Raw genomic sequence first — 115,343 nt, 5'->3', positions numbered from 1 at the left:
GAACTCACATTCTTTCGATCTAGAACAGCCAGTCCCTTTTTAATGTCTTGCGTTAAAGAAACAGAAACTGAACTTTCTTTGCCCATATAAACATCCACTTCGGCAATTTCAGTCCCGCCTTTATGAAGGTCATAAATTCGAAATTGAGAAAAAGCCGCCTCCATTAATTGGGTTGCGGCGTCACGTCGCTCTGTTTGGCTGGATAGGCCATTGATAACGATAATGCGGCGATCGTCGCCTCTGAGTGAGGACCCAACAAGACCGTAGCCAGACGCTTCTGTGTGTCCCGTTTTAAGTCCATCAGCGCCATTCACCCGCCCGAGAAGGGGGTTTCGATTGCTTTGTTTAATCCCGTTCCAAGTGAAATTGCGTTCCGCATAAAGCGGATAATACTCAGGATAAGTGACGATCTGCTGTTGCGCGAGTTTAGCCAAATCTAGAGCGCTAATTTCATGCTCGGGATGCGGCCATCCTGTCGCATTGCGAAATGTTGCACTGGTTAGCCCCAACTCTTGTGCGCGCCTGGTCATTTGATCTGCAAATGCAGTTTCCGATCCAGCCATGCCTTCAGCCAAAACAATACATGCGTCATTGCCCGACTGAATGATTACGCCTTTTAGCAAATCCGCGACGCTTGCCTTAGAATTTACATCTAGAAACATCGTGGAGGACCCAGATTTCACACCGCCACGACGCCAGGCATCTTCGCTCACAGTGAACTCGGTCGACGGGGAAAGTGCACCTTCCTTGAGCGCAGCAAAGACCAGATCGACGGTCATGATTTTAGTCATAGAGGCAGGCGACATCGGCTCACGGGCATCTTTCTCAAACATCACTTCACCCGTCGCGGCATCAACGATGACAGCATGCGGGGCGGCGGTTTGAAAACTTGATTGCGCGAAGGCCGAAGTCGACAGAAATAGACAGGCACTAAAAATAGAAATGGAACGGAACACAGCGAGCGGGACCTATCGAGATACGAATCAAAAAGGGGTGCCCCAATCAGGACACCCCATTTCGTCGCATGGTGATATGGCAATCGCAAGGCGGCGCGCTGCGATTATCGTCCTATTTTGTCCTGAGGCGCTCGCGGATTAACACTGGCTGTGGTCCAGTGTGGCTAGCCACATGGATTGGCCCCTTGATTGTGAGCGTCACCTGGCCCTCAGGTGTTTGGTCACTGTCCTTAAACGGTTGGGGCCCAGTAGGTGCCGCTGGTACAAATGGAGCTGGCGCAGGTGCGGTAAATGGCACCATCGGACGCGGGGCTGGCGATGCGGCGGGTGCTTCAACGAATTCCTCAACTGGACGGGCGACTTCGACGGGTGGGCGAACAGGTGCGCGGCTGGCGGCCATCGGGTCGGCAGGACCCGCATATTGCACACGGACCTGGCCGAGACCTGTGATGCCGAGAGCTTTTGCAGACGCCTGCGATAGATCAATGATGCGATCACCGACGAACGGGCCGCGATCGTTTAAGCGAACCATCAACGTTTTTCCGGTTTCAACATTCGTTACAAACAGCATTGAGTTCAGTGGCAGTGTTTTGTGGGCTGCTGTAAGATCGTTTTTGTCAAAGACCTCTCCAGTCGCAGTTGGTTTTCCGTGGAATTTGTCACCATACCATGACGCAACGCCGGTCACATCATAACTTGGGTTATGCTTAGGCGTATAGGACTTGCCCATGATCGTATATTTGTTGCCCAGGCGCTGGTGCTTGTACAGATCAGGGTCAACGCTGGCTTGATCAAAGCGTTGTGCGGCCTGCGGCGCGGGCATTGGTCGTGCAGGAATGTAACTATCTGGCACAGACCGAGAAAGGGGCGAACGCGGCGTAGTAAGTGAAGCATATTTCGTTGGACCATCGCCTACTTTGTAAACGATAGGTGCGGCTTTTACAGATTTTGTTACGGAAGTTGATGCACATCCAGTAACGGCAAAACCAAGCATTGCCGTCATCATACCCATCGAAAGTCGTTTTACACTTACCATTATAAACACCTCTTTAAGTGAACCTGCAAAACAGGCCGAATGACCATTGCGTCATGTCTTGGACAGTCCACATAGTTTCGTTCTATGTTTGGTAACCTAAACGGGCAGCCTTAAATGCCGGTTGGGAAACACGCCTAACGGAAGAACAAAATTCAAGGTGACCATGGAGTTAACGAAATAAGTGACTTGATCATCTGCGCATTACGTCATATGTCGCCGCTTCATTGACCAAGGTACCCGTGGGCGGGTGGCAGAGCGGTTGAATGCACCAGTCTTGAAAACTGGCGTGGGGGCAACTCCACCGGGGGTTCGAATCCCTCCCCGCCCGCCACTTTCCTCTCATTCACTGCAAATTGATAATTTTTTGACTTGTGGCTCGCCTGTACCAGTGTATTAGCGCGCTAACACATGGAACAGTCAACGAAATACGTTAAGCTCGAAGCTGCTTTAGCCCAACTAGACTCGCAGGAAGACGTGCGCGACTTTTTGGTCGACCTATGCACACCTGCGGAACTTCGGGCCTTGTCAGAGCGTTGGCATGTCGCGCAGATATTAGACGAAGGTGAAAAGTCTTATCGCGAGATACAGGCTGACACCGGCGTTTCCACAACAACAATTGGCAGGGTCGCGCGATTCCTGCGCGATGAACCACATGGCGGCTACCGTGCGGTGCTTGGTAAGAAAGACACATAATGACCGACCGCTTACGGATATCTCTCCAAAAAAAGGGCCGCTTGGCCGAAGATAGCTTTGATCTACTGCGAAAATGCGGTCTACGATTCTCGATCCGTGGGGGCGGGCTGCTGGCGCGCGTAAAGAACATGCCTGTTGATTTGCTGCTCGTTCGTGACGACGATATTCCTTCATTTGTCGCGAATAACGCATCCGATATTGGGATCGTCGGCGAGAATGTGCTGGTAGAAGAACAGCTAAGTTCGAAGTCTCCGCTGAATGCTAAGATCACGATGCGACTTGGATTTTCGCGTTGCAAACTATGTCTGGCCGCCAGCACTACTGGAAAAGTCCAGTCGCCTGCGGACCTGAACGGAACACGAATCGCCACTACATACCCGGGTGTCACTGCACGGTATCTTGCTGAACAAGGTTTGGATGCAAAACTGGTTGAGATGAAGGGCGCTGTCGAACTTGCGCCATCTATCGGGATTGCCGAAAGTATCTGTGATCTTGTTTCTTCTGGTGCGACCCTTGAGGCAAATGGCCTTGCTGCATTTGAAACGATATTAGAAAGCGAAGCCGTTCTGATCCAATCGGATCGAGAGCTCTCGCCCGCAAAAGCCGATATTCTTGCCAAGTTGATGAACCGAATTGACGGCGTTTTAAAATCGGCGGAAACGAAATACATCATGCTCAACGCCCCAAAAGATGCGATTGAAGCAATCACAGACCTTCTACCTGGATCCGACGCACCCACGATTATGCCGCTCGCAGGCCAAGGCGACCTCGTGGCCATGCAGGCTGTCTGTACGGAAAAGGTCTTCTGGGAGACGCTGGAAGGCCTGAAAGCACTAGGCGCACGTGCCATCCTCGTTCTACCTATTGAGAAGATGATGAGCTAATGCAGCGCTTTGATTGGATAAACCTTACAGCTTCGGAGCGGATTACCGCCCTCGCTCGTCCCGCGGCGATTTCCGATGCGACTTTAATTGATGGCGTAAAAACCATTTTGTCCGACGTTAAGCTCAACGGTAACGAAGCGCTTTTGCGCTTTACGCAGAAGTTCGATGGTGTCGAGCTTGATGCGCTCGAAGTCTCTGCATCTGCAATGAAGGCTGCTTGGGACGCCCTCTCCGCTGCAGATCAAGCGGTGATCGAGCGGGCTCGAAGAAATATAAAACGATTTCACAAAGCCCAAATCCCTTCGCCCATCGAAGTTGAAACTGAACCAGGCGTTATCTGTCGACGTGAAGCTCGCGCGATAGAAACGGCGGGCCTTTATGTACCTGGTGGAACTGCGCCTCTAGTCTCTACCCTGCTCATGCTATCTGTACCGGCTAAAGTCGCGGGCGTTCAAAACCGAATTGTCGTCACGCCTCCTGGCAAAGACGGCAAAGTCAACCCGATGATCTTGGCTGCCGCTTTTCGTTGTAAAGTCACGCGTTTGTTCGCTGTGGGTGGAGCCCAAGCGATCGGCGCATTGGCCTATGGCACAGAAACCATTCCAAAGTGCGACAAGATTTTCGGACCAGGTAATGCGTGGGTCGCCGCCGCTAAATCATTAGTTGCCCAAGAGGCGGGCGGTCCAGCGATCGATATGCCTGCGGGGCCTTCTGAAGCCATGGTTTTAGCCGACAGTTCGGCCAACCCAGCTTTTGTGGCCTCAGATTTACTTAGCCAAGCCGAACACGATACTGTGGCTCAAGTTGTATGTGTCGCGGAAAACCAAGCCATTGCAGATGCCGTCGAAGCTGAGATTGAAAAGCAGCTGGAGACATTATCCCGTGCAAAAATTGCGCGCGAGTCTTTAGGCTACGGGCGGATGTTCATCGCGGAAGACCGATCAGACATTATTGACATTGTGAACCGATATGCTCCCGAGCATTTAATCGTTCAGCTACGCAGACCTGAAACCTATGTCGGGGCCATTCGCCACGCGGGTTCAATTTTCGTAGGCCCTTGGACACCAGAGAGCGTGGGTGATTACGCCAGTGGCACAAACCACACGCTGCCAACCTATGGTGCGGCACGCGCTTATTCTGGCGTGACACTGAATAGTTTTTTGAAATTCATCTCAATTCAACGTCTCACAAAAAAAGGCCTTAAACGTCTTGGTCCCGTTGTTGAACGTCTGGCTGAAATGGAAGGGCTTGATGCGCATAAGAATGCGGTCACCCTGCGCTTGGAGGCGCTGAAATGACAAATTGGCCTGAAAGCATAGCTCGTAAAGCGATCGTTGCGATGTCACCTTATTCGGCGAGAGGTGGCGCGACGGATGCGCTTCACTTGGACGCTAACGAAAACCCATATGCTCCGCCGCCAGTTGTTGGCGCATCAGAATATAACAGATATCCGTCTCAGCAGCCTGAAAAATTGGTCCGACGTCTCTCAGATATCTACGGTGTTCAGCCCGATCAAATCATGGTTGGTCGCGGCGCCGATGAAGGTATTGAATGCTTGCTACGCGCCTTTTGCGAAACAGGCGTAGACAATATTCTCACATGCCCGCCTACGTTTGGATATTATAAGACCTGTGCAGATATCCAAGGCGCGGGAATTGTCGAAGTTTCTTTAAGCGAAACCTATGAATGGGATATTCCTGCGGTGATCGAGGCGGGGCGTCATTCCTCGGTCAAAATGGTATTTCTCTGTTCCCCCAATAACCCAACAGGCAATAGTCTGACCCGCGCCGCTATTCTTCAGGTTTGTTCGGAGCTGCCAGAAACACTGATTGTCGTGGACGAGGCCTATATTGAGTTCTCCGACCAAGAGAGTCTTTCGGATCAAGTCGGCACTGTGCCAAATCTCGTCGTACTTCGTACCTTGTCTAAAGCTTTTGCTCTCGCAGGCGTCCGAGGCGGCGCTTTGCTAGCTGACCCAAAGATCATAGACCTCTTGCTGAAGGTGCTCCCGCCCTACCCGATTGCACGCCCTGTTGAGACAACCATTCTGAACGCGCTTGCGCCGTCGGCAATGTCGGTTCACGCGCAGCGCCTAGCGGAAACGATATCTGAACGCGCTCGAATGGCTGAAGGCCTAAAACGCTCTGCCTATGTGAATAAAGTATTCCCTTCAGATGCAAACTTTCTCCTACTTGACGTTAAAGACGAAACGGCTTTGCTTGCCCAGCTGCGTCAGTTCAACGTCAAAATTAGAGACTATCGTTCGACAACAGGGCGTATGCGGATTTCTATTGGCTCCCCCAAAGAAAACACAGTCGCCCTGCAGGCATTTGGTGTGGTGGACATACCGAAGAATGCGGACCGTGTCGGTGAGATGTTCCGCAAGACGAATGAGACGGACATTTCCGTTCGCGTCAATCTGGATGACCCTTTGCAAACTCATATCGAAACTGGCATCGGGTTTTATGATCACATGCTGGAGCAAATTTCGAAGCATGGCGGCTTTGGCCTAACGATGTCCTGCGAGGGTGACCTTCATATTGATGCTCACCACACGGTGGAGGACACAGCGTTGGCCTTTGGTTCAGCGTTGAAATCAGCCTTGGGTGATAAAGCGGGCATTGGGCGTTATGGCTATGTAATTCCGATGGATGAAACCCAAGCCCAAGTTGCGATTGATTTGTCAGGACGCCCTGCTGCCGTCTTCAACGGTAAGTTTCCAACAGATCATGTTGGAGACTTCCCTGTCGAAATGTGCCCGCACTTTTTTGAAAGCCTCGCGCAGACGCTAGGCGCGGCAATTCATGTTGATGTTAAGGGCGATAACTCACACCACATGATCGAAGCCTGTTTTAAAGGTGTAGGTCGGGCTTTGCGGCCGGCCCTTGCGGTATCGGGCAGTGATATTCCATCGACCAAAGGTACATTGTGAGCCTTGTAATTGTCGATACAGGCTGCGCAAATTTAGCCTCCGTACAGTATGCTTTTGAACGTTTGGGTATAGAGCCGCTCGTCAGTGATGATCCTGTGACCATTCTATCCGCCGAGCGAGTGGTTCTACCAGGCGTTGGCTCAGCACCCTTTGCGATGCGGGGCATTCATGCCAAGGGCCTAGGGCCTGTACTTCAATCGCTAAAACAACCCGTCATAGGTATATGTCTCGGTATGCAGCTTTTGTATGAAACTCTGGAAGAAGGCGGTGAAACCGTTGAGGGGTTAGGCCTCATTCCTGGCACCATCGAAAAACTGCAAACTGGCGATCTTCCCGCGCCCCATATGGGATGGAATACCTTGCAAACTGTGAAGCAAGATCCGCTACTAAACGGTATCTCGGACGGTGATTACGCTTATTTTGTGCATTCCTATGCAGCCTTCGTCTCGGACAGCACGCTTATGACAGCTGAATATGGTTCGGCTTTTACGGCGATCACGCGCAGTAAGAATGTATGGGGCTGTCAGTTCCATCCGGAACGAAGTTCCAAAACAGGCGCGCTGATCCTCAAGAACTTTTTGGACATAAACCTATGATATTCCCAGCAATGGATTTGATGGACGGCGGATGCGTGAGATTACTGAAAGGTGATTTTGCTGCGCGAACCAATTATGCGACTGACCCCATCGAAGTCGCCAATAATTACGCCTCAGCGGGCGCCGAATGGATGCATATTGTAGACCTTGACGGCGCAAAGAACGGCCAAGCCGAGCAATCTGATTTAATTCTGAAGATTGCCAATTCAGCCGACATAAAGGTCCAGACGGGTGGAGGCTTGCGCGATCTTGCTCAGATCAAAAGACTGCTGGAAGGCGGCGTTAATCGCGTCGTCATTGGCTCCCTAGCCGTCACGAATCCTCAAATGGTCAAGCATTGGCTGCGGGATGTGGGGCCAGATGCAATCTGTCTCGCCTTGGATGTCAATCAAGGCGAAGACGGCGAATTTCGGCCCGCAACAAAAGGCTGGACCGAAGCCTCGAATAAAACGATTTGGGACGTAATTGGTGACTATTTGGGGTCAGGGCTTAAAACGATCTTGGTCACCGACATTGGTCGCGACGGAATGCAGACCGGCGGGAACATTGACCTCTATAAGCGGATCCAGTCCGAGTTCCCCTCACTTGATTTGATCTCCTCGGGCGGCGTTGGAACCCTTGATCACGTTCGCGATTTAAAAGCGATAGACCCCTATGGGATCATCATCGGAAAAGCGCTTTATGAAGGCGCATTTACTCTGCCCGAAGCCATCCAATGCTAACACGTCGCATCATTCCCTGTTTAGATGTTCGCGATGGGCGAGTGGTCAAAGGCGTTCAATTTCGAAACCATGAAGATGTTGGCGATATTATTGATCTAGCATTGCGTTATCGTGATGAGGGTGCCGATGAGCTCGTATTTTACGACATCACAGCATCGGTTGATGATCGCACGGTTAGCCCTGAATGGGTCGGCAAAGTCAGCCGCGCACTCGACATTCCCTTTTGTGTTGCTGGCGGCATTAAAACCGTCGAGGCAGCAGGTGCACGACTCGCCGCAGGCGCGGATAAAATCAGCGTAAATTCTCCTGCTCTCATGCGTCCCGATCTTATCAATGAATTAAGTGACGCCTATGGCGTACAATGCATTGTGGTCGGCATTGACACCTTCGCGGATGGGGAAATCTACCGCGTCAAATCCCATACGGGTGATCCCGATAAAACCCGCGAGACAGGACGCCTCACCTTAGATTGGGTTCAAGATGTTGTGCAGCGCGGTGCAGGCGAAATCGTTTTAAACTGCATGAACCGAGATGGTGTGCGAAAAGGCTATGACCTTGAGCAGCTCAAGGCCGTTCGCGCAGTTTGCGAAGTCCCGCTTATTGCCTCTGGCGGTGCGGGTGCCACAGAACATTTTGAGGACGTCTTCAAACGAGCGAATGTCGACGGCGCATTAGCGGCGTCGGTCTTTCATAAATCCGTGATCGCCATTCCTGATCTAAAGGCGGACTTGCGACGCGCGGGCATAGAGGTGCGATTGTGAAAATTGATTTTGAAAAAGGCGGCGGCTTGGCGCCTGCCATTGTTCAAGACGCGGACACGCTTCAGGTTTTAATGCTGGGCTATATGAACGCTGAATCTGTTTCTAAAACAAATGCGACAGGTTTGGTCACATTCTACAGCCGGTCTCGGAAAACACTTTGGACAAAAGGCGAAACGAGTGGAAACACTCTCGCCCTAGTCAGTATGATTGTCGATTGCGATCGCGATACACTTCTCGTCAAAGCGAAACCCACGGGTCCAACTTGCCATGAAGGCACAGTCTCCTGTTTCGGTAGTGAGGGGGCAGAAGGAGTCGGGTTTTTATCCTATCTGGAGACCTTGATCGAAGGCCGAAAAACAGCCGATCCTGAAAGCTCCTATACGGCGCAACTCCTCCATGGCCCTCTCCGCCGCGCCGCGCAGAAGGTCGGGGAAGAGGGCGTAGAAACCGCCCTCGCCGCTGTTGCCGAAACCGATGATAAGTTGGTGAGCGAAGCCGCAGATTTGATTTATCACACGTTGGTTTTATTGGCGGCGAAAGACCTAAAACTAGATGCCGTCGTCGCAGAGCTAAAACGTCGTCACTGAATCTTACTTAAAACTTGCTACCAGAACGAAAGCAGGTCGATTATCCATGCAAACCATTTCGGCCAAATTGCGCCGATAATGGTGAATAAGACGACACATCCTACAAAGCCATAAAACCCCAAACTCAGAGGCACGAAACCAAAATTAGTCGCGATTATTAAACTCACAACACCAATCGCGACCCCAGCAACCCCGCCGCCAATGAAACCCGCAATACGGGTTTCAATCCTGCTCATGTGGCTTGGTTTATTCAGGTCGTATGGGTGCTTATCTTCTTCCACTAGAAAGCCTCAAACGTAGCCTTGGTCTCAATGGAAACCCATTTTCCATCGACCATGTGAATGCCGCATTCTGTTTTGTCGCTATTTCTCCAACGGCCCGCGCGGGGGTCCTCGCCGGCTGAAACACGTGTGGTGCAAGGCTGGCATCCGATTGAAAGATACCCAATCGCGAGCAGTGGATGTGGTGGTAAATCATGTTGGCGCATATAGGCACTAACGTCTTTAGCGGTCCAATATGCAAGCGGGTTCACTTTAGCTTGCGGACCACCCTCCTCTAATATCGCCATGTCCGCGCGCTCTGGAGTTTGGTACCGTTTTCGCCCTGTGATGCGCGCGCCATAAACGTTTATGACACCGTCAAGCGGCCTTACTTTGCGAAGATCGCAACAGGCGTCAGGATCGCTTTGGTTCAAAGTGCCTTCTGGATCTTCATTTAGAAGCTCGGACTTGTCAGGCGTAATATTCTGAAAATTTGTGAGGCCGAAACGGCTCACCAGATCATCGCGGTACGCCAAAGTTTCCCGAAAATGCTTGCCTGTGTCCAAGAAGATCACAGGCAAATTTGGATCAATCCGCGAAACCATGTGTAGGAGTACAGCCGAATCCACACCCATGGAGGTGGCCAGCACGATATCGCCTTTATATTTTGCGATGGCCTTACGTAGCGTCAACTCCGCCGAGTGCGCGAAAAAAGGGTCACCTGCCTTTCGCGCATCAAGAGCCGTCATACGGGCATCGAACACCGACGTGGCGGGCCCTGCTTTTACTGCATAGCCGCGTTGATAGGTGAGATCGAATTCATCCAATGCGCCATGCCAATCTTCAACCGTATGCCGTTTGAGGGTCTCATCATCCAAACGTACGGCATCAAAACCACACTGTAAGGCGAAGGCATGCTGATCTGGGATGAGTGGACCATCGGCGATGAGAAGACCTTCGTAAGCGTATTTCCGACGGAGTTGACGCGCGAGCGAAAAGCCTCTGCCATCCGTATAAGCTGGGAAGTCTATGAGGATCGTTTCAACGCGTCCGAGCGCAGGCGCGAGCGCTGCCAAATCCGCATCATTTGGGATATGCAAAACTTCAATAGTTTCATTTCCGTCGAGATTTTCTAAATTTGTAGGATCAGCAAACCGCGACGCATCACGCGCGCGGCCGTCCTGAATGAGAGTGTGACTAGGCATAAAGCACCTCTTTGAACGGCGCGATGCCGATACGTCGGTATGTGTCGAGGAAGCGTTCGCCCGCCTCGCGTTGTTTGAGGTAGAGATCGACCATGTTTTCAATTCCGTCGATTAACTCTTCCTGTGAAAAACCAGGCCCTGTCACCTTACCAATTTCAGCATGTTCGGAAGCATCACCGCCCAATTTAACTTGGTAAAACTCCACACCCGCTTTTTCCAAGCCAAGGATACCAATATGTCCAACATGATGGTGCCCACACGCATTGATACATCCAGAAATCTTGATCTGCATTTCACCAATGGTGCGTTGGCGTTCTGGATCCGCAAAACGCTCTGCAATGGCTTGGCTGATTGGGATCGATCGAGCCGTCGCAAGTGCGCAAAAATCCATGCCGGGGCAGCAGATAATGTCGGTGATCAGATTGATGTTATCAGCGGCTAACCCTGCGGCTTCAAGCTCTTCAAATAGCACAGGTAGATCAGCCTGTTTCACATGCGGTAAAACAAGGTTTTGCTGATGTGTCGAGCGTAGTTCGCCGAATGAGAATTTGTCAGCCATATCAGAAACTGCGCGCATTTGCGTCGCCGTAATATCTCCCGGGGCCAAATCTTTCGGCTTAAGCGAGATATTTACAATGGCATATCCCGGCGCTTTATGAGCAGCGACGTTATTCTTTGCCCAAAGGGAGAAAGCACGGTTTGCGTCTAACGCATCGGTCAGTGCCTTTGGCTCATTTGCCAGTGCCTCGAATTCGGGCGGAGCGAAATAAGAAGAGATCCGGTCGCGTTCTGCGTCAGAAACAGAAATATCGCTGACATCAATCGTCGCATATTCCGCCTCAACTTGTTCACGAAACGACTCGATCCCAGTCTCTTGCACCAGGATTTTAATCCGAGCTTTGTACTTGTTATCCCGACGTCCATAACGATTATACACGCGAAGCGCGGCCGTGAGGTAGGCCAGTAGTTCACCCTTGGAGAGGAATTCGCGCAGGACTTGTCCAATGATAGGCGTGCGGCCTAACCCCCCGCCGACATAGATTTTATATCCAACATCGCCATCTTCATTCAGAATAATTTGAATGCCAATGTCATGCGCTTTGATCAGCGCGCGATCTTTCTCTGCCGCAGTCACCGCGATTTTAAACTTGCGCGGTAAGAAGCTGAACTCAGGATGCAGGGTTGACCATTGCCGAATGAGCTCTGCCATAGGACGCGGATCTTCGACCTCTTCAGCCGTTGCCCCTGCATAGGGATCACACGTTACATTGCGAATGCAGTTTCCAGACGTCTGGATCGCGTGCATTTGGACACTCGCCAGATTATCTAGCATATCAGGCACATCAGGCAGTTTAGGCCAGTTAAACTGCATGTTTTGACGGGTCGTGATATGGCCGTATCCGCGATCATATTTTTCCGCCAAATGGGCCAACATACGAAACTGTTCGCTATTCAAAGTGCCGTAAGGAACAGCGACCCGCAGCATGTAGGCGTGTAATTGAAGGTAAAGACCGTTCATCAAGCGTAGTGGCCGGAACTCCGCCTCACTTAAACGGCCGGCCAGCCGGCGCTCAACTTGCCCCCTGAATTGGCGGGTACGCTCGGCAACGAGCTGAGCATCAAATTCATCATAGCGATACATTAGTTGGTCTCCAGCAAATCTGCTGTGTCATAAGATGGGCCGTTCACGCGAAATTTCTCGCGATAACGGGCAGGCAGGCCTGTGTCTGGCTCGATGTCGATGAAATAAATGCCGACGACCAAATTGGACTTCTCATCGGTTTCTGCACGGAGGTGCATGCGATCGATCAAGTCTTGGTCTTCTGTGCGCAGCGCTTTTGAGAAGTCGCGTGTCCAATCCAAATTTTCATCCAGCCAGACACTGAAACCATCTCGCAGCTCATTCGCGGTCATTGATTGGGGGCCTTTGCCCTTATGTTTCAACGTGCTCATACGGCCAGTCTTTCTGAAGAAATCGTTTCACGCTCAGCGTAGCCGATCAACAATATGGCAGGGCCTTTAATGCCCGCTGCTGCTATGTCGTCAGGTAACTTACGCAACGTCGTATATGTAATGATTTGATTAGGCCGAGAGGCATTTTCGACGACTGTTACGGGTCGATCACCTTCCGCACCGTGCAACATCAGTCGCCCTTGAATAAATCTAGATGCACCGACACCCATATAGACGGCAGCCCGTCCGCCGGGTCTAGCCAAGGATGCCCAGTCCTGTTCAGCGAAGCCTTTCGCATCATGACCCGTCAATAAAGAAACAGCTCTGTTTGTCCCGCGGGTTGTCAGCGAAGCGTTTATAGCAGCGGCGGCCGCGGCGGCAGATGTGATACCCGGGATGATTTGCACAGGAATATCCAGCGCAGACAGCGCGTCAATTTCCTCATCGGCACGACCAAAAATCAAGGGATCGCCAGACTTCAAACGAACAACAGACAGTCCTTCCGTGGCCTTGTCGATCAAAATTTGATTGATTGCCGTCTGGCCAATGGACGGCTCACCGGGTGTTTTGCCGACATAAATATATTCGGCTTCCCGACGCCCAAGCTCAAGCACGCCGTCACTCACAAGGCGGTCATAGACAATGACGTCGGCCGCATGTAGCGCCCGTCTCGCAGCCGTGGTCAGCATATCCGGGTCCCCAGGCCCTGCTCCCACTAGGAGCACCTTGCCCGCGATGTCATCTTGGCCTGCAAGCTCCATTTCAACCTGGGACTCTAGACCTTCTGGCGAAACGCGGAGCTGCGCGCTCAGGTCTTTGCCTCCCAAAATTCGAGCCCAGAATCTTTGACGATCAGCGAGATCTGGCAATAGCGCCTTAACTTTTTCTCTCAACACTTTGGTCTTCAACGCAAATGCGCCCGTTTCGGGCGGCAGGATCGTTTCCAATTCAGCTTTTAACGCACGGGCGAGAGCGGGGCTCGTACCCTCTGTTCCGATGGACACGAGTACGGGAGCCCGATCGACCAAAGCGGGGGTGATAAATCGACAGGCTGCTTTTTGATCCGCTGCATTTACCGGAATTTGTCGTGCAGTTGCGGACGCGGCGATAGTCGCGTTTAATGCATCGTCCTCTGTAGCCGCGTAAACTAACGAAGCACCATCGAGATCCGATTCTCTATAGTCACGCTTTTCCCAATTAAGTTTTCCTTGGGACGCCCAACGCGAGACCTCTGGACCAACTGACGTGTCCACGACAATCAAGTTGGCCTCAGTCTTAAGTAAAGTCCGAAGCTTAGCTTCTGCAGCAGGACCGCCGCCGACGACCAATATATTGGCCCCGCGGGTATCAAAGTGTATGGGCAAATACTGCATGCGCGTCTCGGTTTTTTTGAATCTCTAAGCGTTCACTTGATTGAACGCGTCTGTTCTATATATAGAACGCAAGAATAGAAATCTACCATCACACGAAAAATTTATGGCCCGCCAGAAACGTTTACCTTGCCCTGAAACTGAAGCGCTTTCCGAAAAGCTTGGGCAGACGATCCTCCGTCTTCGGACAGTTGATAAGATGTCACTTGGTGACTTATCTGAGTTATCTGGCGTGGCGAAATCAATGATTTCGCAGATCGAAAAGAATGAAACTAACCCCACGCTCGCCACACTTTCTCGTCTATCTCAAGCTTTGGGCACAAGCGTTGAGGCCATGGTTTCGGACGCGCCGACTGAATCGGCGCTCGTCCAGCACGCCAAGCCTCAAGATACGCCGCGACTTCTCTCGCAAGACGGTCTTTGTGAATTACGTATAATCGGATCACTCGATACTATTCAGTTTGTGCAATGGTATGACTTTACAGCCAAACCCGGTGGGATATTGGAGAGCTCCCCTCATCCCGCTGGGTCAATTGAAAACTTGAGCGTTCTAACGGGTAAGTTGGAGGTCACGGTTGAAGGTGAAACTTGGTCGGCCCCTGCCGGCGAGACACTTCGCTATAGAGCCGATCGGCCGCACAGTATTCGAAACATAGGCGAGACTGAGGCCCATGCGACTATGGTGAATATTCTCGCGCATGCTGTACGTTCGCGGTAAAAACTTGCGCGTGGCGCAATCTAGGCTATGTGAGCGCGCATGAATTATCACTCTCATCAAGATTCTTCGGTCAAAGCTAGTTTTAGCGATGCTCTCCTTGCCAGTCTCGCACCCGGCGGTGGCTTGTGGATGCCGGATGCCCTGCCAAAATATTCTCCGAATGAAACGGCGCGACTTGGTGCCATGTCTTTTGCCGATTGCGCCGCAGAATTAGCTGCAAATTTCGTCGACGAGAAATTCACTGCCGCAGATCTGAAGAATATTTGCCGAGATGCCTATAACTTCCCGGTTCCGATGGTGACGCTTGCTGGTGAAACATTGGACCCAGCGCTAGCCCCCGATGCAGAGGACTTCGTTCTGGAACTTTTCCACGGTCCGACATTAGCGTTTAAAGACTTTGCCGCCCGTTTCATGGGGCGTGCAGCTAGTCACATCATGGGCAAGACGAAGCAGCGCCGCACAATTTTAGTTGCAACATCGGGTGATACTGGCGGCGCGATTGGTGATGCCTTCTTAGATCAGGAAGGGATCAAGGTCTTCATCCTCTTCCCCAAAGGCGGCGTTAGTAAAGTTCAAGAACAACAGCTAACGACCATGGGCAATACGCGGTCAAACGTAAAAGCCATCGCGGTTGATGGATCGTTTGACGACTGCCAACAACTTGTGAAACAAGCCTTTGGCAACAACGCGTTATGCGAAGAACATGACCTCATGAGTGCAAACTCAATCAATGTCGGCCGAGTTATACCGCAAAGCTTCTACTATTTTTGGACATCTCTACAGGCAAAAGCGGCCTATCCTAGCCGCCCGCTGGTTTATGCCATTCCTTCAGGGAACCTCGGCAATTTGACTGGCGGCCTTATCGCCAAACAGATGGGCGCACCGATCAACCGGTTCGTCATTGGCAATAATGCAAACGACCCCTTTGTGGATTATCTTAGCACGGGCGAATACACACCACGGCCAAGCGTTCCAACGCTGTCAAATGCTATGGATATCGGTCGCCCAAATAACTTCCCACGAATTTTGGCGCTACATGGCGAAGACTACACTGAAGTCACTAAAGTGTGTTGGGGTGCATCCTTCAGCGATGAAGAGACCGAGCGCCACATTCGCCGCGTCCACACAGAAACAGGCTATGTGATGTGCCCCCACACGGCCGTTGGGCACTTGGCGATGGAAAAATTTGCGGAGGACGTGAGTGACCCCTTCACCCGCATCACTGTTGGCACTGCCCATCCTGCTAAATTCGCCGATAGTGTTGAACGCATTCTCCACACCGACATTCCCCTGCCCGAGCCCCTTGCGAAGGCTATGCGGAAAAAGAAGCGGATGCATGTCATGTCCCCGACATTAGATGCCTTGTCTGAATATCTCGCCAAACACGCATAATGAAACTGAGCCGAGCCGAATTTGAACAAAGATACGCCGAAAACCGGCTTAAAATTGCGCTCGTTGGTATGTCAAATATCGGCAAAAGCTATACGGGAATGCGCCTAGCAACGGGATTTGATTTTGACTTGATTGAGGTCGACACGCTAATCCGTGAACAGCTCGGCCAAGGTAGCATGGAAGATTTTGCAGCTTGGCAAGGTCAACCTTATTCCGAAGGGTATAGCGAACGTGAAAAACAATCGATAGCGCTGGAGAGTAAGGCAACGAAGCAAGCTCTGAACCATCAAGGCGGTAATGCCGTCTTAGACACGACTGGTAGCGTCATTTACACCGATGATGACGTCAGGGAATCCCTCACAAAGGATTGGTTTGTTGTTTATATTTCCGCGTCTGGTGACGCGATTGAACGCTTGAAAGTGCAGTACTTCAAACAACCGAAACCTTTGATTTGGAATAACTTTTATCAACGTAAAATAAACCAATCTCAGGACGAAGCGATTTTAGAAAGTTACCCTAAACTTTTGGCCGCCCGCGCAAAGGCCTATGCCGCGCTAGCCGATCTAACGATTGGATCGGACGTCATCCTTGATACAAAATTGACGATTGAAGACATCTTCCAAAGGTTAAAGCCAACCGTTTAGCAATCGCTCTTTGGCCAAATCGGCTAAAAGATCGAGATGTGCGGGATCGGCATTTAGGCACGGTATGGCCGTAAAATGCGTACCCCCATGCTCCATAAAGCTTTCTTTCGCTTCTTCCGCAATTTCCTCCAGCGTTTCCAAGCAGTCAGCTGAAAACCCTGGCATCATCACCGCCACTTTTTTCACGCCGTTTTGTGGTAGCGCCTCTAACGTTTTATCCGTGTATGGCTGTAGCCATGCCTTCGGTCCGAACCGAGATTGGAATGTCGCGTAAAGTTCCGACTCAGTCTTGCCCATATGTTGGCGCAAAAGCTCCGTCGTTTCCAAACACTCACCCTGATAAGGGTCGCCCTTATCAACATAACTTTGCGGGAGGCCATGATAAGACGTCATAATAACATCCGGCGTCCAGTCTAAAGTAGACAGGTGTTGATCGACGCTTCCAGCCAATGCCGCGATATAGCGCGGATCGTCGTAGTAATGACGTAAAAAGCGGAGCTCTGGAACATCCATTCGTTTTTCAAGTGCCATAGCAACACCATCATAAACCGAGGCCGTCGTCGCGCCCGCAAATTGTGGATAGAGCGGCAGCACGGCAATGTTGGTACAGCCCTTCGCTTTCAACGCATCAAGGCCTGCTCCGATCGACGGATTACCGTATCGCATTGCGATCTCTACGTGAACGCCGTTACCCAAACGTGCCTGAACGCCAGCGGCCTGCGCTCGCGTTATCCTGATCAAAGGCGCCTCATCACCCGGAAACGCTACTGGCTCATGCCAAATCGATTCATATAAAGCTGCCGATTTGCGCGGGCGGGTGCGCAGAATAATCCCATGCAAAATCGGACACCATATCCAGCGTGACGTATCAATTACGCGGTAGTCATGAAGAAATTCCGCCAGATAGCGGCGAGTGTCTTTGGCTGTTGGCGAATCGGGTGAGCCAAGATTGACAAGTAACAAACCAGGGGTCGACATAGGTAGTTGTGTCCTTTCGGTCTCACTTCGCAAATAAAATAACGAAAACAGGCCATGAGTGGTGTAGTAATTCAGACGAAGTGTTGAACCGCTCCTGCCCTGTGTCTACGACTAAGCCAACACAATAGGATTGCTGCAACACGGTTTATTTGACCAATTTGCTATCATTTCAAATTAGCCACGGCGAGGACACATCATGACAAAGTCGAAACTCTTAGGGGCAACAGCGCTCACGGCGGCAATGTTGTTTTTGTCTGCCTGTTCAGGTGCCGAAAAGGCTCCCGTCGAAACACCTGTCGAAACCACCCAATCTGAAGTGGAAACACTGGTTACCGAAGCTGCGACACGTCCAGGTTCAGAATTGATGGCCGCCTCCCAACAAAGCCCATCCAACACGGCCGTTACAGTTCAAAGTGCCAAGGAGTTTCTCGAAGCCGCTGAAACCGAGATTGAAGAGTTTAGCAAATACGCGGCGCAAACAGCATGGGTCAAAGCCAACTTCATTACCCAAGATACGAATGCCTTAGAAGCGAGAATGGCGGAAGCTGGCGCTAAAATGTCCACGCGTCTTTCCAATCAAGCCAAGCGGTTCAATGGACTTTCCCTACCTACGGATATGCGTCGGAAGATGGACGGCCTGTTGCGCGGATCCAATTTTCCAGCTCCCGATAGCGCTTCAGCGGCAAAAGAACTTGCCGAAATTATGACACGTCTGGATAGCGCTTATGGGACAGGTAAATTCCCAATTGATGTCAAAGACGAACGTTTCATCTCGATCCTTGATCAAAATAACGACGGCAACCTGAACGATGAGGTGCCAGAGGGCACTATCCATCTCGGTCAAGCCTCTGACATCATTGCGAAGTCAGATGATCCAGACTTGCTGCAAGAAGTTTGGGAAGGTTGGCGGACAGTCGCACCTCAGATGCAAGATGATTATGCCAAAATGGTCAAAATTATCAACGAGGGTTCAAATGAACTAGGGTTCAAAGATGCTGGCGACCTGTGGCGCGGCGGATATGATATGGACGCCGACGCCTTTGCTGAAGAAGCCGATCGCCTTTGGGGACAGGTAAAGCCGCTTTACGACGAACTCCATTGTTACGTGCGCGCCGAACTAAATACCAAATACGGTGATGAAGTTGTTCCGCTAGATGGTCCCATGCGGGCGGATTTGCTTGGCAATATGTGGGGTCAAAGCTGGGGTAATATTTACGAAGACGTCAAGCCAAAGACGGGCGGCCAAGGCGTTGATGTAACGAAGCTGCTCGAGGCCAAAGGGTATGATGCCAAAAAAATGGTCGAGACGGGGGAAACCTTCTTCACCTCTCTTGGCTTCGCCCCCCTCCCCGAAACGTTCTGGGAACGCTCGTTGATTACCAAGCCCAAAGACCGCGAAGTTGTCTGTCATGCATCAGCTTGGAACTTGGACAATGAAGAAGACATCCGTATTAAGATGTGTACGAAAGTGAACGGCGAAGACTTCTCGACTGTCCATCACGAACTCGGCCATAATTTTTACCAGCGCGCCTACAAAGACCAGCCTGTCTTTTTCAAAGATGGTGCCAATGATGGTTTCCATGAAGCTATCGGCGATATGATTGCCCTGTCCATCACGCCTGAGTATTTGGTGAAAATTGGCCTATTAGACGCCGAAGATGTCCCAGGTGAAGATGCGGATCTGGCGTTATTGATGCGGCAGGCCATGGATAAGGTCGCTTTCTTGCCCTTCGGCTTAATGGTCGATCAGTGGCGTTGGAACGTCTTTAACGGAACATATGCTCCGTCAGAATATAACGCAGGTTGGTGGGAACTCCGCGAAAAGTACCAGGGTTTGAAGCCGCCGGCAGATCGTCCAACCGATGCGTTTGATCCGGGTGCGAAGTATCATATTCCAGGTAACACGCCCTATATGCGCTATTTCCTAGCCCACATCTTACAATTCCAGTTCCACAAGGCAGCGTGTGATCAGGCTGGGTTTGAAGGTCCACTTCACCGCTGTTCTGTCTACGGTAACAAGGACGTAGGCGAAAAATTCAACGCGATGATGGAAATGGGTTCGAGCAAGCCTTGGCCCGACGCATTGGAAGCGTTTACAGGCACGCGCGAGATGGATGGATCGGCCATCTTGGAATATTTTGAGCCTGTCATGACCTACTTACAAGAGGAAAACAAAGAGCGGAATTGCGGTTGGTAACGTTCACTCGGGGAAATCTTGGTTAACAAGCTGGTAGCACTTCGCCCTTACCCTCTGGGTATGTCCAGTCCCGCTGTCAGTCTACCGAGTGATTCTTTTCCAACGCCTTCGTCGGCGGCTAGGAAAACGCGGGTGCTTATCGTATCAGATCACCCGACAGAAAGCAGAGCCGTCGCGAGCAATTTGCGGCGTCTAGATCTGGATGTTCAGCTCGCACTTTTTGACGGAAAAACCTTAAGTGCAATCCCGACGCAGGCACCAGACGCCGTGTTATGTCATTTGACGGACTATGCAGAGCGCGGTCCTCAACTTGCAAAAGTTGTCCGATCGCATTTTAGCCCCGTGCCAATGCCTGTCATTGGCGCGATGTCTCGTCCCTCAGAAAACAGCTCTGTTGAGTTTGACACCACTTTATTTTCGCCAATGCACCCGTCTCAGATCGCTAATCGCGTGAATGGCATGATCCGTTTGGGAGCCATGGAGAGCGAAATCGGTCGGCGCTTAGCTACGCTTTCGGAGACGTTTAACTTTCATCCAGACCTGGGCGACATGACACCCAATAGACGGTTCCGGGTTCTGTTTATTGGGAAGGCATCGCCGGCCTTTATGGTAATTATAAATGCGCTTCAGGACAAAGGGGTAGATGTCGTCGCCGCCTTTACCAGCTTTTCAGCCTTTGATTACCTTCATGGCGAGCCGTTTGACGCCGTGGTTATGAATGCTTTGGAGCAAACAGAGCCAGCCTTCAGTATTTCAGAGGCCATGCGTCGAAATTCGAGGTTATTTCATACACCAACGCTTTTCCTTACAGATAAAAAAACTTTCGAATCCCATGACGCAGCTTACGCGAAGGGCGCCCATGACATTATTGAGGTTGATGCAGACCCCCAAGAAATAAGCGGTCGGATTCTTGAACTCGCCAATTATCATCGTGTTCACGAGCAGCTGAAAACCGATTTTTCGGCTCTAACTACGGGCATTGCGAGAGACTCATCGGACACCGCGTTTTCTCGCGAATTTATGGAGGCGCACGTCCCCCGCCTCTTAGCAGACGCAAAAACGGCTGGCGTCCCCTTGACGTTAATGGCGTTGCGTCTGGTGTCGAACAGCGACAGTCCAGTTGAAACCCGAGACGTCGCAGATGTCGCGCAAAAGGTTGCCGCTTTGCTAGGCAATCTTGTCAGAATGCAGGACGTGGTTAGTCGCTGGAATGCCGAGACTTTCATCTTGGCATTTTATAACACAAATCGCACAGAAGCAGAGGTCATCCTTAATCGTATTGAAGCCCTTTTCGAGTCCTCCATCTTTGAAGAAGATTTAAGCTGTGAAGAGAAATCGGCCTTCAAATTGGAAATTTGCATTAATCAAATCGACAGTGAAACCGTGCCTGCACGTGATATTCTGAACGATATTGCAGCAAAAATTGGGCAATGACGTCTTTTCTATAATTCGCCTCATCAATCTGTCTTAGGTATCAATGCGGCAACCGCCTTTTCACTTCCGCGCAGTCTGAATTTCGGTTCACTGAAATTTCCCATGACCAGTATGGTTTGGTCCGGTCGCAATCTCCATCCGCTATTTTTGGTGATCGCATTCATGATGACAGACGGATCCTTTATGTCCTCATGCCGCATATGCATGACAATTCCCTTCGGCCCTGCATCCACCTTCGCGACATGAGCCTCGCGACACAATCGTTTGATTTTCATGACCTTTAACAAATGATCGACTTCCTGAGGGATTGAGCCAAAACGGTCAATGAGCTCGGCAGCCAAGGCATTTGCCTCGGTATCATCAGAGATTTCGGAAATCCTGCGATAGGTCGCGAGACGTAAATTAAGGTCAGGGATATAGGCCTCTGGGATCAATATCGCTACGCCGACATTAACCTGTGGGGTCCAGCTTTCATCTCGCACGGACTCTTCATCGTCCTTCAACTCGGCTACCGCCTCTTCCAACATATGCTGGTAAAGTTCGACACCAAGATCTTTGATATGTCCAGATTGCTCTTCACCTAATGGGTTCCCGCCGCCGCGCATATCTAGGTCATGACTCGCCAGTGTAAATCCAGCGCCCAAATTGTCTAAAGATTGCAGAATTTTCAGACGCTTGAGAGCCGCCTCTGTCGCAATTTGTGCCTCTGGCATTGTGAGATAAGCATATGCGCGAACTTTAGATCGACCCACGCGACCGCGCATCTGATAAAGCTGTGCTAAGCCAAATCGATCTGCGCGATAGATAATCATCGTATTCGCAGATGGTATATCGATCCCGCTCTCGATAATTGAGGTTGAAATCAGGACATCATATTGGCCATCATAAAAGGCGGTCATGATATCTTCCAAAGCGCTCGCGCCCATTTGGCCATGCGCGATAACATACTTCACCTCTGGCACAGCATTTCGCATGAACTCTTCGATGCGCGGTATGTCGGCGATGCGCGGACAGATGAAATAGGACTGCCCACCCCGATATTTTTCGCGCAGCAATGCCTTACGAAGGGACACTTCATCCCAAGGCGTCACATAGGTTCGGATCGCGAGGCGGTCGACAGGCGGTGTCGCGATCAAGGAAAGCTCGCGAATGCCCGAGAGCGCCATTTGTAGGGTCCGCGGGATAGGGGTCGCGGTCAGTGTGAGCACGTGAACATCTGCCCGAAGTGATTTCAGACGTTCTTTGTGTTTCACGCCAAAGCGCTGCTCTTCATCGACGATCACTAACCCCAGGTCAGAAAACTTTACGGTCTTGGCCAACAAAGCATGCGTCCCAACAATGATTTCACAGCGTCCCGAAGACAAATCTTCTTTCGTTTGCTTCGCATCCTTCGCCGAAACGAGTCGAGAGAGCTGTCGGACGTCAACGGGCCATCCTCTGAATCTTGCTTTGAAGGTACGATAATGCTGGCGTGACAGGATCGTTGTTGGCGCGACAATGGCGACCTGCTGTCCCGCCATCGCCACGGCGAAAGCAGCTCGTAACGCGACTTCTGTTTTACCAAACCCTACGTCACCGCAGATCAATCGATCCATCGGGCGGCCGCTGGCGAGGTCTTTATAAACATCATCAATCGCGTTCAACTGATCGTCGGTTTCGGCATAGGGAAAGCGTGCCGCAAATTCGTTATAAGTTGATTCATCGGGCGTGATGGGGTCAGTTCTCCGCAGCGCCCGTTTTGCAGCTATTTTGATAAGGCCTGCCGCGAGATCACGGAGGCGACCTTTGGCTTTTGATTTGCGCGCCTGCCAAGCCGCACTTCCCAATCGGTCAAGCACAGCACCATCGCCAGCACTGCCGTAACGAGAAAGAAGTTCAATATTCTCGACCGGAAGATAGAGCTTCGCCTGCCCTGCATATTCCAACTCTAGACAGTCATGGGGTGCGTCCGAGACCCGCAAAGTTTTGAGACCGATATAACGCCCTAGACCGTGGTCAATGTGAACGATCAAGTCTCCAGGTGAAAGAGACGCGGCTTCCGCAATAAAGTTCTTGGCCTTACGCTTCCGGCCCCGATTGATGAGTCTGTCCCCTAGGATGTCCTGCTCTGACAGAACCGTCAATTTTCCAAGAGTGAAGCCATTTTCAACGGGCAGAATAACAGCGCGAATATCACCTGGCTTACTATCTAAGGCAGCCTGTGAATTGACTTTGGGTACAACGAGGTCTTGGTCTTCAAAAACGCTAACCAAACGCTCGCGCGATCCATCCGTCCAACAGCCAAGCCAAATCCGTTGGCCCTCTTCCCGAAGCGTTGCAATATGCTCGGCTACAGATTCAAATACATTCACGCCTTCCGTGCGCCGCTCTGGCGAGAAACTCCGTGCGGGCCGTCCACCGAAATCGATGATACCTTCAACGGGGCTTTCGAAAGGTGTGTGTTGTCTGACGCGTTGGGTCTCGATTTGCGCGGTCCAAGTCGCGTCAGTTAGATATAGCCGATCGATTGGAAGAGGACGGTAGAGCCCGGCCGTTTTTGACGGATCGCCACTCCCCGTATCTCGGGACTCGGCGTGTTCCTGACGAGAAGTATAGAAGTCCTCAATCAGATCGACGCGTTCACGTTTGGCTTCTAAAAGAAGCCCGTCCAAACCGATCAGGGTATTTGGACCGAGATAGTCAAAAATCGTTTCTACATGGCTGTAAAACAGCGGCATATAATGTTCGATGCCTTGCGGACGGATGCCTTCAACGACCGCAGCGTAAATTGGATCACGGCTAACGCCGCCGCCGAAGGCCGCAATATAATTTCGTCTGAAATTGCTAATCGCGTCTTCTGTCATGAAGACTTCCGATACGGGTGCGAGTGTTAATTCCGACCGTGCCGACGTCGTGCGCTGGCTATCCACATCGAATTCTCTGATCGATTCGATCTCATCACCGAAAAAATCTAACCGAAGTGGATTTTTTTCTGTCGGAGGGAAAATGTCGATCAAGCCACCTCGCACGGCAAAATCGCCCGCTTCGACAACCGTACTAGCCCGAGAGTAGCCATTATTGGTCAGGTAACGCTCAATGCGCTCACGTTCCATATTGCCGCCGACCCTAGCCGATAACCCTGCATCAGCTATGATTTCCCGAGGCGGCACCTGCTGCATCGCGGCGCTAATCGTGCTGACAATGATATAAGGCCTATTTGGATCAATCGTCGTCAGGAAATACAGGGCACCGGCACGGCGCGCCGCCAAAGTGCGGCTGGGGGAAACCCGGTCATATGGCAAACAGTCCCAAGCCGGCAGGGACAACACGGGAATGTCTGGCGCGAAGAAACGACAGGCCGCTTGAAAAGACGAGGCGCGCGCGTCATCCCGAGCCAAAAACAGGGTTGGCGTTTTTTCGCGACGAACGGCCTTTGTAAACGCCAAAGCATCCGCCCCTTCGGGCAGCCCCGAAGCGGTCAGTTTCTGCTCAGGCCCGACATATCGGGAGAGTTGAATTTGCATAGCTATCTAGTCAAAAGGCTTGAAAGCCCGCAGGCGTTCCAAAAGCGGTGTGTCATAATTTGCAGGTACGGGCAGTGTTTGCGTAATCCACGCATAGATATCGTGATCTTTTGCACTCAGTAAATCTTCAAACATCAGAACTTCATCATCCGTCATTAAGTCAATATTCGCTTTTGCGAAACCGCCTAAAATCATATCGGCCTCCTTGAAGCCTCTATAGTTAGAACGGTAAACGAGACGCTTTCTGCGCGTCTCCATTTCGGTGGGGTCATGGATGTCGGTCATGAAGGCGCCATAACGGTTTCAATTGGCCATGTCACTTGTACAGACGCAATCAAAGCGGCAAATAGGTCGATATGTCTCGTCACAATAAACCCATCATGGCTCGCCCTGCGGACCTCAATATTTACTTCTCAGACGTCACGACGCTTAAAGGGGTTGGCGAAAAAGTTGGGGAGGCTCTGACGCGTGCGATGGGACCCCGTTTGCGCGATCTTGTTCTAACACCACCGAGCAATCTGATTGATCGTACGCATCGCCCCACCATCGCGGGCGCTAGAGACGGTGAAATTGCAACCTTTGAAGTTACGGTCGGATCTCACATCGCCCCCACATCGAAAAACCGCCCCTACCGCGTGCGCGTCTATGACGATACGGGGGACATGACCCTGACATGGTTCAAAGCTTACCCGAAAACTATGCAAAAAATGATGCCAGAAGGGTCACGGCGGATCTTTTCTGGAAAGTGCGAAGTCTTTAACGCAGAACTTCAAATGACCCATCCAGACTACGTGATTGATCCACAAAAAGCCGACGAATTACCGGAACTCGAAACGCTTTACCCACTGACCGCAGGGCTGGGTCAAAAAATGGCCCGCAAGGCGGTCGCAGGTGCCCTGACCAAAGTCTTGGAGGGACCAGACCTTGGCAACTGGCTCGACCCAACATTTCAAAAACAACAGGATTGGCCGAAATACCGTGACGCGCTCACCCTGCTCCATCACCCAGAACATCCAGTCGACATAAAAGAAGATAGCCCTATTCGCCGTCGCCTAGCCTATGACGAGCTCTTCGCGAAACAGCTAGCAATGGCTCTCGTGCGTGAACGCAACAAAGGCCAAGGCGGACGCGCGCTCTCGGCAAAGGGAGATTATGTCGAAGATGTCCTGAAAGCCGCGCCTTTCCCGCCCACTGGCGCCCAAGCCAGATCATTCGCCGAAATTAAAGCCGACATGGCGTCCCCTGATCGCATGTCTAGATTGCTGCAAGGCGACGTTGGCGCAGGCAAAACTTTCGTTGCAGCGTTGGCCTGTGCTTATGCAGCCGAAGCAGGCGTCCAAGTTGCGCTGATGGCCCCAACTGAAATTTTGGCCCGCCAGCATGTCGAGACATTACGCACGTTCTTGGAACCCGCAGGATTGACGGTCGAGGGTGTGACGGGACGAGATAAAGGCAAGCCGAGAGCCGCACTGGCGACAGGTATGGCGGAAGGCTACATTGACGTCATCGTCGGAACCCATGCGCTCTTTCAAGACAAGACCGCGTTTAAGAATTTAGGATTGGTGATCATTGATGAGCAACATCGGTTTGGCGTTCGCGATAGGCTGCGATTAACGGAAAAAGGTGCGGCAACAGATTTACTGGTCATGACGGCCACTCCAATTCCACGGACCTTGGCGCTTACTAGCTACGGCGATCTGGATGTCTCCATCTTGGACGAAAAACCTGCGGGCCGCGTACCCATCGAAACCGCTATCCTTCCACTCGCAAGACTGGACAATGTCATCGATGCGGTCGGGCGGTCCGTAAAACAGGGGAACCAAGTCTATTGGGTCTGCCCCTTGGTCGAGGATAGCGAGTTGATCAATTTGTCGTCCGTAGAAGATCGACATCGGCAGCTCACCGCCATGTTCGGCGATCGCGTCGGACTTCTCCATGGTCGTCTGTCCGCCGCCGAAAAAGAGAATATCAGCCTCCGATTTAAAGCGGGTGATTTCGATATTCTCGTCGCCACCACCGTCATTGAAGTCGGCGTCGACGCACCAAATGCGACCATCATCGTGATCGAACATGCAGAGCGGTTTGGTCTTGCCCAGCTTCACCAACTCCGTGGACGGGTCGGACGATCAGATAAAAAATCATCCTGCCTGTTGCTCTATCAAGCGCCCCTCTCGGTTAATGGCAAAGCCCGTTTGGAAATTATGCGTCAATCCGAGGACGGCTTTCTCATCGCTGAAAAAGATTGGGAATTGCGCGGGTCTGGCGACTTGCTAGGCGCGGCTCAATCCGGCGTGCCTAGATTCACGCTCGCAAATTTAGATAAACACAAAGACCTACTTGAAACTGCCACCCAAGATGCCCGCCACTTGGTGCAGATGGATCCCGGCCTCACAACACCACGAGGACTGGCTGCTAGGAATTTGCTATATTTGTTCGAGCAGGATTATGGCATTGCGATGATGCGGGCGGGATAGCGCTAAAGCGATGGTTTAGGAGACTCCGCAGACGGTATCGTATTGATCTCTAAGCCGCCGCCTGCGTCGAGAATTTCGTTCTGCTCACCCGAAACCATGCCACCAGAAATGATCATTTTCGCGCCCTCTTCTGGTGTCATATCCAAGATACGAATATTGTCTTTGTGTAAAAACAGAAGAAATCCAGACGTCGGGTTCGGCGTGGTTGGAACAAATACACAAACCATTCCGTCTCCCAAGGCCTCTTTCGGCTTTCCGCCCAAATCTGCAGTCACAAAGCCAATCGCCCAAACGTCTTTCTTCGGATACTCAATCAGGCATACATCGCGAAAGGCTCTGTCTTTTTGCGCCGCAACTGTCTGAACGATTTGCTTCAAGGCGTTGTACACTGGGCTCACGACAGGGACGCGGTCCAAAAGGCCTTCACCTGATTTGATAAGAGATTTGCCGATGAAGTTCGAGGCAATGATCCCCAGCACAAATAACACCACAACCGAAATGATGAGGCCAAGTCCTGGGATTGCAAAACCTAGATATGTTTCTGGGTTGAGACTGTCAGGTACAATCCGAAAGACATTCTGATCAACTTTCTGAACGATCCAACTGACCACCAAAAGCGTTGCCACAATAGGGATCGCGACGATCACACCCGTGAAGAACCTATTCCTAGCCCATTTCAGAAGGCTAAATTTTGGCCGCGCATGGCGATGACGCTTTCTCTCTTCTCGTTTTTCTTGAGCCGTGGGCTTCATGCCAATTCCTTAAAACTTGGTTCGGTGCGTCATGGGCGCTACCGCTTTGACTTGCAATCCGTTACACCAGATTATGACCGAAAAAGGGATAGCCCAAATGTTTAAACCAAATTTGGCAAAATATCGCACAGCCATTGGAATAACTGGGACATTGCTCATTGTCTCGCTCATTATTACCTATGTGTACCGCGACGATATTTTTCAAACCATTCAAGACCCTGGGCAACCCTTCCAGACCTACACGCCGCCGCAAGCCCCAGATTATACGAGTCTGGACAGCTGGCTGGCGCGGCCAGATTTGGGCGTTGATCCCTTCACATTGACCTCAAAAGGTGACGTCTTCGTCGTCGTCCCAAGTGTCTATCGCGGTGGGTCGCATTGGAACTTACCTTCAGACGACCTTAAACGAAAAGGTAAGCTTCAGCGCATTGTCAGACCGAATTATGTCTCCCCTTATGGCGAAGCGGGCCGCCTCTTCGCGCCATATTACCGCCAAGCGTCGCTTTACGCCTTCATGACAAATCGTGAGGATGCACAACAAGCCCAAGACTTTGCGTATCAGGACGTAAAGCGTGCCTTCCAACAATTCCTGACCCAGTCACCGCCCGAACGCCCCATCGTTTTGGTCGGTCACAACCAAGGTGCGAGCCATGTGCAGCGCCTCTTGGCTGATTTCTTTCAGGGCGATTTGAAAGAACGTCTCGCCGTGGCCTATGTTATTGATCACCCCCTACCGCTGGACGCTTTCAGTGGGTCCTTGAGCCGATTGAGCCCCTGCGAGACGGGCGAACAAACGCAGTGTGTCGTGGCCTTCGGCAGCTTTACGCCGAAGGACAGTGTAATCGCAGAACGATTTTCCGAAAAATCCCTCGTTCACAATGGACGGACCTATGAGGCCATTACCAATCGTCCGACACTTTGCATCAATCCGCTATTGTGGACGCAATCCGAAGATTATGCGCCCGAACGATTGCATCTAGGTGGCGTCGCCGCCGAAGGTCTCGATCCAGATATGACGCCTGCGCCTCTTCGCAATCAAACAGGCGCTCAGTGCCAAGACGGTCTGCTCTATGTTGACACGCCGAGGAGCAAGTCATTGCGACGTCCGCTGAAAATTGGTGGGAAGTTCCGGACGCTCCCATCAAATCTCTTTTATGAAGACTTGAAACAAGATGCGAAGCGCCGTGTCGACAACCTGCTCGCCGCTCAAATTCTGCCCGAACGAGCGGGTGCGTTACTGGATGATTTTGACGTTCAAGAAATTAAAGATTCCCCTGTAACGATACCAGATGTGGACTAAGCCTCGCTTAGCTTAAGCCCATGGCCAACGCCGTGTGATAGGTAATCCCTGCGGCGAAATAGGCTAGGACGAAGAGATAACCGAAAGCGAAAAGTGGCCATTTCCAACTATTGGTCTCTTTGCGAATAATTGCGAAAGTCGACAGACATTGTGGCGCGAAAACGAACCACGCTAAAAACGCCAGAGCCGTCGGTAAGGTCCAATTCGCGGCAATCAGTTCCGTCAACTTTACGTCGGTATCGACCTCACCAATCGAGTAAATGGTTGCCAAGGAACTGACGGCTACCTCTCGCGCAGCCATTGCGGGAATGAGTGAAATCGCGATCTCCAAATTGAAACCGATGGGGCGTAAAATGGGCTCAATCAGCCCGCCGACTTTGCCCGCCCAAGTTTGTGCCGTGGTCGTCGCATGCGTAGGAAAGCTCATCAAACCCCAAATCAGTACAGAGGCCGGTAAGATAATCCGTCCGGCCCGATTAACAAAGATCATGCCGCGATCCCATAGACCGATAAGATAGTCCTTAAAGACGGGCGCTTTATAACTCGGCAGTTCAATGAGGAGTCCCGAAGACGCGCCCTTCGTCAGTGTCCGTTTGAAAATGGCGGCCATCAACAAGGCGAAGAAAACCCCCACTAGGATCAAACCGAAGGCGACCAAGCCTTGTTGAGAGAATGGGCCCACCTTCTCCGCGGGCACGAATGCGCCAATAATCAGAAAATAAACGGGCCATCGCGCGGCGCATGTCATTAAAGGCGCAATCAGGATCGTCGTCAATCGGTCGCGTTCCTGCTCAATTGTACGCGCTGACATTATGCCAGGAATCGCGCAGGCAAAGCTGGAGAGTAACGGAATAAACGCCCGCCCATTTAGCCCGACCTTCGCCATTAAGGTGTCCACGAGGAAGGCAGCACGCGCCATATAACCCGAGGCTTCAAGGAGCAAAATAAAGGCGAAAAGTATGATGATCTGCGGCAAGAAAACCAAAACCGCACCGACGCCCGCAATGACTCCATCAACAACCAAAGAGGTTATCAAACCCTCGGGCAAAATGGCCGCAGCACCGCGTTGGAGTAGGCTTATCCCCGTCTCAATCAGATCCATCGCGGGTCCAGACCAGGTGTAAACGGCCTGAAACATCACGAATAAAATGATGAATAAGAGGATTATGCCGAAAAACGGATGAAGAACCCAATTGTCGATTCGCTGAGAAAATGTCTCCGCCTTTTGCACACGACTGACGGCATTGCTTGTTATCGAGCGCGCACGCGCTTGCAGGTCCTTTAGGTCGATCTGCTCAGGGTCTGGCTTGGCAGCCGACCCATGTGTGACATCGCCGCCCCAATCTTCCAAAAAATCTAAGAGCAAAGATCGTCCCGAGCCTCTCACGGCAACGCAAGATATCACGGGAATTCCGATTTCTCGCTCCAACGCCGTCAAATCAATCGTGATGCCGTCCCGTGCAGCCATATCCATCATGTTCAACACCAAGATGATAGGGAGGCCGTGGTTCTTGGCCTGTAGAACATTGTGCAAGTGGGTGTTGATGTGACTGGCATCCATCATGAACAAAATCGCATCTGGTGCGCGTTCACCGTCTAGATCACCCCGCACCGCGTCCAGGGCCACGCGTTCATCCATGCTGTGTCCACAATCACCATAGACGCCCGGCAGGTCGAGAAGTTCAATTTCTTGACCGCTGGGTAGAGCGAATTCGCCCTTGCGATATTCAACTGTCACGCCCGGATAATTGGCGACCTTTGCCTTACCGCCCGTCAGCGCGTTAAATAGCGATGACTTCCCGCAATTTGGAGCCCCTAAGAGCGCCAGACGCAACATGGACTGGGCGCTCATGGAGTGACTTCTGTAGGTATGGATTTGAGGAGGATGGCATGAGCATCTTTACGCCGTAACGCGATCAACGCCCCATTCACACGTACAGACATCGGATTCTTTCCGAAAAGGCCGAAATGCAAAGGTGTGACGCTATCCCCTTCTGCAAAACCGATTTCTCTTAAACGCACGGATAGTCTCGGGTCGGTTTCATCGAAATCGACGATCGTTCCCGTCTCGTTTTTTGCGAGGTCAGTTAGGCGTTTTATCATGCCTTGGCCTTACTGCGAATAATTCTCAAAATCAAAGATAATTCACTGATAAAAACAGATGCAGATTAAGGCAGAAACTGTGTGGACACAGCCAAAAGGCAAGACTATACACCGCGACGATTAGGAAGCCCGAATAGCTCAGTTGGTAGAGCAACGGATTGAAAATCCGTGTGTCCCTGGTTCAAATCCAGGTTCGGGCACCATCCTCTCAAAATCAGAAAATCATGAAATATTGGCCGCCGCCATAGCGCTGCAAGCGATTGCGGCTGATCCCTGCTATGCCTCGGGTCTGCTTTGCCATGGGCTTCTGCGAAAACGAGACTATTTGCCATGAGAAGAATCTCATGCGGTTGGGATGTCATCACATCGACGCACTCTCGCCCGAGCTTCAAATCACAGAATCACCACGATAGCGTTTCCGCTTTCCTCAGAACGGTTTCAGTTCCTGTATCTGTTATCTGGAAAAATGCCCCGAAAGTCGGGATGTTCGCGAGTGTATTCTAGGGTCCAGCGGAACTGGATAAGCTAATTTGGTTTTCGACCCCGAAGGGACACTCGCGACGACGCCTTTTTCCAAGATCGGCCGAGCTACGCAGTCGAGGCGTAAACAGCTCACAATCCGCCACCCAAGTTCACTGACATTACCCAGTTTCATCCAATGACAAGCGCCGCTTCTTTCCAGTTAAGTCAATGTGCACCTGACTGCCCGTTGAAAGAAGACAGCTTTAAAATGACACGGAAATCGTAAGCGGGGAGACGATTGTTGAATTTAGTTGTAAGTCTATGAAATCGTTGAATTCAGTTTTTCCATAAAGCAGGAAAGACTTTCAAAATGTCCGACCCCGTCAAGTTTCAAGCCAAAAACATCCCGCAAAGACACACAAATCCTGATCACTGGACCCAAATTGGAGAACTCCAAGCGCGGTCTTGCAGAACGCTATCCATTGACGGGTTCGGTGGTGTTCCATTCCGGACGGCGTCCCATGTGCTCCAGCGGCATTTCGGATTTTCGAGTACGCGCACGTAGTAACTAGCGGCTTGTTCGGCTTTCCAATCAGGGTCTTGCCACAATGTCTTCAACTCACTCGCGCCCGCGCCAGAGGTTTTACACGTCGATAAATCAACCCTGGCGCCATTGTCGCGACATCTCCGCGTTGTCGACTCTGGTTCCGAACCATCGGCACAGACGGCGTCATAGACCTGCTCGCCTTCAGCCGTGACTTTAATGACCTGAGCACGTTGCAAAGGTGCGCCGTCCCCGTCTTGCATCGCCCAGACGAGAAAATCTGGGGCGCTATCGCTCAGTGGCAATACGCCTCCCATTGGGACGCCTGTATCATAGGCCTTTTGGACCATATTCGGATCATCCAAAATCCCAGCGTCAAAGCGATCAGAGGCAAAAAATCTGACGCGGATACGGGGACCTGATGTCGCAAAGACTTCCTTTGCTTGCATGGATTCGAACAAGTATTCGCGCGTGTTAGCCTCGGCCCAGACACCGGCTAATCCAGCCGCTGCATATTGGGCGGATGCCGTGACGAGATCCTCGTCTGTATTATTCTGGTCCCACGTTTTTGCCCCATTTGGGGGAATAGATTTTCGAGTCTCAATCTCCAGATCAGATGAAAATTTTCCAAAGAAACTTTCTTCATTAAGGGAGGATGCGCTCACATGCGCGTCTGTGGAGCCGATCACGCCGAACTGATAAGGGTTTGCATCAATTTCTCCGGCTATTTTCAAACCGACGCCTAAGGTTGGGCGCACAAAACTTCCTGGTACGACCTCTGATTTCACAGGTGTCCCAACGAGGACGTCATAGAGTTCGTGCCCCGCCCATTCATCATTGGGGGAGAGCAAAGGATGCGTTTCAGATGTGCCTTTGACCTGACTGATCTCAACGATCGGTTCGTTCAACATGCGATTGGTGGCATAGGCTTTTGTGATATCGCTTCCATCTCTCTGACGAATATCAAACATCTGACCGTTAGACCCGTTGGAGTTGTGGGGTATGGCTATCACTTCGACTCCGCTTTCGCGTTGCTGGTTCATCCAATCCCATAGGTCTTCAGGATTTGGAGAGTCTAACGTTGTGAAAAGGCGTGAGGGCGCTTGGTCCTTAAAAATCACATTCCGATGTAAGTTGATGGCGCCTGTATTCTCGACGTTTTCTCCCACAATCGACATAGCGGTGAATTCATATGCGGCGAAAGTTGTGAACGTACCCGGCTGATTATGCTTTTCGGCGGCCGCGACGTTTTCCGCCCAGGCACTGTCGATGAAATCTCGATCGTAGATATCTTCGATCTCTTCACCTGTGACAATCGTGGTGCCAATTTCGATAAACGCTTCACGGCGCGCCTCTCTGCTGCCCGCCATCAATCCGAATATAGATTGCGCTGTTTTCGTTTTGGAAATTGGGTTGTCTTTGTCCCTCATGGCCGCAACGACGCCCATATATTCGCCGTGATCAGAAACGCCGTAAAAATCGAGCGGCACACCCGACAGTTGGATGTCCTTCCCTGCCCCATTATCAATGGCTTGCCCTTGGGCAAAGCGATAGGCGTCATCCGCCGTGGTTCGGGTTCCAACAATGAACGCATCAAACGAATTCTTGGTGTGAATATGCAAGTCGCCAAAATAAGCCGTCTTCGTCGGCGTTCGTTCGACTTTGACTTCGTCAATCTTCACGATCTCAGTCGCTTGCTCGACAGGTGCTTTATCGCCGCAAGCCGCCAGCGCGACGACAGCCAGTGCGGCGCTACATAAAAATACATGCTTCATTTATTTTCCCCTATTGCCCTTTCCAAACAGGCTTTCTTTTTTCAACGAAAGCGCGGATGCCTTCAACAACATCGTCGCTCTCTCTCCAGACCTTGAATTCAGGATAGTCTTCCTGAGCCGAGAGTGCCGTTTCTAGGCTATCTTCCGCCATGCCCCGCAAAACTGTCATTTTTGAAGCCTGCACCGAAATGGGTGAGCCTTGCAAGATTTTCGCGCAATATTGAATGTACTAGGACCTACTAGACGCAACTATCCAGCTGCGCCCTCACGCCTGTGTGACTTGCGCGAGGCTTTTAACGGTTTAGGCTGGAAGCATGTTGAAACATCTCGCCATCACTGCCTGCATATTCGCTGCCCCTGCCATTAGCGTCGCGCAGATCGCCTCCCAAATGGGAGCCCCAGTCTCGGCTGAGAAACCTTTCGTGAAGAAGCGCTACACTATCCATGGGTCGGCCAAGGTGGAGCAAATTGACGGCGAAACGCGTTTGGTTTTTTCAGAGGACTTCAAAACCAAAAGCGGTCCTGATCTTAAACTCTATCTTAGCAAAATGCCGCTCTCTACACTTTCGGCGCAGGATATCGATCAGAACGCCCTTCGACTGTCTGTCCTGAAATCACATCGGGGCACCCAGAGCTATGTGATCCCCGCCGATATCGATATTTCCGAATATGAAAGCGTTGTGATTCAATGCGAAGCTTACACCGTCCTTTGGGGTGGGTTTGACCTCTAGGCAAATTGGACTAAGCCGACCTTATGGTCGCACTCTCTCAACTTATTTCCCATCGCTTCCGCGGTTTCGCCGAACACGAAAACACGCTGCAAGGCTTACTCCGTACTCTAGACTTTGGGGTCGTACAGGTCGAATTTGATATTCGGGTCTCTCGATGCGGCACACCGTTGATCTACCACGATGAAGCGACGACAGATGCGTTGGGCAAAACGCACCTCATTTGCGATGTTATGGCCAGAGACCGCGACCGTCTGGGCGGAAAGTTCGGCTATATGCCATCGGCGGACGCCCTATTCGCTGCGGCAGCCCACCATCCAAACAAGGCCAAACTTTTAGTCGATATGAAAGATGCTGGCTTTGAGGATATGTTAATCGCCCTCGCCCGCACACATGATATTCTCGACCGGATTGTCTGGGTGAGTTGGCTGCCCGAAACGCTATACGCCATCCGCGACGAGTTGCCCGACGCAGAGCTGACCCTGTCCCATTGGTGCCAAAACCCCAACGCTGCGATCCGCTCGGTCCATATTGTGAATGACGCGATAAATGGCGAGATACAGCGGCCTAAGCGGCGATATGTACACGGCGAGCGTTCGGGCTGGTTTGTTGACGGCGCGTTGTCTGGCGAAATTCGCGCGCTTGTCGATAACGTTTGCGTCCCCGCAGACATGGTCTCGCGTGAGCTGGTCGACGATTATCAGCGCGACAATATCGGTGTCTCTGCATTTTCATACATCACCCGAGAGGGTTTAGAGGTTGCAGGTAAGCGTTTAGGATTAAACGATTATTTCATCGACGCAAAAGCCGTCTTTGATAGTTACAAATAATCATTCGCCGGCGTGTAAGGATCAGATTCATCTGGATCCTCATGCGAGCTTGGCGCGGGTTCATGCGTCGGGATAGCATAACCACCTGTCAGCCACTGCCCTAAGTCCAGATCAGCGCAGCGTTTCGAGCAAAACGGTTTGAAGGCCTCAATAACGGCTTTTCGTTTGCAATAGGTGCAGGGCGTCATCTGTCCGCTTTCACGTCAATCGCACTACCTTCCACAACGGTAAATCGCGCGCCGATACGGTCGGTAACCTCTGCGCGCCAATCAAAGGGAGCTGTTTCCAACCAAGCCATTACAGGCGCTGGGACGCTCAGTTCAAGTTGCGCACCGGGCGAAACCGCGGCCTCTCGAGTCAAACGTCGGATCGCTCGCATCGCCAAAGTCTCAACAGTTGGCTCGCCAAATCGATCATTGAGCAGCTCATCCAGTGATAGATCGGGCTTTGCGCGCGTCATTTCAATCACGCCAAAGCGGGATAAGCCGTTAAACTTCGCCATATTTGGATCCTGCTCAAAAGCGTCCTCCAGCGTTCGCTCTAAAGTTTTCCGTTGCTTAGGCTGTCGCAAATTTGGAAAATCAATGATCACAAGACCACCAAGCGCGCGTAGACGCAGTTGTGATGCCACTAACTTTGCGGCCTCATTGGCGGCGGCTGCGGCCGAAATTGAAGCGCCCTTGTCCACATCAATGGCCAGCAGAGCTTGCGTCTGTTCAATCGTGATTGATCCGCCCCCAGGTAAAGCCAGAGTTGTATCGCAAGCATCATCAATGGCGTTCACCGCCGCGACGTCAAATGTGATATCTGGAAAACGAGCTTTCAGACGCTCTTGCAGCGATAGGCGTTTCAGTAATCCAAGAGGTTTATCCGTTTCACCAATATATCGAACCGTCGCGCCTTTTTTTCCGATTTGAGACCGCAACACAGACACTTCGACAGCTTCACCTTCGCTCAGTCGTGGCATGTCGCGTTGCGCCGCGAAGGGCAACAAAGCCGGCGCGGCGTCTTTTGCAATCTCGACCCAAGCCCCTGAGACGGACGGGTCAACTGCGGTCACACGTGCGCTATAAAGATCCCCTGTCCGCGGAATATTTTGCCATGGACGGTCCAAGTGGAGCTCGACCATGCGGCGACCTTCATAGACAATGGCGCGATGTTCGCCGACGGCGTCTTCAAATACTGCTCTACGTTTCATGAACATGCCGCCAATAAGAGATTTCGGGTTTCATAGACAGGCAAGCCCATCACACCCGTGTATGAGCCAGAGAGATGATAGATAAAGGCACCAGCTCGGCCCTGAATGCCGTAACCGCCCGCTTTTCCGTCCCACTCCCCACTCTCAAGATAATCCGCAATCTCAGCTTCGCTCAAACGCTTCATTTTTAACCGCGTTTCGGAGACACGAGACCGCAAAACGCCATCTTCGTCGACAACGGCGACGCCAGTGAACACGCGGTGGCTGCGTCCAGAGAGTAAACGCAAACAGGCTTCGGCGGTTTTCACGTCTTCGGATTTCGGCAAAATGCGGCGACCGACTGCAACAACTGTATCAGAGGCCAAGACGACCTCTCCCAGATGGGCGTGAGCCACCTTTTGTGCTTTCTCGCAGGCCAACCTCAAGGCATGACCACGTGGAAGCTCGCCCTCAATGGGGTCTTCATTTATGTCTGCAGGAATAATGCGGTCCGGCGTCAGGCCAATCTGGCCTAAAAGGTCACGCCGGCGCGGGCTGGCACTCGCCAGGATGAAAGGCTTCATCCCAGACGGCGCTATTTGAATCGGTACGTGATCCGACCTTTGGTCAAATCATAGGGTGTCATCTCGACAGTGACGCGATCACCCGCCAAAACCCGAATACGGTTTTTGCGCATGCGGCCAGCGGTGTGGGCGATAATCTCGTGATCGTTCACAAGTTTTACACGGAATGTCGCGTTCGGCAGAAGTTCTACAACTTCACCTTCGAATTCCAATAGTTCTTCTTTGGCCAAACTAGTTCCTTTTTTCGGCGTTGATATGGGCGCTATATAGGGGGATTTTAACGGTTTTAAAGGCTTTTATGCCGTTTTCCGAAAGGCACGCCCCAAGCGGGCATCAATATTTGATCTGATGGCGCGATAATTGTCTAACATGGCACGCACATCGAGTGAGCCCTCCCCTGGATCAGGGACCGCCCACAGCTCTATTTCCATATCAGTATCTTCAAAAGCCGCTTCAGCAGAGGCTTGCGCAGAGGCTGTGAAGGCAATGATCCGATCAAAGGTTTCATCCTGAAGATCCGCCAAAGCCAAAGGTTCGTGGTCGCCCATATCAATGCCAACTTCGCGCATGACGCTTAACATGAAATCATTCGGTTCAATGGGCGTCAAACCACAGCTTTGCACATCCACCGCATCTCCCAAACGTTTCCGTAGCAAGCCTTCTGCCATTGGCGAGCGCACAGAGTTCAGCTGACAGATGAAGAGTACTCTCATTGGACAGTCCGTCGATGAAGGGCGCAGATAAGGGTGAAAAGGCGACGCGAAGTATTAAACTCGACCTCGGCTTGATTACGCAAAGCATCCGTTAACATGCGCGATCCTTCATTGTGGAGGCCGCGTCGACCCATATCAATGGCCTCGATCTGGGCCGAAGTCGCTGTGCGGATTGCGTTATGGTAGCTTTCGCAGATCATGAAATAGTCTTTAATGACCCGTCTGAATGGCACCAGCGAGATATTATAGGTTCCGCGAGGCGACCCATTCGTGCGCGACACGTCCATCACCAGCCGGCGACCGTCCTGCAGGCTCAGATTCATAATATAAGGCCCACGTTCGCTATCCAATGGACGGAACATATTCTCCTCTAGCAGATCAAAGATGGCCACACGTCTCTCGTGTTGCATCTCAATCGACGTAACAGGCAAGCTGTCTTCATCGACGTGCAATTCGGCAATATAGTGGTCGCCGCTATCCGTCATGCGCTGGAAAATTTTTCGTTTTGCGCGGTTCACCAATGTCTGCGAGCGTCACGTCAATGGCTTCGACCTCAATTTGGATGACGCCGCCACCCGCTAGCGTCAAATTTATTTGACCCGCTGGCGAATCCGTTTCTTCGAATTTCAGGTTAAGAACCACAGCGTAAGCCTCTGCTTTATCTTGGGCGACGCCCTGACTGCGAACTTTCAAAACCCCGTCAAATCGCAAACCCGATTCGATCCGCATCGGAGCCGACGATTCGTGCATATAGCGGGACAAGCGGAGCGTGAAACTGCGCCCCTCCGCATCAAAGCGCGTTTGACCTATTTGAAAAATACCGTCCTGAACGGCGGCAGCAATGACCTCTAGGTCTGGCGTATCTGCGGCAAGTAAATGTAGATTAGTCATCTTTTTGCCTCGAAATCCTCGCGCCACATTGTTGTAACTTCACTTCGATTTTTTCGAAGCCGCGGTCAAGGTGATATACGCGGCTGATGTGGGTTTCGCCCCGTGCGGCCAAGCCGGCATTGATGAGACAGGCCGATGCCCGCAAATCCGTCGCCATAACGGGGGCGGCGCGATATTCTTTTACGCCGCGCACAATGGCTTCCCGACCTCTGACTGTGATGTCTGCGCCCATGCGAATGAGCTCAGGACAATGCATGAAACGGTTTTCAAAGATATTTTCGCGAATGATTGATGTCCCATCGGCCAAACACATGAAGGCCATAAATTGCGCCTGCAAATCTGTCGGAAATCCAGGGTAAGCCATCGTGTCGACATCAACGGGTTTCGGTCGCCCACCCCCGCGTTCGATCAGAACGCTGGTTTCATCCAAGGACACTTTTGCGCCTGCCTGCGCAATAAGCGGCCAGAGCGACCCTAAATGGTCAGAGCGGATATTCGTTAATCGGACAGAACCGCCCGCAGTTGCGGCAGCCAAAGCATATGTCCCAGCTTCGATTCGATCAGGTACGACTGCATATTTGACGCCTGAAAGGCGCTCCACGCCCTGAATACGGACTTCGGATCGGCCTGCGCCCATAATCTTCGCGCCCATGGCGTTCAAGCAGTTCGCCAAATCGGCAATTTCAGGTTCGCGCGCGGCGTTGTTCAGAACGGTTTCACCCTCAGCCAGAACCGCAGCTAGCATCGCATGTTCCGTCGCGCCCACACTGACGAAAGGAAATGTAATGTTACCGCCTTTGAGCCCGTCTTTGGCCGATGCGATGACATAACCTTCGTCAAGCTTGATATCGGCGCCCAAGGCTTCAAGGGCTTTTAAATGCAAATCAACAGGACGCGCGCCAATCGCGCAGCCTCCGGGCAAAGAGACTTTAGCTTTGCGTTCTCGGGCAAGAAGTGGGCCTAGTACATTGAAACTCGCTCGCATTTTACGAACCAGATCATAGGGCGCGGTTAAATCGGTTAGCTTCGGCGCGTGAAGCTGCATCACATCGCCCTCACCTTCGTCTACTTCGACGCCTAGATGACGGAGTAGCCCCGCCATGGAGCGCGTATCTCGCAAGCGTGGCATGTTGGTGAGGGTCACAGGTTCATCAGTTAGCAAGCAAACCGCCATGAGTTTGATGGCAGAGTTTTTAGCTCCGCTAATGCTGATTTCACCGTTGAGCGGGAAGCCGCCCTCTATGACAATCTTATCCATGATACTCTATCCGTCGCCTTGCTGATGCCGCGTGTTATGCGGGGCCGGAGGCGATTTCAAGGCGTAGCCTCGGCAGGAATGAGGCAGCAGGTCGCTACTCTTGCGGGGTGGGATCAGAACTCGCTGTCTTTGTCTTGCGCGCAGCTTGTTTCCGACGGCGCAAATTGGCGCGTAATTGCTCCGCAAGACGTTCTTCACGTGTTTTCTTTGACGTACGACCTTTTTCCGACATGTATGAAGATTAACGCCTAAGTGGTCCATATCAAGCCACAAGAACCTAAGGAGAAATGCGGACTGGCTATATGATCGCCTCCGGGCAACTCTTTGCCAAAATCGGCACTCACAATTTCCGCGCCAGATTATTTTGGTGTTAAGCTAGGGTGCAGCCGAAACCCGCATATCCGCCACAATTCGGACTTGCACCCCACCCGCAATTTCATGTAGACGCCGCGCAAATCAGCCAACACGTGTCGTTCGTTGATCAGTTTGGAGTGCAACTCCTAACGCCGCGGTAGCTCAGTGGTAGAGCGCATCATTGGTAATGATGAGGTCGGGAGTTCAATTCTCCCTCGCGGCACCAGTCTTCACACCGCGATTGGGTCAAAATTCAAAACCAATCGAGCGTTTGGCGACTGTATCCTTCAAAGAGGCTCCCTCGCCCCCAATAAACCACGCCAACAAGTATTTTGAATATGTACCCAGCAAAATACCTTCGTCGGTTTATCCAGCACAAGCTTTCACGATCCAGACGGAGGCTTGCAATTCGACTTGCCCATCCGCGTTAACGGCAGCTTCAAGCTTGGACGTCAGCGCCGCTTGGACCGCTGGAAAGTCTAGGTTTTGATCTTTTATGATTTTTGACAACGGCCCCATTTCCATCACGAACGCTGCGGCATCGGCTGCCGTTTCACCTGGCAAGGGAATGACATGTGTCCAATCTTGGCATTCCACAGATGTCCATCCAGCCTTGGTCAAAACATCTTTAACATAGCTTTCATCTGAAAAAGCGAATGGTCCCGGTGCGTTGGCTTCCGGTGGTGTTGGCATTTCTTTGAAAAACGGCATCGCGGCTTCCAACGGGGCCTTCGCCCAGTCATTTTTCCCGGGTGATTGCCAGCACGCAAATACCATGCGGCCTTTCGGTTTACATTGCGCCTTTATGTTGGCGAAAGCCTGTACAGGATCAGCAAAAAACATCACTCCAAAACGAGACAGGACCACATCCCGTTTCTTGTCTAGAGCAAGCGATGCTGCGTCTACTCGGGCAAAATCCACCGAATCCATCATCTTCGATCTTTGCCACCCCAGGTCAATTAGGGGTTGGGAGATATCAACGCCCAAAACAGATTTTCCAAAATTTGCCGCCAGAATTGACAGGGCGCCACCGCCGCATCCGATGTCTAGAACATCTTCTTGATCAGAAATGTCAGCCTCATCTAAAATCAACCTCGCAAAAGGCATAAGCATTTGGTCGAGCTGATTCGAGAACGTGACCCAACGTTGGCCAGCTTCACCATTCCAAAACTCAGACTGCTTTTGATTGCTCACGAAAAACTCCATATGTGTCTCTAAGCACTTACTCTAAAATCTACCATTGAGGCTATCCTAAGCGTGTAATTTATGTCTTTGGCTACCCACGACAATAGATTTAACGAGATTTTCGCATTTCCCTGCTACGCTTTAGATTGAAACATCCGTTGAGGTTTTAAGCGTGACACTAACAGCCCAAGCATCCGTTGAAGAACCGTACATACCGCTTTCGACTTTGCGAACCCTACAATTCGAATGGCTCTCGCGCCTGGGTCGCCTCAGCGGAACGGCAACGCTCATCGTCGATTCCGATTTCACAATTGTTTTTTATGATAAAAGCATTCTTGAAACATTAGAATTGGATCCAGACCAAGACATGACCGGAGCCTGCATGCTGACTTTGGCAGGTGAATTGGCAGCCCGAGGGGATTTTGGCCCTGGTGACCCCGCCGTTTTCATGGAGCTGGTCAGATCGGAAGTTACGAAGCCCGTCTCTCCGCATGAGAGCGAACCCCGGTCTTTAAACTTTTTAACGCCTTCGGGTCGACGCGTTCAATTCCGACAAGACCTGGAGATGGACGGCTACTACATGCTCAGTTGCCGAGATGTCACCAAGGCATATATCGAGAAACATGCGTTACGCGTGGCACTCGACAGCAGCAATTCTGGATATTTGATTTTTGATCTAGAAACGAAAAGCTTTCAAGCGCACGGCGAAATGGCCAGACAGGTTCGTCAGGATGGTATTGCGAGCCGTTTCATGAATAACGCTATCGAAGATTTGGTTCACCCCGATGATTTCCGAAAGCTAAAACAAAAATGGTATTCCGCTCACAAATCAAGGCAGTCGTGGTCTGGCACTTTCCGGATGATGAATAGCAAAGCTGAGAAAGTATGGGTTAAAACACAGGCCACCCCTCAGGTGTCAGAGTCCGGCAAAATAACCGGATATATTTTGTTTTATACTGAGGTCACATCTCAGCTTCGCATTCAAGACGATTTACGCAAAGCTATCGAGCGTTCGGAACGCGCGCTAAGCGCAAAGAATGCGTTCTTGGGCCGCCTGTCTCACGAGATCAGAACGCCAATGAACGCCGTTGTTGGTATCGCGGATGCATTGGTCCATCATAATGCGGACCCCACTCTCAACCCGAAACTTGAACTTATTCAGTCTTCTGCGGAAAAGATCATTCGAATTGTTGACGAGAGCTTGGAACATACGAAGTTAGCCGAGTCTAAGGTTCAGATTTCACCGCGTTCGGCTTCCCCGCGAGATTCGATAGAAGCCGTCTGTTCATTATGGGAGCAAAAAGCCGTCGAGAACGGTATAGACTTAAGCTGTCGCGTGGATGAAAGCGTGCCAGACACGATCGTATTCGACAATCATCGGTATGAGCAGTGCCTCAACAATCTGGTGTCTAACGCTATTAAATTCTCCCCTGCTGGGAAAGTACAAGTGTTCTTAACAACGCTTGAAAAGGCCGGGCACAACAATCTTGTTGCTGTCGTAAAAGATAGCGGGATCGGCATGAATGCGGCACAACTGAAAAACTTGTTTGAAGCCTATACCCAAGCTGACTCGACAATTTCTGGGCGTTTCGGCGGCACGGGGTTGGGCATGAACATCACGAAACAATTGATCGAACTGATGGGCGGAAAGATTTCTGTGAAATCCTCCCTCGGTTCCGGAACAGTGATCGCTCTCACCCTCCCCATTAAAGCGGACAGAAGAGAAGAGGACCGTCGTAAAGAGACCAGCGGAACTTTAGTCGATAAAATGTTGGAGGGAGCGACTCCCGCGAAATCCGATTATGAACACTTAAACATACTTGTCGTGGACGATAATGCGACCAACCACATGGTTGTCACGTCCTTACTAGAAACCATGGTTTCCAATATTAATGTAGCAGAGAATGGGATCGAAGCGATCCAAGCCTTGGATATTGCGGACGCTAATGGCGCGCAATACGACGTTATTTTGATGGACATTCACATGCCTCTGATGGACGGGATTGAAGCCACATTGGCTATTCGGAGTTCGCAGAAGTCCTACACGAACATCCCAATTATCGCATTGACAGCGGACCCTCAATATCAGCAGCGCAGGCTCTGTAAAAACATTGGGATGGATGACGCGCTGGCGAAGCCGGTCAAACTCATAGACGTTCTGGGGGCTTTGGACCGAGTTTTCGCAAATCAGACCACCTCGACGCTTGCAGCCTAAGACGGAAATCGCCCATATAAGCCTTACAGAAAGAAGGTTTTTATGGATTCGTATAAAATTGCGCTGATGTCTCTCGTCTCCGCGGCAGCGTTAATGAGCTGTCAGGGTGGAGAATCAAACGCCGATCAGAGCTCGTCTAACAATTTCGCCCGCGCTTGGTGCATATCCGGCGGAAATATCTACACGGCAAATGATGAAAACCCTACGGTCGAGGCGGTCGCTATCCGCAAGGGGATCATAACATATGCCGGCCCAGATAGTGGGGACTGGTGCGCCGATGCCGCGGGTACAAACTCCAAAACCATTGATCTAGAATCTGCGACGGCAATGCCGGGTCTCACCGATGCCCACGGGCACCTTCTAGGCATTGGTTTGCGTGAGATGACCTTAAACTTGGAAGGCACCACATCCGTTACCGATCTACAATCGCGACTTAAACAAGTCGTCAGTGAAACTCCCACCGGACAAACGATTTATGGACGCGGCTGGATAGAAACGCATTGGCCAGAAGCCCGTTTTCCTACGCGTGAGGATCTCGACGCGATTACGACAGAGCACCCCGTTATTTTGGAACGAGCAGACGGCCACGCAAGCGTGGTCAACACCCTCGCCTTAGAATTAGCTGGTATCACGGATGCGACAGAGAATCCGTTTGGCGGAGCTATCAATCGTGAAGCGGACGGAGTTGCTACGGGGATGTTAATCGACAACGCCGCGTCTCTGATTGCGCCCCTCATGCCAGAACTTACGGCCGAGCGAAAACGCGAGGCATATATTAAAGGGGCTGAACTCTATGCGTCACGGGGATGGGCGAACATTCACTCAATGTCGGTCGATCCGGCCGACATTCCGCTGCTAAACAGTTTAGCTAGAAGCGGAAAGCTGAAAATTAGGGTTTATAATTCGATCGACCTATTTCCAGCTAAAACAAGCCAGACCTTGGCGAGTCTCAACAAAATGAGAGACGATCACAATCCCCTTGTCACTACGCGCGCAATCAAATTATACGCTGATGGCGCGCTGGGATCCCGCGGGGCCGCTTTGCTCTCTCCTTACTCGGATGACGAGAAGAACTCAGGTCTGATGCTGCTAAAGCAGGAACAAGCGGAGGCTATTTTTGACGCCGCACTTCGTGATGGCACGCAGGTCAACACGCATGCAATTGGGGACCGTGCAAATCGCATGGTTTTAGATTGGTACGAGGCCGCTTTCGAACGTGTTCCAGCGTCCCAACGAAAAGAGAAAAACCCACGTTGGCGAATCGAGCATTCGCAAATTATTGAACCTAGCGACATTTCACGCTTTGCTGAGTTAGGCGTTATTCCCTCCATGCAGCCGAGCCACGCGATTGGGGATCTTCACTTTGCTCCAGATCGCTTGGGTTCAAACCGTCTTGAGGGCGCCTATGCCTGGCGGGCGCTCATAGACAGCGGTGCGAAGATCGCTGGAGGTTCAGACGCCCCCGTTGAAGTTGGAGACCCTCGGATAGAGCTCTATGCAGCAACACAAAGAAAAGACCTCAAAGGGTTTAACAATGAGGACTGGAACGAGGCTCAGAAAGTCACGACCGACGAAGCCTTAAAAATGTTTTCGCTCTGGCCTGCGTATGCAGCGTTTCAAGAAAATGAAACGGGGTCTATCGAAGTAGGCAAAAAAGCCGACATCACTATCTTTGATACTGACATCATGACGGCAACGGGACCAGAAATTCTGGCCGCAAAGCCGGTTCTAACCATGGTAGATGGTCGCCTCGCTTATGACGGACGCTAATCTCGAAAATTCTTGAACTGGACGGGCTGATCTAGGCCCATGTTCTTCACAAATTGCATAGCAGCCTGCAGATCATCGCGCTTCTTTCCTGAAACGCGAAGTTCTTCCCCTTGAATGGCAACTTGTACCTTGAGTTTTTCGGCTTTAATCGCTTTCACAACCTTCTTGGCTGTCTCTTTATCTATGCCCTCTTTGACGGTGATCCGCTGACGCACAGACATGCCCGATGCTTTTTCTTCTTTGCCGTAGTCCAATTGTCCCGGTTCAATTCCGCGTTTGGACAAATTACCACGAAGAATTTCGTGCACTTGTTTGAGCTTTAGTTCATCATCCGCCAAAACGGTCAAACCCTCGTCTTTAACTTCAACGCTCGAATTAGAGCCCTTGAAATCATAACGCGTTGAAATCTCGCGCGTGACGTTTTGAACAGCATTCTCGACTTCGGCCATGTTGACCTCGGAAACGATATCAAATGAAGGCATTAGTGGCTCCGCAATAGATGAATTATGGTTGTGATATGGCCTTCGCTTTTCCATCTTTCAAGCTTTGAGCCATCAGCGTACCTAAGATCGAACTATAATCGTCCGTCCAAACCTTCACATGTCGGCTCGGGACCCATGTCTGGTATTTAGGATCGTTTTTAGTTGCACGTTGAATAGCCCCTTCGGGGCCCATCAGTATCCCGGTGGCCCGCGCGCCCATATCGCCATATGGGTTTGCTGGAAAGTCTTGGATATCGATGTAGCGCGCCGTCAGGCCTGCATCATCGGCCAATCGAACCACAACGGAGGTCACGTCCAATAATTTATTCGAAGTGTGAAAAAATACGAATCCCTCAGGCTTCAATCGGGATTGGTATAACTCCAAAGCTTCTCGCGTCACCAAATGAGCCGGGATGGAGTCAGAGCTAAAAGCGTCAATGACGATCATGTCCAAGCTGGACTCTGGCACAGCCTTTAGCTTTTGGCGCGCATCCCCAATTCGAATGTCCGCTTCTGGCGCACATGTTTCGACATAACTGAAGTATTCTGTATTTCGCGCGAGTTCGACGACAGCTGGATCGATTTCAAAATACATCCAGCTTTCATTCGGCTTTTCATAGCAAGCCATCGCGCCCGCTCCCAGACCGACAACCGCGATATTGAACGGGCCGTCATTTACGGCACGCGCCGACATCACCGCACTGTGGATCGAACCGCCTTCGATATAGTAAGATGTGGGTACATTTTGCAAAGCAGGATCACGAAGCTGGTAGTTATGAAACGTGTCGCCATGCACAAACTTGTGGACCTTACCGTGGGGACTGTCATCAACCTTCACCGCTAATAGGGAGTAGAAGGAACGATCTTGAAAAATTGAACCAGACCCAAAAACATTCAAACTAAAGGCTGCGACAACCAGACCCGCGAACATTCCTGTCTTCACCCAACGCCCTAAATCAAATCGAAGGGCTGAAAGCGCCAAAATCGCGACCGTCATGAATATAATTAGCCTATTTTCCACTCCGACGGAAACCAGCATTAGCGCATTCACAGCGGCAGCTATCGCTCCAATGATGAAAAGCGACCAAGGTTTCTCTCCCGCCTGTGGCAGAACGATACCATCGGGTCGGAGAAACAGTACGAGAGCAAGTACGATTGCAAATTCATAAATACCATTAAAGATTACGGGTGCAATTAGCGCGTTAAACACCCCACCCAAAACGCCTCCTACAGACATCAAGATGTAAAAACCCGTTAGTCCACTCACGTCGGGACGACGCTCAACCAATATTGCGTGGCAATATAGCGAGATTAAAAAATATGCAGCGAGAAGGAGAGGAATTTTGACGATCGGAGGGGGAGACGTGTTCAAAGCCATCCCGGCGATATTGAAACTCTGGTTTGGCGCGAGCAGCGCGAACCCCAAGATGACCACCCATGGGAAAAGCTTTCCTAGCCCTGCGGCATTGACCAGAGGTTTCCGTGCAAAAACTATCACGAACGTCAGTAAATATAGGGCCAATGGCATGATCCATAAGAAGGGGGCAGATGCGATGTTGTTAGTCATGTAAGAGGTGACGCCCAACATTAGGCTGGAAGGCAGAAACGCCAAGAAAACCCAGAATGCTTTCTCTTTCCAAGCCGTCGACACATTCGGCCCAATGGCCTCTATCGTTGCGACATCTTGAGGGGATAAACGCCTGAGAAGTGCAACAGCCGTCAACACGATCATGACCAGCAGAGCCACATAACCAATGGCCCACACTGATGTTTGCAAACCCAGTCGCAAATTTGGTTCGATTAAAAATGGATAAGCACAGAGGATGATCAAACTGGCGGCATTACTCGCCGAATATAAAAAATACGGATCCTGAGCGTCCTTATGATCGGTTAGACTGAACCATCGTTGCAATAAGGGCGCATTTGCTGACAAAGCGAAAAATGGCAATCCCACCGTGGCGCCGAAAAGTCCCAAAAGCCAAAAGGTCGGCATTCCGCTTTCGGGTAAAACAATATTAGAGGAGACTGCGAGGGGTAGAAACAACAGTCCCATGGCAGTCACGGCGGCGTGAATACCTATTTGAATCTTCGGACGAAAATATTTTGAGATCAAATGCGCGTATATATATCCGCCCAACAACATAGCCTGAAAAAAGACCATCGCTGTATTCCACACATTCGACGCACCCCCCAAAAGGGGAAGAATGAGCTTCGTAAACATAGGTTGAACCGAGAACAAAAGCGTGGCGGACAGGAATATGGTACACGTAAATATCGCGGCCAAGCCGAGAAAACGTCGACGACTTCTAGAGTGCGGTTGGGCGTTTGTGTTGGGTTCGACAAATGTCATAATGGGGTCCCACGTGTATCAACGTGAAACCCCATTACGGTATTAGGCTAAAAATCTTGTTAAATTAGACCGTTTGATTTGTGTAGGACCGTAATTCCTTACGCGCCACCTGCATGCGATGAACAGCATCCGGACCGTCAGCGAAGCGTAAAGTCCGCATTTGCGCATACATGCCCGCAAGCGGGGTATCTTGACTAATGCCAGTGCCGCCAAACATCTGCATGGCTTCGTCAATAACTTTCAGCGCCATATTTGGGGCCGCAACCTTAATTTGGGAAATCCAAGGCGCAGCAGCGCGGGCATCCCCCTGGTCCATCATCCATGCTGCCTTCAAGCAGAGCAAGCGTGTTTGCTCTATCTGAATGCGACAGTCCGCAATGATGTCATAATTCGCACCAAGTTTCGCTAAGGGGCGACCAAAAGCAGTACGAGAAACAGCACGTTGACACATGAGCTCCATCGCACGTTCGGCCTGCCCTACCGCTCTCATACAATGATGGATGCGGCCAGGTCCAAGACGACCTTGGCTGACTTCAAATCCACGACCTTCGCCAATGAGGAGAGCGTCGGCAGGTACGCGAACATTCTCAAATTTCATGTGCAAGTGACCATGGGGGGCATCGTCTTGCCCAAACACCTGCATAGCACGAAGTTTAGTAATCCCAGGCGTATCAGCAGGGACAACAAACATCGAATGTTGTTGATGACGCCCAGCTTCACCGTCACGTGGAGCAGTCCGAGCCATAAGGATGTAAACTTTTGTGCGGCTATCGCCTGCACCTGAAGACCAATATTTTTCGCCGTTAAACACCCACTCATCACCATCTTTGACGGCGGAAAAATCTAGGTTAGTTGCATCCGAGGAAGCCACATCTGGTTCGGTCATGAGATATGCCGAGCGGACAGTGCCCTCGAGCATCGGTTTCAACCAACGTTCTTTATGTTCCTCGGTTCCGTATTTCTCGAAGACCTCCATGTTACCCGTGTCGGGCGCAGAGCAGTTAAAGACCTCTGGTCCAAGGTGGGACCAACCCATTTCTTCGGCGAGATAGGCGTACTCGACTGTGGAAAGGCCATAGCCTTTGTCTGACGCCGTAAGGCCCGTTTTCGTCAGCCAGAAATTCCAGAGGTCCTGCTTACGCGCCTTAGCTTTCCAGCCATCCAATAATTCCATCTGGCGAGGTGTGTGTGTCCACCGGTCCTTCGCCGTGGCCGTTTCATGGTGCCACTCGTTCTCCATTGGCATGACGTCGTTTCGTACGATTTCACGCACAGCATCGCATAGTTTTTCCACACGGGCAGTGCGTCCCAGATCCATATTACTCATTAGACATCTCCTGTTTTTATTTTTTCTCGGGCCGTCTCGGCTAAGGCCATCACCATTTGTCCGTAATCTTTGAAGCGCTTATCTTGCGTCGCTCCACTCACATATCGGAAGTATATTTGCTGGATAATGACGCTGAGTCTCCAGATCCCATAGACGTAGTAATAGGTCATATCGGACACATCGAACCCGGTGCGGTCAGCGTAGAATTCCAGAACCTCTTTTCGGGTCATCATCCCTGGGTTCATACAGGGCTGACGCACAGTCAACTGCATGTGTGGCGGATCGTCAGCTTGTACCCAATAGGCAAGCGTATTCCCTAGATCCATAAGTGGGTCGCCCAGTGCCGATATCTCCCAATCAATGATCGCCGAAATTTGCGTCGGGTCTTTGGGATCTAGGATACAGTTATCAATCCGGTAGTCTCCGTGCAGAACGCCCACTTTACCCGAGTCAGCAGGCATTTTGTCTTCGAGCCACTGCTGGATGTCTTCGTAATGCGGAACGTCGTCTGTCAAAACACGGTTCCAACGGCGGTTCCAACCCATAATCTGGCGTTTGACATAGCCGTCGGGTCTACCGAAATCTGCGAGACCGGCTGCGTCAACATCCAAAGTGTGAAGATCACAAAGCTTGGAGAAAAAGTTCTGGCAAAGCTGACGGTTCTCAGCCTCGCCCCAGCCCCATTCTTTAGGGATACGATGTACTATGTGACCGTCCACGCGTTCCATAACGTAGAACTCTTTGCCAATATGGCTCTCATCATGTGTGTAATATAAGACGGGCGGGACGGCCCCAAAAACGGGCTTTAAATCGCGCATGATCCGATACTCGCGGAACATGTCGTGCCCCCCTTTGGGAATTTTTCCAAATGGCGGGCGGCGTAAGACAAGTTTACGATCTGGGTAGTCAACAGCATAGGTTAAGTTGGATGCACCGCTAGGGTATTGTGTGACCTTTGCCTCGCCAGACAGGCCGGGAATTGCTGCTTTCAGAAGCGGATCAACGACCGACATGTCGAGCGCTTCACCGTCTCTCACCGCAATAGTAGGGTTCGTGTCAGACATAATTACAAAATCGCTCCAGCGTCTACAACCATGCCTTGACCTGTAAAGTAACTGCTCTCATCGCTGACCATATAAAGCACAGCTCCGACCATCTCTTCAGGTTGAGCCATGCGAGAGATTGCAAGATTCTCATCCATAAACTTTTGGATGCCAGGCGCTTTCTTCAAGGCCGAAGCGAGCTTCGTATCGGTAAATCCTGGTAGTAACGAGTTCACCCGAATGCCGTGATTGCCATATTCTTTCGCCATTCCTTTGGTCATTGAGATCAACGCCGCTTTTGTCATGCCATAAATAACGCGACCTTTACCTGGCTGAATACCATCAATTGACGCAACATTGACAATAGCCCCTTTGCCATTTTTTAGCATCAAAGGAATTGCCTTCGCCGATAGAAAATATGGACCTTTGACATTTACGTCGAAGGTTTTGTCATAGGCGGATTCAGGTGCCTCATGCGCCGCCCCCATGTAAGGATTGGTGGCTCCATTGTTGATCAGTATATCAAGTCGGCCGTATTTTTCCGCAATCATATCTACGACTTTTCCGTGATCAGAAAGTTCGCCTAGATGAAGTTTGGCGCTGATCGCCTCCCCGCCAGCTTCACGTATCGCTTCAGCGACTTTCTCGCAGTCAGCTTGCTTTCGGCTGGAACAGATGACAATCGCACCATGCTGTGCCAACCCATGAGCAATTGCTTCACCGATACCACGCGATGCGCCTGCGACCAGGGCAACACGCCCCGACAGATCAAAACGTTGGCTCATATCTCTACCCCTTTTTAGCAAAAGCCTGCCCGACCTTTGCCTTTAATTTCCGCATACCTGACAAATATGCGTCGGGATGCATTGCGCGGTTTATAAAGTACTTTTGGACCACTGGATGCGGAAAAACGAAGAACTCATCCGCAATGATCGCCGCTTTCAGTGCGTTTGCGACGTCTTTAGGCTCTAATAATCCGTCTTGAGACCCCTCCGCCATCGACATACCCTTGGTCATATTTGACCGCACATATTGGGGACAGATACAGTTTGACTTAATCCCGTCATCGGAATGCTCAATCGCAATGCTTTCAGCTAGACTAACAGCCGCATGTTTTGTGGAGGAATAAGATGCACTACCGATCTGATTCAGCAGTCCTGCAGCAGATGCTGTAATCACAAATCGTCCAGATTTACGTTTCACCCAATTAGGCATCAACTCGCGCGCTGCGTAGACAGAGCCCATGACGTTCACTTGCCAAGCCTGTTCCCAGCTCTCATTGCTAGCTGCGGCGACGAAACGCCCATTTCCGGATCCAACACCTGCATTGGAAACATAAACATCGATAGGCCCCAGTTCCGCCTCAACCCGGTGAATAAAGTCTTTCACAGATGCTTCATCGGACACGTCACAAACAAACGGCGTCGCTCCAATCTCTGTTGCCACCTGACTTGGAAGCGATAAGTCACTAATGGCGACTTTCGCGCCCTCGGCGATGAACATTTCAGCGATACCGCGGCCAATGCCGCCAGATGCGCCCGTAATTGCAATGATTTGATTTTTAAACATGTTTGATGGTTTAGCTGGCTCCCCACGCGGTTCAAGATACAAAATTGAATGTTCTATTCTGTCCAGTGATGTGACAAACTAACTTGAGGGGGATGCAAGTGTGTCGACATCAGGAACTGGTTTAGGTGGAAATTTTGGGGACGGAGAAGCCGCGGCCCTGATTGCGGGCGAAGACCTACTCGGTCAAGATTCCATTCCCGATACCAATCAGAAAGTGACATGCTTCTCTTGTGATCAACAAATGCTTGGAGTCTTTTGCCATGCATGTGGTCAAAAAAATGACGATTACCGCAGATCAATCTTTTCCCTAATCACAGAAACTTTTGCGTCAGTCTTTTCCCTTGAAAACCGCATTTGGCGCACCTGGCTCTCTCTTATCATTAAACCAGGGAAAGCGTCACGAGAGTTTGCCGATGGAAAACGTACAATTTGGACATCCCCGGTCCGAATATACCTTGCGATGTCGATCATATTGTTCGGATATATGAGTTTAACAGAAACTCGTATTTTTAGCGTCCGAACGGATATCGTAGCGAAGTCAGGCATCACGGGCGACGTCGACAAATTAGATGACCAGTCCGTTAGGCTCAAACCCACTTTTGGCTTTTTCAAACGACAAGCCGAATTAGACCGTTTGAATGCCAACCTCGACTTTGATCGCGTATCACGGTTGATGGAGGGCACCCCGAAACAGGAATTTGTTTATACAGACAATTTGGCACTTTTAGGAATTTCGTTAGATGATGAAAATCTGAAGACTTTAGGGGTATGGCCGGACGCAGAAAACCCCACCCCCGTTGGCGAAGTCACTGAGCAAGACCTGGCAGAGGTGGACATAGCCGCACGTATCATCGCCCTTTCAAATTTTAATGAGAACATCGAAGACGTTGTAGACCTCTATAACGGTATCCTTGGGCTCACGGTCTCTCCTGAAACAATTATAGACCGTATTCGCAGTGCAAAAGAAAATGATGTTCCATTTGATATTTACAAAGAACTAAACCCATCCCTTGACGAAACAGGTAGAGCTTCCACCCTCGACTCCATCGAAATATTGGATAGCCAACTAGCGAAACTTGGCCTGTCTCGAGAAAGCCTGCACGTTTTGCCAGATGAAATTAATCGCGCTTACACATTCAATATGGGGGCTGGGACAATGAATGGAGTAAGCCTGTCTCAAACGGAAGTTAAGCGTGTATTCGTTCAAGTATTAAGGAACCCAGCAGTCCTAAACGAAGGCGTGTCAAAATACCTTCCACGCATAATGTTCCTAATGATGCCATTCGCCGCCATAATTGGCTTAGTTTTCATTCGCAGCAAGAAAAACGCCCTGCTCTACGACCATCTTGTTCACGCGGCCTATATCCATGCGGTGACATATGGGTTTTTGCTTGGTCTCATTCTGCTGTCTCAATGGACCTCATTAAAAGCCACGATTGGCATCTTTCTGATCGGAATTCTCGTCTACCTGCCCCTTAGCGCAAAACGAATGTTTAACCGTGGTTGGTTCAAAACCGTTCTGGCCAGCTACAGCATCGCTTTCAATTACGGTCTGGTTTTGTTTTTCGTCGTCATTCTTCTAACGGCACAATCAATTGTGGATCAGGCTGACCTTATACAGCAACTTTAGCTGCGCTGGCTGATGCTTGACTTGGGAGCGCGATCGCCAAACCACCAGAGCGTCGCCGCAGTTGCTGCAAAGACCGCGGCCTCTGCAATACCTTCGTTTTGCGTGCGTAGAAAAATCCAAGCTGTAATCGCCCAAAGTAAAAGTGTTAGGACAGGCCGTACCAAACGTAAGGTGTTGATGACCCAAAGGCTCGACTTTCCAAGCGCGGCGTCGGCTTTGATCGACGCCTCCAGCCCGGTCCAAGAACCTGATTGGGCCACGAGGGCGAGTTCCATCTCCGTTTCCTGAGATCGGGCCTGCATATTAAGCTCATGCAATTTGTATTCATGCCCCCAGCGGGCCTGCTCTTGAATATGTGATTGACGCCTTTCAAAAAATCCAGCGACGCGACCTAAAGCGGTCCCGATAATCCCGAATACGCCGCCTGCAGCAGCTTCGAAGCCAAGTGTCATGATGTCAGCCATAGGTCCCTCGCAGTTTGGTCCGACCACCATTGACGGGATCGACCAAGGTCAATGTGTAAAAAAGTTTGATAATATCCAAAGCCGGTGAAGCCGGCTCGTTGGCAGGCTTTGAGTAAACTCAAGCGATCGTGACCATCGGCGGAAATATCTACGGCCAGAGTGAGGTGCTGGGACAAAGGTGCGCCGCCGACATGGGCGTTATGCAAAGCACAACGATGCCCCGACAATATCACAAAAGGACGGCCAATTATTGATCGCGCCCACTGCAGCCTATCAAAAAAATCAGAGTGAAAATAAGTCTCACCGCAGTGACGACAGGCAAATTCCTGAAGTTTGAAATCTGGCCATCGCCATTCATCTGAGTGTAGTTTGCTTGCCATGGCATTACACTACACCCGCCACCAACAGCGGGGATGCAATAAAAAAGCCCGCCATAAAGACGGGCTTTTTCAGGATTTTTAAGCGGGACAGATTTAAGTAAACTGTCCCAACTTACGCGCTTTCTTGGCCGCAAGGTAGTAGAAAGTTACGCGAGACTTGAAACGTTCGCCTTTCATTTCCTGACAAACGTCTTTGACGAGGTCCATCTGGCCTTCGGTTTTACCCAACTTCTTGGTTACAAACCCATCAGCAACGGTTTGCAATTCCGCTTCGTCCGAACAAGCGACCAGAGATCCATCTCTCGTGCGAAGTGCGATACCACAATGCTTGACGATACCTTGGACAACCGGCTTACGAGCCTTTGGATGGTACTTCTGTACGTTGGTGAAGTACTTTTCAAACGCCGCATCTGCTTCGCTCGGTTTTGCTTTTCCACGCTTAGACCCTGCCTTAGGACCAGGTTTTTGACGTGGCTTTCCAGCTGCGGTTAATTTGCCACGCTTGGTTCCAGGCTTCGGCCCAGGTTTCTTGCGAGTCTTGCTCCCAGCGGCGGCAGATTTTGCGAATCCTTTGGCCTGAGGGACCCAAGAGTCTCTTTCGATACGGCCAGGGATAGAATCGATCACACCTTCGACCATTGTAACATCTTTTTTCTTCCATGCTGCGATTTGGCGGAAGTAGTAGATACCCTTTGAATTCAGATCTTTCTCGAACTTTGGACCGATACCTTTGATCAATTTCAAATCATCAGGTGCACCATCGGTCGGTCCATCAGTGTAGAGAACCTTAGGCTTCGGAGCGGCCTTCGCCTTCGGTTTCGCGGCAGCTTTAGCCTTTGGTATAGCCTTGGGTTTAGGAGCGGCTTTAGCTTTAGCTTTAACCTTAGCCTTAGTTTTTGGTTTCGCTGCCACAGCAGCACCCGCGAGTGACGCCGCGCCGGCGGCCTTAGCCGCAGTAGCCTTTTTCTTTGATGCAACTTTTTTCGCGGGCGCCTTCGGAGCCTCTGCAAGTTGGCTCTCTAGGTACTTTACGCGAGCCGCGAGATAGCGATTACGCCATTCTAACGCGTAGGTGTCATCAGTATCACCGTCATCTGCCTTAGATCCAGCGGTCGTGGCGGCAAGTGCCGTGGCAGCAGCAGCACCCGCTGCCCCAGCGGCCAGCTTTCCTTTCAGCCCTGAAATTTCAGTATCACGGGAGGAAACGCTTCCCTCAAGTTCTTGAACTCGGGCACGAAGACTGTCCGCCTCTGCGCGCAGAGCCCCCTCACCTTCAACAGATAAGTCTCCATCGACTTTCTTTCCGCGAAAGAAAAGCCAACCCAAGAGGAGCCCTAAAAGGCCAGCAGCAAGTAACCAAAGTAGGTTACATAAGATAAATGCGAGTGAGTTTGACATGGGTTAATACTCCTATTGGGCGCGTGTCACTGTGAAGTTGATCCGGCGGTTCATAGCACGTCCCTCTTCGTTGTCATTGGAGGCACGAGGATCTGATTCCCCATACCCTTTTGCGGTCATTCGGTTAGCTTCGACTTGTTGATCAGCAAGGTAATTCTTGACTGTTTCTGCACGAGCTTCGGAGAGCCATTGGTTGTAATCTGCTTCCCCAACGCTGTCAGTATGACCGTCAACCTGAATACGGAAAGACGCGCACTGGTTAGCCGCAGAAGCAAGCTTATTCAGAAAATCGAAACTCTCAGCCCCTTTGATGTTGGCCTTTCCTGTTTCGAATAAAATGCGGGAGTCACTTTTCAGATCATCAAAGAGAGTCTGACAAACAGACTCTGATTTAACCTCACCAACATTATCTGCTGCCATTTCCGGAACTACGATATTGGCAGCAAATCCCGAAGCATAATTACCTGGAAGGCTTTGGCCGACGAGGTTGATATCCCGACGAACGCCAACGTCTGTCGATGTACCACTAATCAGACCGTTGTATCCTTCTTGCGAAAAGCGACCTTTGTCTAAGCGCGACAATTCGGTCATATATTTTTCAGTTACCTCAAGGAAGCGTCCATCTGGAGCACCATTGGCAACTTGTATTTTTCTATCGATAGGCTTGGTATTGAAAATTCTGTTTGCAGCAAGAAGGACGTCTGCCTTCGCTGTCTGGGAAGGAACATAACCTGAAAGCGTAACATTGCCGTTAGAGTCTTTTACAGCATTGAATGTATAAGGCGTCTGAGTTGGCAAGGTATCGAAAGACATTTGATCCTGCACTGTATGCCAGCGTCGTTTCCCATTGCATGAAGAACACTCTGCGTTTCTCGCAATATCAATCGCGGCCGACTTTTGTGCTTCGCTCGCGGTTTTCCCCGACAAAACGGCCTGATTGCCATCCATTTCGACCTGAATGTTTTGAAAGCCATTATTGTCCAGCGCAGCTCGAATATCTGCTTCCATGCTGGGAACTTTTAAAAAACTGAGAAGCGCAGAAAGCGCGAGACACAAGAGGGCAAGCAGTACACCCGCGCCTAACCATTTCGAAAACATAGTCCTACTCCGTTACCCATCCGACCCGCAATCGCGACTCGCAATGTTTGGAGGCTTTAAAGTAAGAGCGGGCAGCATGCAACGCCGCCCGACCACTATTTAATTATGAATAAACTCACTCAGAGAACGCATTCATTTTCTGTTCAGCTTCATTGAGAGGACAATTTCTCACAAGCTTCTACGTATTCAGCTTTTAATTCCGCGATCACGTCGGCAACCGGAGGAGAGTTATGGACTGAACCCACACCCTGTCCTGCGCCCCAAATGTCTTTCCACGCTTTGGCTTCGGTATTTCCACCCGACCCAAAATTCATTGAGGATTTATCCGCTTCAGGAAGATTATTTGGGTCCAAACCAGCCTTCTCGATAGACCCTTTTAGATAGTTACCGTGAACACCTGTAAATAAAGAAGACAAGACGATGTCTTCCCCCGAACTTTCAACAATCTCATCCTTATAGCCCTCTTCCGCATTGGCCTCTGCCGTCGCGATAAACCGCGTACCGATATAGGCCATGTCAGCACCAACCGCCAGAGATGCAGCGATTGCACCGCCTGTGGCGATCGAGCCAGACAAAAGTAGTGGACCGTCAAAAAACTGACGAATTTCAGGGATCAACGCGAATGGCGATAGACGTCCCGCATGGCCACCGGCCCCAGCACAGACTGCGATCAAACCATCGGCTCCCATGGATAGAGCTTTCTTTGAATGACGGATATTTGTGACATCATGAAGGATAATCCCACCGTATGAATGTGTCGCGTCATAGACCATCTGGTTGGCCTGAAGCGAAGTAATAATGATGGGCACTTCATGCTTTACGCAAACTTCCATATCCTCTTGCAGACGGTTGTTGGAGGGATGACAGATTTGGTTGACGCCAAAGGGGGCAACTTTCTTGTCGGGATTGGCTTTCTGATACTCTTCAAGCTCAAGTTTAATCCGCACAATCCATTTTTCTAATGTCCCAGAGGGTCGGGCATTCAATGCGGGAAACGTCCCGACGATTCCCGCCTTGCACTGTGCGATGACAAGTTCTGGCCCAGAAACGATGAACATCGGAGAGCCGATTACGGGAAGCGGTAGACCTTGGAGAATAGGAGGCAAAGACATTTAGTTTTCCTTGTTGTCGCGATAATTTGAAGTGGAGTTAGCGGTAATCCAAGCCATGGCAGCAAAAGCCGCCGTATTCTTGGCCATCTCATCTGGGTCGATTTTGTCAAATGTATCATCTGGTGTGTGATGCAAATCGAAATAATCAGTCCCGTCCTGTTGCAGACGCATAGCGGGGACACCGAGCGCCTTAATCGGGCCGATGTCGGGGCCACCTGATGTGTCTTTCTCAACTAGCGGGATATTGAGCAGATCAGCCAGCAGCTGCATGTCTCCTCGACCAGCCTCATGATTGTAATGGATCTCATAGGGTGCAACCGCGCCAAAGTCAGATTCCGTCGCCATGACATGTTTAGCCAAATTATCTTTATGTTGATCTCGATAAGCGAACCCACCGAGCAGGCCAATTTCTTCGGCACCATATGCAACCACACGTATGGTTCGCTTGGGCTTCATTCCTGAGTCGATGATGACCTTAGCCGCGCCGGCAGAAATTCCTATGCCGGCGCCGTCATCAATCGCCCCAGTGCCGAGGTCCCAACTATCCAAGTGACCACTTATGAGAACTATTTCCTCTGGAGATTCAGTTCCAACGATCTCGCCAATAACATTGCCCGAAGGGCGATCCCCCGTATTAATAGGCGTAAGAGTCATTTTCACCGTGACTGACTCACCGCGCTGGAAGACACGCTCCATCTGATCTGCGTCTGGTCCAGACATCGCGGCAATAGGGATTTTCGGGACATCAGGCGTATAGCGCATGCCACCCGTGTGCGGAAATCGATGGCTGCTCGTACCTACAGAGCGAATAAGGACAGCGACAGCCCCGTGTTTGGCCGCCTCAGATGCGCCGATGCGCCGTTTCATACCAGCGGGACCATAGCCTGCTCCGTCGGGCGCTTTATCCATCAAGCCAGAGATGAACACAATTTTGCCCGTGAGATCCTGCGTTGTTTCCTGAAGAGCATTCAGCTCTGGAAAATAAACTACCTCGGCTTCGATGCCATTGGCAGGCGTCGCGACGGAATACCCTAAAGACGTAATGACCAAGTCTTGTGGGAAGGGAGAAACGATTGACGCTGTTTCAATCCCCCGTTCCCACCCTGGGATCGTAAAGGGCTCTACACGGACGTTTTCGAGACCGATCTCTTCAAACTTCGCGACGGCCCACTTTCGTGCCCGCGCTTCGGCTTCCGTGCCTGCCATGCGTTGACCGACCTCTGTCGTCAGGCTTTCCGTGATATCGTAACCCTGCGTCCCATCGAGTGCAGCCTCGATCAGTTTCTGAGCTTGTTGACCACTCAACCCAACAGTCTCTAGGTTTGCTTCAGTTGTTGCTGGTTCATCGAGTGGGGGCTCAACCGACGGATCAGTGCTCGCAGAGCAAGCCGCCATAGAAATTGCAGCTGCAAGAATGAAAATCTGACGCATCGGAACCTCTTTAAGTGTATTTTTCATACGGCGGCTTGAACAGTAGCGATTGAACCATTGCAATATCCAATTATGAATGAGAGCAATTACATCCCATTTTGCGGAGCCAAATATGTCTTATTTCAGAAACACCGCGCGTCTAGCGGTTCTTTTAACTTCAACTGCGATACTCAGCGCCTGCGCTGGCGAGAGTGTCAACGTTCCGCAGACAGATCTAAATGCTACATCTTCCGCGTCAGACCTCAGTCGTCGAATCGAACGCCTTGCAAGCGATGACTTCGAAGGTCGAGCACCGTCGACGCCAGGTGGGAAGGCTGCTTCGCAATACATCGCTGATGAAATGAAGAATGCTGGCCTTGCTCCAATGGGCGAAAACGGAACATTTTTCCAATCTGTGGAGTTGACCGCGGCAACTGTTCTGCCGACGTCGACGATGACGATCCGAAATGGTGATGCTGTTTTGGTCGATGCAGACCAAAAAACAAACGGCGTATTTTGGACTAAGCGCATTGATCCCGAAGTTACCGTATCGAATTCCGACCTGGTCTTTGTAGGCTATGGCGTCAACGCACCCGAGTATGGTTGGAATGATTACGACCGGATCGATGTTACAGGAAAGACAGTCGTGATGCTCGTCAATGACCCTGGGTTCGCTACAAAAGATGACGCTCTCTTCAAAGGCAACGCCATGACTTACTATGGTCGCTGGACGTATAAGTACGAGGAAGCGGGTCGCCAAGGCGCCGCTGCCGTCCTTGTGATCCATGATACAGCACCTGCTAGTTATGGATGGGATGTTGTTTCTGGAAGCTGGACGGGTGAGCAATATGATCTCGTCCGTCCTGATGGCGGCAAGTCCCGAGCAAATGTCGAAGGCTGGCTCCATTTAGATACTGCAACGCAAATCTTTGAAGCCGCGGGCTTAAACCTCGCGGAGCAAATGTCTGCCGCCGCATCGAAGGACTTTAAGGCTGTTGACCTGACAGGTCTGCAACTCGACGCCGACATTGAACAAGACGTGAAAACAACGACATCACGGAATGTGGCAGGCGGAATAAAAGGCAGTGAAATGCCTGATGAATACGTTCTCTACATGGCGCACTGGGATCACTTAGGTATGAGTGAGGATGTTGATGGCGAAGACAAAATTTTTAACGGCGCCGTGGACAATGCAACAGGAACAGCCGCAATTATCGAAGTTGCTGAAACGATGGTCGAACGAGGCGCGCCGAAACGCTCTGTTCTCTTTGTCGCTGTTACAGCCGAAGAGTCAGGCCTCCTTGGATCAGCTTATTATGGCGCGAAACCGCTTGTTCCCCTCGCCCAAACTGTAGGCGGAATCAACATTGATGCTATGCTCCCAGTTGGCGAAACCAAGGACATGAAAGTCATTGGTTTTGGCTCCAGCGAACTTGAAGACCTTCTTAAAAAACAGCTGGACAAACGCGGTATGTATGTGGTGCCTGATGATAAACCAGAAGCCGGGTACTTTTATCGTTCAGACCACATCAGTCTTGCGAAATTGGGTGTGCCAATGCTCTATGCCGATCCTGGCAATAACCACGTCACGAACGGCCTGACCTATGGCGAGAAATTCGCCAAAGAATACACCGATGAGCGATACCATAAACCTGGCGACGAATATGACACAAGTTGGGACATGAGCGGAATTGTTCAAGCCACTGATATCATGTTAGATATGGGCTATGATTTGGCGAACTCTGATCAATGGCCTAATTGGTACGATGGTACAGAATTCCGTGGATTACGCGACGAGATGTTGGCAGACAAATAAGCTTAGCAATCGTGCAAACCGTCATCTGTATGAAATGGGGAACGCGCTACGGCGCGGACTTCGTCAATAGGCTCCATGCTGCGATATTGCGCAATACTGCGCGCCCGACGCAACTCGTCTGCCTAACGGATGACCCAACAGGAGTAAATCCTAACGTCCGCTGCGAGCCCATACCTGACATCAACCTACCGGATGAATTGGTCGTTACACCATGGCGAAAACTTGTACTTTGGAAAGATGGTATAGCGGGCCTGTGTGGTGACATTCTCTTTCTGGACCTAGACCTCGTCATCACAGGTAGTCTTGACAATATGTTCGACTTCGAACCAGGCCGGTTTTGTGTCATCGAGAACTGGACGCAACCAGGTAAGGGAATTGGAAATACCTCATGCTTCCGTTGGCCCGTTGGGAAACATAGCTATATCTTCGATAAGCTTTCAACAGAGCGAGACCGTATTCTTTCTGACTACCGCATTGAACAGGTCTATATTTCTCGCGAAGTCGACGACATGGTTTTTTGGCCGCGTCTTTGGTGCGCAAGTTTCAAACATACCTTACTGCCGCGCTGGCCAATGAATTTTTTTAAAGCCCCTGCCCTTCCTTCCGAAACCAAAATTGTCGCATTCACGGGAAAGCCCGATCAAGATGAAGCAGCTGTCGGCAAATGGCCCGTCACGACTCCATGGAAAAGACTTTACAAACACGTGCGTCCCACGGCTTGGATCACAGAGCATTGGTAAAACGAATTAAGTTTCTGAGTAAAACGCCATTGGATAGAATGGCACCGCTTTGGGAGTCACTCATTCCAAATGGCGGTTACGAGGACGTAGCTTTCATCTTTAACCCAGACGAGCGGGATTACGACTTTTTAGTGGTTTATGAGGACCTGCCGCCACTTTCCGGCGAACGGAAAATTCTGCGAAGTGAAAAACTCACCTGCCCGAAAAAACATACGCTTTTGATTACAACCGAACCTAGTTCCATTCGCATTGATGGGCTAAATTACCTCTCCCAATTTGGTGAAGTTTGGACCAGCAGGCCATTGGATTGGAAGTCAGTTTTCTATCTTGATCGGCGAGGATGCAGGGTGAGTAACTTACCGACAGCAACACCAGATCCGCTCAGCAGTCGCCAACGGACCCTTTACCAGCAACGTCTGCAAAAGACTCATCCGCCTCCGCTTCGCTGGTTTTATGGGCGAGATATGGAAGGAAACGATCACCTGACACTTGATGAGCTCAGCAGAGATAACTCCATCAAAACGCGAAATCTTTCGACCGTAACGTCAAATAAGGCGATGAAACATACCGTCCACGCAAAGCGCCTCGAATTTGTGACGGCCCTCAAAGCACGCTTGGGCGACGACTTATCGCTGTATGGTCGCGGGTTTAAATCGGTCCGGGACAAGTGTGAGGCGATGTCAGCCTATCGCTACCACATTGCGATAGAAAACCACGTGCAATCAGGTCATTATACAGAAAAGCTGACGGACTGTTTTTTAGCTTTAAGCCTTCCGTTTTACTTCGGCGCACCGGATTACGACAGGTACTATCCACGTGAGGCCGCTATTCCGATTGATCTTTTCGACCTCGACAGAAGTGAAAGCATCATCCGCGAAGCCACTGCATCTAATCAATATGAAAAACGATTACCGTCCCTTCAGAAAGCGAAGGAAATCGCGATATGCATGTCCAATCCTCTCTTCAGAGCCCAGCATTGGGCCCAACGAATAGATGAGGAAGACGCGACGAAAGAACTCGTTTCGCTGAGTGGGGAGAATGTTATTCACGGACGTCACGCTTTTCGACGGGCCCACCCCATACGGGCAGTTCAAGATGCCGCGTATCGAGCGCGCATGAAGCGGCACCGCTCTTCTGCGGCAATTCAGCCGTAATGGGCGCGAAGTCGAATAGATTTTTCGCTCTTTACGGGAATTTAGTAGGATTCTGCAATGTGCAAGGTCTACGTCCAATTCAGACTTTTTCAAAGACTTCGGGAGGCCCCTATGGCCGGCATCACAAACGCACTCAAATTTGCCAGTGTTACCACAATCGGCGCTATCGCGACTTTAGCTTTCGGTACGCAAGCATTTGCCAACGACGGAACCAACGCAGAAGGTCCTGCAGGTTCGGCAGGGGACGCAGTGGCGAAATTTCGCCAGCTTGATCACCTACTCCCGTCTCCGAATATTTACCGCAGCGCTTCAGGTGCGCCAGGCCCAGGATATTGGCAGCAGCGCGCCAGCCATACGATGGACATTCGCTTGGACGAAGACGAGCGACGCATCTTTGCCGAAAGCGATATTGACTACACAAACAACTCTCCCGACCCACTCAATTACATCTGGTTAGCCTTGGATCAGAACCGTTTTAAAGATGGTTCCCTCGAACGTCGTTCTGCAACGGCCTCCGCCGTTGGATCTCGTCGCGGTGACGGCGCAGGTGGCGACGACCGCTACTCATTCTTCGCCTTGCGCAAAGAGCAAGCCTTCGAAGACCGTCAATATGGTTTCGAATTTCAAGCTATTATGGACGAAGATGGTAAGGCTTTGCCTTATGTCATCAACGATTCCATGATGCGCATTGACCTACCCGAACCCTTGGAAACAGGCGAGAGCATCACAATCCAAGTTGATTGGGAACATAACATTCTAGACGAAGTTTCTATCGGGGGTCGTGGCGGATACGAATATTTTGAGGAAGATGACAATTACATCTTCGGAATGGCGCAGTGGTTCCCTCGCCTGGCAGCCTATACAGATTACACGGGGTGGCAAAATAAGCAGTTCTTAGGTCGTGGTGAGTTTACTCTCGAGTTCGGAGATTACGACGTCAATTTAACTGTACCAAGCGATCACATCGTTTCCGCAACGGGTGAGCTAACAAATCCGCGTGACGTCTTGACGGCGAAACAGCGCCAACGCCTCGAAAATGCAGGTACAGAAGAACCGATTTACATTGTCACTCCCGATGAAGCCGCCGAGAACGAGAAGTCCAAGGCCCGTGGAACGAAAACCTGGAAATTTAGCGCTGATAACGTTCGCGATTTCGCGTGGTCTTCTTCCCGTAAATATATTTGGGACGCGATGAAGTTTGAACAGGACGACGCCGAACATCCGGAAGTCTTGGCGATGTCCTTCTTCCCAAAGGAAGCCGACCCCATCTGGTCGAAATATTCCACGCAAGCCGTGGTCCACACTATGGAAGTCTATAACAAATTCGCCTTTAACTACCCTTATCCAACCGCCCAATCCGTAAATACATGGGAACGCGGCGGCATGGAATATCCGATGATTACGTTCAACGGGTACCGTCCATCGGAGGACGAAAAGTCAGGGGAAGTCGTTTATTCTCGTAACATTAAATACGGCCTGATTGGCGTTATCATTCATGAAGTCGGGCATATCTACTTCCCAATGGTCGTGAATAGCGACGAGCGCCGCTACACGTGGATGGACGAAGGCCTTAACTCCTTCCTTGAATACATGGCCGAATATGAGTGGGAAGAAGATTTCCCGATTAGCCGCGGCATGCAAAACCCACTGGACGTAATTCCGTCGTACATGACCAGCTCCAATCAGGTGCCAATCATGACGCAATCCGATAGCGTTTTGCAATTTGGTCCTAACGCCTACTCCAAGCCTGCGGCCTCCCTGATTGTCTTGCGCGAAACCGTTATGGGCCGAGAGCTGTTTGATTTTGCATTCCGTGAATATGCCAACCGTTGGAAGTTCAAACGCCCGACACCCGCTGATTTCTTCCGGACAATGGAAGATGCCTCGGCTGTCGATCTCGACTGGTTTTGGCGCGGTTGGTACTATGGCACAGATCACGTCGACATGGCGTTGACGAGCGTGCGCGAGTATCAAATTTCCACAAATGATCCCGATATCGAAAAAGACATTAAGCGCGAAGAAGATGCCCTCAACCGTCCAGAAAATATCACGCAACGTCGTAATCGTGACGAAGGCATTACCCCTCGCCTGAAGCGTTATTCTGATCTTGAAGATTTCTACAATGAGAACGACAAGTTCACTGTCACGAACGCAGATCGGAATAAGTTCAAGAAATTTTACGACGGTCTCGAAGATTGGGAGCGGGCAGCATATGACCGCGCCATGGACGACGGAAAATACCTATATTTCGTCGACTTCGAAAACATCGGTGGACTGATTTCGCCTTTGCCTGTGACAATTCGTTATGAGAACGGCACTTCCGAAGAGCAGATGATCCCTGCTGAAATTTGGCGTCGTAACGCTAAGAACGTCACCAAACTGTTCGTTCTAGATAGTCGCGCCGTCGGGTTTGAACTGGATGTCGCCCACCAAACGGCAGATGCCGATTTCTCGAACAATGCATATCCGCAGCGTATTTCGCAGAGCCGCATTGATTTGTACAAGTCCAGCAGTTCGTCCTCCTCTATGATGGCTGACATGTTGCGTGAGCTACATTCGGAAGAATCGGACGAAGCCGAATCCAACTCGAAATCTGTTCCAATGGGCGATGCCAAATCTAAGGACGACTCAGAGGACGCAACAGAGAAGCAAACGGACGACATATCCGAGGACGAAGATGAGGCAGAAGACAAAAAGTCGACGCTTCGCAAAACCCTCGAGCGCATGTTGGAGCGCCGTTAAATGCTGACGCGCCGTGGTACCTTTGCAGCGCTAAGCCTGCTCGCCATGGCGACCGTCGCCTTTGCGTCGCCTGCGGCGGCGCATGATGCGCCACGGGTGGAGACTGAGGTCTCGCATCGGGCTGACGGGCAGCTAGAGGTCGTTCACGTGCTGCAGCTCTCCGCGGCGCAACGTCTGCTTCACAAAGCTGGGATCATTGAATCCAACGATATTTCGGGCTTACGCGCACGTGCGCAAGCAGCCCTTTACAGCTCTAAACGATTTGACCTCTTTGCCGACGACGTCCTTGTCCCGCTAGAGATACTGGGCGCCGAAGTTGGCGGTGGGCATCTTTACATCTACCAAACTGGAACCCTTGCGACCCTCCCTCAGACGTGGTCAGCGCGGAACGCAATTTTACGCGATCTGAGCCCCCGATTTGATAATGTCATCAACGTCCCGACAACCAATGGCACGCAGTCAATTGTCTTCAGCGGCAGCGATATGGATGCCATAAATTCAACGAATTAGGCCCATTCAAAAATTCTTCTTGCGCCTTTCCCTGTACGGTTGCATCACCAAGCCATGTTAATTGTACACCATCTCAATAATTCCCGTTCTCAGCGTATTCTTTGGTTACTCGAGGAACTTGGGGTCGACTATGAAATTAAACATTACGCACGCGATCCTGACACGAATCGCGCGCCTGCTGAACTGAAAGCGGTCCATCAACTCGGGAAAAGCCCGGTGATAGAAGATGATGGTTTGATCGTCGCCGAAACGGGCGCGATTATCGTCTATCTTCTCGACAAATATGCCGATCATAATCTGCGCCCCGAAAAAGGGACGCAAGAATATGTCGACTATGTTCACTTCCTGCATTTCGCCGAAGGTTCGGCAATGTTGCCCATGCTACTGTCGCTCTACACCAGCTATCTTGGTGATGCGGCCGCGCCGCTGCAACCGATGATCATGGCCGAAATCAAAGGCATTTTGGACTATTGCGAATATCACCTGATCAGCAAAAAATGGTTCGCGGGCGACCATATGACAGGCGCAGATATTCAGATGATCTTCCCACTGGAAGCCATGAAAGCGCGCGGACGCTTGAAAGGCTATGACGCTTGCAACGAGTATGTCGAACGCATTCACGCCATGCCGGCCTATCAGCGCGCCTTGGAAAAAGGCGGCGAATACGCGTACGGACCGAAGTAATGCGTTTAGCCATCAGAATTTTTGGGGTCCTTCTTCTGGGCCAAGTTTTCCTGCATGTTCTATTTTACTGCGTAAATGGATTTTCTGAGGGCTTTGCTGGACTAGGGGCAATTTTTGACGCCGATCTTGTTAGATTGACAGTTGGTCTAATCGCCATTTACGTGACGCGAAGATAATGAAAGCCAAAGTCTTTCATCTGGCGGCCCCCATCCTGGATAAGGAAACAACTCGGGCGTTCTACGGTGATCTTCTCGGGTGCACACAAGGCCGCGAGGCTGAGCGTTGGATTGATTACGACTTCTTTGGACATCAACTAAGTTTTCATTTGGCGGATATGTCCCATGATAGCGAACCCACGAATGCCGTGGATGGGAAAGACGTCCCCGTTCGTCATTTCGGCGCTGTGCTTGAGTGGAACGACTGGGAAGCGCTAGCTGATAAGCTTCGCGCGGCGGGAACAGAGTTCATTATCGAACCCTATATTCGGTTCGAAGGCGAAGTCGGTGAACAGGCCACAATGTTCTTCATGGACCCAAGCGGCAACGCGCTGGAGTTCAAAAGCTTTAAGGATGAGTCGCAAATCTTCGCGACTTAGACCGGCCTAAACTTTCGGCTTATCCACGCTGACTAACCCAAATTCCAACACAGCTGTCGTAGCTTTGACGAAATCCACGACAGTTTCCACGACACCGTCGCCCTTCCAATCGTTTCGTTTCATCGGACGTGTGACCATGAAGTTTTTCATACGGAGCGCCCACGCCAATTCGTGATCCGCTTTATCGGTGAAACCGCGTGGCATATTTGTCAGGCTGCTTTCGGTTCCGAATTCTAAATCATGTTTAGCGAGATCTTCGACAAGCGTCTTAAAGCGATCAGGGTCCTCTAAGATACGATCTCTGATGGGCCCCATGCGTTTTGCGGTGAGGCCGAAGTAACCCGCACCTAAACGCCCACCCGAAGGATCGAGGCGGAGATAGACTAGACCGCCCTGCTCGTTTTTCAAACCCGACCGGGTGAGCGTTCCGCTGACGTGATAATTATAGGGGTCTTTGTTTTTGGCGAAACGCACATCGCGGTTTAGCCGAAACATTGTTTGTTTTCCGCCCGATAATCGGACGGAATGATCTGATAATTCCTGCGTGGCGCAGACCAGCAGAAAGGCAAATGGGTCTTGGCAATGTTCCTTGATCTCCGCCTTATTGGCGTGAAACCATTCGCGATTATTGTTGTCGCGAATGCCCTCTAGGAGCTGAAATGTTTGTGCCGAGAACCCAATTCCCACATTAGAGCCCAAGTTGCGGGTTAATCAGGAACTTTTCACCTGTTTTCTTGGCATTATACCGTTTCACAACGTCAGCATCCAAAGCTTCAGACAGGGAAATCTCGTCTGTGTAGTGACTTTTGAACGTCGTGTGCAGCTCTGCCGCCACGCGCTTACGTAAGCGTACAGCTGTTTCCATGCCGGCTTTAGCGAGGAAGTTTGGCAGCAACCAGCCCCCAACACCCCAAGCCATACCGTAAGCCCGGTCCAATTTTGTTGGGCTGAAGTCCAAGCTCCCATAGAGATAGACTTGCTTGTGCGCGACGGAGCCATAAATCGAATATGCACCCGGAGTACGCGCTGCTGCAGCTTCCATCGCCGTCAAAATCTTGGAGGCCATGTCACCGCCACCGATGGCGTCAAACCCGAGCGTTGCACCCGTTGCGTGGATCGCGTCCGTCAACTGCATGTGAAAATCATCATCGCTGGAGTTCACGATATATTTTGCGCCCATGTCTTTGAGCAATTCCACTTGCTCGCTTTTGCGAACGACATTGACGATTTCAATACCGTCTGCCTGACAGATACGGTTGAGCATTTGGCCAAGGTTTGACGCGGCCGCGGTATGGACAATCGCTGTATGGCCTTCATTCTTCATCGTCTCGACGAAGCAAAGCGCGGTTAGTGGATTGACGAAACAGGATGCGCCATCTTTGGAGGTTGCGCTCTCTGGCAGGGGAAGCGCAGTCATCGCCGGAATGGCGCGATAGCCCGCATACATGCCGCCGCCCATGACAGCAACGCGTTTACCCATCAGGGATTGCGCGTAATCATCGGAACCGGCCGCGACCACTACGCCTGCGCCTTCATTACCGACTGGCAAATCTTGCCCTAGACGCGCCTTCATGCGCGACAATCCACCAGGGGCCAGCGGTGCGCGTAACACGCGGTCTGCACCCTCGCCCGTGGATGTCGCCTTAGAAATATCGGCCCAACCAAACATAACACCGTGATCAGAAGGATTGATGGGGGTCGCTTCAACTTGGACGACGATTTCATTGTCTTTTGGCGTCGGCATTTCACGCTCAACCAATTTCATTTCGAGCCCGTCAGTTGTGACGGTGGAGAGCATCTGATGGTATGTTGTCATGCGAAGGAACCCTGTTCTGTTTAAGTGTCGTACCTACGTGGGATGAACAGGGTTCAGGGTCAAGACGCCGACGCGCGAGTTCTCTGTGTGAGTAGCGGACATGCGAAAATGTTTGCTGCCACCGTTGAAACTATTGTTTCAACTGGATGAGACAGCCGATAGGCGAAGTCCTTGAAAATGGGACTGTCCGCGTGGTCGATATTCGCGATGGAATACCAAAGTATTAGTTTTGTTTTACGCGGAAATCAGGAGTTGGGTTGTAATGCCAACTCGCCACGCGGCAATGGTTTTTGATAGAACGGTAACGGCTGGTCATAGTTGCACGTCGGAGCCTGCCTTCCAGACCCGGACACGCAATGTCGTGCGCTCGCTCTAAAAGTCCCAGCATCTCTTCGGTTCTCACACCAAAACGCTCAGACCCACCGTCCTCCGAACCAGTCAATGCAATTTGTCGAAGACAAAATGCATAGTGTGTATTTTGCTTTCAGCAAATTACACTAGGTGAGCTCCTACCTGTCCCGTGTCCGAAAGAACTATTTAAACATAGAGGTAAAATGGAAAGCGGGGATCAGGTTTTTAAGAATTGCCATTTCATGAAGGTTCTGGGCAGGTACAAACAAGGATCGAATTGGAAATCCACCATATCGCCCAAATCCTGTCGCTATTTTATTTACGGGTTAGCGTCTGATCATATCTTTTGAACCAAGTTTTTCCGGAGTTAAGGGACTCTTCCATCACGACCTTATAAGTGTCCTTATTCATCGAGTGTCGCGTGTAACGCTGAAGGATCACCGTTCCATCTGCGGTGCGGTGGGGGTCTGAGAGGGTAACACCCGTCAGGGGATCTTGATGCATTTTCCAATACACCCCATTATCGGCCATGTTGAAGGTGACGATTTGATTATCGATCGCGTTAAAACCGCGGATACCCGAGCTGCGGTGTTTGAGTTTCGGAACCACATTCGTCATCTTTTGAGTGTGGTCACCTAAGAGCGGACTATAGGCGACTTTACCTTCCAATGTTGAGGTTTGGTTGCCCGCCGAATCATACATTTCCCAAATTGAGTCCCACTCTCCTTGTTGATACGCAAAAAGATCAAGAGCGACCTGTTCAATTTCGGCAGCACTGGGCGTAGACAGATCTGCAATCACCACTTTCGCGTCGGACACGTCAGCGGGCCGGTCTTCAACGATGGATTGGGAACCCGTCTGCGGGGTCGCGTGTGCCTGTTCCAACGCGGAGACAGCTAGCAGGCCTACGCCCAACCCCATTTCGATGACTAAGTTTGATAGATGCTTCATACTCCGCGCTCCTCTGTGCACTTACCGCCAGACAAGTTCTGGCGTGAGCGTTCACCCGAGGGGTCAGACCTAATTTTAGGCGCGCAATATCAATTTTTTAAAGGCTTCGGCGACAGGTAGATGTCGCAAGGTTGCGCTCCATATCCTCCGTAAACGACATCATATGCGTAGCACAAAATGCTTAGAAAAGCAAATTTGCGCTATTCTGGCAGAGAAATGAATTCCTCATCATCCCCCGGGACTGTAGGAAAATTGCCTGCTTTCCAGTCAAGTTTGGCCTTTTGAATGCGCGACTTTCGGCTGGATGCAAAGTTCCATTCCAGGTGTCTTTGTCCCAGATTATCGCCGCCAATCAACGCAAAACGTGTGTCCTCTTTTGCCGTCAGAGTTTTCGCGCGATCATTCAGAACTGACATCGCGAAAAGGGGCGCGTCTTCTCCGTCAATACTTGCCGCGCCCTTAACGACGTAAACCCCACGCTCTTGCGCCTTTGGTAAATCGAGACTCTGACCCGCTGCCAAGTCCGCTTCGATATACAGATTTGGCGAAAAAGTTTTGACGGGCGACGTGACGCCATAAGCGCTGCCCATCATAACGCGGATAGTCACACCGTTCACATCCACTGACGGAATATCGCTGGCAGGATGGTGATAGAATGCTGGCTCTGTCTCTTCATGTTCCTCGGGTAGCGCATGCCAGAGCTGTAGGCCGTGCATCCTATAGCCTGTTTTGCGCAGCTCATCCCGCGTGCGCTCGGAATGGGTAATCCCCTTACCGGCCACCATCAAATTAACGCCACCGGGTTCAATCGCCAGCGCATTTCCCAAACTATCGCGGTGAAAGACTTCGCCCTCAAACAGGTAGGTGACTGTTGCCAAATTGATATGTGGATGCGGTCGAACATTTATGCCCTCGCCCGGCGCAAAATCCACGGGGCCAAAGTGATCAAAGAAAATCCACGGTCCAATCGCCCGTTGTTGAATAAACGGTAGCGCCCGCCGCACCTCGAAATCACCGATATCTTTCGCTCGGGGCTTCAGAACAGACTTGATTGCGGCGGTATCAGACATAGGGTGGCTCAAACACATGAGGGAAAACAATGATTAAACTATATGATTGCACGACAGCGCCTAGTCCACGGCGGACTCGTATGTTTTTAGCAGAAAAAAACATTGAGCATGAGAATATTCAAATTGACCTGACCAAGGGCGAGCAAATGAGCGACGCCTTCCGCAAAATCAATCCGGGCTGTACTGTTCCCGCACTTGTCACAGAAGACGGCGTGACACTAACCGAAAACGCGGGGATCGCGGCCTATCTCGAAGCGCTCTATCCTGAGGTTCCGTTGCTTGGCACAACGCCGATGGAAAAAGCGCAAATCGCGACTTGGAATTGGCGTTGTGAGATGGGTGGATTGATGTCGGCCGCCGAAGCCTTACGCAACAGCTCCCCCGCGATGAAAGATCGTGCTTTACCAGGGCCCAAAAATATTCCGCAAATTCCAGAACTGGCCGAGCGTGGCCTGATGAAACTTGGATGGTTTTTCAAAACCTTGGATCGTCAACTTAGCGCAAATAAATATGTCGCTGGCGACAGCTATTCAGTCGCGGATATCACGGCCACTGTGGTTGTCGACTTTGGCCGCTGGGTGAAGGTCACACCCCAGGAAGACCAAACAGCCCTGCTCGAATGGCATGGCCGTATGAAAGCGCGTCCGAGCTACAAGGCCTGACTGAACCTAGTCAGCCTGATACACAGGCTGACCATTTACCCAAGTTTGGCGCACGCGGATGTCCTTGATGTCTGTCGGCGCGACTTTGGTCGGATCGGCGTCCAGCACGACGAAATCTGCGCGTTTGCCCACCTCGAGTGACCCCAGCGCATCCTCTTGGAACGCACCATAAGCATTGGTAATTGTCATTGCCTCTAATGCCTCTTGAACAGTCAACGCTTGATTTGAATACCAACCTTCTGCGGGAGCATTCTCCAGCTTTTTCCGAGTCACCGCGAAGTAGAGCGTTTCCATTGGTGTCCAAGGCTCACCCGGCAAATCAGAATTCAGCATCAACCGCCCACCCGCGCCCAGTATTGTCTGCCACGCATACGCATTCTTGATACGCTCTGGCCCCACACGGTCTTCCGCCCATCCGCTATCGCCGACGGCATGAGATGACTGCACTGATGACAGAACGCCGCGTGTTGCAACGCGGTCGTAATAGTCAGGCAAGACGACCTGCGCATGCTCAATCCGCCAACGTGCCGTCATGTCATCGCCCAGTGCTTCTTCATAGATATTCAGCGTTCTGTTATTGCCTTCATCACCAATAGCATGGACGGCCATTTGAAACCCTAGCTTCGCAGCGCGGTTAGCCAATGATGTCATCGCCTCAGGCGAAATCCGCTCTGTAGGGCGGGCGGCATCGGGTTTATCGGAATAAGGTTCAGCCATAAGCGCTGTGCGAGATCCGAGAGACCCGTCATAAAAAACTTTGATACCACGGATATCCAACCAGTCTTCAGGGTCGTCTTCTAAGCCATTGCTAAACCACGCTTCCATCAACGTATTATCGTTACCGTCCAGCAAGCCATAAACACGAATGGGAAGTTCATCCCGCGCCGCCAATGCTTTGAACGCCGCGACATCCACAGGAGTCATCCCAGCCTCATGAATAGATGTGACACCCGCTTCCGACATCTCGGTGAGTCCAGCACGGATCGCCAACTCCAGCTTAGCTTGGTCAGCTTTTGGAATGTGCTGATCAACCAGATCTTGCGCGAGCGTCAGCATGACACCTGTTGGCGTTCCATCCTCACGGCGCAGGATGTTTCCGACCTTTGGCTCGGCCGTATTGCTGTCGATCCCCGCAATCTCGAGCGCTTTGCCATTATAGAAACCACCGAAACCATGAAGGCTTTCGAGAGCGACAGGGTTATTCGGGAAGGCTGCATCCAATGCGGCTCTGTCTGGATATCCGCGCGTCGCAAATTCGCCCTCGTCCCAGCCTTGACCAATTAGCCAGACACCCGCTTTGGGATTTGGGAAATGCGCTTCTAAGCGCTCGACGATATCTTCGGCCGTTTCCACCCCAACGAGATTGGCTTTTATGCGGTCCATACCCAATTCGCGCACGTGAACATGACTATCGATGAACCCCGGTAAAATTGTTTGCCCCGATAGATCGATGAGCTTTGCCGAAGAGATATCGTTCATTAGTGTCCGATCGCCGACCGCGGAGATATTGCCATCTTTCAGGATCATCACGCTGGCCCGCGGGCGTGTCGCATCCATGGTAATAATATCGCCGACAATCACGGTGACATCTTGATCGGCCTGGTTTTCTGACACGCATGCCGACAACGCGACAAGACTCGAAAACAAAAGAGCTTTTTTCATGAGGGCTTTCCTACGGTCGGTTTGAGCGGACTGATGCAGTTTGCATAAACCATATGCAGTCACGGTGATGGTATGGAAAGGGTTTCCATGCTACCAAAATTGCATGACCAAGACGACATACTCGCTGAAATCATTCGAAAAACGTCGGCGACGCCCGCTGAAGGCGCTGCATCACTTCCGTGAACTGATTAAGAACAAAGAAGACACGACGCAGGTTTTCTATGTGATCGAAGCGCTGAACGGCAATAGCTTTCAAAAGCAATTCGTCAAATTTGCCAATTCAGACCAAGGTCGCAAACGCTTGGAAGAAAAGCGTTATTTACCGCCCTTACTCGATAATCATGACTGGTTGCGCACACTGCCTGATGGGAGTCTAGGTCGCGCCTATCTTCATTTTATGGAAACGGAGGGTCTAACGGCCCAAGGTCTAGTCGATGAGTACTCTGCCTCTGGTGTGTCGCGCGACTATGGCCATCCCGACATGAACATCTATGGAGATCGACTACGTGATACGCATGATATGTTGCATGTCTTGACGGGCTTTGGTCGCGACGCGCTGGGTGAAGCCTCGGTTCTTGGCTACAGCCACGCGCAACATGGTGGACCTGGTGTATTATTCATCGCTTACGGCGCGGCATGGGAAGTGCGGAAAACAGCACCGAAAGGCGCACCTGTATTGAAATCCATTCACGAAGCCCGTCGTATTGGCAAAGCCGCAAAAGATATCGCCTATGAAGATTTAATGGCGCTTCTGCCGCAGCCGATTGATGAGGTTCGCGCGCATATGGGCATCAAGTTGCCGACACAATATCACGAAGTTCACGCACAAATGCGCAATAATGGCATTGATCCATATGGCGTTATTGGCGCGGCCGCCGCTTAACGCGGCTTTCGAATTCGGCGGTTTATGCGTCAGAGTCTGTCGGCGCGACATCAATCAGTTTGAAGTCGCCGTTCTCATCGGCGAGCATTAATCGCGCTTGAATGATTGAGAAATAAGCGCCTAAAAGTTGGAGCTCACCCGCCTCAACACGCTCACGAACAAAATCATATTTCATAAGGTTCGTGAGAGATTGACGAACTGTCTCTAGCTCCATCTCAAACTGCATCTCTGGATCAGATAAATTGCGTTCAGAAACGCGGTCACAGACATGGTTGATTTGGCTGAGCCATTTATTGACATAGCCACCCTCGGGCTTTCGGCCCAAACCTGCAATACAGCCTTGAATGCCGCCACAGCTTTCATGGCCCATGACGACAATTGTGCCGACCCCAATAACTTTTACTGCATATTCAATCGCAGCCGTCGTACCATGATAGCTTTCGTTCGCATCTGGCGGGGGCACCAAATTGGCGACATTGCGGGCGACGAACATTTGTCCCGGATAGGCGTCAAATATATCAGTTGGGTCCACACGACTATCCGCGCATGCGATCAGCATAATATCGGGATTCTGACCATTACGGCCTAACTCCTCATAGAGCGCTTTCTGGTGCGCATAGTCACCCGCGCGAAATGATTGATAGCCTTTGATGAGTTTTTCCATACCGACCATATTTCTGCGCCTGTCCAAAAGGTCAAGCCACAGACGAGCAAAAAGCCACCCTTATTGCCAGATTTGCGACGTTGACATTGCGGGTCGCGCGGGGGCATCTTTGTATCGTGAAATCTGCAATCCAATATGTAGCTAAGTCAGACGTAAAACGCCTAGCGCAACGATCTGACCTTTGGGGCGCATGGTTGACCCTCCACGTTTGGGGAACGATCGCCCTCGCCGTCGCCGCCTATATTGCTTTTCCGAACCCTTGGGTTTTCGCGGCGAGCTTTCTTATCATTGGATCACGTCAGCATGGAATCGCAATTTTGGTCCATGACACGGCGCACCGCGCTTTGTTCAAATCCAAAACTCTCAATGAATTCGTTGGGAAATATTTGCTCGCAGCGCCCTATGGCGGCGACATGGTTTCCTATCGCCACTATCACTTGAAACATCACCGCTACGCTCAGTCCGAGCTTGATCCAGACTTGCCGCTTTCAGCCAAATTCCCGACTAGCAAGGCGAGCCTGAAGCGCAAATTTCTACGTGACATTACGGGCCTAACGTTTCTGCGATTGCGTCTCGCGAATTGGAAAATGCGCAAACATGGGGAGAACATGCCCGGCACTGAAGCCTTCCAAAAATCGTCGGCAGTGCCATTCTTCGTCGCGAATGCGATCATCTTTGGCGTTTTCATTCTGATCGGTCACCCTTGGCTTTACCTGACACTCTGGCTGCTGCCGCTTTGGACCTGGTTCTTTGCCGTGTTGCGCCTTCGGAATATCGCCGAACATGCGATGACGACCAATGACGACAACCCGCTGACACATGCGCGGACGACACACGCCAATGTGATCGAACGCATCCTATTCGCGCCCTATTGGGTGAATTACCACGTTGAGCATCACGCCTACATGTACGTGCCTTGCTATCGTTTGAAAGCCTTGCACAAAGCCATGCTGGCGGCTGGTCATGGACCAGATATGGATATCAAAAAAGATTATGGGGCGGTTTTGAAACTCGCCGTTGCTTAGTTAGGGGATTTCAAATGAAGACACTCGCACTCGCTACAACATTGCTGTTGGGAACGGCGGCATCCGTTTCTGCCCAAGATATGTCCGCTCTTTACGGCCCGCCCTCTGAAGTTCAGGACCTCTATACCATTGCGACTGCCCCGTCTGCGGATCGCATTCAATCCGACATTCAAACCCTCGTTGATTTCGGCACACGCCATACCCTATCGGAAACCGAAAGCGACACGCGTGGCATCGGCGCAGCTCGACGCTGGATATTCGCGGAATTCGAGAAAATCTCCAAAGACTGCGGCGGCTGTCTCGAAGTCATCTATGTCAGCGATACGATTGAAGGCGAACGTCGTATCCCCAACCCCACAGAAGTTGTCTCTGTTCTGGCCATTCAACGCGGCACGATAGACCCCAACCGCTATGTCATGATGAGCGGCGATATCGACAGTCGCGTCACTGATCCACTGGACGGAACTTCCGACAGTCCCGGCGCAAATGACAATGCCTCTGGCATGGCTGGCGTCATTGAAGCTGCGCGGGTCCTATCCAAACGCAAATATGCAGGCAGCATCATATATGCGGGACTGTCTGGTGAGGAGCAGGGATTGTTCGGCGGCAAGATCGTTGCGGATTACGCTTTGGAGAACGATTGGCAGATCAAAGGCGTGTTGAACAATGACATGATCTCTAACATCACGGGCATTGATGGCGTCACCAATAATTCCACGGTCCGCGTTTTCTCTGAGGGTACCCGCGCGAATGAAACCCCCGCCGAGGCCCGCACGCGTCGCTTCACGGGCGGCGAAGTCGACAGTCCATCGCGGAATTTAGCGCGCTATGTGAAATCGCAGGGCGACCAATATATGACCAATCTGGATATCATGATGGTTTACCGCCTCGACCGTTTCGGCCGCGGCGGTCATCACCGTCCGTTTAACGTGGTCGGTATTCCCGGTATCCGCATCATGGAAACGCATGAATATTACGACCGCCAGCATCAGGATTTGCGGACGGAGGACGGAATCGTATATGGCGATACCATGGAGGGTGTTGACGCAACCTACGCCGCCAAGCTCACGGCCCTCAACGCTATCACACTTGCTGGAATGGCAGGTGCACCGCCCTTCCCCGCAAATGTCGAAGCCACGGGCGCCGTGCAGCCCTCCGCGAAGCTCACGTGGGAAACACCAGAAAATGCGGACAACCTCGCGGGCTATCGCGTGCATTGGCGCGTCACGACCGCGCCAGAATGGACGCACTCGCGTTTCGTCGGCAAGGCCAATGAATGGACATTCGAGAACCTCGTGATTGACAATTACTTCTTCGGCGTCAGCGCCGTCGCCAAAGACGGTAGCGAAACCCCAGTTGTCTTTCCTGGAGCAGCAGGGCGGTTCTAGCTTTACCTCTCATTTCCCCTCCTAGGCGAAAACGCATGAATTTACCCCACGCCTTCGCCTAAGGTCTGACCAAATCCCGCTTTCGAGGCCCAATATGACTCTCAAAACCGCATTACTTTCCACAATTGCTCTCACCACGGCTGTCGCTTTCACCGCGACTGCCTTCGCTGACAGTAAATCGGATGACACAAAGGATGAGGCGAAATGGGACGTGATGAACCCACCGGGTGACAAACGTGAAATTGATATCAATGTCGATGAAGGCACATGGATGAGCCTTGATGTCTCTCCAGACGGCAAGACCATCGCATTTGATCTGCTGGGCGACATTTACACAATGCCCGCGCGCGGAGGTACGGCCAAAAATATCGCTTCTGGCATGGCGTGGGATATGCAGCCGCGTTTCTCACCTGATGGGAAACAGATCGCGTTTACCTCTGACCGTGCGGGCGGAGACAATATTTGGGTGATGGATGTCGACGGCGAGAACGCCAAGCAGATCACCAAAGAAACCTTCCGCTTAATGAACAATCCGACGTGGTCACCGGATGGAACCTATATTGCAGCGAAGAAGCATTTCACGACATCACGCTCTCTCGGGACGGGCGAAATTTGGCTGTATCACACCGCAGGCGGAAAAGGTGTTCAACTCGTCAAAAAACCATCCGAGACGCACCAGAAAGAGCTTGGCGAACCGATCTTCGCGCCTGACGGAAAGTCGATTTACTATACACAAAACACAACACCCGGCGGTCAGTTCATTTACGCTCAGAACAGCCACACCGAGCTATTCCAGATCAAGAAATACGATATGGATACGGGCGAAATCTCGACAGCCGCAGGTGGATATGGCGGCGCGGTTCGCGGCGCACCTTCGCCAGACGGCAAGTCTTTGGCCTTTGTCAAACGTGTCGAGGCTCGCTCCAAGCTATTCCTAAAAGACCTCGCCTCTGGCGAAGAGCGGATGATCTTCGATAATCTCGATCAAGACATGCAAGAAACATGGGGCGTGCAAGGCATGTATCCTAATATGGATTGGTCGCCTGAGGGTGACGCAATCTATTTCTGGGCCAAAGGCAAAATCCACAAGCTAGATATTGCCAGTGGTGACTTCAAAGCTATTCCCTTCAAAGTCCGCGACACCCGCACCGTCATGGATGCACCCCGCCCAAGCGTCGAAGTCGCGCCCGATGAGTTCGACATTCTCATGCCGCGTTTTGCGCAAACCAGTCCCGACGGAAAGTCCGTTGTCTTTGAATCTCTCGGCAAACTCTATCTTCGTAACCTGCAAAATGGTCGCGTCAAGAATCTGACAAAACTTCCTAAAGACGTGCGTGAACTTTATCCTAGCTGGTCACGTGATGGGAAGACCATCGCGTTCACGACTTGGACTGATGCCGATCTAGGCGCAATCCACTCGATCAATGTCGCCTCTGGACGCGTGACAACCCATACCGAAGCGCCGGGCCACTATAAACGCCCACGCCTATCCCCATCAGGTGACTATTTGACATTCGAAAAGGGCAGCGGGTCTTCAATCACCGCGCCCACATATACAGATGCGCCTGGGCTATACGTTCTTGCGCTAGATGGTGGCGAGCCTATGCGGATTTCAAAATCGGGCAGCGCGCCGCATTTCGATGGTGACGATCTGCGTGTCTTCTTCACGAAGAATATCGATAGCAAGAGCACCCTCGTTTCGACAAATTTACTCGGTGATGATGAGCGCGCACATGCGTCATCCAAAATGGCGCAAACTTACTTGATCTCACCCGACGGCAAACACGTTGCCTTCCGAGAGAACTATAATCTGTTTGTGATGCCGCTCCTTTCGGGTCCGCAGAACGTCGGCACTGGCATGGAAACAGGCGAACTGCCCGTTGTTAAAGTGAGCGAAGGCGGCGCGACCTATCCGAGTTGGTCCAATGATGGTTCACTGAACTGGTCGCTGGGCCCAGATGTTTTCTCGGCCTCCCTCGACGAGATGATGAGCGACGACTTCAAACCCGTGACAGATGGCACCTCCATTTCCTATAAGGTCAAATCTGCCAAAGCCGGGAAAGCCGTTCTCCTAACAAACGCTCGTGTCATAACCATGGCGGACGATGATGGTGGGGTGCTGGAAGATGCAGACATCTTCATTGTGGATGGGCGCATTCAAGCCATTGGCAAATCAGGAAGCCTCCGAACGCGGGGCGAACATGAAGTCCTTGATCTTGAAGGCAAGACGATTGTCCCTGGGTTCATCGACGCCCATGCGCATGGGCCGCAAGGCACGGATGAGCTAGTCCCGCAGCAAAACTGGGAAGCTGTCGCAACCCTCGCACTCGGCGTAACGACTGTCTTTGACCCCTCCTCCCGCGCCAGCGAAATCTTTACCGCTGGGGAGATGCAACGCGCAGGCATGTTGCTTGCACCGCGCACTTACTCGACGGGTGAAGTCATTTACGGCGCGAAAGCTCCGGGCTTCTTTGCCAATATTCAATCCGAAGATGATGCTCGCGAACATGTCTCTCGCTTGAAAGAGCAAGGCGCACATGGCGTAAAAAATTATAATCAGCCGCGCCGCGATCAGCGCCAACAAGTTGTGAAAGCGGCCCGTGACGAAAATCTGATCGTCGTTGCCGAAGGCGGATCGCTCTATCACATGGACATGTCACTAGTCCAAGATGGCAACACGTCGGTCGAACATAACCTGCCGCAGGAATTCATCTATGATGATGTTGTGCAGATGTACTCACAAACTAACGTGGCTTACACACCGACACTCGCTGTGACTTATGGCGGCGTTCGCGGCGAAGCCTATTATTACGCCCGTGAGGACGTCTGGAAACACCCGATTCTTTCTGCGCATACACCGCCCGCTTTGCTACGAGCGCAATCTGTGCGCCGTGAAATGGCGCCTGATGCAGATTACGCAGACGCGGCCTCTGCCGCTGTATCTAAGAAATTAATGGAAGCAGGTGTGCCCGTTTCGATTGGTGCCCATGGTCAACGTGAAGGTCTAGCGGCGCATTGGGAAATGTGGAGCTTTGCCCGTGGTGGTATGAGCAATCTGCAAGCGCTTCAAACGGCGACAACCGAACCCGCGCGTCACTTGGGATTTGATAAGGATATCGGCTCTCTGGAAGTTGGCAAACTCGCCGATCTCGTGATCCTATCGGACAACCCTCTCGACGACATCCGCAACACGGATAAAATCGAACACGTCATGATCGGTGGCCGCCTATACGAAGCTGCGACTATGAACGAAGTCGTGACGGGCGATAAGAAACGCCTGCCCTATTATTGGGAAAAATAGCAATTGGCTGGCCGCCTACGACCTTTTAGGCGTAGGCGGCTGACGCACTAATTAAAGCGCCGCTCTAACCATTCTGTCATCACATTGTTCAAAGCCTCTGGCGCGTCCCACATCGCCCAGTGTCCACAGTCGGGAATGTTAACCCGTTCGAGGTCAGGACACATTTTGACCATCGGACCGGTTAGTTCTGGAGGCAGCAGTAAATCGCCTTCGGGACTGATCATCAAAACAGGCTGCGTAATACGGTCGCTCATGCCTTCGGCCAAATGCCAATTCACATCGATATTCCTGTAAAGGTTCATGCCTGTTTCAAACCCCGTTCTTATATAGGCCTCCACAAATTGCTTACGGTCTTCATCGGGCAAAACCACGCCTTTCAGCGCAGGTGAGCCCTCCGAGAGGAAGCGCTCAAACTGTGTCGGGATGAAGGTGAATGTTTCATCCGCTTTCGCGCCAGGTGGAGTCGACCGAAACATAAGACGGAAAAATCCATCGGGGTCCTTGGCGAAATTTGCGGCGACTTCTGGGCCTCTATCTCGAAATTCCAAAAAATAGTGTTTCGGACCATAGCGTTTCTCAATGATCTTGAGCGGCGGCGCTGGCGCGCGTGATGTGTGCGGCACACAAATACCAATGACAGCTTTAACGCGGTGCGAGATCATCCGCGAAGCATGCCAGACAATTGATCCCCCCCAATCATGACCACAGATGATCGCCTCGGAGATCCCATGTCCGTCCATCACGGCCTCGATGTCAGAGACTAACTGCGGCATAGCATAATGCACGGGATCAAGCGGCGCGGAAGAATGGCCAAAACCGCGAAGATCAAAAGCGATGACACGATAGCCCGCATCCACAAGCGCCGGGACGGTATGTTTCCAGCTATAAGCGATTTCAGGCCAGCCATGGATCAGGACGATCGGCGGCCCATTTACTGGACCATCCGCATAAGTCGCGATCTGGAAGGAATCATTCGAAACAAAAAAGGGGCGATTAAAGTTCATGACAGAGGATATGGCCTAGAAATCGCTTGAAGACACGGGGTTATGTGTCAATTTTGTCGGCCTACGGGTGCAAATCGACCCTTTACGAGAGAGCAACGAGCCTGTAGGTGACACCCAACTTAAAGAGCCCTGCGGTTTGAGCGGGGCTTTTGGCTTTTGAACACGAAATAAGAGACACATACACATGGTCGAAATCTACGTCCGTCAGAACAATGTTGATCAGGCGCTCCGCGCTCTGAAGAAAAAGATGCAAAACGAAGGCATCTTGCGCGAAATTAAAGCGCGTAAACATTTCGAGAAGCCATCCGAGAAGCGCGTTCGCGAAGCTCAGGAAGCTGTACGTCGCGCCCGTAAATTGGCTCGTAAACGTGCCCAAATCGAAGGCCTTATCCCTTCGAAAAAGAAGCCGCGCCGCCGCTAGGCGAGCCGCGCTCGAAAGCCAAATTAAAAGGCCGTCTCTCTGAGGCGGCTTTTTTATTGCCTAAATGCTAGAGCTTGTCATGGTGAGGTGCAGAACATGCCCAGTCAGACACGTCATATCAAAGCCCATGAAGTCGCGGCCCTGCCCCGTGGCTTCACGTCGACATTCGACATCAAGTCGGTCGAGTTCATCGACCGAGCGCATAATCCCTTTGCCGAAAACAAGATCGTCTGTCGGGGACCAAAGCTCTATTGGCAATCTTGCCCCAAAGACTTCGCCAGAGAACCCCTCTTAATTCAATCTCTGCTGATGCATGAGCTTTGCCATGTCTGGCAATATGAAACGGGACGCCTATCGGCGCTGGTTTATCTGCTGTTCCCAAGCAATTGGTTCTATGCCTACGAGGTTAAATCAGACGCCAGTTTTGACAGCTATCCCATCGAAAAACAGGCTGACCTCTTACAAGATTGGTTTCTTGTAAACTCTGGCGAAAAGCCTCTTCGGTATGATCCGCATGGACCCGTCCCAACTTTGGCATGGTTAAATTCGGTTGTCCCATTCAATTGGGAAGCGCGTTAGCGGGATATTTAGCAATTTTATCTATGGTGGCCCTGTAATTCTATGTGAGGGGCCGACATGCCAACGACAGATACGCGCCAGCTAATCGCTGAAATTCAAGCGGCGGATAAGATGACGGGCGCACAACTGCTGGATTTGAGACGCGCATTTGGTGCCGACCTCGAAATCAGTAGTACTGAAGCGGACAGCCTTTTCGCGCTCAATGAAGTCTCAGAAAAACCAAGCGGTTGGGCGGATTACTTTGTTCTCGTTCTCACGACTTATCTCGTCCATCAAGGCCGGCCAGAAGGCTATATCAATGACGCCATGGCCGTCTGGCTGATAGCGCGCATTGATCATGACGGCGTGGTTGAGACTGAAATCGAATTGCGCCTACTCATGAATGTGTTGAAAGTCGCAGAAGTTCCTGGCGACCGCTTGGAGGCTTACGCGCTGAAGCAGGTACAGCTGGCCGTCATGGAAGGTAGAGGACGTGTCGGGCAGGACATGTTGACCCCGGGTACGCTTGGCGCGGCGGAAGTCGAATTGCTCCGCCGGATATTCTATAGTGTTGGCGGCGATGGCGGAATGTGGATCACGCGAATGGAAGCCAAAGTCATTTTCGATCTGAATGAAGCCACTAAAGGCAGAAACAATGACCCGGCCTGGCAGCGCTTCTTCGTGGGGGCGATTGCCAATCATCTCATGATGATAGCGGCGCCAGCCAAACTCGACCTCACCGAAGTCAAACGTCGTGAAGCTTGGCTGGCAAGCGATGAAGGTATGATCAAGCGTGGGATGCTGCGTCTATCAGGCAGAGATGTTCTGAATGCGTTTAAAGAGGTCTTCGGGCTTACGGCTGGAGACCCGACGGGCGGCTTCACCAATCTAGATGTCGAAAATATGTCACAAGCTGAAACGATCACAGAAGAAGAAGCGCGTTGGCTGGTCCAGGCTTTGAAAGCCGATGGCGAAATTGACGAGAACGAACGTGCCTTGCTCGATTTTATTCGCGAGGAATGCCCCGCGATTGATGCGAGTTTACGCCCGCTTCTTGACGCGGCCTAAGGCTCGCTATCAACACCGACGCGGGCACTTAGGGCAGCGGCCATAAAGTCATCTAGTTTGCCGTCCAGCACACCAGACGTGTCTGATGTCTCTACACCAGTGCGCAGATCTTTGACCATCTGATAAGGTTGCAGTACATAGCTTCTGATTTGATGGCCCCAGCCAATATCTGTCTTACTATCGGCCAATGACTGCGCCTCTTCCTCGCGTTTACGAAGTTCCTCCTCGTAAAGACGCGCTCGGAGCATATCCCAAGCTTGAGAGCGGTTCTTATGCTGGCTGCGGTCCGATTGACACTGGACCACAATGCCCGAAGGTTCATGCGTAATACGAACCGCAGAGTCGGTTTTGTTGATGTGCTGACCACCTGCCCCAGACGCGCGGTAAGTATCAACACGACAATCACTCTCATCAATATCAATCTCGATCGTATCGTCGATCTCGGGAAAAACCCAAACAGAGGCAAAGCTGGTGTGACGTCGCGCGGAACTGTCATATGGCGAAATGCGGACCAACCGATGCACACCCGACTCGGTTTTCATCCAACCAAATGCATTCTCGCCTTTTATCCGTAAGGTCGCAGACTTGATACCTGCGCCGTCGCCATCCTGCGCCTCAAGCAATTCTGTCTTCATCCCGCGTGAATTTGCCCAGCGCATATACATACGCAGCACCATCTCTGCCCAATCTTGGGCTTCAGTTCCGCCAGCACCTGGATGAATTTCGACAAAGCAGTTATTGGCATCTGCTTCACCGCTCATCAGCGCAATAAGCTCAGCCGCCGCCGCAGCTGACTTGGTTTTGGTAAGGGCGTCGGCAGCCGCATCTACGAGTTCAGCGTCGTCATCCATTTCGGCCAGTTCGGCCAGCTCGACATTATCGGCCAATTCCGTTTCGATCTTACGAATCGCCGCGAAACTTGACTCCAGCTTTGATCGTTCCTGCATCAAGACTTGCGCCTCTTGCGGTCGGTCCCACAGGGTTGGATCTTGGGCAAGGTTATTGAGTTCGGCTAGACGCCGTTCAGCAACATCCCAGTCAAAGACGCCTCCTTAGCAGTTCGATAGACTGCTCAATTTCGGTTTGCATTTGAAGGATATCGGCTCTCATAATGGTGCCGATATGGGGTTAGTATAGCCCGTCGTCCAGTGCTTTCTCGACAGGTTTTTCGACCGGCGCAGTATCAGGCGTTGCTGGGGGTGTGATTGAGGGGGCGGGCCCTTCAACAGCTGCATCTGTTTCCTGATCCTCAGGATTACGAACGCCTTCAACGGCATTTTGGGCTCTGTTTAAAGTGGCCTCTAAATCTGTTGGCGTTTCGTCACCCGATGAGGTTGTACTCTCGTCGTCTGTGGTTTGGGGCACGGTCGACCCGAAAAATCCGCCAAATGAATCTGTACCCGACCCGACCCGAATAGTGCGACGCAAACCGCCCATGCTAGGCTCTGTGCCAGGCTTAAACGCTTCGAGAATAAAATCAGGCGCACCAATATAGGACGGCTCTCCTGTTACCCGATTTACAGGTGCTAAGGTCACGCCATCAGGGATACGGAATGGAACCTTGGATTGGTCTTTCAAGACTGTTTCAAGAAAATCTTTGACGATGGGAACGGCAGAGCTTGACCCTGTTTCGCGCCCCATTTGCTCTGGCGTGTCTATGCCGACATAAACGCCAACAACCAAGTCGGGTGAGAAGCCCATGAACCAATTGTCCAAGCTGTCATTGGTGGTACCCGTCTTTCCACCTAAGGGGCGTCCCAGCGCCCGCAAACGTGCGCCCGTGCCATTTTCTACAACACCCTGCATGATGTATGTGACCTGATAAGCCGTAACAGGATCGATAAGTTGAGGTCTAAGGTCAGGCAGGTTTGGTGGCTCACCACCTAGATATTCATCCTGCTGGCAATCTGCACATTCAGTCTCGAACGCATTGAATATTGTTTTACCATTTCCGTCTTGAACGCGATCCAAAATACGCGGCTCTACCTGCTTACCGCCATTAATCATGGTGGAATAGGCCGTCGCCAGTCGCAGAAGCGTGGTTTCACCGGCCCCAAGCGCCCAAGCCAATTCAGGTTTCGGGTCATCGTAAATGCCGAATTCTTTGGACAGGCGCATGACAGGGGCCATCCCCATCTCATTGGCTAGGCGAACGGTCATCGCATTTCGAGACTTCTCGATCCCTAATCGCAGGGTCGAGAGACCGTAGAAGTTCCCCGCGTTATAGTTTTCAGGTTTATAGAAACGTTCACATTCGTCCTCAAACGCATCGTCCTCGCCTTCACGACGTTCTTCGCCATTTTGTCGTAAAGATAGCGTCCCCTGCTCATTTTCTTCACATTCAACATCTTTACGTTCGATCACAAAGGGCGCGTCCAAGATCTGATCCGCAGGAGTGAAGCCTTCCTCTAACGCCGCTGCATAGACAAAGGGCTTAAAGGCCGAGCCCGGCTGACGCTTTGCTTGCGTGGCGCGATTGAATTGCGATTGCTCAAAACTATAGCCGCCGACCATCGCTAAAATGCGGCCCGTATGCGGGTCCATGGCAACCAACCCGCCATTGGCTTTAGGTATCTGGCGAAGATTGTATTCGGTCGAAGGCTCTGCCTCGGCTTTTACAGGCTTGCGCTCAACGAGAACGACGTCTCCCGCTTTCAAAACATCTTTAATCGACCTCAGGTCTTTGCCGACAGCGCCACGCGGCAGAGCTTTCTTGGCCCATGCAATATCAGATAAGGCTAAAGTGCCCTTTGCATCAGATTCTGGAAATGTTTCGTCCTCTGGCAAATCTGCAGGCGGCGCAAAAGCGAGCTCCGCCGATTTATCCCCCGTTTCCATGACTAATGCGACACGCCAGTCACCAATATCACGCGGCGGTTTGACAGCACTCAGTTTTGTGCGCCAATCCGACATTGAGTCGAAACTGGTCAAAGGGCCACGATAACCATGACGACGATCCATCATTTCCAACCCTCGGCGCAATGCGCGACGACCTTCAAGTTGCACAGAGGTATCGAGAGTTGTCCGAATGGAGAGGCCGCCCTCATAAAGCTCGTCTTCACCGTACATCTGGTAAATGCGCTTGCGCGCTTCTTCAACGAAATACTCGGCTGCCAGATATTCATCACCCTCGAAACGATCAGTGACGGTGATTTCGGTTTCGCGAGCGGTTTGCGCTTCTTCTTCGGTTATGTATCCATCTTCCGCCATACGGGTCAGCACATAGTTACGACGACGTATTGCCCGCTCTTTTTTGACTGGGTCATTGATCTGATAATTTGACGGACCTTTCGGTAAGACAGCCAAATAAGCGATCTCAGCGACGGTCAGGTCCTTCATCGGCTTCCCGAAATAGTTCAGCGACGCCGCGGCAACTCCATAAGCACCGCGACCAAAGTAAATTTCATTCAAGTAAAGTTCGAGGATCGTGTCCTTGTCCATCGCTTTTTCGATGCGTCGGGCAATCGCGACCTCTCGCACCTTACGTTCAATATTTCGCTCGTTGCCAACTAGAAAGTTTTTGGCGACTTGCTGAGTAAGCGTGGACCCACCTTCAAGTCGTCTGCCATTTAGCACGTGGCCGATATTTGCCTTCATGGCGCGCGCAAAGCCAATCGGATCAAATCCGTTGTGCGTGTAAAAACGCTTGTCCTCGGCGGCGACAAAAGAATGCTGAAGTGCCTCCGGTACGGTCTCGATGGGCACAAATACACGAGCTTGCTTGCGAAATTCGCTGATAAGTTTGCCATCGCCTGCGTGGACGCGAGACATCACGGGCGGTTGATATTCGGAAAGACTTTCAACGCTAGGCAAGTCGCGAGTTGATTTGACGATGAAGACAAAGACGACAATTGCGGCGATCAGACCTAAGACCAATCCAATACCAAACAACCATTTGACCACGCGCCAAAATTTGGAACGAGGCTTATTCGGCGTCTCGGAGGCTGTGGCGGAAATTGTCTCGGTCATAGGTCGAATCATCTGCGGGCCAAATGCGGCGGTAATGGGGTGTTAGCGGGGCATTCCCGCGTAATAAAGGCATTGGTTCAGAGAGCGAACGGATATCGCGCGCTAAAGACCCGCCATATAGCGATCAATCGCGCGTTCCACGCTCGCAGTAAGCTTATTCCGGTGTTTTTTCGTTTTGAGCAGCTTTTCATCTGTCGCATGTGAAATATATCCAAGTTCCAGCAAGACAGCCGGCACATCAGGCGCCAAGAGCACATAATACCCTGCGCGACGATGAGAGTTTCCAATCAGTTCAGTCTTGCCCTGAAGCTCTTCGAGCAAAATTCCCGCGAAGGCATCCGATTGACTCTCAGTCTTTCGTTGAGCGAGATCGACGAGAATGTCGCCGACAGGATCCGTTTGCGTGGATAAATCAATGTCCATTATCCAGTTTTGGTTGTTCACAATACGCTTAGAACGTCCCTTGGCACGATCGGCCAGCGTATACACAGCCGCCCCGCGCGCATTTTTACCAGCAGAGTCTGCATGTATTGAAATAAAGAGGTCAGCTTGACCTTCTCGCGCAATGCGCAGCCGATCATCATGTTTTACGTAGCTATCGTTATTTCGTGTCAGGATAACGGTATAACGCCCAGACTTCCGAAGTCTGGCGGCCAACTCATTCGCTGCAGCTGTCGTGATTGTTTTCTCATATGTGCCTTTGATGCCAACTGCACCTGGGTCGCTACCGCCATGACCAGGATCGATCACGATGACGGGTTTGCGTGGGGACGGCGCAGACCCTTTCGGTTTAAGCACTGGAAACGGAACAGCATTTTCGAAGTAACGCGGACCAGGCACGCGCACAGGCGTTTGCTGAAGCTCTAATCCGGGCTTAAGTTGAGGAACAGGCACGGCCGCTGCGGATGCCGCAGGTATAAACAGGCTGAGCCAGAACAATATGATCAAAATGCGGGTCACGATTCCTCTGCTATGACGATTTTATGGTGAATAAAGTCTTAGCAAGACTGACTTCGACTCCAACGAACAGGCCTTTAGTTCATCCATCACTCCGATCTTGGCCTCACCGTCCAAAATCACCTGACAAATGCTTTGCGCTTACGGCGAAAATGAGGCAGAGCCATCGGCAGAATGCGAGTTCGGCTGGCTGATTCAAAGCCCCCTCGCCACTTCTACGCAGAACTTGACATGATGTCGGCTCTGCATCTCGAAAGTTTTTATGCACGCCTCTCATCACACGAAGAAGACCCAAAGGACCGCAGACGCGGCCGGTCTCGTGGAATTGGCGGCCCTGAACCTTAACTCACCCTATTTTGTCTCGCAGCGACCGACGTCATGTCGGAAATCCGCGCGAGCGCTTGGAGAACACAATGACAAAACGTATGCTCATAGATGCCGCCCACCCGGAAGAAACCCGGGTCGTCATCGTCGATTCAAACCGTGTTGAAGAACTAGATTTCGAAAGCCGCCACAAGCGGCAACTCCGAGGCAATGTCTATCTTGCCCGCGTCACGCGCGTAGAGCCTAGCTTACAAGCCGCATTCATCGAATATGGTGGAAATCGTCACGGTTTCCTCGCATTTTCTGAAATTCATCCTGATTATTACCGCATTCCGGAAGCCGACAAACTCGCTTTGAAGGAACAGGAAGAGGAAGATCAGCGTCAGGCCGAAGAAGAAGAAGAAAAACGCAAAGCCGCCTCTGCAAAACGTAAAACGCGTACGCAATCCAAAGACGACGCCGACGAGGAAGAAGACGACGAAGATTCTGACGATCAACTTGACGATGACGCAGAGGACGAGCTCGACGACGACGAAGACGAGCGCGATGAAAATCTAGACCCTGATGATGATGATGCCACCGACGAGAGTGACGCTGAAGTCGCTGACGAGCAAGTTAATGTCGCCGTCAAACGTCGCAAACGTATTTCTCGCCGTCGATATAAAATTCAAGAAGTCATCAAACGCGGTCAAATTCTTCTCGTTCAGGCCGTGAAGGAAGAACGTGGAAATAAGGGCGCCGCTATGACGACATATCTGTCGTTGGCAGGTCGCTATTGCGTTCTGATGCCAAACACCCCGCGTGGTGGTGGTATCTCTCGTAAAATCGCAAATGGTTCAGACCGCAAACGCCTAAAATCAATCATGAACGATCTAGAAGTGCCCAAAGGTATGGGCGTGATTGTTCGCACAGCAGGTGCAAAGCGCACGAAAGCTGAAATTGAGCGCGATTACGAATATCTCTCCCGTCTGTGGTCAGAAATTCGCGAGACCACGATGGAATCTTCTGCGCCGGCGCTCATCCATGAAGAAGGTAATCTGGTTAAACGCTCCATTCGCGATCTCTATAATAAAGACATCGAAGAAGTCCTTGTTCAAGGGAATGACGCCTACGACACGGCCAGCAACTTCATTAACATGCTAATGCCCAGCCATGCTGAGAACGTGAAACATTATGACGACGAGATTCCATTGTTCTTACGCTATGGCGCAGAGAAGCAGATCGAAAATTCGCTGGATGCAACCGTCCAACTCAAATCAGGTGGCTACCTCGTTATCCATCCGACTGAGGCGCTTGTCTCTGTCGACGTCAACTCGGGTCGCTCAACAAAAGAACGCAATATTGAACGGACAGCACTCCGGACGAATCTGGAAGCGGCCGAGGAATTGGCGCGTCAAATGCGTCTACGTGATCTGGCTGGACTCATTGTTGTCGACTTCATCGACATGGACGAAAACAAAAATAACCGTGCCGTAGAGCGCAAGATGAAAGAAATGCTCGCACAGGATCGTGCACGCATTCAAACTTCACGTATTAGTCAATTTGGCTTGATGGAGATTAGCCGCCAACGCCGCCGCCGCTCATTACTTGAAGGCTCGACAACGTCATGTCCGCATTGTTCGGGTGTTGGCCGCAAACGGACTGTCGAGAGCTCTGCGCTCGCGGCTATCCGCGCTGTCGAAGAATTCGCTGTGCGCGGGAAAGCCAAGCGTATTCGGTTAAAAACCTCCCCAGATGTCGCTCTCTACCTTCTGAACGAAAAACGTGATCTTCTGACTCAGGTTGATCAAGTCGCTGACGTCTTTACCGAGGTTGTCGGAGATGACGAATATATTCGTCCACATTACGAGCTGGAAGTCATTGAGAAGCGCGAAGACAAACGCGCCGATCCTTTGTTGAAAATCGAACGCGACTTCAAGAAAGAGCAAGAAGAAGCCAAGCGGAAACCAAAACCTCAGAAAGCAAAAGCTGACCCGACTGAGGACGACGCAGAGGCAGACGAAACATCCTCTTCCGAAACCGATTCTGAAGATGAGAACCGCAAGTCAGGTCGCAAACGCTCCCGCCGCGGACGTCGGGGTGGACGGGGTCGCGGTCGCCGTGATGATCAGGCGAAATCGGCTGATACAGACGCAGATGAAACCGAACCTTCCGAAGTCGAGACGCCAAAATCTGAAACAGATGAAAAGCCAAGACGTGCACGTCGTCGTCGTGGCGGCTCACAACGGTCTGAAGAAAATCAGTCAGAGCCCGTAAAATCAGATGACGCCTCAAAAACCGAAGATGAAACGCCAAAGCGTGGACGTCGTCGTCGCGCGCCGTCCAAGGTCAAAGAAGCCCCTGTTGAAACGGCTGTAGAAGAATCGCCAGTTGTTGAAGACAAAAAGCCTGTTCGTCGTTCAACAACACGTCGTAAAGCGCCTGCTCGCAAGAGTGCTGATGCCGTGAAGGACACCGAAGTGGCAGACGTCGTCGCCGAAAAGCCTAAGCGGACACGAAAGGCACCAGCTAAGAAAAAAGCTGATCTGGCCGAGGCGACCACCGAAGCTGCGAAGCCAGCCCGAAAGCGTCGCGCACCGACCAAGGCAAAAGCTGAGGAGAGCGCTGTAGAGGACAAGCCGAAACGCACTCGTAAAGCGCCAGCTAGAAAGCCCGCTGAGCAGGCGACCGAAGCTGAAGCTGAAACGCCGAAGGCACCTCGCAAGCGCAAAGCCCCCGCGAAAAAAGCGCCTGCCACTGCCGCCAAGGCAGCTGAAGCCGATGCTAAACCAAAGCGGACTCGTAAAGCGCCCGTCAAAAAGGCTGACGCTGAAGCCAAGGTTGAAACGGCCAAGCCAACGCGGACCCGTAAGGCGCCTGTCAAAAAAACTCCGGCAAAAGAAACGAACGTCAAAGCAGAGGCTGAAGCGCCAAAACGAACGCGGAAAGCGCCTGTAAAAAAAGCGGCTAGCAAAGCTGCTGCGACAAAGAAGGCGCCGGCTAAAAAAGCCACGGCGGAACCTAAAGACCAAGAGGCAAAGCCGAAAACAACGCGAGCGCGAAAAGCGCCCGTGAAGAAAACCCCAGTCAAAGACGTGCCGACGGAACCCGCAGCGGTTGAAACACCTGCGCCTAAACCTCAGGCGCCTGAGGCACCGGCCGCTAAGCCTGTTGATACGCAGGATGCGCCCGCGAAAAAGTCACGTCTAGGTTGGTGGAAATCGCGTAAGAAGGATTAAACTCGATAGACTGACGCAGGCGGAGCAAAACACTTTGCCTGCGTCAGAATGCGAAAACTCAGCCTCTATTCAGTTTCACTCGCGTAAATGTCAAACAGTCTAACAGGGGCGTAACTTGACCGCCTTTTCGAGAGGTTCCACACGCTGACTATGACGCTGAATTATAAATCTATGATCTCATCTCTACGCGCGCTTGCTTTGGCAATGTGTTGCGTGGCCTTTGCAGCCACACAGGCCCATGCCCAATCGCTGCTCCGCGATACAGAAATTGAAGAAACGCTCCGCGAATTCACTGACCCAATTTTACGTGCCGGTGGGTTATCGCCCTCTTCCGTTGATATCTATATCGTCAACGATCCGTCCTTGAATGCTTTTGTAACCCGTGGTCAGAATATTTTCCTGCATTCGGGCCTTATCTTGGAAGCGGATACACCCAACCAACTCAAAGGCGTCATTGCGCATGAGACAGGTCACATCACGGGCGGACATATTGTGCGATCCGACTATGGTAACCGTAGTGCTTATGGCTCCATGCTCATCGCCGCAGGCGTTGGTTTAGCCGCTATCCTTGCTGGCGAAGGTCAAGCTGGCGCGCTCATTTTGGGTGGGTCCCAGCAATTTGGGGCTCTGGAGGCCCTGTCATACTCGCGCGTTAACGAGTCTGCGGCTGACCAATATGCAGCCGAATATATGGAACGTACGGGCCAAAGTGGCGCAGGGTTGATTGAGTTCTTCGAGAAATTTCGCGCCCAAGAAGTTCTAAGCCAAGCGCGCCGCTACCCCTATTTCCGCGGACATCCTCTGTCTTCTGACCGTATTGATGCGCTGCGCGAGCGCGTGAGAGACTCTGGGTATGAGGATATCACAGACACGCCAGAAGAAATGCACAAACATAAGATGATGCAAGCCAAACTTAGAGGCTTTTTGGATGGACCAGCCCAAGTTTACTCTCGTTTTCCGCTCTCAGATCAGACAAAACCGGCGCGCTACGCCCGCGCTGTTGCAAATTTCAAACAGGCCGACCTGCGCAATTCAATAAAAGAAATCGATAGTCTCATCGCTGACGAACCTGAGAACCCCTATTTTCATGAGCTTAAGGCGCAAATCCTATATGAGTCTGGCCAAGGCACGGCCGCGATTGAACCTGCTCGACGCGCGCTTGAATTAAAGCCCGGCTCGCCATTGCTAGAGATCGCACTGGCGCAAGCGACGCTACAAACCCGCGATCCAGGGGATTTCCCGAAGGCTGAGGCATTGTTGAAATCCGCATTGCAAAAAGAGTCGTCAAACTCATATGGTTGGTATCTCTTGGCCGATGTCTATGAACGTCAGGGTCAAACCTCACTTGCCAAATATGCGACAGCAGAGCGGTTCTACGCAATCGGCGACATTGCCAGTGCCCGATCATTTGCCCAACGCGCGCAAGAGGAACTCTCGCGAGACCTACCGCAGTGGCGTCGCGCCTCTGATATCATCGTTGTTGCAGATACCCAGCTTGCACAAAAACGGGGTCGGCGTGGTCCAAAACCTTTGGTGAGCTTCACCTCGCGTTGATGTTATCACGTTAGTCAGAATTATCCTGTATGTGGCGCGCAGTAAGCCGCCCTACCCCTCGTAAGAATAGACAGAGCATTGATATGAGAACTTTCCTGATGACGACCATCGCCGCCGTTGGCTTGATGACATCATCCTGTGCGCAGGCTGGATCAACCACTGACATGAGCAAGACCGAAATTGAAGAATTGGTCCGAGCCTACATCATGGAAAATCCAGAAATCATCCGCGACGCCTTTATCAAACTTCAGGAAAAAGAGGTCGCGCAGGAGCAGGAGCTCAATCGTGAGTCGATTGCCGCTGCGAAAGATGCCCTGGAAAATGATCCGCGTGATATGTCTGTCGGACCTGACGATGCGAAGGTCACGATCGTAGAGTTCTTTGATTATAATTGTGGGTTCTGCAAACGGGCCACACCTTGGGTTCAGAATGCCGTTGAAAAATATGGCGACGATGTTCGTATCGTTTTCAAAGAGTTACCCATACTTGATGATCGAACAAAGACGTCTCGTTTAGCTGCCCGTTCGGCTCTGGCCGCGGGTCGCCAGGGTAAATATGCTGAAATGCATTATGCGTTAATGGATTCAAAACGTCTGACGGGTGAGAGTATTCGTGAGACAGCCAAAGAAATTGGTCTCGACATGCGTAAATATGAGGCTGATTTGGCAGACGCCTCCATTGATAAGCACATCAATGATACGCTTCAGCTCGCCAATCGCCTTCCTGCGCTAACGGGCACGCCCTTCTTTATCGTCGGTGACGAGTATGTATCTGGCGCAGATACCGACCGGCTCGAACGTCTAGTCGACGCTGCCTTAGGTAGTTAAGGCGCGAAGATCGTATAGGTAACATCGGCCGACAATATTCCCGTCCCCATGGAGAAATCATAGTTATTTCCGGTGACGGGGGACCCGCGTAATCTATAGACACTGGCAAAACCAGTTGCTTGCTGCGCAATCGTGCCCCGGACTCGCGCTGTGCGTCTTCCGCCGTCATAAACTTTGGTTTGGCCTGACGACAAATCGTTCAACGTCGACCCAAATGCATTTCGACCAATTACGACCCCTGCACCACCCACTGAAGCGAGTTGCGCGCGCTGTCCAATTGTTGTCGAAGCTGGCGCTCGTTCAATAAATTGATAACCGATGTTATTGAAATCTAGCCCAGAGAAATCTCCGCTGGTTGTAAGGTTCGATGCCTCTGCGTAAATGTCGAAAGCGGCGTTGCTAGTGACGAAAAACCAAGCGAACCGGACATTACTTCCCAACAAATCAATGTCTGTAGATCCATCAATCCCAAACGGGGTGTAGCTATCATTGGCATCCAGCATTTGGAAAGATGGGTTGTTGATATAAGCTCCGCCAGACGTTTGACCCGTAATTTGAAAAGGCCACCCGCCCGACGTTCCGTCACTAATGGGGTCAAATGGAAAATTCACAGGCACACCATCCTGAGCGATCAAATCATTGCCCGCGCTTCCAGAGGGCACATTTTCTAGCAGAACAAAGTCATGGGCCAGAGGCGCAGCACCATTGTTTTCGATGAAATCTCCGCCTGAAAAAACAATCACCACAGAGGTCGCATTGAAATAGGGCCGATCGAATACCGAGGCCTTGGCTTGCAAGAACAAGCTGGCGCTCAGAATGCATCCCAAAAATCCTACTCTCAGGCCGCCCCATTGGTTTGCCCGCGCTGTCCCAAACATGGCCAGCCCCCATACTACTTCAAGACAATAATTGCGCGATCATGGTTAAGTTTGGCTTACTGCAAATCCGATTAATCTGAAGAACAAAACAGAAACAAACTTTGACAGAACATCTGGATTGTGGGAAGTGGAACTTATGCCAAAGCCATCAACCATCTTCGTCTGTCAATCTTGTGGGAGCGTCCATGGGAAATGGGCGGGCCGTTGTGATTCCTGCGGCGAATGGAATACACTCATTGAAGAGGTTAAAGCTCAAAATGCGAAACCCGCTCACAAGCGTCGAAAAGGCCGCGGCTTAGAATTCGTCGATCTGGGCGGCGTCTCTCGCGATGTGCCTCGTCTGAAAACAGGCATTGACGAATTGGACCGCGTAACAGGCGGCGGTCTCGTGCCGGGCTCTGCCCTGCTCGTCGGCGGAGATCCCGGTATTGGGAAATCGACACTTTTACTTCAAGCGACCGGAAAGCTGGCTGCCAATGGGTTTAAAACGGCTTATATATCCGGAGAAGAATCTACCGGACAGGTCCGTCGACGGGCCAAACGCTTGGAAGTCGCAGATCAACCTGTCAGCCTTGCGTCGGAAACCTCATTAGGACCAATCTTAGACGGGCTGATGGAGACAAAACCTGACGTCGTGATTATTGATTCAATACAAACACTCTGGACCGATCAGTTGGGAGCGGCGCCGGGCACCGTTGCGCAAGTGCGCGCCTGTTCGCAAGAATTGACGCGCTACGCCAAAAAAAGTGGCGCTTGCGTCATCTTGGTCGGTCACGTCACCAAGGACGGCCAAATCGCGGGTCCCCGCGTTGTCGAACATATGGTCGACGCGGTCCTATATTTCGAAGGTGACCGCGCGCATCAGTTTCGTATTCTTCGGGCGCATAAGAATCGTTTTGGCCCCACCGATGAAATCGGTGTGTTTGAGATGCGCGAATTCGGCCTCGCGGAGGTGCCAAACCCCTCGGCGCTATTCCTGGATGGGCGAGGTGAGTCGTCCTCCGGTGCCGCTGTTTTTGCAGGCCTAGAAGGCTCTCGGCCCGTCCTCACTGAAATCCAAGCCCTCGTCGCGCCAGCGGCCTTCGGGACACCGCGTCGGTCTGTGGTCGGGTGGGACAGCAGCCGTCTTGCGATGGTTTTAGCCGTCCTCGAAACGCGCTGCGGCGTAAGTTTTGCCGGAAAAGATGTCTATTTGAACGTTGCGGGCGGATTGCGCATCAACGAACCCGCAGCCGACCTTGCCGTTGCAGCCGCCATTGCGAGTTCGGCTTTTGACGTTCCCCTGCCATCGGATTCGGTAGTGTTCGGCGAGATTAGCCTGTCCGGTGATGTAAGGCCCGTGGGTCGAGCTGATGCACGGCTCAAAGAAGCCGCCAAACTAGGTTTCCATCGCGCTATCACGGCCAAACCCCAAAAACGGAAAGATGGCCGCGATAAACTTGGTCACTCGGCCCTTCCAATCATTGCAATCAAGGCTTTGCCCGACCTCATCCGACGTGTAGAAGCCAGCACGGAAAGCGGCCTCGACCATCCTTCGAGTTGGGCCGCCTAACTGGAGTTTGATATCGCCCCATGACTGCCCAACTGATGCAATTTATCACAATCGGGCCATGGGAGCTGAACGGCTTTGACGTCGTTGTTCTGATTATACTCCTTATTTCAATGCTATATGCGGCCTCACGCGGTCTGTTGCGGGAAGTGATTTCGATCGCCTCACTACTTGTCGCTGCGATTGCGACGCTCTTTGTATGGGGCCAATTCCGCTTTGCTGCGCAAGATTTCATCTCACCGCCATGGTTAGCCGATGGCGCCTTGCTCGTGGGCGTGTTCTTCATCGCCTATCTCATCATGGTGTTGATCATGTCAAAAATCGGAAAGACCATCGCAGGCAAAGAAAGCGGCTTTCTGGATCGCGTTCTCGGCGCAGCGTTCGGGATTGCGCGCGGGCTGATCATCGCCGCACTAGGTGTGATGGTGCTGACGGCGAGTAATCGCGCATCTGCGGAAGCCCAAGACTACAAGAAAAGCCTAATCGAACAGGGCATTTACAATCAAGTGCTCAGTAAAATGCCAAAATCTATGCGTGACCAAATGGAATCGGAACCGAAGCCGTTGCCCGACATGTTAGCGGAGTCGACGTTCTACCCCCTGCTCAACAAAATTGGCGCTGGCCTTCGCGCTCTTCCCTTTGCAAAAGTACAGACCTATGCCGAACGCATTAAAGACGGTGACATAGACGGACTATCACAAGACTTATTGGAGTCGGGAAAATGACTAACCCAAGCTGCGAACTTGATCCTAATGAAGACAAAATCCGCGAAGAATGCGGGGTTTTCGGCATTTTCGGCCTCGAAAATGCAGCCTCTCTCACAGCGCTCGGCCTCCACGCCCTACAGCATCGCGGGCAAGAAGCTTGCGGTATCGCGGCCTATGATGGCCAGCAATTCCGTACCGAACGGCACCTCGGCCTAGTGGGCGATAGCTTCACGGGCGATGATCCATCCCAACGGCTCCCCGGCAACATCTCCATCGGACATGTGCGCTATTCCACGGCAGGCCAGACCGTCCTGCGCAATGTGCAACCGCTATTCTCGGAACTCCACACGGGTGGTTTTGCGCTCGCTCATAATGGCCACATTACAAACGCGTATACGCTGCGCGAACAGCTTGTGAAAAAAGGCGCGATTTTCCAGTCAACATCAGACACCGAAGTTGTGATCCATCTTTTGGCGCGGGCGAAGGAAGGCGAATTTATTGACCGCCTTGTGTCCGCTATTCGCCAAGTTGATGGTGGATACGCTTTTGTAGGTATGACGGAAAAACTTCTGATCGGTGTACGTGACCGTTTTGGCATTCGCCCGCTCCTGATTGGTCGCATCGGCAATAGTTATGTTCTTGCCTCTGAAACCTGTGCGTTCGACATGATCGAGGCGGAGTTCATTCGCGAAGTCGAGCCGGGCGAAGTCGTTGTCATCAATGAAGATGGCATCCGCAGCTTCACCGCCTACCCAAATGCAAGCTCTCGTCCCTGCATCTTTGAGTTCGTCTATTTTGCACGTCCTGACAGCATCGTTGGCGGAAAGTCCGTCTATGAAGTCCGTAAACGCATGGGCCAACGCCTCGCCGAAGAAACGCCCGCCGACGTCGATGTAATCATTCCGGTGCCAGATAGCGGCGTTCCTGCGGCGCTCGGCTTTTCCCAAGCGACAGGTATTCCATTCGAACTTGGCATCATCCGAAACCATTATGTCGGGCGAACTTTTATTCAACCCACGCAACAAATTCGAGATATGGGCGTGAAGCTAAAGCATTCCGCCAACCGGTCTATGATTGAAGGCAAACGCGTCTTGCTCGTCGATGATTCAATCGTCCGTGGTACAACCTCGACCAAAATTGTGCGCATGATCAAAGCCGCAGGCGCGAAAGAAGTTCACTTCCGCTCGGCCTCCCCGCCGATCAAATATCCAGACCATTATGGCATTGATATGCCGACCAAAGATAAACTCATTGCGGCAAATTACTCGCTGGAAGAAATGACGTCTATGCTCGAAGTCGATAGTCTTGGCTTCCTGTCTGTCGAAGGCCTCTACTGGGCCATGGGTGAAAAATTCCGCGAAGAAGATGCGCCGCAATATACGGATCACTGCTTCACGGGTTGCTACCCGACGCCCTTAATCGACAGAGATCGTCAACTCCTCGGCGGCAATCAACTCTCATTCCTCGTAGAGGTCGCATAAGCGCTATGTCTGAACATCAAGGACGCATTATCCTCGTCACTGGGGCCTCGCGCGGCATTGGCTATGCGACAGCGAAACGCTTGGCCGCCGAAGGCGCACAAGTCATCGCGGTGGCGCGCACCCAAGGTGGTCTAGAAGACCTCGACGATGAAATTAGATCCGCAGGCGGGCAATGCACTCTCGTCCCGATGGATCTGAAAGATAGCGATTCTATTGACCGCTTGGGCGCAGCCCTTAACGAGCGCTTCGGTCGTCTCGATGGATTGCTCATGAATGCGGGGCAACTCGGCGCGATTACACCCTTTCCGCACACGACCCCCAAAGATTGGGATAGCGTTATCGCCGTGAACCTGACCGCCAATTACCGCCTGATCCGCGCGATGGACCCGCTCTTGCGCGCCTCTGATGCGGGGCGTGTCGTCGCTGTGACGAGTTCCGTGGCCCAAAGTCACCGCGCATATTGGGGCGCTTATGCTGTCTCAAAGGCTGGCTTGGAAGCTATGGCAAATATCTACGCGGAAGAAACCGAAATCACGAAAGTTCGCGTGAACATCTATGATCCGGGTGGAACACGCACTGCGATGCGTGCCAAGGCCGTTCCGGGCGAAGACCCGAGCGTTCTTCCCGAACCTTCAGCACATTGGGATAATCTGTCCATGATGTTGGGCGCAGGGTATAACAAAACGCGCCAATTGGTGAAGTTCGCGCGGTAGGGCGACCCCCATGCGGTGCGTCATTGGCTATGCCTCTCTGATTTCCGAAACGAGTATAAAACGGCTGTTTCCAAATGCAGGACGTATTGTACGCGTGACGCTCGAAAATCATGCGCGCTGTTTCAACTCATTTGGAACACTTAGCCTCAAAGCGGGATTGGCCGACAGCGGGTCTGATTATTTGGCCCATGCGTCAGCCATATATCGACCTAATTCCATCCTTCATGCGTTAGCGTTTGAATTGGATGATACGGATTATGATACCTATGTCAGACATGAATTTCGATATGACTTTAAACCTGTGAGCGTTCAGGCCCTAGAAGGCGGTCAGCACTTCGACGCCATCATTTGCTATGAGAATGTCGACCAAAACATTGATGTTTCGCGCATCGGGTCGGCCAGCATATGGGATCTTTACGATTTGTATGACACGCCATCCTTCTGGCACACGTCGCATTTACCCGCAAAGATATATCTCGAACATTGTGTGGCGAGCGCTCGCGATCTTGGCGCAGACATGCTCGATAATTTTCTTGATGCTAGCTATTTACACGATCGGATGACCTCAATCCGATCTTATCTTGAGGACAGTGACTCTGGCTTAGATAGTTACGTCAATAACGCGCAATATTCCGCTGTATTTTAAGGCTCAATACCCTCAAACCCAATCGGGCGAGAACACGAAGAGTTCGTCCACGCGTTCACCCAGCACGTGAGCAAGACGAAATGCCAGTTCCAATGATGGGGCGTATTTCTGCGCCTCCACCGCAATGATCGTCTGGCGCGTTGCTCCCACTTGCTCGGCCAATGCCGCTTGAGACAGGTTCGTTCGGGCCAGACGCACGCGTTTAATATGGTTCTGGATCGTAGTTTTCTTACCGCCCACCTTATCGACCATATCCGTAAATCATGACCGCATGTTTGGTCAGGTCAGCAACATAACTCACCACCATCAACGCAAAGATGATCTGCACCGTCGTCATCAACTGGATATGCTCTTTGAATTCTTCGGGAAAACCAGAACTCATGACCATGGCAACAATCACAAAACCGACACCTGCCTGCAAGATACGATAGCCGATATGGGAGCCGCGACGCTCAATCTCAATGTCGCGTTCATCACGTTTTGCCTTTTGCTGCTTGGACGCGATCTCAAACGTAATGGCGATAGCCGTATGCAAGACAACGGTCAGGAATACGACGCCGACAATTATCCCGGCAAACTCACCCGGTTCAAAATCAATCGGACGAATAGAAAACCCAGCGGTCATCTTCTGCCAAAACCAAATAAAGACCGCCCCATCCGCCAATAGGGTCAGCCAACTCTGGCGCTGGGTGGATGTCATGTCTTCTATACGGGTCATTCTGGTCTCCTCTGAACTTAATGCCGCCTCGATTGGCACATCGAGTGAAACGGCAGCCTATGTATAATATGTTTTACATACAGCGAAAGGCCCTGATGTGTAAAGTATTTTTTACATAGGCTTGAATTTATGAGTGAGGAATATGTGTTTTCCCTGCAACTTACTCACGCGTAAAGGACCACCTCGAAAGATGAAAACGATCCAAAATCAAAGGGTGTTGAATTCTTCAATCTAGCACCTAATAGTTGTAGCCTAACTTATCATGACCCTCTCCGACCAAAGGCACTACATTATGAAGTCTGGATATATTGCGACACTCCTCCTCATTAGTGCCTTGCTGTTCCCCGCCTTGGCTTCGGCGGATGATATTCAAGTGACGTCTGAGAACGTCATTTTTGTGGGTGATGTTTCGGAAGAGAATGGCAAGCGTCTGGTCAGAAATCTTGAAATTTACCGCAATACAATCATTTCTCTGGTTGGGTTGAAAGGCAAACCAGACGATAAACCCCTGCGCGTCTACGGAACCAAAAACGGCAAGACGATCACACAGTTTACAGGTCAACGGGGGATTGCCGGCGTCTATACGGAAGGGCTCAAAGGTCCAGTTTTCGTAACGATAACCAAGGGCGGATTTAAAAAAGACAATTGGGCAACCCAAGTGGCTCTGCACGAGTATAGTCACCACGTTTTGCGCGGCATGAGCCGCGATAATTATCCACGTTGGTATAGCGAAGGGTTCGCCAATTACTTGAGCACCTTCAAGGTTGAGGGCGATATCATCACGATCGGTGCGCCGAATGTTTCGCATGGGCGCGCTCTCAAAGAAAACCGATGGATGAGCCCAGAGGTTATCTTTGGTTCAATCCACAATTACCCTCGAACGAATAGATTTGACCAATTCTACGGGCAGAGCTGGCTCTACGTCCATTACATGCAAAACACACCCGAACTCGGGCGAAAACTTCCTGTTTATTTGGACAATCTGGAAAAGGGGCAGAAACCGATCCCTGCCTTTGAGTCAGCATATGGCATGACAATCCAAGACTTTCACAAGGCCGCACGGGACTATTGGGGCGAAAATGCCTTCCCCGTCATGCAGTTCAAAGCCAGCCCATCATTGCTCAATCCTGAGATAACTGTGAAGGTTTTGTCCGATGACCAAGCCCTCCTCGCCTATGCGGATGGGCAGCGAAATTTCATGAATAAAGACACGGCGAAATCGCTTCTGAAGAAATATGCGAAGTTGTCAGAGCCGCTGCAAGCGACAAAAGAAGTCCGTTTGGGGCAAGGCCACAGCGCAATGGCCTTAGACGATTTCGATGCCGCAGAAGGTTATGTATCCGCCGCATTAGAACAATCGCCAGAGGATGTTGACGTATTGAGCCTATTGGCGGACGTGCATTACCATAGGCTCGCCAAGGCCGCCGGGGATGACACAGCAAAAGGCGCCATCCGAAAGTTTGCGGGTGAACACGACCCTATGCCAGTTATCACGCGATTTGAGGACGTCCTGAAGATTGATCCGAATGACAACACATCGGTTACCCATCTCGTTACGCTCTACGGGCGATCAGATGCACCGCTCAGTGAGACAGGGAAAAAGGCAGCTGAGGTCATGGCCCAGTCCTACCTGACGCCAACCAATGTGGGCGGACATCTCGACCTTGCGAATATCTATATTCAAAGTATCGACAGCTCAAAAGCCTGCGGTTTTTACCAAATCGCAAGGGCACGAGTGAGCACTTATAACGACGCGAAGGTGAATGATGACACCGCACGCGTCAAAGCTTTCGCCCGTGCCCATCCGCAATGCGGATAGGCAAATAATACGGTCAGTTGTTTTTCAATACGATCCGATAGCGGGCCTTGCCGGATTTCAGATGGTCTATCGCGGCATTGACTTCGCTCATGGGGAACGTTTCGACCATAGGCTTGATGTCGTGGCGTGCACAGAACTCAAGCATGGTCGCCACTTCATGTGGTGCGCCTGTATCGGACCCGCCTACGGATTTACCGCCGCCGATAAGGCTGAAGGCAGGAATACCCATAGGTTCAGCGACACCGCCAACTGTAATCAGCTGTCCATTTGGACGTAATGCCGCCAAATAAGCAGGCCAGTTCAGGCTAACATTCACCGTCGAAATGATAAAATCGAAATGGCCGCGTTCCGCTTTAATGGCGTCTTTATCGCGACTATTGACGACGCGGTGCGCGCCCAACTTTTTAAGTTCGTCCATCTTATCTTGCGAACTCGTGAAAGCTGTTACTTCGCAGCCCCACGCATTAGCGAATTGTAGGGCTAAATGACCCAATCCACCAATGCCGATGACGCCGACACGGTCTGTCGGTTTAAGGCCAAAATTGACGAAAGGCGCAAAGACGGTAATCCCGCCGCAGAACAAAGGCCCTGCGGTCACGGGATCAATACCATCAGGGATAGGGACAGCCCAAATATCTTGGACACGCACGCGATCGGCAAATCCGCCATTCGAGCGAATGGTTGAGACCCCTGTCTGGCATCGTTGCTGCGTACCTGACAAGCAAGGTTGGCACGCCTGACATGATTGGGCGTTCCAGCCGACTCCAACCATTTGGCCAACTTCAAGTGTTGTTACAGCCTCGCCTTTTGCGCGAATACGGCCAACGGCTTCATGTCCTGGGATCAAAGGATACTGGCTAGAATGCCAACTATTGTCGACCATGGATAAGTCAGAGTGGCAAACACCGCAGGCCATGACGTCAATTTCAACATCATGCGCGCTCAACGGTCCCGGATCGTAGCTATAGGCTTCTAGTGATCCGCCAGCTTCCATTGCGGCATACGCATTAATCTCTGTCATGTTTATCCTTCTGGGGGTTTAGCGTTCTTGCCGGGTTTGTGTTTTTTCACCCGACCTGCCGCTTCGCGACCTTTGTTCATCTTACCAAGCGGCTCAAATCCTTGCTTACGTTTTGTCGTATCGTAAGGATTACTATCGGCTTTGACGTTGATACGAATTGGGATGCCCCAAAGATCAAAATCTTCGCGCAAACCATTGACAAGATAGCGCTTATAACTCTCCGGCAGCTTGGTCGCGCGCGAACATTTGAGGACAAATGTCGGCGGGCGGGTCTTGGTCTGACTGATATATTTCGGCTTGATATGGCGGCCATTGACGACAGGCGGTGGATGGCGGGCGACTTTCTCAATCAACCAATCATTCAACTCCGACGTCTTTACCTTGGCAGACCAATCGACTTGAACGCGCTCAATCGCGGGTAGAAGACGATCGACCGACTTTCCTGTTAAACCAGAGAACATGACGACCGGAACGCCTCTGAGCTGCGGCAAAAGCCGTGCTGCAGTTTCGCGTAACGCCTTGGTCATCTCCGATTTATTTTCGACCAAATCCCATTTGGTGACACCAATCACCATCGCACGACCTTCGCGTTCGCAGAGCGCCGCAATTTGCAAGTCCTGCTTATCGAACGGCGATGTCGCATCCATGAGGAGCACAACGACCTGTGCGAAGTTAATCGCGCGCAAAGTGTCCTGGACAGACATCACTTCCAATGTCTCCTGAACTTTAGCTTTCTTCCGCATACCCGCAGTGTCATGGAATTGGACACGCCGATCTTGCCAAACAAAATCAACCGTGATGCTGTCGCGGGTGACGCCAGCCTCTGGTCCCGTAAGCAAGCGGTCTTGGCCGATAAGCGTATTGATAAGGGTCGATTTACCCGCATTTGGACGACCGACAATCGCAATACGAACAGGCGCTTCAGATGTATCAATAGGGTCTGGATCGACCTCTAACTTCACCTCACGCAGCGCGAGTTCAACAGCATCGTCCAAATCGACCATGCCGATGTTATGTTCTGCTGCGACTTCAACGGGATCACCCATGCCGAGGGAATAGCCCTCATTGATTCCTGCGTCGCCTGCGCTGCTTTCGCATTTATTGGCCACAAGCACGACTGGCTTGCCCGTTTTCCGTACGAAATTTGCAAAAATACGATCCAGAGGCGTTACGCCTTCGCGCGCATCATAAACAAATAACAGAACATCAGCGTCCATGACGGCTTGTTCCGTCTGTGAACGCATCCGCGCTTCAAGTTTATCGCCCGTCGCATTTTCGAAACCCGCTGTATCCATCAAGGTCATGTCATGACCTCGGATACGCGACTTCGTCTCGCGCACGTCACGCGTGACGCCCGGTTGGTCATTTACAATGGCAAGCTTTTTGCCAGCCATACGGTTGAACAAAGTCGATTTCCCGACATTCGGCCGTCCGATGACCGCAATCCGCGCGGGACGCGTGTTGTCGTCTTCTGGCTCTTCGTCGTCGAGATGACGGTTCTTACGCGCCATATTCTATTTCAACGCAATAAGTTTGGCGTCATCCGTCAAGAGATAGACTGTCTCATTGGAGATAACGGGTGGAACAAAAACGGGCGACTTGACGTCCATTTCTTTGACAATATCGCCAGACCGCGGATCCAGCATGACAACGCCACCGCGTGAGCTCGCCACGATCAAACGATTGCCCGCCAAAAGCGGTCCAGTCCAAACTGTGCGCTCTTTGCGCTTCTTGGCATTTTTGTAGTTTTCTAGCTGTTGGAGCCAAAGAATTGTGCCGTCTAACTTCGAGATCGCCGCAACTTGTCCAGACGTAGTGACGGTAAACACAACGTCCCCTGCAATTAGCGGGATCGTGAGCGAGCCGGCGGGTATCGACCAAACTCGCTGTCCTGTTCGCAAATCGAAGGCTGTCATAACACCGCTTTGGGCTGTCGTCACAACATAGCCATCGGCGACGGCAGGGCCGCCTGCAATGTCGTTAAGAGAAGCAAGAGGCGTCAAACGCGCGGTAGAAGACAATGAATCCTGCCACAAGACGCCACCATTTTGAACGCGCAACGCCACAAGCTCACCCGAGGAAAACGGTGCAAGAATGACATCATCGACTACGGCGGGCGCTGGCGATGTCAGCATTGATGCGGTTTCGATGATCCCTTGATAGGACCAGAGCACCTCACCCGAATTTGAATTTAACGCAAAAAGCTCATTGTCGTCTGAAATGACAAAGACGCGACCATTGTGAACAGTCGGAGCAGAATTGAGTGGAACCCGCGTTTGACGTGCCCAAATCAACGCGCCCGTATCGGCGTTCAAGGCGACCATTTTCCCAAGGCCAGATGCGACGTAAACCGTACCATCGGCAAAGGCGACACCGCCGCCAACACCTTCTTTATCGCTGCCGTCACCATCTGCGAAGGTGAGCGGATCTCGGATACGGTCAATAAAGCTCGTTTTGCCTTCGCGGGTTGATTCGCGTTGGACCGCTTCGACCTTGAATTCCCATTTTCGGTCGCCAGTAGCTTCGTCAAAGGCGCGCACATTATAAGCGGCGTCCACCGTAAATATCGTGCCATTAGCAATCACGGGCGGCGCCATGATCCGACCTTTGCGACCAGACCCTTCACCAATGTCGACAGACCAAGCCTTATCCAACGGGCCCGTTGCGGCCGTATGCTGAACGACGTGTTGCACGTTCCCGCCCACTTGTGGCCAATCAGCATTTACATAGGGCTCAGGCAGAACAATTTGATCGGGTGAGATCGGCGTGACAACAGTCAGCGTCTCAGACAGTTCGAGAATAGAAATACGCTGATCTTCACCCGCGACTTCGCCCTGCTCTGCGCGAATGTCGGCTTCAGTTTTGTCAAACGGATTGATCGCGTCCAGCGTCGAACACCCCGCAAGCAAGGCTGCTGAGGCAACCGTCAAAAGGATAGAATTAGTCTTCATCGGGCGTATCCGTTTCCGGTGTGGCGTCTGTCGGCTGAATGTCAGTAGGCTGTGTTTCGGTCTGCAAAACATCAATTGGCTCTGGCGCACTCAAGCCAGTTTTCGCGTTCATCAGCGCCATAGACTGCTCTGCACGCTGTTTAACCGTTGTCGGCACACCTGGCACTGACGTCAGAAAGGAGAACTGCTCACGCGCAGCGGAGGCATCACCGGCCTCAGAATGTGCGTAGCCCAGTAACTCTCGCGATAAATGTTCGTAGGGCGCATCTTTCACAGCCAATGTCGCGAGACGACCAATGACGTCTGAATAAGCGCCCATATCGGCCAGCAAATAAGCGGCTTTGAGTTGAGCGAGTTGTTTATGGCGCGGCATTGTAAATCGCTCTGCGGCTTGATCAAAGAGACGAACCGCCCCCATCGTATCGCCCTGCTCCTGACGGATCGCGGCGGCGCGCATCAGCGATAGACCTGCATATCCATCAGGGCCAGTCTCGCCCAGTTCAACGAAAGCCTGAACAGCGGCGTCGGCGTCACCAGAATCGAGCTTCTTATCCGCCGCAGTATATACAGCCGAAACCACCTGCGCCTTCTTGTCATTGGCGTATTTGCGGTATTCCATATAACCCGTTCCCGCGACAATCAGGAACAGAACGATACCAATGGCAGGGCCATATTTTTTGAGTAGGCGGTTATAGTCGTCCTTGCGGAGTTCCTCTTCCACCTCATTAATGAAGTCGACCACGGTTTGGTCCTTGAATCATGGGACGGTGCAAGCACCTGTAAGTTGGCCGGAACTTAACGCCGCACCAGAGTCGATACAACTGCTATCGGCATTACCGATTGATTAGGAAGCGGGTTTCTTGAAGTGGTAAAGATTGGCGCTGCCTGGGAACGAACGAGCCTTAACGTCATTGGCATAAGCGGAGACAGCACTGCGGGTCGCTTCAAGCTGATTCCCGTATTTTTTGACAAACTTAGGGACACGTTCAAACTGCCCTAACATGTCTGGCGTGACGAGGATTTGACCGTCACATTGCGCCGAAGCACCAATTCCGATGGTTGGAACGTCGATAGCGGCGGTGACCTGATTGGCGATCTCTTCCGACACGCCCTCAACCACGACTGCGAAACTTCCGGCTTGGGCGGCCGCAATGGCATTGACCATAATTTCATCGGCAACTTTGGTGTCACGTCCTCGCGCGCGGAAGCCTCCCATAACGTGCATGCTCTGCGGACGAAGCCCTACATGGCTCATGACCGGAATACCGCGCTCAACGAGATATGAGACCGTTTCAGCCGCGTATGAGCCACTTTCGATCTTCACGGCTTGGCATCCCGTTTCCATCATGACGCGCGAGGCATTGCGAAACGCCGTCTCAACGCTGTCTTCATAGCTGCCAAAGGGAAGATCCACGACGACCAACGCTTTGTGGGAGGCCCGCATCACGGCACGCCCATGCAAGATCATCATGTCTAGCGTTACACCCACTGTGCTAGGCAAACCATGCACAACCATTCCAAGGCTGTCTCCCACCAAGATGAGGTCGCAGAACTCGTCCACAATAGCGGCAGTCGGGGCATCATAGGCCGTCAGACAGACAATGGGATCACCGCCTTTTCGGGCTGTGATTTGCGGAGCCGTCATACGGCGGATATGGTTTTGTGCTGACATTCCAGCTCCTTAGGTCAGAATGCTACAGGTCCGCAAGCTGTCCCATTGGAAAATCAAACACAGGGTCAGCGCCCGCACGAATGAAATCAAGCTGGGACGCCGCACGAGGCATAACGGAAAGCGCATGATATCGCGCCAAACTGGCCATCGGCGCCGCATGCGCATCGCCTGCCGATAAGCCGTTTGCGACGGCTTTGATCAGCAACGCCCCTGATAGAATGTCACCGCAGAGCGAAAGATATGGCGTTGCCACGGACAACGCGTCCTCTTCTTTGGCATTCAGGAGAATATCCGTCGCCGTCGACAAAGTGTCGATGCCAGTATTAAGCGCACGAATACAGACAGATAAATCAGCCTCGCCCTCGCCTGAACTTCCTTCAGCTAAAGTTTTGATATCATTGAGATCAACGATCAAGGCGCGCATGGCCTCGCCGCCATCGCGACGCAATTTACGCCCAACCAAATCCATGGCTTGGATACCATTTGTGCCCTCGTATATTGGCGCAATCCGCGAATCTCGAAGATGCTGCGCAGCGCCTGTTTCCTCAACATACCCCATGCCGCCGTGAACCTGTACCCCGATAGAGGCAACATCGACGCCCATATCTGAGCCATATGACTTTGTGATGGGAGTCAGCAGGCCTGCGCGCGTGTGGTCGCCCAAATCATCGGCAGCGGCGGTCGCCATAGCGATAGCGCGCGCACCCATCAGGCGCGCCTTCATATCAATCAACATGCGCCGCACATCAGGGTGATGCACGATCGGAGCGCCCGCTCCGCCATTTGGCGGTGTGCCTTGAACGCGGTCATGGGAATATTGCAACGCCGCTTGATAAGCGCGTTCGCCAATTGCAACGCCTTGGACGCCGACAAAAAGGCGCGCTTCGTTCATCATTGTAAACATGCAAGCGAGTCCACGGTTCACTTCGCCAACTAACCAGCCTTTGGCTTTGTTGAATTCCATGACGCAAGTTGGGCTGCCGTGAATACCTAGCTTATGCTCTAGGCCGATGGGGTAAAAATAATTGCGGTCACCCAATGACCCATCGGCTTCGACGAAATATTTAGGGCAGATAAAAAGACTGATACCGCGTGAGCCTTCGGGGCTGTCGGGTAAACGCGCCAAAACCAAATGAATGATGTTATCCGCGCAATCGTGATCGCCCCAAGTGATATAGATTTTTTGACCCGTAATCGAATAAGTACCGTCGCCATTATCTTCAGCCTTCGTGCGTACCGGGCCCAGATCTGAACCCGCTTGCGGTTCTGTCAGGCACATGGCCCCTGTCCACTCACCCGTGACCATCTTCGGCACATAGGTGTTTTTTAGCGTTTCGGAAGCGTGGGCTTCGATCGCCTTCGTCGCCGAACTCGTGAGCATCGGGCACAGACCCAGCGCCATATTCGCGGAATAGATCATTTCATTGGTTGCAACGGACACAACTGTCGGCAGTCCCATACCGCCAATGTCTGGGCTCATGGCTAAGCTTTGCCATCCAGCTTCGACAAACGACTGATAAGCTTCTTTGAAACCAGGAGACGCCGTGACGTCTTTTCCCGTCAGTGAAGCTGGCGTTTGATCGCCCGCCCAATTTGTCGGCGCCACCACATCGCGCGCGAAAACCGCCGCGCCGTTCAAAACATCGCCAATCAACTCATCATTGGTTTCAGCGAATTTTGGCTGGGCGATGATTTTATCCATATCTACGCCGTGACGCAGCAGAAATTGCATCGCATTGACGGGGGTCTGATAAGTCATAATGGCCTCTTAGATTTGTTGAATTCCATATGGCACGGCTCAGAGCCCTTTTTAAGGGTCAAATCGCCGCGCAACTTGAATGATAACAGCACATTTTTGAAGGACTTGGCCTTGCGGCTTCTTTGGCTTTAGCGCAAAAGACGACAATGAAAAACCTCACCTCAACTCTGCTCCCATCTTTCTTTGCAGCCACATTGTTGGCAGCTTGTGGCGGTGAAAAAACACCAGAAACACCGACGCCGCCTACCCCTGCCGCGACAACTCAGGCGGCAGCTCCTGCTGCAGTCATGACGATTGAACAACGCGGCGCGCGGATATTCAAACGGTGCCAAGCCTGTCACACCTTGGAAGAAGGCGGTCGCAACAAAGTTGGTCCTAATCTTTGGGGCGTATACGGAGCCCAAGCGGGTGCGCATGAAGCCTTTGCGTATTCGAAGGCCATGAAAGCTGCGGGTATTACGTGGACTGAGGAAACCATGGACGCGTATTTGAAAAAGCCTGCCGAATATGTGCCCGGTACAAAAATGTCGTTTATCGGCTTAAAAAAGCAAGAAGACCGCGACGCGGTTCAAGCCTATATGAAGAGCAAAACCACACCTCAATAATCGGTCCAAATCCCGATAAAGAGGCTTTTCTCTTTCACGATATTCCGGCCTAAAACCGTTTGACCCGTACCGATCTGAATATACCGCCCTGGTTTGTACTGGCGCGCGAGCGATAAATTTATACTCAGTTGAAATTGCTCGGGCGCGATAAAGCCATCGACTGTTTGGTCATTGGCATGATTGCCATAGGTCTGCACCATCGCCAACCAACGTTCCGTGGGCTTAAACCCTAGTGTGAGAGCGGATTGGATACCGTCGAGGCGATCCAAGGACTCGCTGCGCAACGCGAATTGGGCGTCATAGAAAAAATCTCCGATCAGTGTCTCTCGGCTTTGGCCTATCAGAGCACGCAACTCCAACTGATCACCTCCGCCAATGACGTCCACCGCAAGGTTATCGATTGCGTCGTCAAAGATGTAGCTCAGGCGAATTGAGGTCGCGAGCCCTTCGCGCGCATAGGTTTTGACCTGAAAACCTAGTTCAAGATCGTCCAGCCCTTCGAAATCAAACCGCGAGTCGACATCTCTAAAACTTAAAGTCTGAAATCCGCCATTCCCAACTAGGGTCAACCAATCGGTGACCCCTTGCTCGAGATACAAACGCGTCTCAGTTTTGCTGAACCCCTGCAAGGGCACCGCATCGAAATCATCGGTATAAATTTGCCCCGCTTGGCTCCACGATGACGTGGAAATCACTTGCCCCTCGCCCGCTCGTTGATTCCAAGCTCCCGCGAAAGCCTCGACCGAAAGACAAAGTCCACTGCTCACGCAGACGATAATTTTACAAAACTTCCCAAGCACGTTGAGTGATTAGGCTTTGCCCTACCCCATCGTCAAATATAAAGCGTTATAATGCCCACGCGTAAATTCGAAAAACTGGCCTTTGTCGCCTCCTCCCGTCACTCAGCCCAGGAGGCATTTACAGAACTCGTTTCCATGTACGGAAATGTCGATGCGGCTGAGGCTGACGCCATCGTCCCCTTAGGCGGAGATGGGTTTATGCTCGAGACACTGCGACGCTACCTCCCTTTGGTAACCCGTGGCTTGCCCGTTTACGGGATGAACAAAGGCACAGTCGGCTTCTTGATGAATGAATTCGTCTTGGAAGACCTGCCCGAGCGATTGTCTAACGCAACCCGAACACCTGTCCATCCCCTAAAAATGACAGCTGAGGCGGCGGGTGGACAGTTTACAGACATCGCCTTCAACGAGGTCTCCGTGTTCCGTCAATCCCAACAGGCCGCGCATATTCGAGTCATTGTCGATGGGAAAGAGCGGCTGGAACGGCTGGTAGCAGATGGCGTTATGCTCTCGACGCCTGTCGGATCGACGGCTTATAACTTATCGGCGCATGGCCCTGTCATCCCTCTAGGTGCCGATATCTTGGCTCTCACACCGATTAGCGCATTTAGACCCCGACGCTGGCGAGGCGCTTTGCTGTCAGGCCAAGCTAAAGTTCGGTTTGAGGTACTAAATCCGACAAAGCGCCCTGTTTCAGCGTCTGCAGATAATTCAGAAGTGAGAGATCTCATCTCGATCGAAATTGAACAGGATATGGGGACAACGCTCAACTTGCTTTTCGACGCGGACCATGGCTTGGCAGAGAAAATTCTGCAGGAACAATTTGCGACTTAAGCGACGCGGCGCAAACCTGCATGCGCATCTAAAATATCAAGCAGATCAGTTGATACCTCTTCAGGCCAATTCAGCTCCAAGCTAAGCAATCGCTCAGCCACCGTCAGTTGGAAATGTGACGGCGTCAGTGCGCGGTTCTCTCGCTCAACAGATAGGTAGGTTTGAATACAAGCCGTCAGCAGCTCGATTTGCGGCACCGTAAATCGCGCGCGCAGGGCAACGGCTTTGACGCCTAACCCGGTGGAGGACATTACCATTAGGCGAGTTTTCTCTATCGTCTGGCCTGCCAACACAGACAACGCAGCGATGATAAAGCGCATATCGCCCCGGCCCGCTGACCTTAGAACGAGACGCGGCGTCAGCTTTCCGGACTTGTCCAATGAACGAGCGTAATCGCGTAAGCGGTCTTCCGGCCAATCCTCGCCGATTACAAAACTCCTTGCGCGTTCGCCCGTATTTTGGCTGATTTGCGCAGCGCGTGTGTCACTTACGCCGGGATATGTTTTTAGCACGACGTCGATCTTGTCGGTGCTGTGTTCGATCAATTTTGCGATGACTGTGGGTGGCATATCATGGCGGGACAAGGCCGCTTCTCGAATGAGGTCATCATCAGCGTGAAGTTCCGCAATCAGCTCCGCTGTATCAGAAGAGATCAACGCACCGTCATTCGCCGCCAATCGCGCCGTGGCCATTCCATCCCCAAAACTGACGATTGCGTGGGAAATATGAAGATTAAGAGTGTGCCGCTGGGCAATAGCTCGAATCTTTTCAGCCGCCTTAGAGTTCAGCACATCCATGAGATCATCATCCGTAAGGACGGGTGAAGAAGACAGAATCGGGACAGCAATCGAATCAATATCTGCGATTAAAGTACGGGCTATCTGCCGCGGCAAGTTGGGAGAGTTCTGTAGGGTGACTGATAAAGCGCGTCGCACAAGCGCGGAAACATCCGCACAAATTCGATCCATCAATGTTAATGCAAAGGCCTGCTCCGCCTCCGTCATTTGAGCAGAACGAATTTCTCTGCCTAGTTTTTGAACCGCATTCGCGCGCTTCTCGGCCGTGGTACCTTGCAAG

General features: G+C 51.6%; 104 protein-coding genes and 3 tRNA genes (2 of these 107 only partly in view). 49 read left to right on the top strand and 58 right to left on the bottom strand.

The window, feature by feature from the left end; genetic code table 11:
- On the bottom strand, positions 1–956 hold the 5' portion of the coding sequence (locus IE073_RS02820; RefSeq protein ID WP_233349759.1) for a D-alanyl-D-alanine carboxypeptidase family protein. 181 nt of this gene lie to the left of the window's left edge; 956 of the gene's 1,137 nt are visible here — the first part of the coding sequence; it begins with the start codon at positions 954–956; its stop codon lies off the left edge, out of view.
- Positions 957–1,068: 112 nt separating this feature from the next.
- Complete coding sequence (locus IE073_RS02815; protein ID WP_233349758.1) at positions 1,069–1,992, bottom strand: septal ring lytic transglycosylase RlpA family protein; 924 nt, start codon at positions 1,990–1,992, stop codon at positions 1,069–1,071.
- A gap of 241 nt (positions 1,993–2,233) precedes the next feature.
- Between IE073_RS02815 and IE073_RS02810 the strand changes: the two genes are divergently transcribed.
- From IE073_RS02810 to hisIE, 9 genes are all read left to right on the top strand, one after another.
- Positions 2,234–2,323 (top strand) — tRNA-Ser (locus IE073_RS02810).
- Between the two features lie 77 nt (positions 2,324–2,400).
- Positions 2,401–2,685 (top strand): YerC/YecD family TrpR-related protein, encoded by a 285-nt coding sequence (locus IE073_RS02805; protein WP_189581007.1) that lies wholly within the window; start codon positions 2,401–2,403, stop codon positions 2,683–2,685.
- The gene (gene hisG / locus IE073_RS02800; RefSeq protein ID WP_189583723.1) at positions 2,682–3,569 is read left to right on the top strand and encodes an ATP phosphoribosyltransferase; all 888 of its coding nucleotides are present in this window, start codon (positions 2,682–2,684) and stop codon (positions 3,567–3,569) included. The genes IE073_RS02805 and hisG overlap by 4 nt, the downstream gene beginning before the upstream one ends.
- Positions 3,569–4,867 (top strand): histidinol dehydrogenase, encoded by a 1,299-nt coding sequence (hisD, locus tag IE073_RS02795; RefSeq protein ID WP_189581004.1) that lies wholly within the window; start codon positions 3,569–3,571, stop codon positions 4,865–4,867. Before hisG ends, hisD begins: the two co-directional genes overlap by 1 nt.
- Entirely contained in the window at positions 4,864–6,501 is a 1,638-nt protein-coding gene (gene hisC, locus IE073_RS14120) for a histidinol-phosphate transaminase (RefSeq protein WP_233349756.1), read from the top strand. The genes hisD and hisC overlap by 4 nt, the downstream gene beginning before the upstream one ends.
- Entirely contained in the window at positions 6,495–7,097 is a 603-nt protein-coding gene (gene hisH / locus IE073_RS02785) for an imidazole glycerol phosphate synthase subunit HisH (protein ID WP_189583720.1), read from the top strand. Before hisC ends, hisH begins: the two co-directional genes overlap by 7 nt.
- The gene (gene hisA, locus IE073_RS02780) at positions 7,094–7,819 is read left to right on the top strand and encodes a 1-(5-phosphoribosyl)-5-[(5-phosphoribosylamino)methylideneamino]imidazole-4-carboxamide isomerase (RefSeq protein ID WP_189581001.1); all 726 of its coding nucleotides are present in this window, start codon (positions 7,094–7,096) and stop codon (positions 7,817–7,819) included. The genes hisH and hisA overlap by 4 nt, the downstream gene beginning before the upstream one ends.
- Positions 7,813–8,580, top strand: a complete 768-nt coding sequence (gene hisF, locus IE073_RS02775) for an imidazole glycerol phosphate synthase subunit HisF (RefSeq protein WP_189580999.1) — start codon at positions 7,813–7,815, stop codon at positions 8,578–8,580. Before hisA ends, hisF begins: the two co-directional genes overlap by 7 nt.
- Positions 8,577–9,167, top strand: a complete 591-nt coding sequence (gene hisIE, locus IE073_RS02770) for a bifunctional phosphoribosyl-AMP cyclohydrolase/phosphoribosyl-ATP diphosphatase HisIE (RefSeq protein ID WP_189580997.1) — start codon at positions 8,577–8,579, stop codon at positions 9,165–9,167. Before hisF ends, hisIE begins: the two co-directional genes overlap by 4 nt.
- A 17-nt stretch (positions 9,168–9,184) precedes the next feature.
- Here the strand turns inward: hisIE and IE073_RS02765 are convergent, their stop codons facing one another.
- From IE073_RS02765 to cysG, 5 genes are read right to left on the bottom strand one after another with little or no spacing between them, the layout of a single operon-like run.
- Complete coding sequence (locus IE073_RS02765) at positions 9,185–9,403, bottom strand: hypothetical protein (RefSeq protein ID WP_189580995.1); 219 nt, start codon at positions 9,401–9,403, stop codon at positions 9,185–9,187.
- Positions 9,404–9,447: 44 nt separating this feature from the next.
- Positions 9,448–10,632, bottom strand: coding sequence for a phosphoadenylyl-sulfate reductase (locus IE073_RS02760; RefSeq protein WP_189580993.1), 1,185 nt, complete (start codon positions 10,630–10,632; stop codon positions 9,448–9,450).
- Positions 10,625–12,274, bottom strand: coding sequence for a nitrite/sulfite reductase (locus tag IE073_RS02755; protein WP_189580991.1), 1,650 nt, complete (start codon positions 12,272–12,274; stop codon positions 10,625–10,627). Before IE073_RS02755 ends, IE073_RS02760 begins: the two co-directional genes overlap by 8 nt.
- Positions 12,274–12,585, bottom strand: a complete 312-nt coding sequence (locus tag IE073_RS02750; RefSeq protein WP_189580989.1) for a DUF2849 domain-containing protein — start codon at positions 12,583–12,585, stop codon at positions 12,274–12,276. The genes IE073_RS02755 and IE073_RS02750 overlap by 1 nt, the downstream gene beginning before the upstream one ends.
- Positions 12,582–13,958: a siroheme synthase CysG gene (cysG, locus tag IE073_RS02745; protein ID WP_189580987.1), complete on the bottom strand. Its 1,377-nt coding sequence runs from the start codon at positions 13,956–13,958 to the stop codon at positions 12,582–12,584. Before cysG ends, IE073_RS02750 begins: the two co-directional genes overlap by 4 nt.
- A gap of 103 nt (positions 13,959–14,061) precedes the next feature.
- Here cysG and IE073_RS02740 point away from each other — a divergent pair, with 103 nt between their 5' ends.
- From IE073_RS02740 to IE073_RS02730, 3 genes are read left to right on the top strand one after another with little or no spacing between them, the layout of a single operon-like run.
- Positions 14,062–14,673, top strand: coding sequence for a helix-turn-helix domain-containing protein (locus IE073_RS02740; protein WP_189580984.1), 612 nt, complete (start codon positions 14,062–14,064; stop codon positions 14,671–14,673).
- A 39-nt stretch (positions 14,674–14,712) separates the two neighbouring features.
- Complete coding sequence (thrC, locus tag IE073_RS02735) at positions 14,713–16,065, top strand: threonine synthase (RefSeq protein WP_189580981.1); 1,353 nt, start codon at positions 14,713–14,715, stop codon at positions 16,063–16,065.
- Positions 16,065–16,709, top strand: a complete 645-nt coding sequence (locus IE073_RS02730; RefSeq protein ID WP_189580978.1) for a shikimate kinase — start codon at positions 16,065–16,067, stop codon at positions 16,707–16,709. The genes thrC and IE073_RS02730 overlap by 1 nt, the downstream gene beginning before the upstream one ends.
- Here the strand turns inward: IE073_RS02730 and hemH are convergent.
- Complete coding sequence (gene hemH, locus IE073_RS02725) at positions 16,692–17,687, bottom strand: ferrochelatase (protein WP_189580975.1); 996 nt, start codon at positions 17,685–17,687, stop codon at positions 16,692–16,694. The two genes, IE073_RS02730 and hemH, sit on opposite strands and share 18 nt — an antisense overlap.
- A gap of 364 nt (positions 17,688–18,051) precedes the next feature.
- Here hemH and IE073_RS02720 point away from each other — a divergent pair, with 364 nt between their 5' ends.
- Both IE073_RS02720 and IE073_RS02715 read left to right on the top strand, forming a co-directional pair.
- Positions 18,052–19,884: a M2 family metallopeptidase gene (locus tag IE073_RS02720; protein ID WP_189583717.1), complete on the top strand. Its 1,833-nt coding sequence runs from the start codon at positions 18,052–18,054 to the stop codon at positions 19,882–19,884.
- A 132-nt stretch (positions 19,885–20,016) separates the two neighbouring features.
- Positions 20,017–21,318, top strand: a complete 1,302-nt coding sequence (locus IE073_RS02715; RefSeq protein WP_189580972.1) for a diguanylate cyclase domain-containing protein — start codon at positions 20,017–20,019, stop codon at positions 21,316–21,318.
- A 23-nt stretch (positions 21,319–21,341) separates the two neighbouring features.
- Here the strand turns inward: IE073_RS02715 and mfd are convergent, their stop codons facing one another.
- Together mfd and IE073_RS02705 are read right to left on the bottom strand one after the other, a co-directional pair.
- Positions 21,342–24,821 carry a transcription-repair coupling factor gene (gene mfd, locus IE073_RS02710; protein ID WP_189580969.1) on the bottom strand — a complete coding sequence of 1,160 codons (3,480 nt, stop codon included), beginning with the start codon at positions 24,819–24,821 and terminating at the stop codon, positions 21,342–21,344.
- Between the two features lie 6 nt (positions 24,822–24,827).
- Complete coding sequence (locus tag IE073_RS02705; protein ID WP_189580967.1) at positions 24,828–25,106, bottom strand: FAD assembly factor SdhE; 279 nt, start codon at positions 25,104–25,106, stop codon at positions 24,828–24,830.
- Positions 25,107–25,177: 71 nt separating this feature from the next.
- On the opposite strand from IE073_RS02705, the gene recG reads away from it, so the two are divergent.
- Positions 25,178–27,295: an ATP-dependent DNA helicase RecG gene (gene recG / locus IE073_RS02700; protein WP_233349751.1), complete on the top strand. Its 2,118-nt coding sequence runs from the start codon at positions 25,178–25,180 to the stop codon at positions 27,293–27,295.
- Between the two features lie 2 nt (positions 27,296–27,297).
- On the opposite strand, the gene IE073_RS02695 is transcribed toward recG, so the two are convergent.
- Positions 27,298–28,047, bottom strand: coding sequence for a DUF502 domain-containing protein (locus IE073_RS02695; protein WP_189580965.1), 750 nt, complete (start codon positions 28,045–28,047; stop codon positions 27,298–27,300).
- Between the two features lie 97 nt (positions 28,048–28,144).
- On the opposite strand from IE073_RS02695, the gene IE073_RS02690 reads away from it, so the two are divergent.
- Positions 28,145–29,347 (top strand): DUF3089 domain-containing protein, encoded by a 1,203-nt coding sequence (locus tag IE073_RS02690; RefSeq protein ID WP_189580963.1) that lies wholly within the window; start codon positions 28,145–28,147, stop codon positions 29,345–29,347.
- Positions 29,348–29,354: 7 nt separating this feature from the next.
- Here IE073_RS02690 and feoB read toward each other — a convergent pair whose 3' ends face one another.
- The gene (feoB, locus tag IE073_RS02685) at positions 29,355–31,199 is read right to left on the bottom strand and encodes a ferrous iron transporter B (RefSeq protein WP_189580961.1); all 1,845 of its coding nucleotides are present in this window, start codon (positions 31,197–31,199) and stop codon (positions 29,355–29,357) included.
- Positions 31,196–31,450 carry a FeoA family protein gene (locus IE073_RS02680; RefSeq protein WP_189580959.1) on the bottom strand — a complete coding sequence of 85 codons (255 nt, stop codon included), beginning with the start codon at positions 31,448–31,450 and terminating at the stop codon, positions 31,196–31,198. Before IE073_RS02680 ends, feoB begins: the two co-directional genes overlap by 4 nt.
- A gap of 127 nt (positions 31,451–31,577) precedes the next feature.
- Between IE073_RS02680 and IE073_RS02675 the strand changes: the two genes are divergently transcribed.
- Positions 31,578–31,653, top strand: a tRNA-Phe gene (locus tag IE073_RS02675).
- A 688-nt stretch (positions 31,654–32,341) separates the two neighbouring features.
- Here the strand turns inward: IE073_RS02675 and IE073_RS02670 are convergent.
- Positions 32,342–34,231 carry a DUF3604 domain-containing protein gene (locus IE073_RS02670; protein WP_189580957.1) on the bottom strand — a complete coding sequence of 630 codons (1,890 nt, stop codon included), beginning with the start codon at positions 34,229–34,231 and terminating at the stop codon, positions 32,342–32,344.
- 10 nt (positions 34,232–34,241) lie between these two features.
- Positions 34,242–34,457 (bottom strand): enoyl-CoA hydratase-related protein, encoded by a 216-nt coding sequence (locus IE073_RS02665; RefSeq protein WP_267905567.1) that lies wholly within the window; start codon positions 34,455–34,457, stop codon positions 34,242–34,244.
- Positions 34,458–34,545: 88 nt separating this feature from the next.
- On the opposite strand from IE073_RS02665, the gene IE073_RS02660 reads away from it, so the two are divergent.
- Together IE073_RS02660 and IE073_RS02655 are read left to right on the top strand one after the other, a co-directional pair.
- Complete coding sequence (locus tag IE073_RS02660; protein ID WP_189580951.1) at positions 34,546–34,962, top strand: DM13 domain-containing protein; 417 nt, start codon at positions 34,546–34,548, stop codon at positions 34,960–34,962.
- A 23-nt stretch (positions 34,963–34,985) separates the two neighbouring features.
- The gene (locus IE073_RS02655; RefSeq protein WP_189580948.1) at positions 34,986–35,789 is read left to right on the top strand and encodes a glycerophosphodiester phosphodiesterase family protein; all 804 of its coding nucleotides are present in this window, start codon (positions 34,986–34,988) and stop codon (positions 35,787–35,789) included.
- On the opposite strand, the gene IE073_RS02650 is transcribed toward IE073_RS02655, so the two are convergent.
- From IE073_RS02650 to IE073_RS02610, 9 genes are all read right to left on the bottom strand, one after another.
- The gene (locus IE073_RS02650; protein WP_189580945.1) at positions 35,780–35,977 is read right to left on the bottom strand and encodes a DNA gyrase inhibitor YacG; all 198 of its coding nucleotides are present in this window, start codon (positions 35,975–35,977) and stop codon (positions 35,780–35,782) included. The two genes, IE073_RS02655 and IE073_RS02650, sit on opposite strands and share 10 nt — an antisense overlap.
- Positions 35,974–36,987: a ribonuclease E/G gene (locus IE073_RS02645; RefSeq protein WP_189580942.1), complete on the bottom strand. Its 1,014-nt coding sequence runs from the start codon at positions 36,985–36,987 to the stop codon at positions 35,974–35,976. The genes IE073_RS02650 and IE073_RS02645 overlap by 4 nt, the downstream gene beginning before the upstream one ends.
- Positions 36,984–37,550: a Maf family protein gene (locus tag IE073_RS02640; protein ID WP_189580939.1), complete on the bottom strand. Its 567-nt coding sequence runs from the start codon at positions 37,548–37,550 to the stop codon at positions 36,984–36,986. Before IE073_RS02640 ends, IE073_RS02645 begins: the two co-directional genes overlap by 4 nt.
- A gap of 11 nt (positions 37,551–37,561) precedes the next feature.
- Positions 37,562–37,780 carry a translation initiation factor IF-1 gene (gene infA / locus IE073_RS02635; protein WP_189499413.1) on the bottom strand — a complete coding sequence of 73 codons (219 nt, stop codon included), beginning with the start codon at positions 37,778–37,780 and terminating at the stop codon, positions 37,562–37,564.
- A gap of 66 nt (positions 37,781–37,846) precedes the next feature.
- Positions 37,847–38,263: an arsenate-mycothiol transferase ArsC gene (locus tag IE073_RS02630; protein WP_189580936.1), complete on the bottom strand. Its 417-nt coding sequence runs from the start codon at positions 38,261–38,263 to the stop codon at positions 37,847–37,849.
- Entirely contained in the window at positions 38,260–38,748 is a 489-nt protein-coding gene (locus IE073_RS02625) for a UPF0262 family protein (RefSeq protein WP_189583712.1), read from the bottom strand. Before IE073_RS02625 ends, IE073_RS02630 begins: the two co-directional genes overlap by 4 nt.
- Positions 38,738–39,154 (bottom strand): DUF2948 family protein, encoded by a 417-nt coding sequence (locus IE073_RS02620; protein WP_189580933.1) that lies wholly within the window; start codon positions 39,152–39,154, stop codon positions 38,738–38,740. The genes IE073_RS02625 and IE073_RS02620 overlap by 11 nt, the downstream gene beginning before the upstream one ends.
- Positions 39,147–40,412 carry a UDP-N-acetylglucosamine 1-carboxyvinyltransferase gene (gene murA, locus IE073_RS02615; protein ID WP_189580930.1) on the bottom strand — a complete coding sequence of 422 codons (1,266 nt, stop codon included), beginning with the start codon at positions 40,410–40,412 and terminating at the stop codon, positions 39,147–39,149. Before murA ends, IE073_RS02620 begins: the two co-directional genes overlap by 8 nt.
- Before the next feature lie 94 nt (positions 40,413–40,506).
- On the bottom strand, positions 40,507–40,644 hold the full coding sequence (locus IE073_RS02610) for a hypothetical protein (protein ID WP_189580927.1): 138 nt from the start codon (positions 40,642–40,644) through the stop codon (positions 40,507–40,509).
- Positions 40,645–40,917: 273 nt separating this feature from the next.
- On the opposite strand from IE073_RS02610, the gene IE073_RS02605 reads away from it, so the two are divergent.
- Positions 40,918–40,992: transfer RNA gene (locus tag IE073_RS02605), tRNA-Thr, on the top strand.
- 140 nt (positions 40,993–41,132) lie between these two features.
- Here the strand turns inward: IE073_RS02605 and IE073_RS02600 are convergent.
- Positions 41,133–41,960, bottom strand: coding sequence for a class I SAM-dependent methyltransferase (locus tag IE073_RS02600; RefSeq protein WP_189580924.1), 828 nt, complete (start codon positions 41,958–41,960; stop codon positions 41,133–41,135).
- Positions 41,961–42,123: 163 nt separating this feature from the next.
- On the opposite strand from IE073_RS02600, the gene IE073_RS02595 reads away from it, so the two are divergent.
- Positions 42,124–44,166, top strand: a complete 2,043-nt coding sequence (locus IE073_RS02595) for a PAS domain-containing hybrid sensor histidine kinase/response regulator family protein (protein ID WP_189580921.1) — start codon at positions 42,124–42,126, stop codon at positions 44,164–44,166.
- Between the two features lie 42 nt (positions 44,167–44,208).
- Positions 44,209–45,936, top strand: coding sequence for an amidohydrolase (locus tag IE073_RS02590; protein ID WP_189580918.1), 1,728 nt, complete (start codon positions 44,209–44,211; stop codon positions 45,934–45,936).
- On the opposite strand, the gene IE073_RS02585 is transcribed toward IE073_RS02590, so the two are convergent.
- The 6 genes from IE073_RS02585 to IE073_RS02560 form a co-directional block, all read right to left on the bottom strand.
- A complete protein-coding gene (locus tag IE073_RS02585; protein WP_189580915.1) occupies positions 45,933–46,418 on the bottom strand; it encodes a YajQ family cyclic di-GMP-binding protein in 486 nt (161 codons plus the stop codon). The two genes, IE073_RS02590 and IE073_RS02585, sit on opposite strands and share 4 nt — an antisense overlap.
- 22 nt (positions 46,419–46,440) lie before the next feature.
- Positions 46,441–48,768, bottom strand: coding sequence for a fused MFS/spermidine synthase (locus IE073_RS02580; protein WP_189580913.1), 2,328 nt, complete (start codon positions 48,766–48,768; stop codon positions 46,441–46,443).
- Between the two features lie 64 nt (positions 48,769–48,832).
- A complete protein-coding gene (locus IE073_RS02575; protein WP_189580910.1) occupies positions 48,833–50,095 on the bottom strand; it encodes an acyl-CoA dehydrogenase family protein in 1,263 nt (420 codons plus the stop codon).
- Positions 50,095–51,159 carry a phosphotransferase family protein gene (locus IE073_RS02570; protein WP_189580908.1) on the bottom strand — a complete coding sequence of 355 codons (1,065 nt, stop codon included), beginning with the start codon at positions 51,157–51,159 and terminating at the stop codon, positions 50,095–50,097. The genes IE073_RS02575 and IE073_RS02570 overlap by 1 nt, the downstream gene beginning before the upstream one ends.
- A 2-nt stretch (positions 51,160–51,161) precedes the next feature.
- Positions 51,162–51,923 carry a glucose 1-dehydrogenase gene (locus IE073_RS02565; protein ID WP_189580905.1) on the bottom strand — a complete coding sequence of 254 codons (762 nt, stop codon included), beginning with the start codon at positions 51,921–51,923 and terminating at the stop codon, positions 51,162–51,164.
- A gap of 4 nt (positions 51,924–51,927) precedes the next feature.
- Entirely contained in the window at positions 51,928–52,707 is a 780-nt protein-coding gene (locus tag IE073_RS02560) for an SDR family NAD(P)-dependent oxidoreductase (RefSeq protein ID WP_189580902.1), read from the bottom strand.
- A 100-nt stretch (positions 52,708–52,807) separates the two neighbouring features.
- On the opposite strand from IE073_RS02560, the gene IE073_RS02555 reads away from it, so the two are divergent.
- Positions 52,808–54,337, top strand: coding sequence for a DUF3667 domain-containing protein (locus IE073_RS02555; protein ID WP_189580899.1), 1,530 nt, complete (start codon positions 52,808–52,810; stop codon positions 54,335–54,337).
- Here IE073_RS02555 and IE073_RS02550 read toward each other — a convergent pair.
- From IE073_RS02550 to IE073_RS02525, 6 genes are all read right to left on the bottom strand, one after another.
- The gene (locus IE073_RS02550) at positions 54,334–54,789 is read right to left on the bottom strand and encodes a hypothetical protein (RefSeq protein ID WP_233349746.1); all 456 of its coding nucleotides are present in this window, start codon (positions 54,787–54,789) and stop codon (positions 54,334–54,336) included. The genes IE073_RS02555 and IE073_RS02550 overlap by 4 nt on opposite strands.
- The gene (locus tag IE073_RS14280; RefSeq protein WP_189580893.1) at positions 54,786–55,181 is read right to left on the bottom strand and encodes a YcbK family protein; all 396 of its coding nucleotides are present in this window, start codon (positions 55,179–55,181) and stop codon (positions 54,786–54,788) included. The genes IE073_RS02550 and IE073_RS14280 overlap by 4 nt, the downstream gene beginning before the upstream one ends.
- Positions 55,182–55,274: 93 nt before the next feature.
- Complete coding sequence (locus IE073_RS14115; RefSeq protein WP_233349745.1) at positions 55,275–56,579, bottom strand: DUF2853 family protein; 1,305 nt, start codon at positions 56,577–56,579, stop codon at positions 55,275–55,277.
- A 12-nt stretch (positions 56,580–56,591) separates the two neighbouring features.
- Positions 56,592–57,677 (bottom strand): OmpA family protein, encoded by a 1,086-nt coding sequence (locus IE073_RS02535; protein ID WP_189580890.1) that lies wholly within the window; start codon positions 57,675–57,677, stop codon positions 56,592–56,594.
- Positions 57,678–57,826: 149 nt separating this feature from the next.
- Positions 57,827–58,789, bottom strand: a complete 963-nt coding sequence (locus tag IE073_RS02530; RefSeq protein ID WP_189580888.1) for an NAD(P)H-dependent flavin oxidoreductase — start codon at positions 58,787–58,789, stop codon at positions 57,827–57,829.
- The gene (locus IE073_RS02525; RefSeq protein WP_233349744.1) at positions 58,790–60,247 is read right to left on the bottom strand and encodes a M28 family peptidase; all 1,458 of its coding nucleotides are present in this window, start codon (positions 60,245–60,247) and stop codon (positions 58,790–58,792) included.
- 85 nt (positions 60,248–60,332) lie between these two features.
- Between IE073_RS02525 and IE073_RS02520 the strand changes: the two genes are divergently transcribed.
- From IE073_RS02520 to IE073_RS02490, 7 genes are all read left to right on the top strand, one after another.
- The gene (locus IE073_RS02520; RefSeq protein ID WP_189580886.1) at positions 60,333–62,015 is read left to right on the top strand and encodes a M28 family metallopeptidase; all 1,683 of its coding nucleotides are present in this window, start codon (positions 60,333–60,335) and stop codon (positions 62,013–62,015) included.
- A gap of 29 nt (positions 62,016–62,044) precedes the next feature.
- Positions 62,045–62,755, top strand: coding sequence for a hypothetical protein (locus IE073_RS02515; RefSeq protein WP_189583706.1), 711 nt, complete (start codon positions 62,045–62,047; stop codon positions 62,753–62,755).
- The gene (locus IE073_RS02510) at positions 62,698–63,909 is read left to right on the top strand and encodes a glycosyltransferase family 10 domain-containing protein (protein ID WP_189580884.1); all 1,212 of its coding nucleotides are present in this window, start codon (positions 62,698–62,700) and stop codon (positions 63,907–63,909) included. The genes IE073_RS02515 and IE073_RS02510 overlap by 58 nt, the downstream gene beginning before the upstream one ends.
- 111 nt (positions 63,910–64,020) lie before the next feature.
- Positions 64,021–66,651, top strand: coding sequence for a M1 family metallopeptidase (locus IE073_RS02505; RefSeq protein ID WP_189580882.1), 2,631 nt, complete (start codon positions 64,021–64,023; stop codon positions 66,649–66,651).
- Positions 66,652–67,161 carry a DUF6702 family protein gene (locus IE073_RS02500; protein WP_189580880.1) on the top strand — a complete coding sequence of 170 codons (510 nt, stop codon included), beginning with the start codon at positions 66,652–66,654 and terminating at the stop codon, positions 67,159–67,161.
- Positions 67,162–67,215: 54 nt separating this feature from the next.
- Positions 67,216–67,845, top strand: coding sequence for a glutathione S-transferase family protein (locus IE073_RS02495; protein WP_189580878.1), 630 nt, complete (start codon positions 67,216–67,218; stop codon positions 67,843–67,845).
- A gap of 175 nt (positions 67,846–68,020) precedes the next feature.
- Positions 68,021–68,440 carry a VOC family protein gene (locus IE073_RS02490; RefSeq protein WP_189580875.1) on the top strand — a complete coding sequence of 140 codons (420 nt, stop codon included), beginning with the start codon at positions 68,021–68,023 and terminating at the stop codon, positions 68,438–68,440.
- Positions 68,441–68,446: 6 nt separating this feature from the next.
- Here the strand turns inward: IE073_RS02490 and IE073_RS02485 are convergent, their stop codons facing one another.
- The 4 genes from IE073_RS02485 to IE073_RS02470 form a co-directional block, all read right to left on the bottom strand.
- Positions 68,447–69,127: a DUF2461 domain-containing protein gene (locus IE073_RS02485; protein WP_189580872.1), complete on the bottom strand. Its 681-nt coding sequence runs from the start codon at positions 69,125–69,127 to the stop codon at positions 68,447–68,449.
- 1 nt (position 69,128) lies between these two features.
- Positions 69,129–70,256, bottom strand: coding sequence for a zinc-binding dehydrogenase (locus tag IE073_RS02480; protein ID WP_189580869.1), 1,128 nt, complete (start codon positions 70,254–70,256; stop codon positions 69,129–69,131).
- A gap of 666 nt (positions 70,257–70,922) precedes the next feature.
- A complete protein-coding gene (locus IE073_RS02475; RefSeq protein ID WP_189580867.1) occupies positions 70,923–71,558 on the bottom strand; it encodes a hypothetical protein in 636 nt (211 codons plus the stop codon).
- Between the two features lie 200 nt (positions 71,559–71,758).
- Positions 71,759–72,628: a pirin family protein gene (locus IE073_RS02470; protein WP_233349742.1), complete on the bottom strand. Its 870-nt coding sequence runs from the start codon at positions 72,626–72,628 to the stop codon at positions 71,759–71,761.
- 29 nt (positions 72,629–72,657) lie between these two features.
- Between IE073_RS02470 and IE073_RS02465 the strand changes: the two genes are divergently transcribed.
- Positions 72,658–73,290 (top strand): glutathione S-transferase family protein, encoded by a 633-nt coding sequence (locus IE073_RS02465; protein ID WP_189580865.1) that lies wholly within the window; start codon positions 72,658–72,660, stop codon positions 73,288–73,290.
- 6 nt (positions 73,291–73,296) lie between these two features.
- On the opposite strand, the gene IE073_RS02460 is transcribed toward IE073_RS02465, so the two are convergent.
- Positions 73,297–74,952, bottom strand: coding sequence for an amidohydrolase (locus IE073_RS02460; RefSeq protein WP_189580863.1), 1,656 nt, complete (start codon positions 74,950–74,952; stop codon positions 73,297–73,299).
- Positions 74,953–75,055: 103 nt separating this feature from the next.
- On the opposite strand from IE073_RS02460, the gene IE073_RS02455 reads away from it, so the two are divergent.
- Complete coding sequence (locus tag IE073_RS02455) at positions 75,056–75,835, top strand: Coq4 family protein (RefSeq protein WP_189580861.1); 780 nt, start codon at positions 75,056–75,058, stop codon at positions 75,833–75,835.
- Positions 75,836–75,857: 22 nt separating this feature from the next.
- Here IE073_RS02455 and IE073_RS02450 read toward each other — a convergent pair whose 3' ends face one another.
- A complete protein-coding gene (locus tag IE073_RS02450; protein ID WP_189580859.1) occupies positions 75,858–76,508 on the bottom strand; it encodes a carbonic anhydrase in 651 nt (216 codons plus the stop codon).
- A gap of 107 nt (positions 76,509–76,615) precedes the next feature.
- On the opposite strand from IE073_RS02450, the gene IE073_RS02445 reads away from it, so the two are divergent.
- The 3 genes from IE073_RS02445 to IE073_RS02435 all read left to right on the top strand — a co-directional run bounded on the left by IE073_RS02445 (position 76,616) and on the right by IE073_RS02435 (position 82,213).
- Positions 76,616–77,524, top strand: coding sequence for a fatty acid desaturase family protein (locus IE073_RS02445; protein ID WP_189580858.1), 909 nt, complete (start codon positions 76,616–76,618; stop codon positions 77,522–77,524).
- A gap of 14 nt (positions 77,525–77,538) precedes the next feature.
- Entirely contained in the window at positions 77,539–78,912 is a 1,374-nt protein-coding gene (locus IE073_RS02440) for a M28 family metallopeptidase (RefSeq protein WP_189580856.1), read from the top strand.
- 94 nt (positions 78,913–79,006) lie between these two features.
- The gene (locus IE073_RS02435; RefSeq protein WP_189580854.1) at positions 79,007–82,213 is read left to right on the top strand and encodes an amidohydrolase family protein; all 3,207 of its coding nucleotides are present in this window, start codon (positions 79,007–79,009) and stop codon (positions 82,211–82,213) included.
- Between the two features lie 47 nt (positions 82,214–82,260).
- Here IE073_RS02435 and IE073_RS02430 read toward each other — a convergent pair whose 3' ends face one another.
- The gene (locus tag IE073_RS02430) at positions 82,261–83,217 is read right to left on the bottom strand and encodes an alpha/beta hydrolase (RefSeq protein WP_189580851.1); all 957 of its coding nucleotides are present in this window, start codon (positions 83,215–83,217) and stop codon (positions 82,261–82,263) included.
- Positions 83,218–83,401: 184 nt separating this feature from the next.
- Here IE073_RS02430 and rpsU point away from each other — a divergent pair, with 184 nt between their 5' ends.
- From rpsU to IE073_RS02415, 3 genes are all read left to right on the top strand, one after another.
- Positions 83,402–83,638: a 30S ribosomal protein S21 gene (gene rpsU, locus IE073_RS02425; RefSeq protein ID WP_189580848.1), complete on the top strand. Its 237-nt coding sequence runs from the start codon at positions 83,402–83,404 to the stop codon at positions 83,636–83,638.
- A 96-nt stretch (positions 83,639–83,734) separates the two neighbouring features.
- The gene (locus tag IE073_RS02420; RefSeq protein ID WP_189580846.1) at positions 83,735–84,217 is read left to right on the top strand and encodes a hypothetical protein; all 483 of its coding nucleotides are present in this window, start codon (positions 83,735–83,737) and stop codon (positions 84,215–84,217) included.
- A gap of 57 nt (positions 84,218–84,274) precedes the next feature.
- Positions 84,275–85,264 (top strand): hypothetical protein, encoded by a 990-nt coding sequence (locus IE073_RS02415; protein WP_189580844.1) that lies wholly within the window; start codon positions 84,275–84,277, stop codon positions 85,262–85,264.
- Here IE073_RS02415 and prfB read toward each other — a convergent pair.
- The 3 genes from prfB to IE073_RS02400 all read right to left on the bottom strand — a co-directional run bounded on the left by prfB (position 85,261) and on the right by IE073_RS02400 (position 90,193).
- Positions 85,261–86,374 (bottom strand): peptide chain release factor 2 gene (prfB, locus tag IE073_RS02410; protein ID WP_189580842.1). Its coding sequence is split into 2 segments (ribosomal slippage): positions 85,261–86,304 and positions 86,306–86,374, totalling 1,113 coding nucleotides; the frame shifts between segments, so codons are not numbered across the junction. The genes IE073_RS02415 and prfB overlap by 4 nt on opposite strands.
- Positions 86,375–86,392: 18 nt before the next feature.
- The gene (locus IE073_RS02405) at positions 86,393–89,233 is read right to left on the bottom strand and encodes a penicillin-binding protein 1A (RefSeq protein ID WP_233349739.1); all 2,841 of its coding nucleotides are present in this window, start codon (positions 89,231–89,233) and stop codon (positions 86,393–86,395) included.
- Between the two features lie 102 nt (positions 89,234–89,335).
- A complete protein-coding gene (locus IE073_RS02400) occupies positions 89,336–90,193 on the bottom strand; it encodes an N-acetylmuramoyl-L-alanine amidase family protein (protein WP_189580838.1) in 858 nt (285 codons plus the stop codon).
- A 410-nt stretch (positions 90,194–90,603) separates the two neighbouring features.
- Between IE073_RS02400 and IE073_RS14255 the strand changes: the two genes are divergently transcribed.
- The 3 genes from IE073_RS14255 (at position 90,604) to IE073_RS02385 (ending at position 96,113) form a co-directional block, all read left to right on the top strand.
- On the top strand, positions 90,604–93,732 hold the full coding sequence (locus tag IE073_RS14255) for an Rne/Rng family ribonuclease (RefSeq protein ID WP_308428337.1): 3,129 nt from the start codon (positions 90,604–90,606) through the stop codon (positions 93,730–93,732).
- Between the two features lie 150 nt (positions 93,733–93,882).
- Positions 93,883–95,286 (top strand): M48 family metalloprotease, encoded by a 1,404-nt coding sequence (locus IE073_RS02390; RefSeq protein ID WP_189580836.1) that lies wholly within the window; start codon positions 93,883–93,885, stop codon positions 95,284–95,286.
- An 83-nt stretch (positions 95,287–95,369) separates the two neighbouring features.
- A complete protein-coding gene (locus IE073_RS02385) occupies positions 95,370–96,113 on the top strand; it encodes a DsbA family protein (RefSeq protein WP_189580834.1) in 744 nt (247 codons plus the stop codon).
- Here IE073_RS02385 and IE073_RS02380 read toward each other — a convergent pair.
- Positions 96,110–96,991 (bottom strand): hypothetical protein, encoded by an 882-nt coding sequence (locus IE073_RS02380; protein ID WP_189580831.1) that lies wholly within the window; start codon positions 96,989–96,991, stop codon positions 96,110–96,112. The genes IE073_RS02385 and IE073_RS02380 overlap by 4 nt on opposite strands.
- A gap of 136 nt (positions 96,992–97,127) precedes the next feature.
- Here IE073_RS02380 and radA point away from each other — a divergent pair, with 136 nt between their 5' ends.
- Genes radA through IE073_RS02355 form a run of 5 tightly spaced genes read left to right on the top strand, consistent with a single transcriptional unit; the run spans position 97,128 to position 102,087 of the window.
- A complete protein-coding gene (gene radA, locus IE073_RS02375) occupies positions 97,128–98,543 on the top strand; it encodes a DNA repair protein RadA (RefSeq protein WP_189580829.1) in 1,416 nt (471 codons plus the stop codon).
- A gap of 20 nt (positions 98,544–98,563) precedes the next feature.
- Complete coding sequence (locus IE073_RS02370) at positions 98,564–99,265, top strand: CvpA family protein (RefSeq protein ID WP_189580826.1); 702 nt, start codon at positions 98,564–98,566, stop codon at positions 99,263–99,265.
- On the top strand, positions 99,262–100,728 hold the full coding sequence (gene purF / locus IE073_RS02365; protein WP_189580823.1) for an amidophosphoribosyltransferase: 1,467 nt from the start codon (positions 99,262–99,264) through the stop codon (positions 100,726–100,728). Before IE073_RS02370 ends, purF begins: the two co-directional genes overlap by 4 nt.
- Positions 100,729–100,733: 5 nt before the next feature.
- The gene (locus IE073_RS02360; RefSeq protein ID WP_189580820.1) at positions 100,734–101,441 is read left to right on the top strand and encodes an SDR family NAD(P)-dependent oxidoreductase; all 708 of its coding nucleotides are present in this window, start codon (positions 100,734–100,736) and stop codon (positions 101,439–101,441) included.
- A gap of 10 nt (positions 101,442–101,451) precedes the next feature.
- Positions 101,452–102,087, top strand: coding sequence for an aldo-keto reductase family protein (locus tag IE073_RS02355; RefSeq protein ID WP_189580819.1), 636 nt, complete (start codon positions 101,452–101,454; stop codon positions 102,085–102,087).
- Between the two features lie 12 nt (positions 102,088–102,099).
- Here IE073_RS02355 and IE073_RS02350 read toward each other — a convergent pair whose 3' ends face one another.
- Positions 102,100–102,339 carry a helix-turn-helix transcriptional regulator gene (locus tag IE073_RS02350; protein ID WP_189580817.1) on the bottom strand — a complete coding sequence of 80 codons (240 nt, stop codon included), beginning with the start codon at positions 102,337–102,339 and terminating at the stop codon, positions 102,100–102,102.
- Complete coding sequence (locus IE073_RS02345; protein WP_189580815.1) at positions 102,329–102,805, bottom strand: DUF2178 domain-containing protein; 477 nt, start codon at positions 102,803–102,805, stop codon at positions 102,329–102,331. Before IE073_RS02345 ends, IE073_RS02350 begins: the two co-directional genes overlap by 11 nt.
- 292 nt (positions 102,806–103,097) lie before the next feature.
- Here IE073_RS02345 and IE073_RS02340 point away from each other — a divergent pair, with 292 nt between their 5' ends.
- A complete protein-coding gene (locus tag IE073_RS02340) occupies positions 103,098–104,624 on the top strand; it encodes a tetratricopeptide repeat protein (RefSeq protein ID WP_189580813.1) in 1,527 nt (508 codons plus the stop codon).
- 13 nt (positions 104,625–104,637) lie between these two features.
- On the opposite strand, the gene ahr is transcribed toward IE073_RS02340, so the two are convergent.
- The 6 genes from ahr to IE073_RS02310 form a co-directional block, all read right to left on the bottom strand.
- On the bottom strand, positions 104,638–105,645 hold the full coding sequence (gene ahr / locus IE073_RS02335) for an NADPH-dependent aldehyde reductase Ahr (RefSeq protein ID WP_189580811.1): 1,008 nt from the start codon (positions 105,643–105,645) through the stop codon (positions 104,638–104,640).
- A 2-nt stretch (positions 105,646–105,647) separates the two neighbouring features.
- The gene (gene der / locus IE073_RS02330) at positions 105,648–107,156 is read right to left on the bottom strand and encodes a ribosome biogenesis GTPase Der (protein ID WP_189580809.1); all 1,509 of its coding nucleotides are present in this window, start codon (positions 107,154–107,156) and stop codon (positions 105,648–105,650) included.
- Positions 107,157–107,159: 3 nt separating this feature from the next.
- Positions 107,160–108,596 carry an outer membrane protein assembly factor BamB family protein gene (locus IE073_RS02325; protein WP_189580807.1) on the bottom strand — a complete coding sequence of 479 codons (1,437 nt, stop codon included), beginning with the start codon at positions 108,594–108,596 and terminating at the stop codon, positions 107,160–107,162.
- Positions 108,586–109,338 carry a tetratricopeptide repeat protein gene (locus IE073_RS02320; RefSeq protein WP_189580805.1) on the bottom strand — a complete coding sequence of 251 codons (753 nt, stop codon included), beginning with the start codon at positions 109,336–109,338 and terminating at the stop codon, positions 108,586–108,588. Before IE073_RS02320 ends, IE073_RS02325 begins: the two co-directional genes overlap by 11 nt.
- A gap of 102 nt (positions 109,339–109,440) precedes the next feature.
- Complete coding sequence (gene panB / locus IE073_RS02315; RefSeq protein WP_189580803.1) at positions 109,441–110,268, bottom strand: 3-methyl-2-oxobutanoate hydroxymethyltransferase; 828 nt, start codon at positions 110,266–110,268, stop codon at positions 109,441–109,443.
- Between the two features lie 22 nt (positions 110,269–110,290).
- Entirely contained in the window at positions 110,291–112,027 is a 1,737-nt protein-coding gene (locus IE073_RS02310; RefSeq protein ID WP_189580800.1) for an acyl-CoA dehydrogenase family protein, read from the bottom strand.
- Between the two features lie 146 nt (positions 112,028–112,173).
- Between IE073_RS02310 and IE073_RS02305 the strand changes: the two genes are divergently transcribed.
- A complete protein-coding gene (locus tag IE073_RS02305; protein WP_189580796.1) occupies positions 112,174–112,632 on the top strand; it encodes a c-type cytochrome in 459 nt (152 codons plus the stop codon).
- Here the strand turns inward: IE073_RS02305 and IE073_RS02300 are convergent.
- A complete protein-coding gene (locus tag IE073_RS02300; RefSeq protein WP_233349737.1) occupies positions 112,626–113,399 on the bottom strand; it encodes a hypothetical protein in 774 nt (257 codons plus the stop codon). The genes IE073_RS02305 and IE073_RS02300 overlap by 7 nt on opposite strands.
- An 84-nt stretch (positions 113,400–113,483) precedes the next feature.
- Here IE073_RS02300 and IE073_RS02295 point away from each other — a divergent pair, with 84 nt between their 5' ends.
- Positions 113,484–114,266, top strand: coding sequence for an NAD kinase (locus IE073_RS02295; protein WP_189580792.1), 783 nt, complete (start codon positions 113,484–113,486; stop codon positions 114,264–114,266).
- Here the strand turns inward: IE073_RS02295 and IE073_RS02290 are convergent.
- Positions 114,263–115,343, bottom strand: partial view of a DUF2336 domain-containing protein gene (locus IE073_RS02290; RefSeq protein ID WP_189580790.1) — the 3' portion only. Its footprint extends 56 nt past the window's final position; the window shows 1,081 of its 1,137 coding nt (coding positions 57–1,137); its start codon lies off the right edge, out of view — the gene reads right to left on this strand; it ends in the stop codon at positions 114,263–114,265. The genes IE073_RS02295 and IE073_RS02290 overlap by 4 nt on opposite strands.

Source organism: Litorimonas cladophorae, assembly GCF_014652455.1.
Classification (GTDB): Bacteria; Pseudomonadota; Alphaproteobacteria; order Caulobacterales; family Maricaulaceae; genus Litorimonas; species Litorimonas cladophorae.
The sequence above is the reverse complement of the archived record's forward strand: the minus strand, read 5'-3'. Positions and strand labels throughout refer to the sequence as shown.

Bases quoted from the DNA above. Each gene is read 5' to 3' on its own strand.
- IE073_RS02720 (WP_189583717.1), top strand. From the start codon at position 18,052: ATGGCCGCCTCCCAACAAAGCCCATCCAACACGGCCGTTACAGTTCAA.
- IE073_RS02760 (WP_189580993.1), bottom strand. From the start codon at position 10,632: ATGCCTAGTCACACTCTCATTCAGGACGGCCGCGCGCGTGATGCGTCG.
- ahr (WP_189580811.1), bottom strand. From the start codon at position 105,645: ATGACAGAGATTAATGCGTATGCCGCAATGGAAGCTGGCGGATCACTA.
- IE073_RS02520 (WP_189580886.1), top strand. From the start codon at position 60,333: ATGTCTTATTTCAGAAACACCGCGCGTCTAGCGGTTCTTTTAACTTCA.
- purF (WP_189580823.1), top strand. From the start codon at position 99,262: ATGACTAACCCAAGCTGCGAACTTGATCCTAATGAAGACAAAATCCGC.
- IE073_RS02565 (WP_189580905.1), bottom strand. From the start codon at position 51,923: ATGAGCCAACGTTTTGATCTGTCGGGGCGTGTTGCCCTGGTCGCAGGC.
- IE073_RS02580 (WP_189580913.1), bottom strand. From the start codon at position 48,768: ATGACATTTGTCGAACCCAACACAAACGCCCAACCGCACTCTAGAAGT.
- IE073_RS02535 (WP_189580890.1), bottom strand. From the start codon at position 57,677: ATGTTTTCGAAATGGTTAGGCGCGGGTGTACTGCTTGCCCTCTTGTGT.
- IE073_RS02740 (WP_189580984.1), top strand. From the start codon at position 14,062: ATGGCCCGCCAGAAACGTTTACCTTGCCCTGAAACTGAAGCGCTTTCC.
- rpsU (WP_189580848.1), top strand. From the start codon at position 83,402: ATGGTCGAAATCTACGTCCGTCAGAACAATGTTGATCAGGCGCTCCGC.
- IE073_RS02345 (WP_189580815.1), bottom strand. From the start codon at position 102,805: ATGACCCGTATAGAAGACATGACATCCACCCAGCGCCAGAGTTGGCTG.
- IE073_RS02355 (WP_189580819.1), top strand. From the start codon at position 101,452: ATGCGGTGCGTCATTGGCTATGCCTCTCTGATTTCCGAAACGAGTATA.
- IE073_RS02585 (WP_189580915.1), bottom strand. From the start codon at position 46,418: ATGCCTTCATTTGATATCGTTTCCGAGGTCAACATGGCCGAAGTCGAG.
- cysG (WP_189580987.1), bottom strand. From the start codon at position 13,958: ATGCAGTATTTGCCCATACACTTTGATACCCGCGGGGCCAATATATTG.
- IE073_RS02750 (WP_189580989.1), bottom strand. From the start codon at position 12,585: ATGAGCACGTTGAAACATAAGGGCAAAGGCCCCCAATCAATGACCGCG.
- IE073_RS02570 (WP_189580908.1), bottom strand. From the start codon at position 51,159: ATGTCTGACACGAACCCTACTATTGCGGTGAGAGACGGTGAAGCGCTC.
- hisC (WP_233349756.1), top strand. From the start codon at position 4,864: ATGACAAATTGGCCTGAAAGCATAGCTCGTAAAGCGATCGTTGCGATG.
- hisF (WP_189580999.1), top strand. From the start codon at position 7,813: ATGCTAACACGTCGCATCATTCCCTGTTTAGATGTTCGCGATGGGCGA.
- thrC (WP_189580981.1), top strand. From the start codon at position 14,713: ATGAATTATCACTCTCATCAAGATTCTTCGGTCAAAGCTAGTTTTAGC.
- panB (WP_189580803.1), bottom strand. From the start codon at position 110,268: ATGTCAGCACAAAACCATATCCGCCGTATGACGGCTCCGCAAATCACA.
- IE073_RS02620 (WP_189580933.1), bottom strand. From the start codon at position 39,154: ATGACTAATCTACATTTACTTGCCGCAGATACGCCAGACCTAGAGGTC.
- IE073_RS02350 (WP_189580817.1), bottom strand. From the start codon at position 102,339: ATGGTCGATAAGGTGGGCGGTAAGAAAACTACGATCCAGAACCATATT.
- IE073_RS02590 (WP_189580918.1), top strand. From the start codon at position 44,209: ATGGATTCGTATAAAATTGCGCTGATGTCTCTCGTCTCCGCGGCAGCG.
- IE073_RS02755 (WP_189580991.1), bottom strand. From the start codon at position 12,274: ATGTATCGCTATGATGAATTTGATGCTCAGCTCGTTGCCGAGCGTACC.
- IE073_RS02430 (WP_189580851.1), bottom strand. From the start codon at position 83,217: ATGAACTTTAATCGCCCCTTTTTTGTTTCGAATGATTCCTTCCAGATC.
- IE073_RS02640 (WP_189580939.1), bottom strand. From the start codon at position 37,550: ATGAAGCCTTTCATCCTGGCGAGTGCCAGCCCGCGCCGGCGTGACCTT.
- IE073_RS02530 (WP_189580888.1), bottom strand. From the start codon at position 58,789: ATGTCTTTGCCTCCTATTCTCCAAGGTCTACCGCTTCCCGTAATCGGC.
- IE073_RS02310 (WP_189580800.1), bottom strand. From the start codon at position 112,027: ATGACTTATCAGACCCCCGTCAATGCGATGCAATTTCTGCTGCGTCAC.
- IE073_RS02490 (WP_189580875.1), top strand. From the start codon at position 68,021: ATGAAAGCCAAAGTCTTTCATCTGGCGGCCCCCATCCTGGATAAGGAA.
- IE073_RS02305 (WP_189580796.1), top strand. From the start codon at position 112,174: ATGAAAAACCTCACCTCAACTCTGCTCCCATCTTTCTTTGCAGCCACA.
- IE073_RS02495 (WP_189580878.1), top strand. From the start codon at position 67,216: ATGTTAATTGTACACCATCTCAATAATTCCCGTTCTCAGCGTATTCTT.
- IE073_RS02550 (WP_233349746.1), bottom strand. From the start codon at position 54,789: ATGACACTTGGCTTCGAAGCTGCTGCAGGCGGCGTATTCGGGATTATC.
- IE073_RS02360 (WP_189580820.1), top strand. From the start codon at position 100,734: ATGTCTGAACATCAAGGACGCATTATCCTCGTCACTGGGGCCTCGCGC.
- IE073_RS02670 (WP_189580957.1), bottom strand. From the start codon at position 34,231: ATGAAGCATGTATTTTTATGTAGCGCCGCACTGGCTGTCGTCGCGCTG.
- IE073_RS02805 (WP_189581007.1), top strand. From the start codon at position 2,401: ATGGAACAGTCAACGAAATACGTTAAGCTCGAAGCTGCTTTAGCCCAA.
- murA (WP_189580930.1), bottom strand. From the start codon at position 40,412: ATGGATAAGATTGTCATAGAGGGCGGCTTCCCGCTCAACGGTGAAATC.
- IE073_RS02420 (WP_189580846.1), top strand. From the start codon at position 83,735: ATGCCCAGTCAGACACGTCATATCAAAGCCCATGAAGTCGCGGCCCTG.
- IE073_RS02695 (WP_189580965.1), bottom strand. From the start codon at position 28,047: ATGAAGCCCACGGCTCAAGAAAAACGAGAAGAGAGAAAGCGTCATCGC.
- radA (WP_189580829.1), top strand. From the start codon at position 97,128: ATGCCAAAGCCATCAACCATCTTCGTCTGTCAATCTTGTGGGAGCGTC.
- IE073_RS02405 (WP_233349739.1), bottom strand. From the start codon at position 89,233: ATGACCGAGACAATTTCCGCCACAGCCTCCGAGACGCCGAATAAGCCT.
- IE073_RS02295 (WP_189580792.1), top strand. From the start codon at position 113,484: ATGCCCACGCGTAAATTCGAAAAACTGGCCTTTGTCGCCTCCTCCCGT.
- IE073_RS02470 (WP_233349742.1), bottom strand. From the start codon at position 72,628: ATGTCTGATACCGCCGCAATCAAGTCTGTTCTGAAGCCCCGAGCGAAA.
- IE073_RS02505 (WP_189580882.1), top strand. From the start codon at position 64,021: ATGGCCGGCATCACAAACGCACTCAAATTTGCCAGTGTTACCACAATC.
- IE073_RS02575 (WP_189580910.1), bottom strand. From the start codon at position 50,095: ATGAGTAATATGGATCTGGGACGCACTGCCCGTGTGGAAAAACTATGC.
- IE073_RS02645 (WP_189580942.1), bottom strand. From the start codon at position 36,987: ATGAAACGTAGAGCAGTATTTGAAGACGCCGTCGGCGAACATCGCGCC.
- IE073_RS02340 (WP_189580813.1), top strand. From the start codon at position 103,098: ATGAAGTCTGGATATATTGCGACACTCCTCCTCATTAGTGCCTTGCTG.
- IE073_RS02730 (WP_189580978.1), top strand. From the start codon at position 16,065: ATGAAACTGAGCCGAGCCGAATTTGAACAAAGATACGCCGAAAACCGG.
- IE073_RS02440 (WP_189580856.1), top strand. From the start codon at position 77,539: ATGAAGACACTCGCACTCGCTACAACATTGCTGTTGGGAACGGCGGCA.
- IE073_RS02465 (WP_189580865.1), top strand. From the start codon at position 72,658: ATGATTAAACTATATGATTGCACGACAGCGCCTAGTCCACGGCGGACT.
- IE073_RS02560 (WP_189580902.1), bottom strand. From the start codon at position 52,707: ATGTTTAAAAATCAAATCATTGCAATTACGGGCGCATCTGGCGGCATT.
- mfd (WP_189580969.1), bottom strand. From the start codon at position 24,821: ATGCAAATTCAACTCTCCCGATATGTCGGGCCTGAGCAGAAACTGACC.
- IE073_RS02480 (WP_189580869.1), bottom strand. From the start codon at position 70,256: ATGACAACATACCATCAGATGCTCTCCACCGTCACAACTGACGGGCTC.
- IE073_RS02815 (WP_233349758.1), bottom strand. From the start codon at position 1,992: ATGGTAAGTGTAAAACGACTTTCGATGGGTATGATGACGGCAATGCTT.
- IE073_RS02655 (WP_189580948.1), top strand. From the start codon at position 34,986: ATGGTCGCACTCTCTCAACTTATTTCCCATCGCTTCCGCGGTTTCGCC.
- IE073_RS02380 (WP_189580831.1), bottom strand. From the start codon at position 96,991: ATGTTTGGGACAGCGCGGGCAAACCAATGGGGCGGCCTGAGAGTAGGA.
- IE073_RS02625 (WP_189583712.1), bottom strand. From the start codon at position 38,748: ATGACGGATAGCGGCGACCACTATATTGCCGAATTGCACGTCGATGAA.
- IE073_RS02475 (WP_189580867.1), bottom strand. From the start codon at position 71,558: ATGAAGCATCTATCAAACTTAGTCATCGAAATGGGGTTGGGCGTAGGC.
- IE073_RS02415 (WP_189580844.1), top strand. From the start codon at position 84,275: ATGCCAACGACAGATACGCGCCAGCTAATCGCTGAAATTCAAGCGGCG.
- hisD (WP_189581004.1), top strand. From the start codon at position 3,569: ATGCAGCGCTTTGATTGGATAAACCTTACAGCTTCGGAGCGGATTACC.
- recG (WP_233349751.1), top strand. From the start codon at position 25,178: ATGTCTCGTCACAATAAACCCATCATGGCTCGCCCTGCGGACCTCAAT.
- IE073_RS02385 (WP_189580834.1), top strand. From the start codon at position 95,370: ATGAGAACTTTCCTGATGACGACCATCGCCGCCGTTGGCTTGATGACA.
- IE073_RS14280 (WP_189580893.1), bottom strand. From the start codon at position 55,181: ATGGCAAGCAAACTACACTCAGATGAATGGCGATGGCCAGATTTCAAA.
- IE073_RS02680 (WP_189580959.1), bottom strand. From the start codon at position 31,450: ATGATAAAACGCCTAACTGACCTCGCAAAAAACGAGACGGGAACGATC.
- IE073_RS02325 (WP_189580807.1), bottom strand. From the start codon at position 108,596: ATGAAGACTAATTCTATCCTTTTGACGGTTGCCTCAGCAGCCTTGCTT.
- IE073_RS14255 (WP_308428337.1), top strand. From the start codon at position 90,604: ATGACAAAACGTATGCTCATAGATGCCGCCCACCCGGAAGAAACCCGG.
- IE073_RS02460 (WP_189580863.1), bottom strand. From the start codon at position 74,952: ATGAAAAAAGCTCTTTTGTTTTCGAGTCTTGTCGCGTTGTCGGCATGC.
- hisA (WP_189581001.1), top strand. From the start codon at position 7,094: ATGATATTCCCAGCAATGGATTTGATGGACGGCGGATGCGTGAGATTA.
- IE073_RS02765 (WP_189580995.1), bottom strand. From the start codon at position 9,403: ATGAGCAGGATTGAAACCCGTATTGCGGGTTTCATTGGCGGCGGGGTT.
- feoB (WP_189580961.1), bottom strand. From the start codon at position 31,199: ATGAGCGCCCAGTCCATGTTGCGTCTGGCGCTCTTAGGGGCTCCAAAT.
- IE073_RS02390 (WP_189580836.1), top strand. From the start codon at position 93,883: ATGACGCTGAATTATAAATCTATGATCTCATCTCTACGCGCGCTTGCT.
- IE073_RS02435 (WP_189580854.1), top strand. From the start codon at position 79,007: ATGACTCTCAAAACCGCATTACTTTCCACAATTGCTCTCACCACGGCT.
- IE073_RS14115 (WP_233349745.1), bottom strand. From the start codon at position 56,579: ATGTCAAACTCACTCGCATTTATCTTATGTAACCTACTTTGGTTACTT.
- IE073_RS02515 (WP_189583706.1), top strand. From the start codon at position 62,045: ATGAAATGGGGAACGCGCTACGGCGCGGACTTCGTCAATAGGCTCCAT.
- IE073_RS02455 (WP_189580861.1), top strand. From the start codon at position 75,056: ATGACCAAGACGACATACTCGCTGAAATCATTCGAAAAACGTCGGCGA.
- hemH (WP_189580975.1), bottom strand. From the start codon at position 17,687: ATGTCGACCCCTGGTTTGTTACTTGTCAATCTTGGCTCACCCGATTCG.
- IE073_RS02525 (WP_233349744.1), bottom strand. From the start codon at position 60,247: ATGAAAAATACACTTAAAGAGGTTCCGATGCGTCAGATTTTCATTCTT.
- IE073_RS02705 (WP_189580967.1), bottom strand. From the start codon at position 25,106: ATGACCGACATCCATGACCCCACCGAAATGGAGACGCGCAGAAAGCGT.
- IE073_RS02690 (WP_189580963.1), top strand. From the start codon at position 28,145: ATGTTTAAACCAAATTTGGCAAAATATCGCACAGCCATTGGAATAACT.
- IE073_RS02610 (WP_189580927.1), bottom strand. From the start codon at position 40,644: ATGTCGGAAAAAGGTCGTACGTCAAAGAAAACACGTGAAGAACGTCTT.
- IE073_RS02450 (WP_189580859.1), bottom strand. From the start codon at position 76,508: ATGGTCGGTATGGAAAAACTCATCAAAGGCTATCAATCATTTCGCGCG.
- IE073_RS02510 (WP_189580884.1), top strand. From the start codon at position 62,698: ATGGAAAAGACTTTACAAACACGTGCGTCCCACGGCTTGGATCACAGA.
- IE073_RS02660 (WP_189580951.1), top strand. From the start codon at position 34,546: ATGTTGAAACATCTCGCCATCACTGCCTGCATATTCGCTGCCCCTGCC.
- IE073_RS02500 (WP_189580880.1), top strand. From the start codon at position 66,652: ATGCTGACGCGCCGTGGTACCTTTGCAGCGCTAAGCCTGCTCGCCATG.
- IE073_RS02630 (WP_189580936.1), bottom strand. From the start codon at position 38,263: ATGAGAGTACTCTTCATCTGTCAGCTGAACTCTGTGCGCTCGCCAATG.
- der (WP_189580809.1), bottom strand. From the start codon at position 107,156: ATGGCGCGTAAGAACCGTCATCTCGACGACGAAGAGCCAGAAGACGAC.
- IE073_RS02370 (WP_189580826.1), top strand. From the start codon at position 98,564: ATGACTGCCCAACTGATGCAATTTATCACAATCGGGCCATGGGAGCTG.
- IE073_RS02650 (WP_189580945.1), bottom strand. From the start codon at position 35,977: ATGACGCCCTGCACCTATTGCAAACGAAAAGCCGTTATTGAGGCCTTC.